Below are 115,343 nucleotides of genomic sequence, written 5' to 3'. Positions count from 1 at the left end.
CCATGAGAAGTTCAAAGACATCTTCGGCGCGACGAAGAGCTTCCTCATCTTTAAGTGTGATGCGCCTAAGTGAACGATGCGCGCGGTCCATTGTCGTTTCCGCCAACTGATCGGCGTCCATCTCACCAAGGCCCTTGTAGCGTTGGATTGGCTCTTTCCAGCTGCGGCCCGCTTTTCGCAGGGCAGCAAGCTGGCGATGGAGTTCTTCCTCGGAATAGGTATAGATGAACTCCCGTCCTTTTCGCCCCTTTCCAGCGACTTCAATCCGGTGCAGAGGGGGAACAGCCGCATAGACTCGTCCCGCTTCAACCATCGGACGCATGTAGCGGAAGAAGAGTGTCAGGAGAAGCGTGCGAATATGTGCTCCATCAACGTCCGCATCAGTCATCAAAATGACTTTGCCGTAGCGCGCCTGTTCAAGATCGAAGGTACGTCCAGAACCGGCGCCAATCACCTGAATAATATTCGCGCACTCGGCATTAGCGAGCATATCGGCAGTCGAGGCTTTCTGGACATTGAGGATTTTCCCTCGAATCGGGAAAAGCGCCTGGTACTGCGAATTACGCGCTGCCTTTGCGGTTCCGAGCGCTGAGTCGCCCTCGACGATAAAGAGTTCGGTCTGTTCGACATCTTCTGCTCGGCAATCCGCAAGTTTTGCAGGAAGAGAAGAAGTCTCCAAAGCATTTTTGCGACGGGAGATTTCTTTGTGAATACGCGCGGAGACACGCGCTTTCATTTCTCCAACGACTTTGTCCAAAAGAGCACTGGTTTGCTGCTTATCGTCGCGCTTGGACGAAGCAAACTTCGCCTCGAGCCAATCGCCGACCACGCGCGCAACGACTGAACGAATCTGGGGAGTCCCCAGAATTTCCTTTGTTTGCCCCTCAAACTGAGGTTCAGGGAAACGAACAGTAACAACCGCGGTAAGACCAGCTAACACGTCATCTTTCTCAGGACGACCGTCCTTAGCCGAAACTTTCAGTTTGCGTGCATTCTTATCGACCTGGGCGCGAAGTACCTTCAAAACGGCTTGTTCAAAGCCCGCAACGTGGGTTCCGCCCTTAGGGGTTGCGATGATATTAACGAAGGATTGGAGCTGTGCCTCGTAGCCGATTCCCCATCGCAACGCACAGTCAACTTCACATGTGCGTTCGGTTTCGACGGCCTTCAAATGACCGCTCTCAGAATCCAAAGCTTGCACCGTTTCCGTAAAGGTGCCTTCACCTTGAATGTGCCAGGTATCCGTCACGGGGCCATCAGTTGCGAGCCAATCAACGAAATCGACAACGCCTCCGTCGAAACGGAATGATTCGTGAATCGTTTCTTCACCGCGTTCATCGAAGCAATTGATCGTCAGACCAGGAACCAAGAACGCCGTTTGACGGGCACGGGCAAGAAGAGTGTCCCAAGTAAAGCCTTCATCCGAAGGGAAGATCTGATAGTCCGCCCAAAAACGAACTCTGGTGCCCGTTTTTTTCTTTGAGACTTTAGCGATTGTCTTCAGTCGAGACTCATCGGTAAAAGCTTGGAAGGGAGAATTCGGAGTGCGCTGACGAGAATCATCGAATTCGCCGGGCTCTCCTCGCCTGAAACACATCTGCCAAGTTTTACCACCGCGGTCGACCTCGACGTCCATTCGCGCCGAAAGCGCATTCACAACAGAGGCACCGACACCGTGGAGGCCGCCCGAGGCAGCATAGGAGCCGTTTCCAAACTTTCCACCAGCATGAAGCTTGGTGAAGACAACTTCCACGCCCGAAAGGCCAACTCCGGGGACATCATCTACGGGAATACCACGACCATTATCAGCAACCGAAGCTGAGTGGTCAGGATGCAAGCGCACATCAATCGTGTCGCAGAATCCTTCCAAGGCCTCGTCGACCGCATTATCAATAATCTCCCACAGGCAGTGCATAAGCCCACGGTGGTCGGTCGAACCAATGTACATGCCTGGGCGTTTACGAACGGCCTCGAGTCCTTCAAGAACCGATAGATGCCGCGCGGAGTAGTCTGAGGCTTGGGTTTCACTCACCCAGACAGTGTACGAAGAGCATGTGCCAACTCAGGCGCTCACGCACCGAAATCGACAAATTGTGATACGTTCCCAGATTTTCGGCCATTGGCAGAAAAAGACATTTTTCGCTTCTTGATCGTCTTTAACGTGGTCTTATAGATGCATGGATACCGTAACTACTGAGAATGCACGACAGACACTCCCCCCGATTTTGACCGCCCACGATCGTTGTGATCAGTGCGGAGCGCGCGCGTGGGTGCGGGTCACTCTTACTACGGGAACACTAAACTTCTGCGCGCATCATGCCAATCAGCATCTCGATGCAATTGCCCCGAAGGCCCTTGACATTATTGATGAGCGCAATTACTTCACGCAAGGATCCTGACTTTCTAGGGGCTATCCCCTATCATTGGAACGACAATCCCTTCCAAGGAGGAAATAAACATGGGTCTGTTTTCACGACCAAAGCCGGCCGAGGAGGCCCCGCTCACCCCACCGATCAGCCAGGAGCGCCTGATCGACCTCTTTAAAGAACGGGGGTGGCACTACTTCGTTGATTCCGATGGTGACCTTGGCGGCACATGGGACGACGACCAGTTCTACTTCATGCTCCGAGGCGAAAATAAGGAAATTCTTCACATTCAGTCCCTGTGGCACCTCTCGGTCCCCATGGACAAGCTCGAAGAAGCACGCGCTTTCATCCGCGAATGGCACCGCACGAAGCTGTGGCCGAAGGCGTACCACCGCATTAACGACGAAGGCGCAGTCCGCATCTTCTGCGAAAATTCAATCGATTGGGAACATGGCGCAACCGATGCACAGATCAACCAACAGGTTAGCTGTGCTCTTGGAACCGCTTCCGAGTTCTACCGTGAGCTGGGCACAGCTCTGGGACTGTGACACAAAGGAGACGTCAATATGGGTTGGTTCAGCAGCAGTGAATCTGGCGATTCCGTACGCCCCATTTCGAAAGAACGCATCGAGAAGATTTTCGATGGCCAGGGCTGGTACTACGGTCGCGATGATGACGACGACGTATGCGGCCGCTGGGACGGCGCACCGTTCTTCTTCCTCTTCATGGGACAGATGAATGAAATCCTGTCCGTGACTTCGCGCATGGCAGAAGAAGTTCCCATGGAACAAGAAGCAGAGCTCAACGGAGTTATCGAAGACTGGCACCGCGATCGTATCTGGCCGAAGGCCTTCTACGCTCCCACCGACGATGGTACCCTGCGCGTGATGACAGAGGTCAATGTCGATTACGAGCATGGAGCAACCGACGCCCAACTGCTTCAGCAGATCAACTGCTCGATTGCCACTCAGCTTTCTCTCTACGATCACATTCGTGAGACGCTGGGCATCGAAAAGGAAGAGGACGACTGATCGTCTTTTCCGCACGTAGCGATACTTAAGTGGCCGGGACCTATCAGGTCCCGGCCACTTAAGTCTATAAACGACTCTGTCAGTCCAAGTAGTCGCGCAACACCTGTGAACGGGAGGGATGACGTAGTTTGGACATGGTCTTCGACTCAATCTGACGGATACGCTCACGCGTGACACCGTAAACCTTACCGATCTCGTCGAGAGTCTTCGGCTGGCCGTCTCCCAAGCCGAAACGCATAGAAACAACCCCTGCCTCACGCTCAGAAAGCGTATCGAGGACGCGGTGAAGTTGTTCCTGCAAAAGTGTGAAAGACACTGCGTCTGCGGGGACGATCGCTTCGGAGTCCTCAATCAGATCGCCGAATTCACTATCTCCGTCTTCACCCAAGGGAGTGTGCAAAGAAATAGGTTCACGACCGTACTTCTGGACCTCGACGACCTTCTCCGGTGTCATATCCAGTTCCTTCGCCAGTTCTTCCGGCGTCGGTTCACGGCCAAGATCTTGAAGCATCTGACGCTGAACGCGCGCGAGCTTATTGATGACTTCAACCATGTGCACGGGAATGCGAATGGTTCGCGCTTGGTCCGCCATGGCACGCGTAATTGCCTGGCGAATCCACCACGTAGCGTAGGTCGAGAACTTGTAGCCCTTCGTGTAGTCGAACTTCTCGACTGCACGAATCAGACCAAGATTGCCTTCCTGAATCAGATCCAAGAATTGCATACCGCGTCCGGTGTAACGCTTCGCAAGCGAAACCACAAGGCGCAGGTTGGCCTCGAGAAGGTGATTCTTTGCGTGCTGACCATCTTGCGCCAAAATATGCAGCTCACGGCGCTCGCGAGAGCTCTTTTCATTGGAGCTCGTCTTGAGGATTTCCTCAGCGTAGAGACCGGCTTCAATACGACGGGCAAGATCAACCTCTTGCTCGGCATTGAGCAGGGACACCTTACCGATTTGCTTGAGGTAGTCCTTCACAGGGTCGGCTGTCGCGCCAGCGACGGTAACCTGCTGGACTGGCTCATCTGTCTCATCCGAGTCAGAAACGACGAACCCGCCCTTCGAACGGAGCTCAGCAGCGCTCTGCGGCTTCGAATCTTGGTCATGTGCAGAAGACTCATCATCTTCAGAATCTTTGTCTTCTACGTCGTCATCGTCAGCTTCGATCTCGGGATCTTCCAGATCGTCGACATCGGGTTCAATGTCTTCGACTACTTCCAGATCAGCGTCTTCGGCGATATCGCCTTCAAGTTCCTCATCGTCTTGCGCGGGCACAACTTCTTGAGGAGTCTCGACCTCAGCTGCCTTCTTCCGCGTCCGCTTCGCGCGCTTGGGAGCTTCTTCCACAACATCCGGTTGCGCGTCCTTCGCCGCCTTCTTACGGGTCGCGCGAGGCTTCTTTTCCGCTTCAGGCTGCGCGGTTTCTTGCTCTTGAGCCTTCTTTGCGCTGCGACGCTTCTTGGGAGCGGTTTCCTCTGCTTGTGCAAGAGATTCTTCTTGTGCGGCTGTTGCCTTCTTAGTCGCACGACGCTTCTTGGGAGCTGATTCCTCCGGCTTTACGGAAGCATCGTCCTTTGCCGCCGTTGTCTTCCTAGCTTTCTTTGCTGTCGTCTTCTTTGGCGTCGCAGTCTCTTCCGTTTCTACAGACGCCGGTGCAGCCTGAGACGAGCGACGCGTACGAGTTGCCTTCTTCGACTGAGTGGGTTCAGTTTCAGTATCGCGAGCGCCGGTAGCGCGGGATGGAGACACTCGAATCCCTTTCATGGGTGGACAAAATTAGCCGCCAATCCACTGGACGGCGACATACTGCCTACAATTATAACCGCCCGCACTTAACACGCGCAGCTCGAAAGACGACGCAAAATACGCTTTTATACCGCCTGACCGTCAAAACGCCACGAAGACGTCATCACCGGGCACGGCGCATCAAGCAAAATTTCTGTTGCAGTATTACCAATTGTTGTCCGCTGTGAACCGCCAGGTCGCAATCCGATAACAATCATGTCAGCCTCAAGAAGACGCGCGCATTCCAAGACTGTGTCAGACATTGACATGTCCCTCCGGCAACGCTTGACTTCAAAGGAAACTTCGCTTCCTCCTAAACGCTCCCACAAGTGAGCCTCTGCAGCACTCTCGTCTGAAAACGTCCCACCGCTATCATGCGAAGCAACGACAATCATGAGAGACGTTCGCATCCACGATGCCACACGAACAGCTTCGTCCAAGGCAGCATCCGACTCGCGATTCCCGTAATAGCTCACAACAATTGCCACAATCATCCCCCTCACATTTTCTCTCATGATAAACGTGATCACTAAGTAGCGTGTGAATGTTCTATAGACTGGGCACATGAGCATTTTGAGCGAGCAACTACTCTCCTTAGGCCCTCGAATTGAGGAACGAAGCCACAGTATTTTGGCCGAGCTCGCCAACTCGATTGCCCCCTCTGAGCAAGTCACTCCCCTGCTAGAGATTTGCCATAAGAGCCTTGAGGAAGGCAAGCGTTTCCGTGCTTTCCTTGCTTTTGTTGGAGGCAGCCTCTTCACCCATACCCCCATCGAGACCTTACCTTTGGGTGATTTAGGCGCCTCGCTTGAGCTTTACCAGGCAAGCGCGCTCGTCCACGATGACATCATCGACCACGCCCCCACGAGGCGCGGGAATCCCTCCGCACATGCGGCTTTTTCTTCGTACCATCGTTCGTCCCATTTCCGAGGCGATAGTGAAGATTTCGGAGTCAATTCCGCGATCCTTGCCGGAGATCTCCTCTTCTCTGCAGCTGAATCCGCGATGATTCGTCAGTGCGAGAACCTGTCTCATTTCCGCGATCCCGTCATGCAGCTCTACGCGCGCATGCACGCCGAGGTTGCAATTGGACAATTTCTCGATATTTCCGCCGAGCAGCGACCACTTGATATCAACGATTCCGAGGCAATTAATGCCTCAACCGCATTGACCATCGTTTCCCATAAAGCTGCCAACTACTCTGTTGTTATTCCAGCAACTTTGGGTGCCCTCGCTATGGGCGCTTCTCCTTTCGAAGCAGACGCTCTTGGCATGGTGTTGAACCCGTGGGGTCATGCCTTCCAACTTCGCGACGACGAATTAGGTGTCTTTGGAGATCCACAGATCACCGGCAAGGGAGCAGGCGATGATCTGCGCGAAGGAAAGAGGACATATCTGCTCGCGCTGACCTGGCAAAGCGCAAATGCTAGCGAACGCGAAAAACTCGCACGCGGCCTCGGCAATCCGGAGATGACTGCCAATCAACTCGACGAGCTGCGCGATATCGTTGCTCGCAGGGGACGCAAACTGCACGAAGAAGTGATCTCGACCTTCGAAGCCCAAGGATTCTTAGCTCTCGAATCCAGTCGTTTCACTCCCGAGCAGCGCGATATCCTCTCTCAGGTGGCAGCGATGCTCATCAAACGCTCGAAGTAGCGCAAACAGTTGATCGCTGGCGCCGCTTAGAAAGCCAAAGCGGAAGCGATCCGATTCACTCGATGATGACGCCCACCCAAGAGCGCCTGCATCGGAGTTTCTCCGAGTTCATCATGCTCGGTGTACAGCCACTGCGCCGCCTCTTCAGGAGAAAAACCACCATCGGACAAGAGGGTGAGTGTGCCCGGAAGGTTATAGAGCGGCTCGTAGCCGTCTTTGCCCTTGATCAGAATTTCCTGGGGCACGCCGGTTTCACCCGCATCGTTCGTGTACTGGAAAAGAATGTGGTCACGAATCAGTTGCTTCACACGGCGCGGTTCAATACCAAGCTTTCGAGCTACCTCATCGACGGAATACAGGGCAACAGTTTCACTCATGGCTTTATGATATCGCGCCCTTAGCTACCAGCGGTTCGCTACGGCGCGCGGGATATCGTGAGCGCATTCCCTGAAATCTCCAGTAAAATCGCACTGATGACTTCTGAGACGGAATTTGAACCCGACAACCGCAGCGATGAACACATCGACGCTGACGGTCAAGACTCGTCTATGCCCGCCGATCCCTTGATCGGGTTACTGGTAGATGATCGATACCGGATTCAGGCACGCCTTGCCCGAGGCGGGATGGCGACTGTATATGTTGCCCATGATGAGCGCCTTGATCGGCCTGTCGCACTGAAAGTCATGCATCCTCACTTAGCTGAATCCGCAGACTTTGTCGCTCGATTCCGACGCGAGGCTCGCGCGGCCGCGCGCATCGTGTCCCCCGGAGTTGTTTCCGTATTTGATCAAGGTGTCATCCACGGCCAAGGTTTCTTGGTGATGGAGCTCATCGATGGGACCAACCTTCGCGCCCTGCTACAGGCACAAGGCGCTTTCACGGTTTCACAATCGTTGCAGTACACACAAGACATCCTTGAGGCATTGCGTGCCGCCCACCGTGTTGGTGTCATTCATCGGGATATCAAACCGGAAAATGTTCTTGTTCCCAGTGAGGGTCCCGTCCGAGTGACCGATTTTGGTCTTGCACGCGCGGCATCCGAAGTCTCGATGTCCACTACCGGCTCGATGCTCGGAACGGTTGCCTACATGGCTCCCGAAATTGCGACAAGTGGTGTCTGCGACGCGCGAACCGACATTTATGCCGTGGGCATCATGCTCTACGAAATGCTCACCGGCGCGGTTCCGTGGCAAGGCGAAACAGCCATGCAAATGGCCTATCACCATGTCAACGACTCCATTCCTCTTCCCTCAGAATTTGAACCCTGGATCCCTCGTGAGCTCGACGATCTTGTCGCAGCTCTTGCTGCGAAGGACCCCGAAGATCGTCCTTTGGACGCTCAAGAAGCTCTCGATCTTTTACTACGCGCACGAGCATCCATCCCTGCTGAAATTGCCGGTAAACGCGCTGAAATTGAAGCCGCGGAAGAGGACGATGAGCATAAGACAGCTGCGCTGGGCCTTGTCGAGCTCACTGCTCCCCTGCCCGCACAAAAGCTTCCTGCGACGTCTCAGGCAATCGTCCATGTCTCCGGTGGGGTGACGCAGGTAACTCCGCGAAAGACGCGCCGTACCCGATTTGGCAAACTCGTTGCACTGATCGTTTCGCTCCTCATTGTCGGCGTCGTCGGTGGATTGTGGTGGTGGCACGAATACGGACCGGGTTCATATATCACCATGCCGGTCACCGATGGCCGCCTGGTTACCGATGTGGAGAATGATCTAAGCACGCTTCACCTCAAGTTCCAAGAGCGCGAGGACTTCTCCGATACTGTCCAAACAGGAATCGTCATCTCAACGACTCCAGGCAGCCAAGACAGAGTCCACAAGCGTGCTGAGGTCCTTGTCGTCGTGTCAAAGGGCGTCGATATGCGAACTGCGCCGAACCTGAAGGGAATGGCAACCGACGCTGCGAAGAATGCCCTGACGACCAGCGGTCTTGCCGTTGGAAATGTGACTGAGGACTGGTCAGAAGACGTCGAAAAGGGCAAGGTTATTTCACAATCAGTTGAGCCTGGTTCCTCGATTCGCCACGATACGAACGTTGACTTTGTTGTCTCGAAGGGACGCGAACCCCTGAGCGTGCCGGCTCTTGACGGTAAGAGTGCCGACGAAGTTCGACAGACCTTAGAATCGATGGGCTTGGTTCCTCAAGCGACGGAAGCTTTCTCATCGACGGTCGCCCAAGGAACGGTTATTTCACAAGAAACTGCCGCCGGGACAACACTCCACCGTGGGGACAAAGTGCAATACACGGTCTCCAAGGGGCCCGAAACCGTCGAGGTGCCGACCGTTCAAGGTCTGCAAGAGAGCCAAGCACGTTCGGCTCTCGAGGCAGCTGGCCTGCAGGTACGCGTTGAACGATTCATGGGTGGCCTATTTGGAACCGTGCGTTCCTCAAACCCCGCCGCTGGAACGGTCGTTCCTCGTGGTACTACCGTGACCTTGACGATCGTCTAAAAGAGCATTACCACTAGTTTGGGGAGAGGAACCAACGGTTCCTCTCCCCAAACTCTATGCCAAGTGCAAACCGCTCAGATCAACGATCCTCACTCTTTCTTCAAATACTCAGCGACTTGGAAAGCCATCTCTAAGGACTGCTGGTGATTCAGACGCGGATCGACCAAGGTTTCGTAGCGATCACGAAGAGCTTCTTCATCAAGCTGCTCAGATCCGCCCAATACCTCGGTGACATCATCGCCGGTGAGCTCAATGTGAATACCACCAGGAACCGTCCCGACCTGGCGATGAGCTTCGAAGAAGCCAGTCACTTCGTCCATGATGGTTTCAAAACGACGAGTCTTGTATCCGGTAGACGAGGTAATCGTATTCCCATGCATCGGGTCAGTCACCCAGGTCACTGGACGACCATCAGCTAATTGCGCCTCGAGCAGTGGCGGAAGAACATCGCGAATCTTATCCGCGCCCATTCGGGTAATGAAGGTCAGTCGCCCTTCCTCCCCTTCAGGGTTAAGACGATCAATCAGACGACACATGTCTTCTTTACTCGTCGACGGCCCAAGCTTCACACCGATCGGGTTGCGCACGTGAGAGAGTAACTCAACATGTGCGTCGTCCGCTCCGCGCGTGCGTTCACCGATCCACAGGAAATGTCCCGAGGTGTTGTAAGAGTCCCCTGTTCGCGAATCGATACGAGTCATCGCCGATTCGTATTCAAGAAGCAGAGCCTCGTGCGAGGAGAAGAGATCGACGCTGCGCATCTGGGCTGCAGAACCTGCACCAGCGGCCTCGAGGAACTTAACAGCGCGGTGAATCTCCTCAGCAAGAGACTCATAGCGCGCATACGCCGGATTGGCGGTGAAACCTCTGTTCCAGTGGTGTACCAGTCGCAAATCAGCGTAACCGCCACGCGTAAATGCACGAATCAGGTTGAGCGTCGAGGCGGCATGATGATAGAGGTCAAGCAAACGCGAAGGATCTGGAACGCGCGATGACGGCGTAAATTCGAAGGAGTTCACCGCGTCACCCCGATATGAAGGAAGGGTTACCCCATCCCGTGTTTCCATATCGGCCGAACGCGGTTTTGCGTATTGCCCTGCAATTCGACCGATCTTGATCACAGGCAGTGAGGCACCGTAGGTCAGGACAACCGCCATCTGCAAAAGTGTTTGGATCTTCAAACGCAGGTGGTCGGCAGTGGCCTCGGCAAAGGTTTCCGCGCAGTCACCGCCGGTGAGCACAAAAGCTTCACCGCGCGAGGCCGCACCCAATCCAGCTCGCAAATCATCTACTTCACCAGCGAAAACCAGAGGCGGCTGGCGACGAAGCTCAGCAAGAACTGAGCTAAGCGCATCCGTATCAGGATAGGTGGGCTGTTGAAGCGCACGTCGAAGACGCCATGCTTCCCAGGGCGCAGCATCCTGGTTAGCCGTGGGAGCAAAGAGGTCAGGTGCGCCGGGGCGCAGCGAAAAATCGCCACGCCCCGGATGAGCAGAGAAATTCATGGTCACTGCGCCGGAGCCAAGGGCTGACCGAGTTCAGCGAGCAGAGAGGTAAACCACGGCTGAGAGATGTCGAAGGGCTTGCCGCCGGCAATACGCGGGAATGCGATGGCAGCCAGCTCGTCACCGTTCTCTTCATCTTGGCCGATAACGCCGCTCTCGCCGCGCAGCGCACATTCAACTGCCAGATCGCACATCTGCTTGATCAAAGCGAGATCTTCTTCGTGAGCCGCAGCTGCGCGAGAGTAGTAACCCGACTTCTGAACCATGACCTTTTCGGCACCGATAAGGGCCGCAAACTTACGAGCGAACCACTGACCGGGGTTGATGGTATCAAGCTTCACGTGGCCGAAGGGATCGCGCTGAACCTCTTCGCCATTGGCTTCCATCTCGGCAATGATTTCGGGCAGTCCAGCACCCTCGGAGAGGAAGATGTTGACGTTACCCTGCTCGTCCATGATTGCCTTCAGGCGCGCAGCTTCTCCGGCAATATCCAATGCTGCCTCGGGAACGTAGAGGCCGTGAACATCCCAGCGCTCGCGGGTGAGTCCCAGCGAAGGTGCCCAGCGCTTCGTCTGGAGCAGCTCATGGTAGCGACGTGCGGTTTCTGCGGTCAGGTAACCACAGTTACGGCCCATGCACTCATGGACGATGAGCATACGGGGGTTGGAACGGTGCTCGCCGATCACGTTGAATGCGAAGCGTGCGCCCTCGTCTGCTGCGGTCCAGGCACCCAGGGACTGACGGATCGGAATCACGTCATTATCGATGGTCTTGGGCAGACCAACAACGGTCAGTTCGTAGTTGTGCTCGTGCAGGTAGGCAGCGAGGTCTGCGGCGGTCGTGTTCGTGTCATCGCCGCCAATGGTGTGCAGGACATCGACGCCATCCTTGCGCAGCTGCTCGGCAGCGAAAGCAAGCGGATCGACGCCTTCTTCAACGAGGCCTCGCTCCACAAGGTTCTTCGCGTTGGTCAGCTTGACGCGAGAGTTACCGATCGAAGAACCGCCGAACTCACGCAGAACCGCTGCGTCACGACGTCCTTCTTCATCAACGACAACGTAGTTGCCGGTGAGCAGGCCATGGTAGCCATACTGGTAAAGAATGATCTCAACTTCGGGAGCGACCTGAGTGTAGCGCTCAACGAGATCACCAACAGCGGCCGAAAGACAAGGGGCAAAGCCGCCAGCGGTCAAGAGGGCAACACGACGAACCGTCATGGGTAAACCTTTCAGTCTTCTTCGCGCACATCAAACGACCTGCGCCACGTACTTATCTTATCGAGTGCGGGATTACTTCGCTTTATCGGTCCACGAGGGATGACAAGCACACAACTCCGGTTTTACTTAGTTTTCTTCCTCGTGAAGTTCTTCCTCTGTTGGAGTGGGAACTTCGACGTCAGGGGCAACTCGTCCGCCGGGTGCAGTCTTTCCATTCGAAGGCACAGGTCCGTCGAAAGCGCCTTCTGCAGCAAGCTGGGCTTTAACATCCGCGGCGTACAAGTCGACGTATTCCTGTCCGGATAAAAGCATGAGGTTGTACATGATTTCATCGGTGATGGCTCGTAGGACAAAGCGATCACGGTCCAAGCCCTTGTAACGGCTGAAGTCAAGGGGTTCGCCGATCACCATACCGATATTGGTTCGCGAAGGAATCTTCTGCCCGATCGGCTGAGCCGCGTGTGTTCCAATCATCGCAACGGGGATAACGGGAGCTCCGGAAAGCAGCGCCAATCGCGCAACACCGGTCTTCCCACGGTACAGACGACCATCGGGACTACGAGTCCCTTCGGGGTAGATTCCAAAAAGTTCACCTTCGCCGAGGCGCTTGAGGCCAGCTTTCAATGCGGCTTCAGACGCGCGACCACCACTGCGATCGACAGGAATAGTGCCGACGGCGCGCATGAATTCCTTCGTTGCCCATCCCTTGATCCCGGTTCCGGTGAAGTAGTCGGCTTTGCCCATAAAGACAACCTCACGGTCAATCATCATGGGAAGAAAAACTGAGTCCCACACGGCGTTATGGTTCGATGCCAAGATCGCGGGACCTGTTTCAGGGATGTTCTCTTTCCCTCGAATCCAGGGCCGGTAAGCAGCTTTGAGAATCGGAGTGCCCGTCAGCTTTAAGGCTTTATACAGACCCATGTTTCCTCCACCGGTGTCAACCGCTAGCATCGTCGTTATGGTCAATGGTTCTACTGTACAGCCCGAGCCTACTTTTTCCGCAATGGTTCCACGATGGTTGGACTCTGCTTGGCTCGTTGTCGACCTTGAAACGACGGGGCTAGGTGCAAAGGATTCGATTATCGAAATCGGGGCCGTGATCTATGAAGAGAAGCAGGTTATTGATAGTTTTTCTGCTCTTGTCAATCCTCATCGTCCTCTCCCGTCCTTTATCACTTCTTTGACGGGGCTCAACGATGAGCTCCTCGCACAAGCTCAGGATCTCAGTGCAGTGTTCCCGCGTTTTAGTAGCTGGCTTGAAGGCGCGCATCAGCACCGGAAGCTCGCAGGCCTCATTGCCCATAATGTCGCTTTTGATTGGGGTTTTCTGGCCCGCGCCCAGCAGCAGTGCAACTGTTGTCTTCCACCACTTCCCCCCTATGACACTTTGTCTTTAGCTCGCTTTGCTTTGCCGAGACCAGCAGTTGATAACCATCGATTAACAACCTTGCGCGAGCACTTTGAATTGGGCGGCAGCCAGCATCGTGCCCTTGATGACGCTTTGGCCACAGGGCTTCTGTTCTACGAGTTGTGCGAACTCATTGATCAGCAGGGAAAACACCCGCTGGAACTCGCCTCTCCGGCCTATCCCCTAGTGTCTTCAGACGCACCCAGTTCTTGAGCGTTCAGCGGCGAGCACGCAACAATTCGGCAAGATTTTCTTGCAGTTCCTGCGAATCAAAAGGTGCGCTCACAATGCGACTAGCACCTGCCCAGGTCGCGAGCCATTGATCCTGCGGACGCGCGGTGAGCATGAGGATCGGTGGAAGGTTCTCACGGGTATTCGCCAGTTCTTTGGCGACCGACATTCCGCCTTCTTTTTGCGTCTCTCCATCAAGTACGAGGACGGCGATATCGTGGGAATCGACAAGTTCAAATACACCAAAAGCGGTAGCAGCCTCAAGCCATTCAATGGGAGCAGTATCTTTCGAGGCCTTGAATCCGACGCCCGTGATCACTGCCTGGCGAGTGGACGAATTATCACTGAATACCAAGACCTTCACGGGCGTTTCACTCACGATGCACTCCTCAACGCTAAGAAATCGTTACTCTGGGTATTCTAACCACTTTTGAATGCGGAAGTGGGGAGTTGGTTTTCCAACTCCCCACTCGCGTTGTCTTCAGGCGATAGTCGGCCATTGCCGCGGAATTTACTTCGCGGGAATCACCGCAACGATATCCACGACAACTGCCTGAGAAGCCGCGCCTTGAGCTGTGTTTCCTGCACCAACAAGAAGTACACGTGAACCAGCGGTGAAGTCGACGAGCTGATTCCCCTGTGCCACAGTCGTCACTTGAGCGCCAGCCTCGCTCCAGCTGGATTGGGTCTTGCTATCAGCACCGAAAGTGGTACCGACTGCCTGATATACGACGGTCGAGCCGATAGTGACCTTCTCGCCCTTGCCTTCCGCGATGACGATCTTGGCGTCTTCAGTGGGGGCACTTTCACCGAAAGTGATCTTCGGTTCGCTTCCCAAGTCACCGGTCACGGTAATTCCGGCGGGAAGTTCGTTTCCAGTCGGTGTTGCCTTGGTCAATGCCGAAGTGTCTGAGGGGTTAACGGTACCCAAGATATCGACGACGAAGACCAAATCAGCGTTTGCCGGAATGGACGAGCCTGCGCCTTTAGCTCCATATCCCCACTTTGATGGAATAACGAGCTCAACGCGGTCACCGACATGTGCTTCAGCCAGACCGTACTTCCAGCCTGGAATAACCTGATTCAGGCTGAAGGCAATCGGGGTGCGCCCATCAGCGAAGGAAGAGTCAAAAACCGTGCCGTCTTTGAAAAGGACGCCTGCATAGTTAACCTGGACGATGTCATCGAGGCCGACAGTTGCTCCATCACCCTGATGCAGGGTTTTCACCAGAACCGTGTCGCCGGCCGATCCTGATCCAGCCTTAATTTCCGGTTTTTCACCGAATCCTCCGGTAACCTCCGGGAAATTTCCCTGACCGGAGCGATCGACCTTCGGCTGATCTGCTGATGATGAAGCCGAGGAAGACGCGCTTGTTGAGGCACTTGCCGAGGCCGATTGGGAGTTCTTGGATTGCCCCGAGCACGCGCTCAGTGCCAAGGTGCAGCTCAGTAGAAGGGCACCGAAAACAGAAAGCTTCTTCACTTTTCTCCGATCAGGCGAAAGATTCGCCGCATGCACAGGTGTTCTGCGCATTGGGGTTGTCGATAGTGAATCCCTGACGTTCGATGGTGTCAGAGAAATCGATCGTTGCACCCGCAAGGTAGGGAACGCTCATGCGGTCAACAACAACCTCAACGCCGTCGAAATCGCGAACGGCGTCACCATCGAGCAAACGATCGTCAAAGTAGAGCTGGTAAATCAGTCCGGAACAGCCTCCGGGTTGAACCGCGACGCGCAGGCGTAGGTCATCACGACCTTCCTGCTCGAGAAGGCTCTTGACCTTCTGTGCGGCGACATCAGTCAAGATGACCTCGTGGGTTGCAGTCTCAGTGGTGTTCTCAGACATGCTGCTCCTTCATGTGTTGGGCTTGTAGCTAATGGTTCTAGCCTAAGGCTAGTCGCGGATTGATGCCATTTTCTAAGCTGAGAGCGAGGACTCATTTAACTCGCCCATGTTCGTGCAGCTCTCTGCCCAAGAGTTTCATAATCCTCGTTTTCGTCGGTTAACACTCCGTGAATCCCCCACTCGGCTCGCTCATGAGCTGAAAGTGAAGAAATCCGGCCAATCGCGAGAACCGGAAGCGCCAAGCGTGCCGCGGCCTCGGTAAGCGTTGGAAGCGTCGACTCAGCAAGGACCGGAGAGTGCAATTCCGGCTCAAGAACAATCACGAGGTCGACCTCAGCAAAGCGGGATTGAAGATTCGTATGGTAGGTAAGGAAATCCCCATCAGAGATCAGCCTTCCTCCCAGCACCGAGATTACAGCAGCTGCTCCCCCGCTTGCGCCTGACCCTGCGATACGCCCGGGTTCCACTACCGAGGCCGGCTGACCGTGGAGGGGAAGACGCGGTTGTGCGACTTGGTGCAAGAGGCTCATCCATTGGCGATTAAAGTCCGCATCCGTATCGTTTCGCGGGGTCAGGTCGGGATTAAGAGCAAGCGTTGACGAGGGACCAAAGAGAGGCCTCGCACTCGAAAAAGCAGCGTAGAAATCGCCACGCCTGCACAATACTCGTGACCGCTCGATCGCGGCGAAAAACCAATGGTCAAAGTCAGAATAATCCGCGCGCCTGAGTCCTGAAAGTCCCTCGAGAAAGGCAACTCCCCCGTCGGTATGTGCGAGATGCCCACCCTCCACAACAGGAGTCTTTCCTGCAAGAATCGCGGCGCGGTAGCGCGCACCTAAGACTTTTAGGTCCGCCTCCTCAGCAGTTGAAAGCACTGCGATCTCCGCGTGAGAACGCATGGCCTCGACAAAGGCACGCCCAGGGCCAAAGGGAGCGCGGTGCGCCTGCCAGGTCGGCGCAAAGGATTGAAAACCCCGCGCCACTAAATCAAGGGCGGGGAGAGGATTAATATCCCCTCCCCAATGCCCCGAAATCAGAACTTGACCCACTTAATTGCGTGCCAAGCGTGTGAGCACCAAGGCCTCGGCGAGCACAGCGGCTTTCAGGTCGGAGAGCGACTGAGACTCATCCTCAGAGTGCGCGTTTGTCAGAGGATCTTCAACGCCGGTGACGACAACCTGCGCGTGGGGGAAGGTCTCTTGGAACTCTGAGATGAAGGGGATCGAACCACCAACACCAATATTGACGGCCTGAACACCCCAAGCATCAGTGAGGGCCTGCTTGACGACATGAGAGACCGGAGAATCGACATCGGCAAGGTATCCGGGTCCAAGATCTCGATCAGAAACCTCCACACGGGCGCCGAAAGGTGCGTGCTCGAGCAAGTGCTTCTCAATCGCTTCCATTGCTTGACGCGGGTCCACACCGGGAACCGTACGCATTGACAGACGGAAACGAACATGAGGAATGATCGTATTAGACGAGTTCGCAACCGAAGTCGTATCGAATCCGATGAGCGACACAGAAGGCTTAGTCCACGTGCGTGCTGCCAAATCGCCGCTTCCGGCGAGACGGACCTGATCGAGCATTCCGCTGGCTGCACGAAATTCATCTTCGGGCCAATCGACCTCGGCATGGTCGTCCCCACCCAAGCCCTCAACAACAATATTTCCATCCTTGTCGTAGAGGGAGGAAACGAGCAGAGCAGCACAGGTAGCAGCATCAATCATCGGGCCGCCGAACATTCCCGAGTGGACCGCGTGATCGGCAATCGTCAGGTCAACGGTAAACGCGCAATTACCACGCAAGCTGGTCGTCACTGCGGGTTCTCCGACCTTCCAGTTGTCGGAATCGGTGACGATAATGACGTCTGCCTCGAGCTGATCACGGTAGGTCTCAAGGAAGTGGGTGAAGGAGGGAGATCCGATCTCTTCTTCGCCTTCGATGTAGACGACAACATTTGCGCGCAGCTCCTTGCCCAGGAGGGACAAAGAGCCAAGGTGAACAATGACACCTGCGCCATCATCTGAGGTACCACGGCCATAAATACGATCGCCCTTGACAACTGTCTTCCACGGATCAGAGTGCCAACGTGAAAGGTCACCCGTGGGCTGGACGTCATGGTGCGCATAGAGCAAAACCGTGGGGGCACCCTCAATGTGCGCAGAGCGCGCAAGAATTGCAGGCTTACCCTTTACTCCCTCAGGAGTGGTCACCGAATGAATCTGGGCATCCAGACCCAGTGCTTCGAAACGAGAACGAATATGTTCAGCCGAGCGCTCAACATCGGCATTGTGAGAGGGATCCGAAGAGACCGAAGGAATTGCAACAAGCTGTGACAGCTCGTCGACCAATTGCGGGAAGAGCGCGTCGAGGCGCTCACGAAGTTCGTCAATAGCCATGTATCCAAGCCTATCGCGTCTGAGGCGACCTGTATCAGTGCGCGGTTAAGGCCTGGTCAATGTGCCGATCGACTCTGCTATCTATTACCCTTAGAAGCGTGTTGAGTTCAAAGAAGTCAGAACCCGAAGAAACGCCTGAAATTCGCGCTGCGAGTGACCGAACAAAGAGCGGTCCGACTCCTACGCGCAAGGCTGCGCAAGCCCGTAATGATCACTCCTTGATCGTCGCCGATCGTAAAGCAGCTAAGAAGGCTGCGCGTGAGCGCGCACGTGCCATGCGAGCTGAACGCGACCGCCTCGAGCAAGAAGCCTTGATTACCGGCGACGAACGCCACATGCCCCTGCGTGATAAGGGCACAGTCAAGCGTTTTACCCGCGACTGGATCGACGCGCGTCGCTCGGCATCGGAGTTCGTGTTCCCTGTGATGATCGTGTTCTTTGTCGTTTTCTTCGCAGTGTCTTTCTTCTCTTCGACTTCAGAGCTTGCTCAGCGCGCGCTCTTCATCGTCATGCTGGTCATGTACGGACTGTTCTTGATTGCCATCGTTGAGTCCACGATTGTCTGGCGCAAGATCAAGCACAGGCTTGGTGAAGTTCACCCGCGTGAGAAGATCCCGCCGCGTATGTGGTTCTATGTTTTCTCGCGAGCAATCATGCTTCGCCCGTGGCGTTCGCCTCGCCCGCAGGTTGCTCGCGGGCAGTTCCCAACGAGGTAGCCGAGTTCTAGGTTTTGAAGTGGTGGGTATCAGCTGTTGCTGGTACCCACCACTTCGCTTTTATCCACAGCATGCACTCGTATCGGCGTTTTCCACAGGATTCTTCAATGCCCCGCAGCGCAGCAATGTGCGAGCGCAGACTGATGCCATCACCCCTCACGAAAGGACCTTTCCGATGGCATCCCATTCATTTGCGCCGCTACCAACGAGCGGCTTGTACGGAGCTCCCGGTTGGATTGAAGCCAATGGCATTTTGCAACTCATGCGCCCCTATGTTGACTCCCCCAGCGTCTCTGCCGACTTTGCACGTTTTTCGGGTGTGAACGGACGCGTTGCACAAGAAGTACGTCAGCTTCTCCCCGTTGATAACCTTGCTGATCGCCAAAACAACGCACCCCCACTTGAGTCCTTCTTTGAGGCAGCATTCGCTGATTCGCATGTACTCCTCGGAGGCTATTTGGTTCTTTCTCCGCGATGGGATGAACGAATGAGCATCGATTCGGTGTACATCGAGGATTCCTCAGCTCGTGACTATCAAGACTCCCCCTGGGCGCTCATCTATGAAGATGGTGTGTGGGAACGTCTTCAAGAACGACTGGGATTCGACGGCTATTGCAGGCCGGACGAATGCGAACCGATCGCGTGTATGGACGAGGCTCACGGCCCCGGTTGGTGGCTTTGGTGGGACTGATGCAGGCTAGCAGGCGTGGCACAATGAAGGAATGCTCATTGAACTAACGGCCCTATCAGCACAAGACGATCCTCGGCTTGCCGATTACACCTCTATGACGGATGTCAATCTTCGTAAAAGTCTTGAAGTTGAGCGCGGCTTATACATGGCGGAATCCACGAACGTCATCATTCGAGCTCTTGAGGCAGGACATCGCCCGCGTTCCTTGATGATGGCACCCCGTTGGCTCCCCGACCTTGAGCCCCTTCTTGAGCATTTCTTGGGCGCGCCAGACGGCGGAGATACTCCGGTCTTTATCGCTGCCGAAGAACTACTCGAATCGATTACGGGATTTCACCTCCACCGCGGTGCGCTCGCTGCGATGCAACGCCCTGAACTTCAGCCGGTCAGCGAACTGCTCGGTTCATTGGGAGAAGGCCCTAAACGTGTGCTGATCTTGGAAGACCTGGTCGATCATACGAACGTCGGCGCGGCTTTCCGAAGCGCTGCCGCCTTAGGTGCCGACGCAGTCCTCGTCACCCCACAGTGTGCAGATCCTCTGTACCGACGCTCAGTGCGAGTATCCATGGGCACTGTATTCCAAGTCCCGTGGACCAGAATCGACAAGTGGCCAGCAAAGGATGAGCTCCATGGGGCAGGCTTTACCCTTGCTGCTCTTGCATTGAGCGATGATTCCGTAAGCCTTGACGAATTCACCACGATGCCGGTGATGACCGCACCGAATGCACGCCTCGCGCTCGTCATGGGCACCGAAGGCGACGGCCTCAAAAAGGCAACAATCGCCCAGACTGATTACGTTGTTCGAATTCCCATGATGGGTGGAGTTGACTCACTCAACGTCGCAGCAGCAAGCGCGGTTGCCCTGTGGGCAACACGCAGGATCGGAAACTAAGCTCGCCCAGAAAGCTCAGAAACGATCTGCGCAATAACCTCGACGCACTCTTCCCAGCCAGCAACAGGACGCGTAGGATACCCCGCAGCCTTAACCGGATAGTCATTCCCAGCCTCGTCAAGGCGATCACCAATGAAGAGCATGTCCTGTGGGGCAATTCCCGTCATCTCAACTAGCTTTGCCATTCCGTAGGCTTTATCGATGCCACGACGGGTGATGTCGACCGACGTTGAACCGCCTGCACGCACTTCCAGATCAGGAACGTCCAAGGCAACAGCATCTCGCAGCTTGCGCTTTTTGTCTCCGCTGGGATCCCATGCGCGCTTCGCCTCGAGAGGAGCCTGCTGGCCAAGGGCAGAAAAAGTGATCTGTGATCCTCGGTCTTCAATGATCTCGCCCCATGGCTGTGCTTCCCACACACCCTGTTCATGAGCGCGCTGGCGTAGCGACTCAATTGCGCGCTCACGTTCGTCCTGGCTCAAATCATTCGCATAGACCTGATCCCAGCTGGAGTGATCCGCATTCCAACGGTAGTAACGCGTACCGCAGGTTGGCATGAGGTGAAGTTTCGAGAGTTGCTCAGAAGAAGCATCCAGATTTTCCAACAACTGTGCGCGAAATTGGCCGAACTCCCCACCTGAAATGACGCACACTGGAACGACATCTAAAAGTGCGCGCAGTTGCTCAGCCATCGCAGATGGAAGCGCGGACTTCGAAGGAGCCAATGTGTCATCAAGGTCGAAAGCTACGAGGCGCATGCTATCCCCTTATCGCGAGTTGGGCTCCGTAATAGGAGCAGTCGTTTCAGCTTCGTCCTCGCCAGGAGTCGGCAGGAGTCGAAGCATCACGAGTGAAGCAACAAGCCCTCCCCATACCAAAAGCACGGTGACGAGCATCATGATAATAGCAGCGGCGTTCATGCCATCTCCTGATCAGTGGTGGTTGTCGAGGTGCGCTGAGGATGCGACCAGGGAACAAGCGTGAGAATCGCAGAGGCGATGAGGGCGAATGCCACCGATCCCCATCCGAAGATCGTCACTAAGTAGGTCGCGTATTCGTCGTATCCCTCTCGCAAGCTCGTAATCAGTGAAGAAATGAGCATGAATGCGAGAACTGCGGGAATAACAATTCCAACCAGAAAATCCCAAGCGGGCGGGATCGACGGGGCAGAAACCGAATTGAGGTGTTTGCGCAATCCCGCCAGACGCGGGCGAACCAATGCAGTGAACAGCGTCATTGCGACCGCGCAACCAACGACTCCGACGTTGTTGATGAAGTTGTCGACGATATCGAGTGTGTTGAGTCCCGAACGGGTGCCAAACAAGGCCAGTGAAATCACCGTTGCCGGGATTCCCATGACGAGCGAGGCCTTAATCGGCTGCATCGCAAACTTATCCTGAAGCGCGCCAGAAACAACCTGAAGCAGCGAAAGCAAGGAGGTGATACCCGCCAAGACAAGCGAGGAGAAGAAAAGCACCCCGAAGAGAGGCCCACCGGGCATCATGGAAATGATCTTCGGGAAGGTTACGAAGGACAGGATCGGACCCCTCAATCCCTGAAGTTCAGAAACTGCAACTCCTTGCGTGTGAGCCATGAAGCCAAGGGCCGAGAAGACGCCGATACCTGCAAGAATCTCGAAGGAAGAATTCGCAAATCCCGCAACAAGAGCAGTGCCGGTCACGTTCGAGTTCTTCTTGAGGTACGAGGCGTAGGTCAGCATGATGCCAAAGCCGACAGACAGTGAGAAGAAGATTTGCGCAAATGCTTCAATCCATACCTTGGAGTCAGTCAACGCACTCCAATTCGGCGTGAAGAAAGCGTTGAGTCCTTCAAGCGCACCAGGAAGGAAAAGTGCGCGCACAACGAGTGCCAAGAAGAGGAACACAAGCAAGGGAAGGAAGACCTTGTTCGCCTTCTCAACACCCTTGGAGACACCGAAGGAGACAATCAGCAGGATGCACACCCACACAAGGAGGAGCGGCACAGAAACAGCTAGGACCGGCGTCCACGAGAATTCATCGGATCCTACGGTTCCAAGGAAGGACGAAAGGAAGAAGGTCTTCGAATCGTTTCCCCAGGCCTCGTTAATCGAATAAACAACGTAGCTACTCGACCACGCAACAACAGCCGCGTAGTAGGTGATGATGACGAAGCAAATGAAGACACAGAACCAGCCAAGGAATTCACCCTTGGCGCTCATCCGACGGAATGCCCACGGAGGAGTTCCACGGAACTTGTGGCCCACAGCGTATTCAAGCCACAGGATCGGGATACCGGCAAACAGCAAGGCAACGAGGTAAGGAACAAGGAATGCTCCACCACCGTTAGTGTAGGCAACACCTGGGAATCGCCAGATATTACCCAAACCAATCGCGGAACCGATTGCTGCCAATAAGAAACCAGTTTGGCTGGTCCACGTATCGCGCGTGCGTCGTTTTGCAGTTGGTGCTGCTGTGCTCATGTAGACGTTTCCTTCCCTTATACAGGGCCAAACCTAGTAACGTCTCATGCTCCGGGCAATTTCATTCCATCATGCGAAACGAACACGAATAGCTCGATATCCCGAACAAACAGCGAAAACCGCGGTTACCACGCAAACAATAGAAGCACCCGCAGGCAGGTCCAAGGACCACGACACGTAGATTCCGACGATCGAACTGAGGACACCAATAGCGATGGCTCCCCACATCATCGAATGTAAAGAGTTCATCAGCAAACGTGCACTGGCAGCCGGGGTAATCAAAAGCGCAAGGACCAGAATATTGCCGATGATCTGAACAGAAATCACGACTGCTCCAGCGACGCTAACGTAGACCAGCAGATCTAGAGCCATGACTGGCAGCCCCGCGACTCGCGCGCTTTCCCGGTCAAGACTGACCGCAACGATCTCCTTGTGAAAGAACGCAAAGACTCCCACGATCAGCGCTGATGCAATGAGAACAAAAGGCACTTCGGAAGCTGGGATACCCGTCAGCGAGCCAAAGAGGAAATCTTGAAGGGACCCCGCATATCCCGGTGCCCAGGAAATGATGACCAATCCCAAACCAAAAGCCCCAACGAAGAGCACACCAATAATTGAGTCTTCCTTCAAACGCCTATTTTGGGAAAGAAGCGCAACGAGCACAGCAGTTCCAACGCCTGCAAGCGTTCCGCCCAGCACCAGCGATCCCGAGCATACAAAGGCGATAGCAAGCCCGGGGAAAACCGAGTGAGCGACGGCATCTCCAATGAAAGACATCCCGCGCAGGACAACATGACAGCCAACAACTGCGCATACGCAAGCAGCAACGCAGGTGACAAGAATGGCACGCGGCAAGAACGCCAAGGAGGGGTTCATTAAGTCCTTCAGAAAATCGATAATGCTCAGCACTCACATCACCCCGAGGACTTTCAGCAAGGGATTCGAGGGACGAATATCAAAGGTGCGCATCCACACCTCGGGATCTTGAATCTCCTCCGGTTTTCCAGAGGCAATAACCGTCGAATTCAGTAGGAAAAGCCGGTCGCAAGCATCGATTGCCCCAAGAATGTCGTGGGTTGTCATGACAATGGCACAACCGCTGCGTGCAAGCCCTTGAAAAACATCAATCAGGCTTTCTTGGGTGGGCATATCGAGGCCGGTAAAGGGTTCATCCAGCAATAGCAGCTTTGGACGCAGAGCAAGAGCCCTCGCGACCAGAACACGCTGACGCTGACCACCCGATAGCTCACCGATGACTCGCTCTCCCAGCTGTGCCAAACCAACCTGATGCAGCGCTTCTTCAACCGCGCGATGATCATCAATACGAGCTCTACGCCCCCATCCAATCCGGCGGGCAAGCGCACTGAGGACAGCTTGGCGGATCGTTATCGGGAAATCCCATGCAAACTCATGACGCTGCGGAACGTAGCCGACTGCTCGGGGCTGCAGCGGCGCCCCCATTGAGGTAACGTGCCTCGAGCGAGAGGGGATCGCGCCAAGAATTGCGCGTAAAAGAGTCGTTTTTCCGGCACCATTGGGACCAATGAGCGCGCAAAACTCTCCGGGAGCAACAGTGAGCGAAACCGATTTCAGTACCTCGCGCCCAGGGTAGGAAACATCAAGATCGCAAATGTCAAGGGCCGTCACAAGGTTCTCATCGTCCATCAGGCGCCGTCCTCCGACCCGAAGTCACGGCGAACTTCCTCGCGCGCTTCTTCAATCTGCTTTCGAGACTTCTTTGTCCGATGTGCAACGACGATAAAGGCAATCACACCCAAGGCCAAACAGATCGCTCCATAGATCAGATACTCGCTATTTCCGCCTTGTTCACGCACTACCTGCGGCTTGGAAGTATGCGTCCCTTCTTTCGACGAGGCCGCGAGCGCGCTTGGCGTGAGCGCGCGGGCTTCTTCGACATTTACCTCATCGCCAACGACAAACCTAAGTGTGTCTGACACGCATTGCGGTGCCTCTTTGTCTCCAAAGCACCAGCGCACGCTGAGCGCGTAAGCACCCGGAGCAGAAAACGCCCAATTTGCGTGGACATGTGTATTTGCCTCGACCCAGATGTCTGATTGGGAGGAAGTAGAAGAGTCATACAGGACTGTTGGCGCGCCAAAAGCCCCGTCTTGCAGGAAAAGCCATGCTTGGCCTGGACCCTGAAGATTCCCCAGGGTCATCGTTGCTCCACTGCCCATGACCTTAATGAGTTCGGGGTCTTGAGTGTTCCATCCTAGCCAAACAACCCTAGGGTTCTGAGTTTGCGGAATGACCCAGTAGGACTCTCCCTCGTGTGCGTGCAGGAATGAATAGCTGGGATCTGAGGGAACCTGAAGCTTACCCGACTCGCTCACGCGAAATACAAGAGTGTCCAAAGGACGCCAAATCGGTGTTTCTCCTGAGTCATCACGTGCCAGAATCTCAGGTTTCGAATCAACAATCTTTGGCCCCAAGTCAACGTGACCACGTTCAATTGTGGCTTCTTCGCGCACCACTTGTTCTGAGGAATCAACGTGCTGAGTGAGAGGATCATCCGCTGCCGCTGGCAGTACGACGCTGGCGCTCACAGCAATACTGACAAAGAGCGCTGATAGCCCCAGCGCTATATTTCTGGTATTCATCCTCTTCATCATGTGTGATCCTTTCCTAAACACCGCGACAGTGAGCGAGCATTCGCTTTCATCATGTCGATATACGTCGAGGCGTCCGCATCCAAAGTGTCGCCATACAGCCCGCAGACCTGAACGCCGTTTTCTTCCGCAACTTGTGCGATCACTGGGTGACGGTTGCGCTTTTGCGGTTCCAAGAAAACCGCGGAGATTTTCATGTTCTTCAAGGTTTCAGCGATGCGTTTACGATCTGCAATTGAAGCCTCGCTCCCGTCCTGAGCACTCAGGTAACCAGCGATTTCAAAGTCATAGGCGCGCGCAAGATAGGCATAGGCATCGTGTGTAGTGACTAGCTTTCGATCGAGCGGATTAATGCCCGCGATCGTCTGCGAAACCTCACGGTCAGTCTCATCGAGTTTCGCGATATAGGCCGAGGCGTTGGCTGCGTATTGCGCACTATGCTCCGGGTCGCGCGTTGATAGTGCATTCTCAATAACTCGCACATAGGCCTGCGCGTTATGAATGTCATGCCACGCATGTGGATCAATGTCACCGTGGACATGTTTGCCAAGCACAGCCTGGGGCAGGACATAGGCCTGCCCATCACCCGAGCCGATAAACTCCCATCCCCGGCCTTTGGGAATCTCACGCAAAGTCCGTGATGGAACATCAATCAGCACTCGCTCGATATTCAAAGACGCAAGAGTTGCAGGTAAGCCGTTGCTCTCCTCCGCATTTTCACGTAGTGGTGCGCCCTCAGGTACTCCACCGTCTTTTTCTCGGTCAACCATCAGGGTTAATGCGCCTGACTTCAGGTCCACGGTAATGTCACTGTGGCCTCGTCGGAGAAGAAATAGTCCACGTTCGCGGGCAACTTCTTCTGAATCGATCCCCACGGCGAAGGTCACGTGTGAGGGAGGAAGCTCGATGGGCTCGGCGTCAGGGGTCACGCGCACGCGCGCTCGCAGATGCAGCGTGTAGATACCGGGCTGAGTAAAAACCCAACTCATGTGCTGGTGTGCGCCAACGGGCAGAATCGAAGTATCCGTTGTCCAATGATTACCGCCATCAAAACCGTCTCGAGAGGCAAAGGCAATCTCTGGACTTCCAAAACTTGTCGTGATGTAGGCACACGCCTGCCCCGGCCCCTCAATACCAGTGACAGAAAGTTCAACCTGAGACGACCGCTTTGCCCCAATCTGGCTTCCATCACCGTAAACTCGCATTCCAAGCCACGGGGTATCAAGGGAGCGATCTTCTACAAGGGGGATCAAGGTGCCGCCAAACTTTGCGCTTTCTTCTGCAAGGGACAGGGAGAGAGCATCCTTGGGAAGATTCGCATCGAGCGCGCGGATCACCGAATGATCCTCCAACATCAGGTAGTTCGTGACCGCAATATCCGCGTAAGCAATATCGCGGATTCCCCTGAGACTCAGTTCCCAGGAATGCGGATCTGCACCGTTGGGAATGAGTTGATGAACATCGACGTAATCCCCGCCCACATTTCGTGCAAAATCAGCCAAGATACCCGTTGTTGCAACGATGCTCAGACGGTGCGACGAAGCATCGCTATGCGGCGCGCAGCCTCCAACTGCGCCAGCAAGAACGCACGTAGCAATAGCTGATACGAGGCGTGCAAATTTCACTGTCTCACCCGCATATGCGTTGAGGTGACAATGCATCCGCATCCGATCAGCAGGGCCGCGAGGATCATCGGGGCAAGCTCCACGCTGCCCGCGCCCGTTGATGCCAGAGTGCAGGGCTGTCCCGAGGCCGTGCGGCCGACGATTGCGTAAACCATCGGGCGCCCGTGTTCTCCGGTTCCACCGGCAGCGATCAAAGATCCAGCTGTTCCACTCCCGCTTCCACGCAGGTCCTCACCGCGAGGCGTGACATTCATGGCGATCGTGAGCTGATAGGAGCCTGGCTCAGTAAAGACCCAATTCTGGTGGGCATGAGTATTCGCAGGCAGAGTATAGCTCGTTCCTGCGCCGTCGAAAACGTGAGTGCCGATTCCTGCACCCAAGCTTCCCGATTCAAAAACTGCGACATTTCCAGGGCCTTGAACATCGAGAAGAGAGAAACGGACTTGCCCGCTGGTTTCAGTCACGATTTCTTCGCGTTGCGAGTTCATTCCGAGCCACGGGACCCCTCGAATCTGGGTAGCGGGAATCATCCACACGTCTTGTCCCACACTCGCGGCATAGCTGAGCGCTTCAGGCGCCTTAATCTTGGCCCTCTCCCCCAGTGCAAAGGTCATTGATGCGGGGTCTTTCCACACTGCAGGTACAGCTCGGTCGTCCTTAATTCGCGCAACCAATTGCCCATTTTCAATGGCCGGTCCCAGATCGAAGTGACCGTCGGTAATTCCGCCTTCGCTACCAACCTGAACGTTCAGGGTCGTTACTGCTTGGTTTGGAGTCTCGCTAGCGCTGCGGATTCGCGAAATCTCATCCTCGTTCGCTTCGCGAGTAATCCGCGTGGGAATACAACGCTCACTACCTACGCGCTGGGGTGCATCACGCGTGAGTGATTCTTCTTCACCTGTTCTCCCCGCATCAACTGCAGGGGGAAGGACTGCGCCGCTGTCGACCTCCGAGCTCTGGGGCGCCACACCCGGTGCAGCGCCAACCTCAATGAGATAGTGAGTACTACGCGTCGTTTCAAAGGAACCATCGTTTCGATAGGCACGTGCTTGAACGTTCAGCTCATAGCTTCCCGCTTGAGAGAAGGCCCAGTTCGCGTGAGTGTGCGAAAGGTAATCTTGGACGATTGTTGACCCGTTTGGATCTAATTCGTAGCCTCCGGAACGCAGTCGCGACATACGCCCCTGGGCAAAGTCTTCGGTCCACAGCGAAATGCGTCCGCCATTGGAATTTGTGTAGGAAACGTCAAATTCAACGCGCTCGAAGCCCGCGGGAGCAAGAGAAAGAACATCCCACCCGGGCCACGGAAGAGTTGGATCTTGAGTTTGCGGAAGGAAATACCCACTTCCCCCAGCAACAATATCGTGGGGAAGAGAATGCTTGAGTGCCGAGGAAGGAACGACAAGGCGGATGTCTTCTGCTTCGTGTTGAACTCCAGATCCGGTGACGTCTTCCATGATTTTGAGAAGAGGATGCCCCGATTGATCGAGCGTCATGTAGAAGAGGTCGATGTGTCCGTGGTCAAGAGTGAGACGGCGCTCGCCAAAGTTTGCGCGAGGAAGCGCTTGGGTGTGCGCACTAATCGACGAGGCCACCGAAGCTTCGCGTGCCTCTCTTGCCTCTGGGAGCGGGGCTCCCCCACTTTGTACGGATTCTTGCTCTTGAGTGCTCTTCGGGGACGAGAATTCAGTGCTCTGTGTGGACTTTTGCGTCTGGGCCTGGGGAGCTTCAATGCTCGCGCTAAACTCGGCCTCGGCGATGAGACGAGGCTCCTGCTCCGGGATTACTTCCTGAAGGCGAAGACGCAGCGAGCGAATACCAAGCTCAGCAAAGCGTGCATGCAAGGGGCCGGCTGCGAAGTCTTCTCCCCTGGCCTCGAGAACAAATCCCCGAAAGAATTCGTCAGCGCCGTCGATCTCTTCTTCAAACGCACTTCCACGACCGAGATGCCCCAGGGATTCAAGGCTAAGTGAGTGCGGTGCAATTTTTTCCAGATCTGCAGCACCTGCTCGTGCGCTTAATTCAACGGAATACCGCGAATCCGGTGCAAACACAGAAGAGTTGAAATTAACAGAGAGTTCATAGCCCCCATCAATTTCGCGATCAGCATCACGAGTAACCGGGGTCGTTCGAAGCCGAAGTGCGCCATCATGAAGGGGTAACTCTTCGCCCTTTTCTCCAGCGGTACACAAAGACGTCAGCGTCTCATTGTTATCCCCAAGGCAGGTCGAAACTTGAAGACTATCGCTTAAAAGGTGCTCGTCTTTGGAGGAAGAAAGAGCCTCCGCGCGAGTCGGGGCTGGAAGAAGAATCCACGCACTCATCACTGCAATAGTGATCAATAGCGAAAACAGGGCACGTGTTGTCCTGCGGCACAATGATGACATGACCAACTCTCTAGAATGATAATCGTTCTCATTCCCATTAAAGAGGGTGGTCACGCCTCAAGTCAAATGGACCGCCTGAACCTAGTTAAATCCCAACACCCACTGAGAAATGTGATAACCAGCCATAATCACCGCACGTCCCGGCTTTGAGCGCATCGCAATCAGGCGCCCAAGCAGATCCTTGCGTACTGCGTCATAGGCTTCCGGCTTCTTCATTTGAAGCTGCGCCCAGAGCTCATCCTTACGGGCAAGGTTCTCCTTAGTTCCCGAGCGTAAAAGCATCACTGTACAGATGACACAGTTGATACGCAGATAGTGGACAAGATAGCGGTACAGATGAGGCGGAACCTCATCAGGAGCTGGAATGGCACCAACCATCGCCGCATTCACCCGCAGCAACTGATCCACACGCGAAATCATGACCTGCTCGTTGACCGATTGATCATCACGCCCGATGAAATAGCGGTAAAGATCAACATCGAGATACTCAAAAGCGCGGACACCAATAACCGGAACAAAAGAGTAAATGAAATCAACATAGAAGGTGTGCTCAGGAAGCACCAGACCAGAGCGACGAACCAAATCTGTCCGCAAGATTAAGGCATGCATCATCAGATACTGGTCGTACCGGCAACGGCGAATCTGATCCCATGAGATGACGCGATCCCTGGGCATCACATTTCCGTAGCGGATGACTGCTTTATGACTCTTGCCTTGCTTCTCATACACGTAATTGGCAACCAAAAGATCCAAGGGCTCGCCCTGAGCTTCGCGAAGCTCTAAGCGCTCAAGGGCACGTTTCAACGCCAAACGATCCAACCAGTCATCTGCATCGAGGATTTTGAGGTAACGCCCACGCGCCGAAGCAATGCCAGCATTAACAGCGCCACCATGGCCAGCATTCTCCTGATGGATGACACGGATATGCTCCGGGTCACGAGAAGCCCATTCGTCAGAGATCTCGGCGGTTTTATCAGCAGAGCCATCATCAACGATGAGTACCTCAACTTCATCGAAGCCACGCACTGAAGTCACTGCTCGATCAATGTAGTCCTGTGCGTTGTAGGCCGGGATCACGACTGTCAACAAAATGTCTGGTTCCACGCCTTGAATACTAGTCTATTCACCCAAAATTCTGACGTAATTCCCTGAACACAGGAGCATTTTCGCGTTATCCTTGGCCTAAGGGCTAAATCGCAATGGGGAGGCATCATGAGCCAAGCAGAAACCATCCTGAACGCACTTGGCGGTTGGGATAATATCACCGATCTTCAGCATTGCATCACCCGCATTCGCGTTGATTTCAAGGATGATTCAAAGATCGACGAGGCCGCACTTCGCGAAGCCGGTGCCTTCGGTGTCGTCGTGGTGGGATCCCACGCCCAGATCGTCATGGGACCGCAAGCAGAGGAAATCGCTGAGGAAATCGCTTCGCTCAAGTGAGTTTCGAACTCCACTCCCCCATTTCCGGGACGCTTCGACATCTCAATACGCTCGCAGACCCTGTTTTCGCTGAGGAGATCATGGGTCCCGGTTTTGCCGTCTCACCAGGAGACGAGCGCCATTTGAAGGTGAGTGCTCCTACGGATGGCATCCTCACTCACTTACTTCCTCATGCCTGTGCAATTACACGCGCGGACGGACAGCAGATTCTTGTCCACCTGGGTATTGACACCGTGAAGCTTGGGGGTGAAGGCTTTACAAGCATGCGCGGCCTTGGGGAGAAGGTCAGTGCGGGTGACCCGATGATCGCGTGGGACACTGCGCCAGCCCGTGAGGCGAACTACCCGCTTGACGTCATTGTTGTTGTCTTGCGCCCACCCACGACCTATCTCGAGAACATCCCTGCAGATAGTTCACCGATTACAACACTGATGCCCGGCGCACGAGTGCACCGGGCATCAAAAGACAGCTAAGTTCACTTAGCGCACATATCGATTCACCTTCGAGAGGAAGGCCTGCACTTTCGTCGACCCCGCAAGATCTTCGATGCGTGCTTCTTCTCCATCACTGCCGTGAAGAGGGATACACCAGTTCGGATATTGATCTGAGGTTCCGGGCAAGTTCTGCGGCGCCTTCTCTCCAACCGCATCGACAAGCGAAACTGCAAGCAACAGTGCCGGGGAAGCCGCCAAGTAAGCGTGGAAGCCCAAAACAAGGTCTTCCTCGCTGGGGTTTTCACTGTGAATGAAGCCGCCTTCTTTCAGGCGAGACTCCATGCGCTCTCGTTCAACGCGGTCAGCCTCGAGCACCTGGTCCAGGTCCTCAACAAGCAAGCCCAAACGATTTCGGAGTTGAGTGTGAACCCCCTCGAGGTATCCCAAGGTCGGCGGAAGATCGTGCGTCGTTACTGCAGCAAGGCAGGAACGACGATAGCGGTCAGGCCACAATGGCCATCCGCTTCCTTCTTTTTCAAACCAAAGAACTGACGTGCCTAAGATGCCACGATCATTCAAGTAACCGCGAACCCAAGGTTCAACCGTTCCTAGGTCTTCACCAATGACTACTGCGCCCGCGCGCTGCGCTTCGAGAAGAACAATCCCGACCATGGCCTCGTGGTCATAGGAAACGTAGGCGCCTGCACTGGCTTCCATGCCCTCGGGAATCCACCACAGACGGAACAAACCAAGAATATGGTCGATGCGAACCGCACCCGAATAGGAAAGGACGGAACGCAACATGTCACGAAGAGGCGCGTAGCCGGCCTGGGCAAGGCCTCGCGGAGACCACGGCGGCTGCGACCAATTCTGTCCCTGCTGCGAATACATATCCGGAGGCGCACCAACGCTCATTCCCGGGGCGAAAATCTCGGGCATCGACCAAATCTCTGAGCCCAAAGAGTGCACTCCCACTGCAAGGTCGGACATGATACCCATATCCATACCTAAGCGATGCGCACTTTCCTGTGCACGGATCAGCTGATCGAACACAATCCACTGACACCACTGCCAAAACTCAATTTCTCCAGCCAAGCGCTGGCGCGCCTGCTCGACTTCGGGCGCATTGATTGATGCGAAACGCTCGGGAAGCTCAATATCCCCATTTTCAAAAACCAGAGCAGACCAGAGAGCAAAATCCTCTAAGGATTCACCGCCCTCTGCGCAGAAATGTTCGAATTGCGCCTGGCGACTGATGGAGCGAGGAAGCTCAAAAATCTTACGCAAGGCCTTGAGCTTGGATTTCCATGAAAGATCACGGTCAACGATGTCTTCCTGAGATCGCGAGGCATGCGCATAGCGCGTAATAACTCCGCGTTCCTTTCCATCCATGCAGGCATACTCATCGATGGCCTCGGGACGGATGTAAAGAGGGCTTGCCCAACGGCGCGAAACCGGAAGGTAGGGCGAGGTCTCTTGGGGGAAACACGGCTGGGGTGCATGCAGGGGGTTCACCTGCAAGAAGTTTGCGCCATTGCGCGCAACAATCGCGGCCAAATCAGCCAGATCCTGGGTATCACCCATTCCCCACGAGCCACTCGAACGCGTGGAGTACAGCTGAGCCGCAACGCCCCAACGCTTATGGCCATCATCGAGACGGCAAGAAAGCCTTTGCGGAACAACGATCAAGGTCGAGGAGCACTCGCTGCCATCTTCATGACGCGCAACAATCCGGTGCCATCCTTGGGGCAACCAATTGGGAATCTTAAAGGTCGCGCGACCGACCAAGTTATCGTCGACCATTCGCGGCGGGATCGGGCGATCAAGCTGCTCAAGTTCATGGCGCTGCCCGTCTTCAGTCTCAACGTGGCACCACACACCCGTTCCGTGAGGAACGTGGACAGGAATTTCCGCCTCATTGCCCTGACGACACACGGTTGTCGGAGGAAGCGGCGCAGACCATGCCAAGTCTTCGTTGTGGCGGAACGCCTCATTAATTTCCGCCTCAGAGGGATCAAAAGAAAGAGAGAAACCCAAAGAATTCAAAACGGCGATTAGGGAGGCATCTTCAACATGCTTCCAGTTGCCGTACCAATCCCAGAAACCGGTAGAGACCCCCACGGTCTCGGCAAGTTCACGTAGTTTCTCTGTTACCGACTGGTTTGCCATGAGGTCCTCTCTGAAATACAGCTGCTTTTGTCTATTTTATGGGTTGCGGAATACGTGAGAACAGCGATTTGCCTGTGCCAGCAGACACATCTTGAGGCAAACACAACTGGAGCATCTGCAAAGCAATGCTGCGCGCATTGACACCCGTTACAAGCTGAACGATGTTGCCAGAGCGCACAAGAGCCAATACCTCAGACACACGAAGACTTTCTTCGTCGACCAATTCCGGCGACTCCACTTCGATTCGAATTCGAAGCATGCACGGTTCGATATCGCGGATGTTCGATGCTCCCCCAAGTGATTGGAGAAGAAGCGATGCCGTTTCCACGCCTATCCCCTCTCCACACAAGTGACATACACCTCATAAATATATACGGGATATCCAATGCAGTGCAATACGTCACGTATGACAACCTGAGATACATAAGTGCACTGCGCTTTCAGGCGCGGAATGAGCACAATAGATCTATGAGAACGCCGCTTCCCGTCCCCACCATCTCAACGGAACCTGTTGCCTCGGTACTGCGCATTCTTTCTCTCAAAGAAAATGGTGAAGATTCTTTTATCGCCCGCTCACTGCCTCAGGTTCGCCGAGTCTATGGGGGGCAGGTGCTGGCCCAGGGTCTCCTGGCCGCCAGTGCGACTGTGCCCGAAGGGCGACTTCCTCACTCGCTCCACGCATATTTTGTTCGAGGCGGAGACCCGGAGAGTCCTTTTACCCTCGACGTGACCCGAGTGCTCGACGGGCGGTCATTTACTAATCGTTCGGTCTCTTGTTTCCAAGACACCCGCGAGATCCTCACTATGAGCGTCTCTTTCCAGGGCCACGAGGCCGCACCCTCCTATTCGCCGTCTGCTCCGCAGGTGCCCTCGGCAGATGAGTGTCGTTCCGCTTTTGAGATTTTCAGACTCATGGACCACCCCGTCGGAAAATTCTTGGGAAAGACTGCAGCCTTTGACGTCCGACACATCGGTCAGAGCCTGTACACCAAAGCTGATCCCCTCAGAGAACCAGCGCAGCGACTGTGGATGAAGCCACGAGCTAAGGTTCCGGAAAGTGCCTCGCAGTATGTTCACCGAGCGCTTCTCACCTACGTTGTCGACCAGGTGATGTTGGAGCCCGCGCTCCGCACCCTTGGTCTGTCGTGGATGTCTCCGGGACTTGTTGCTGCTTCTTTGGACCATGCGATGTGGTTCCACCATGATGTCGATATCAATGAGTGGATCCTTTTCGATCAGCGCTGTACGCAGATTGTCGGTGGGCGCGTTTTAGTCGAATGTTCGATATTTTCTGCGCACGGGACTTTGCTTGCCCATGCCACACAAGAGGCAATGCTTCGTATTCCCAGCGAAGGGCACACATCAAGCCACTGGGGATTTGGGGTTGATCCCAAGACCGGCAAACCGATGAGCGGCATGGCGTAGCGCTAATCTTTGCGCCATCGAAGGTGCAACTTACACGTATTTTTTCCTACAGATAACTACCAAAACCATGGGAGGGAACGGTTGTACCGTTCCCTCCCATTGAGTCTGAACCCAAAGATCAGTCGCGAGTGAGTTTACGGTGCGTCACGCGGTGAGGCGCGGCGGCGTCTTGTCCCAATCGCTCGATCTTGTTCTTCTCGTAGGATTCGAAGTTTCCTTCAAACCAGTACCACGATGCGGGATTCTCATCGGTACCCTCCCACGCGAGAATGTGCGTGGCAACGCGGTCAAGGAACCAACGATCGTGGGTGATCACCACTGCACAACCCGGGAACTGCAAGAGAGCATTCTCCAGTGAAGACAGTGTTTCCACATCAAGGTCGTTCGTCGGTTCGTCAAGGAGCAGCAGGTTACCACCTTGCTTGAGCGTCAGCGCCAAGTTCAGACGGTTACGTTCACCACCGGAAAGGACACCGGCAGGCTTTTGCTGGTCGGCACCTTTGAAACCAAAGGCTGAAACGTATGCACGGGACGGCATTTCGACACTGCCGACTTGGATGTAGTCCAGTCCGTCGGAGACGACCTCCCACAGCGTCTTATCGGGATCGATTCCCGCACGGTTCTGGTCAACGTAGCTCAGCTTGACGGTCTCACCGATGGTGAGCTCACCGCCGTCAAGCGGCTCCAAACCGACGATGGTCTTGAACAGTGTCGTCTTACCAACACCGTTGGGGCCGATGACACCGACGATACCGTTTCGAGGCAGGGAGAAGGAAAGCCCGTCGATCAACACGCGATCTCCGAAGCCCTTTCGAAGGTTCGAAGCCTCGATAACGATGTTGCCCAAACGCGGTCCCGGCGGGATCTGGATTTCTTCGAAGTCGAGCTTGCGACTGCGTTCTGCTTCAGCCGCCATTTCTTCGTAGCGTTCCAGACGCGCCTTCGACTTCGCCTGACGTCCCTTCGGTGAGGTCCGGACCCACTCGAGTTCTTCCTTCAGACGCTTAGCAAGCTTTGCGTCCTTTTGGCCTTGAACCTGCAGACGCTTTTCCTTTGTCTCCAGGTAGGTCGAGTAGTTGCCTTCGTAGGGATACAGGTGACCGCGGTCAACTTCGGCGATCCACTGAGCGACGTGATCGAGGAAGTAACGGTCGTGGGTAACGGCGATCACGGCACCCGGGTAGGTAGAAAGGTGCTTTTCAAGCCAGAGAACCGATTCGGCGTCCAAGTGGTTGGTCGGTTCGTCAAGAAGCAACAAATCGGGAGCTTCAATAAGCAAACGACACAAAGCGACGCGGCGGCGCTCACCACCGGAGAGCACACTGACCTGCTGGTCCGGTGGCGGGCATCGAAGCGCATCCATGGCCTGGTCAAGCTGCGAATCGATATCCCACGCGTTCAGGGCATCAATTTCGGTTTGAAGCTTACCCATCTCATCCATCAGCGCATCAAAGTCAGCATCCGGATTTGCCATTTCTTCAGAGATCTCGTTGAAACGCGCAAGCTTCGCGAAAGTATCGGCAGCACCCATGCGAACGTTTTCGATGACCGTCTTGGAATCATCTAACTCGGGTTCCTGCATGAGGATCCCGACAGTGTATCCGGGGCTTAGACGAGCTTCGCCATTGCTGGGCTCATCCAGTCCGGCCATGATCTTGAGGATCGAGGACTTACCGGCGCCGTTGGGACCGACCATGCCGATCTTCGCGCCGGGGAAGAAAGCCATTGTGACGTCATCAAGGATGACTTTGTCACCGATAGCTTTGCGAGCCTTAATCATTTGGTAGATGAACTCCGCCATGGATTCTCCGTTCAGGATCACGTGACATAACGCCGTCGTAGTTGGGCAGACCCCTCAATGCTAAGGCACGAGTCGCATTTTTGGCATATAGGACTTCTAAGCCGCATCACTTCCATCGAGATCTGACTCTTCCGCCTCCCAAGATGAATCATGATCCTCATCAAGCTCGCACTCACCCGTGCAGTGCTCGCTCAAACACCTGGCTTCAGCGCCAATCCCATCGCCTTCGCCTGTACTACAGTGCGTATCTGGAGCGCCAAGATCATTGCGATAGCCGCCGTTAGAAGAAAGTACTTCTGTATCCGGCTGTGCGGCGTACTCCCCCGCTTCAACGGTTGCTGATTCTTGAACATTGTGTTGAGGAATCTTCGGTTTCATCACTGCCGCTGGGCCGAAAGCAAGGTCAATACCGCAAAAACTCGCGTTAATAACGAGCTCAGCACGCGCCTCGGAATCTGATCCAATCCACGCACGAGCACTTGGCCGCCCGCTGACAATAATCGGAGTTCCCTTTTCAACGCTCGAGAGAAGATTCTTTGCGAGTCGATCCCACACGCATACCGTGTACCAATGGGGGTCACGTTCCACATACTTTCCAGAATCGTTAATTCGCCATTGACTTGCAGCGAGGCGGAATCGGATTCCCTTTGTCCCTGACTGAGTCGTCATGCTTCGTAGATCTGATCCGACGCGACCGCGAAGAATGACAGTGCCCTGGTTATTCATGGTTCTTCCTTCCTAGAGTCGGGCTCCCTTAACGGGTTCGACCACTGTGCGCCCACACGCACCGGGAAAGGAAGACCGGTACCAGCGTCTGTGGAAAACGCCGATACCGGTACGCCCTGTGGAAAACTCGAAAGTTACTTGGTTTCCTCACCAATTTCCGGAATTCCCATAGCCACGACCTCTTGAGCGACCTCGCGTGCGTACTCGCGCGTGATGGGCTCGTGGGGGAAAAGAACACGGCGGTAGTACTCGAGTTCTTGAATCGACTCAAGGATATCGGCCAATGCACGGTGTCCGCCGTGCTTGACAGGAGCTTCCTCGAAAGCCTTACGGTACCAGCGCTTTGCAAGTTCCTTAATCGAAGATACGTCAATCAGGCGGTAGTGCAGGTGGTCAATGACCTGCGGCATATTCGCTTCGAGGAAGATCTTATCCGTACCTACGGAGTTACCGGCCAAGAGTGCTTTGTTCGGCGCGGGGACGAAGCGACGAATGTAGGACAGAACTTGCTCTTGCGCTTCTTCCATCGTCGTTCCCGACGCAAGATCTTCAAGTAGCCCCGAGGAGGTATGCATCTGTCGGACGAAATCATTCATCCCTTCCAGAGCCTCAGTGGGAGGGGTAATAAGGACATCAATACCCGGGTCAACGATGTGCAAATCAGCATCGGTAATAACTACTGCAACCTCAATCAAGGCATCGCGGGAGACATCGAGTCCCGTCATTTCACAATCGATCCACACCAATGGTTCTTTCAAATCACTCACGCTCTCAAGTGTAGGCTTCTCACCGAGATTTCACTGTTTGGCGTGAAAAAGTGCGCTCACTAGCCGTGAGTTACGATAAAGACCGATCGTCAATTCAAGGAGTACCTATGTCAACGGATCAGTTCCCCCTTTCTGCCGAGTTGGTCGCCCAGGCCTCGGAAATTTTGGGCGATGTCGTTGAGAAGACACCGGTCATGTACTCCCAGCGCCTGAGTGATTTCGTGGGTGTTCCCGTTCATCTCAAGCGCGAAGATATGCAAACCTGCCGTTCTTTTAAGGTACGAGGCGCTTATTTCCGCATGAGTATGCTCAGCGAAGAAGAACGCCGCCGCGGAGTCGTGTGCGCATCCGCAGGCAACCACGCTCAGGGGTTGGCATATGCCTGTTCTCAGTTGAAGGTTCGCGGAACCATCTATCTTCCCTCCAATACTCCCAAGCAAAAGCGCCAGCGTATTGAAACGATTGGTGGCGATTGGGTTGAGCAGGTGATCGTCGACGGGACTTTCGACCGCGCGAACGCACAAGCACAAGAAGCCGCGCGCCACTCCGGACGCACCTACATCCACCCCTACGACGATCCTTATACCATTGCCGGCCAGGGAACAATCGCCGTCGAGCTTGAGGAACAGATTCTTCCCGAGGCCGCGGCTGTGCTGGTCCCTGTCGGTGGCGGTGGCCTCCTTGCGGGAATTGCGACCTGGGTTCGTGCCCGTTTCCCCGGAGTCAAGATTTACGGCGTTGAACCCAAGGGCGCAGCCTCCATGCATGCCGCCCTTGAGGAGGGAGAGATCGTTTCCCTTCCTAAAGTTGATCCTTTTGTTGACGGTACTGCTGTCGGCCGAGCTGGAGACCTGCCCTACTCTGTCGTTCGTGAACTGGTCGACGATATTTTGGTCGTTCCTGAAGGCGCAGTCTGCACTGAAATGCTCGATTTGTATCACTCAGACGGCGTGATCGCTGAACCTGCAGGCGCTTTGGCCTCGGCTGCAGCACGTATGTACTTTGCTGATCCTGAGCAACGCTCTCAACTTCTGGGCGACGCCAGCGGCGCTCTTGTTGCAGTGGTTTCAGGCGGAAATAACGATATGACTCGTTACGCGGAAATTATGGAACGCTCATTGCGTCATGAAGGTTTGCGTCACTACTTCCTGGTGACCTTCCCACAGCAACCCGGAGCTCTTCGTAGTTTCCTAGAAGACGTTCTAGGCCCCGGCGACGACATTGTCCACTTTGAGTACACGAAGAAGAATAACCGTGATTCTGGGCCGGCTTTGGTCGGCATCGACCTTGCTGATCGCGAGGACATTACAGGATTGCGCGAGCGTATGGAAGCCTCTCCCCTTCACGTTGAAGAGCTGCGCCCAGATTCCGAAATCTATCGTTTGGTGATTTAAGAGGACTCTGGACGACGCACTCCGCCTAGGCAGCAAGCGTGTGAACGCGCGTGCAGCTTACGCGCACCGTCGGGGTGGAATTGAAACGGTAACCCTGGCCTCGCAGGGTGGAAATAAGATCCGTCTCAGGCAGTTTTGCTCGTAAACGACGGATGTGAGCGTCAATCGTGCGCGTCTGTGTCTCGAGGCCTTCGCCGTACCAAACCGATTCCAGTAGTTCCTCGCGTGAAACTACTTCATCTGCGCGCTGAACAAGGTAGGCAAGCAATTCATATTCCTTGTTCGACAGCTTCACTGAAGATCCGTATACCTCAAGGCGACGGCGGTCCAGATCGATGTGCGTTGATGCTGGCGAGAGCCTGAGTCCTGCAAGAACCTCGAGGAAGTCTTCGAAAGAAGTGGGAACTTCGGACGGACGGGTTTCAGGGGTGTAAACAAGGGTCATGATGTATCCAAACTATTTGGTACCGCACACACCACTTTCATCGTGGAATTTCAGGCGGTAGCGATTGACAGGGCGAAGGTCAATCACATACACATTCGCGAGCACATGGAGCCGCACATAGGGCGGCAAGTCATGGTCGCGTTAAAAGTCATGGCTTTATTCTATCGAATGCTGAACTTGTGTCAAAAGGAAGAACAAGAGGGTGGGAACACAGCCGAAGGCCACATGTTCCCACCCTCTCAGGCAGCAATAACTACTCAGTTTTCAAGCTGGGCACGCACGATTCGCGTTGCTTCAACAAGGTTCCTGAGGGATTCTTCAGTCTCTGCATAACCACGAGTCTTCAAACCACAGTCGGGGTTCGACCACAGGTTACGTAGCTCGATCGATTCGGCAGCCAGCGTCAGCAGCTCGGTGAGTTCTTCCACCGAAGGAACGCGAGGCGAGTGAATATCCCACACACCCGGGCCAACGCCGTGGTTGAATCCCTGCTCTGCAAGCTCAGGAAGCACTTCCATGCGAGAACGCGCGGCCTCAATCGAGGTAACGTCCGCATCCAAGCCCAAGATTGCATCAAGAATCTGGCCAAACTCCGAGTAGCACAGGTGCGTGTGGATCTGTGTATCAGGACGAATTCCAGCGGTGGCCAAGCGGAAGGAATCCACTGCCCACTTGAGGTACTCGCTGTGTCGAGCAGCATCCAAAGGAAGAAGCTCGCGCAATGCGGGCTCATCGACCTGGACGACCGCAATTCCGGCCTCTTGCAAGTCAGTAACCTCATCACGCAGGGCAAGACCAATCTGGTCAGCAACCTGAGCCAAAGGCAGGTCATTACGCGGGAAGGACCATGCAATGATGGTAACCGGACCGGTCAGCATGCCCTTGACGGGATGAGAAGTCAGCGACTGCGCATAGCGTGCCCATTCAACGGTCATTGCGTGAGGACGGACAACGTCACCCCACAGAATCGACGGACGGGTGCAACGTGAACCATAAGACTGCACCCAGCCGTTCTTCGTTGCTGCAAAGCCATCGAGCTGCTCAGCAAAGTACTGAACCATGTCGTTGCGCTCAGCTTCGCCGTGAACCAAGACATCCAGTCCCAGATCTTCCTGAAGGCGAATCACCGAAGCGATTTCTTCACGCATACGCTCGGCGTAGTCTGCATCAGAGAGCTCGCCCTTGGCCCATGCAGCACGCGCGCGACGAATCTCGGTGGTCTGCGGGAAGGAACCAATCGTCGTGGTAGGCAACAGCGGCAAGTCAAGGCGCTCGCGCTGAAGTTCATCGCGAAGAGCGAAGTCCTCGCGCTGGCGATCGGCTTCGGTCAGCTTTGCGACACGCTCACGCAGTTCGGGGCGAACAACGCCGGGAGCAGCTGCACGCTGCGCAAGAACCTCGCGGGTTGCCTCGACGGCCTCGGAAATCGAATCCCAGCCTTGGCGGACGCCGCGGGCAAGGGTCACAACCTCGGCAACCTTCTGGTCGGCGAAGGCCAGCCACGCGTGGAGGTTCGCGTCAAGCACGGGGTCATCCCACTTTTCGAGTGCAGTGTCGTGCGGGACGTGCTGAAGCGAAGTGGAAGTGGCGACGGCCAGGGATGCGGGGTGAAGTGCCTTCGCGTCATCGAGTCGTGCAATTGCACTATCGAGGTCGCTGCGCCAAATGTTGCGACCATCAACGACACCCGCAACGAGGGCGACCTTGGACAAATCGACGGAAGTCGCCTCGGGAAGAGAACCGCGGCACAGGTCCAGCCCCAGAGCCTCAATGCCGGTGGTGGCAAGAGAAACAGCTGCGCGTGAACCATCACCGTAACCAATGGCAGCGAAGAGCGCAGGACGCTTCTCGAGCGCGGCCAGAGCACGGAAGACACGGGTCGAGTATTCGATCAGGGTGGTGCGATCGACGCGGAGGTTATCAGAAGCAAGCGCATGCTCATCGATCTGGACCCAGGGAGCACCGGCCTCGGCAAGCTCTGCGAGAACGTCTGCGTATGCCGCAACAACATCGTCAAGGCGCTCGAAGGGATCGTAATCGGGGGTTGCTTCATCAGCCTTAGCGACGGCGAGGAAGGTCACGGGGCCAACCAGCACGGGGCGGACAACGGTGCCCTCTTCATTGGCGGCGAGGAAACGCTCGACGATCGTACGATCAGCGAAAGAAATCGGAGTATCCGGGCCAATCTCGGGAACCAAGTGGTGGTAGTTCGTATCGAACCACTTAGTCATCTCCAGGGGCGCAACCTGCGCATTGCCGCGAGCGAGGGCAAAGTGTAGATCCAAGCCTTCGAAAGAACGGTAGCGCTCGGGAACTGCACCCAGAAGGGTGATCGCGTCCAGAACCTGGTCGTAGAGCGCGAAGGTTTCGGGGATCGACGCGTCATCCCTGCCGAGGCCGAGCTCGACAAGTCGGTCATGCGTGGTCTTGCGCAGCAGAGCTTCCGTCGCGCGAAGTTCCTCGGCGGAAATACGGCCCGCCCAGTAGGCTTCGAGCGCCTTCTTCAGCTCGCGGCCACGACCGATGCGCGGGTAACCCAGGATGGTCGCCGTAGGGAATTGAGTCATTTACTTATCCTTTGTCATCGTGAAATGGACGGGTCTAAATGGCTTGCAGAAACAAGTCCAGCGGCATCGAGCACATCGAGAGCAGGTGCCGCTTTATTAAAGGTATACATGTGGATGCCCGGGGCTCCCGCTTCATGCAGATCCCGAGCCAGCCGTGCTCCCAAAGAAACACCGACTGAGTACATTTCTTCGACTGACTGAGCGCTTTCCAAGCGTCGACGCAGGTACTCGGGGAAAACAACCCCGGTTAACTCCGTCATTCGATTGACGCGCTTAATATCAGTCGGAGGCAAAATTCCGGGAACGATCGGGATTGTTACCCCGTTGCTCCGCGCTTTCTCAAGGAAGTTCACGTAGGTATCTGTCTCCCAGAACAACTGCGTGATCGCGAAAGAGGCGCCCGCGGATTGTTTGACGAGCAGGCGTTCAACTTCCTGGTTGGGAGAGGTACCCGCTGCGGGGTTTCCAGCAGGGAATGCGGCAACAGCGATAGTGAGAGGCTTGAATGCTGCACGCAAGGCGGCACCGGGGTATTGCGCACAGCGCGCGGCCTCGATGGAGCGGATCAGAGTGACAAGTTCGGTTGCTGAGCTCACTCCCCCGGGCGCAGGCTGCCAATCCGGGCGGCCGACAGGAGGATCTCCGCGAAGCGCAAGGAAGGTTCGCACTCCGGCGTCCAAGTAGTCCGAAACTACTTCCCCGACTTCTGTTGCAGTTGTTCCCACGCAGGTGAGGTGAGCAATGGGCTGAACGGGGCTGTCCTGTACGAGAGAGCGCACAACATCGCGCGCACTGTGGCGGTCTTGTCCTGCGGCGCCGTAAGTCACCGACAGGAAATCGGGGGTAACGGAGAGAAGACGCTGGACGGTATCCCAGAAAGGTTTAATGAGGTTTTCTTTACGAGGAGGCATGACCTCGAAGGACAAGGTCGTGAGGTCACTAGAAGATTGGGAGGGCTGTGTCATATAAGTCCTTGGAAGTCGGCGCGAAGCGCCACGGTCGGATGCGCGGAAAACTCAGGCGCACATTCGAGCGCGGATCGAACCCACAAGGGCACTACGTCCAGAACTTCTTTCAAGCATGTCTGTATTATCCGTTGTTTTCTTTTGATGTGCACAGCCGGCCCAGAGATTGGGAAAGTGTGACGGCTCGCGCCATGTACACTATGTAGGGCTGGCCAGAGCTTGGCTAGCACGCCTCCGTAGCTCAATGGATAGAGCAAGGGCCTTCTAATCCCGAGGTTGCAGGTTCGAGTCCTGTCGGGGGCACACTTCCACACCGCGCGGGGGTGTCAATAAATCGTCAATTGAGACCCCTAGCGCGTTTGCGACACTGGGAAGCTCTGACAGTCGCCACTCAATCTCACCACGCCAACGGCTACCAGCCGCTGTGTTATTCATTCCGATCATGCGTGCGAGCTCCGACCGCGTGAGACGGCGACGACCAGCGTATGCGCGCACATTCTCTGCGACAACCTCGGCAAGCGTCATACCTTGTAAAGCAGCGGACGAAAGTTTCGTACTCATACGAATAATTTAACTAGCTTCTAGCCAAACTGTCTATAAATCAGACACTCAAATCTTCCACCATCCACTTCTTTACCTCTTCCGTCACATTCTTAGCTGTAACATGAAGCAAAACTAAGGCTTATCACCTTGTTCGATATTTCTTCACCAAAGAGCAACTTTCAATTAGCTACTTCTCGCGCAATATCGGAGTTTCCAGCCCCCCTTCCTCGTGTCTCCCAGGCACGAATCCGGAGCTTCGCTTAGCATGCTTTTCTTCTGAAAAACAGCCTACAGTTTGCCTTTATCCCGTACTTTCACCAGAATTTTTCCAAAAAGTCTCACCGAGATAGGAATTTAGGCCTAGAATCTGGCTAGAACCACCCACTCGCACTGTCGCAGGAGTAGCCATGTTCTCTTTGGTGAGCACAAGCTTTACGCCGTCAACGACGGCTATCGGCTCAAATGTTTTTCTAACGGCACTTGCCGGAATTCTTCCGCTCCTGCTGTTCTTCGTCCTTCTAGGCGCTTTTAAAGTCAAGACACACTGGTGCGCATTGATTTCACTGGTTGCTGCACTACTTATCGCGGTCCTCGGCTACAAGATGCCACTGAGCATGAGCCTTTTGGCAGCAGGCCAAGGCATTGTCTTCGCCTTAATCCCCATCATCTACATCATCATCGCTGCAGTGTGGCTTTATAACCTCACCGAGATTTCAGGCCGCAGTAAGGATATGCGAGCTGTCTTCAACACAATCGGCAAGGGCGACATTCGAGTCCAAGCACTGATCATTGCTTTCTCTTTCTGTGGTCTACTCGAGGGCCTTGCAGGTTTCGGTGCGCCCGTGGCAATCGTTGCCGCGATGCTTGTCTCACTTGGCCTTCCCCCGGTAAAGGCTGCTGTTGTGACCATCGTTGGCAACGCGATCAATGTTGGTTTTGGCGCAATGGCAATCCCAACAACGACTGCTGGCCGTTTGGGCGGCCAAAACCCCCTTGTGGTTGCAGCCAATATGGGTCACCTGTCCTGGATTTTTGCCTGCTTCATTCCTCTCCTTCTCTTGTGGATCCTTGATGGGGGCCGAGGCGTTGCCCAGCTGTGGCCGATCGCTCTGATTTCCGGCGTTGCGACCGCTGCCGGGCATTTCTTCACCTCAGAGTTCTCCTATGAGCTGACCGCTGTCCTTGCTTCACTTCTGGGATTGGCCGCTTCTTACATCTTCCTCTTGGTGTGGACCCCGAAGACGCCCGATGACTACCGTTCTGAGAGCACTCAAGAGGATCGTCCCAATGCCTCGCGCATTACCTTGGCACTTCTCCCCTATGTTTTGGTTGTTGTCGTCATTGCTATCACCAAGTTGTGGAAGATCGGCGTCGATATTGATGCCATCTTCAAGTCGACAGACATCAAGATCCCAGTCCCTGGATTACACGGAGAATTGGTAGATTCTGCAGGCAAGGCAGTTTCTTCGACGATCTACACCTTCCAGTTCCTCTCTAACCCCGGAACCTGGATCTTCGTCACTGCCCTAATCGTTGCTTTCATTTACGGTCGCACCAGTTCGGGCGGTCGCTACCCCATGACATTCGGAAAGGGAATTGCAACTCTCTTCAAGACAATCTCCACCTTGAAGATTTCTATCCTCACGATCTGCTTGGTCATGGGCTTGGCCTACGTCATGAACCTCTCCGGACAAACAGGGGCGATCGGTACCGCTCTTGCAACAACCGGCGTGTTCTTCGCCTTCCTCTCCCCCATCCTCGGTTGGTTGGGAACAGCTGTCGCAGGATCGGCAACCAGTGCCGGTGCGCTTTTCGCCAACCTTCAGTCCACTGCCGCACAGATCGCGGGACTCGATCCATCGACTTTGCTTGCAGGCAACACGATTGGTGGAGGTATCGGCAAGATTGTGTCGCCGCAAAATCTCACCATCGCAGCGACCGCAATCAACGAACCCGGAAGCGAAGCAGAGATCCTCAAGAAGGCTGCTCCCTACTCAATCGGTTTGTTGCTCATCTTGTGTATCTTGATCTTCCTTGCCTCGCAAGGATATTTGGGGTCCTACATGCCCGTTGCCTAAGATCGTTGGGCTCGCAGTCTTCTGGCTGCGAGCCCAAGGTCTACTTGAGGAGATGTGTGCTATGGCGAAGCCATTGCGATCCTTGGCAGTTCTCAGTGTCATCATCACGCTTCTGACGGGATGCATTCCCTTCGGTTCAAACGCCACGCAATCGCGTTTACCCCAAGACCCACGCTTCGCCGAGTTCACCTACGAAACTGATGGCGAGCTCAAGATCCAAGAGCGCACCGATTCCTTCAACGAACGGATGCCCGGGCTTCGTGCAACGCAAGGACACGTCGTGGCAGCCAACTTTCCAGAGGGGTGGCTCTTACCCTCACCCGACCATCACTTATGGGTGACAGGCGTCGCAAGTGTTCCTCCTGAGACAATCCAGATGCTTGCCAATGGAAGCGGCGGGAATAACGCACTTCTTCCCGGTATCTATCCAGGCCTCTACGAGTACGTCCCCCAAAACTGCCACTTTTTCGTTGTTCCCTCCGATCATGCGAATACTGTGCTCCAAACTGATAAGAACAACACTCACTCGAACTGGGGCTCATTCGATATCACAAGCTTCGCGGCTTCCTCAGACTGTAACCTCATCATCGTCACTGGCGAAGGAATCAGGGGCTAAGACAACACGTTTCCCCAGCTGAGCACCCTCGCGAAGTAAAGAGAAGCCCAACAGACTTCCTTTCGCAGATACGGGAACTACTACCCGGCCTCGTGAACCCACGAGGCCGGGTTTTTGTTTGTCACGTACCACAGCGTCGTAAAACTGAAAAAGGAAAGGATACTCTGTCTTAAGTCGCATTTTTGGCGCGACAAATAGCTCAAGAGAAGCCGTCATTTCAGCGATCTAATTCTGCGACTTTTCCGCATGACATCAACAATTCTGGCCACTGCTAAGCAAAGGTCTCACACGTTATCCCCCATTGGGACCTCAGCCCCAGCCATACTTTGAGAAATAGCACCTACGAGAAAGGATCTCCCAGTGCGTATCGCTCTCTTCTCAACTTGCCTGGCAGACGTCATGTTCCCCCAGGCAGCCCAGGCGACAGTGTCACTGCTCGAACGCCTCGGCCATGAAGTCGTCTTCCCCGAAGGCCAGGTCTGCTGCGGTCAGATGCACGCAAACACCGGTTACTTTGAAGACGCCGCTAAGATCACGCGCAACCACGTCAAGGCATTTGAACCAGTTCTCGACGGAGAGTGGGACGCAATTGTGGTTCCCTCTGGCTCTTGCACAGGTGCTGCTCGCCACGAGCAAAAGCTCATTGCCGAACACGTTGGCGATGCTCAACTTGCGAAGCGCTCCCAGGAAATCGCCAAGCACACTTACGATCTCACCGAGCTCATCACTGATGTCCTGGGGCTGGAAAATGTTGGCGCATACTTCCCTCACACCGTCACTTACCACCCGACCTGCCACTCAATGCGCATTGCTCACGTGGGTGACCGCCCCTACCGGCTCTTGCGCGCCGTCGAAGGACTGACGCTCATTGATCTGCCCGACGCCGAAGTTTGCTGCGGTTTCGGCGGAACCTTCTCGATGAAGAACTCAGAGACCTCGACAGCAATGCTTGCCGACAAGGTCGCAAACGTGATGTCTACCCGCGCAGAGGTTCTGGTCATGGGTGACTACTCCTGCCTCATGCATGTTGGCGGCGGCTTGTCTCGTCTGAATTCGGGCATCCGCCCGATGCACCTTGCTGAAATCCTTGCATCAACCAAGGACCAGCCCTTCCTTGGCAACATTTCATTCGCACCGGAAAGCGCTCAGGTGATCTGATATGTCTGAAACCTTTATTGGTATGCCAGGAGTCGTCAGTAACGATTCCGACGCCACGGTTCACACCGGAGGATGGCGGACGACCGTCACTATCCCCGAGGACACTCTCCGTTGGGGACCAACTTTCCCCGAAGGCGCACACCGCACCCTTGCCAATACGCAGATGCGCCGCAACCTTGGCCATGCAACCCGGACGATTCGCACCAAGCGCGGCCAACGCGTTGCCGAAATGCCCGACTGGGAAGATCTGCGTGACGCTGCTGAAGCCATCAAGTTTGAGGTCGAATCCCGCCTTCCCGAGCTTCTCGAAGAGTTCGAACGCAACGTCACCGCACGCGGCGGCATTGTTCACTGGGCTCGCGACAAGCACGAGGCGAACCGCATCATCGCCGACATCATCAAGTCCAAGGGAGTCGATGAAGTCGTCAAGATCAAGTCGATGGCGACCCAGGAAACGAACCTCAACGAGTTCCTCAAGGACGAAGGCATCTCCGCGCGTGAAACCGACCTTGCGGAAATGATTGTTCAGCTCGCTGACGACATGCCCAGCCACATCGTTGTCCCTGCAATTCACCGCAACCGTTCTGAGGTCCGTGGCATCTTCCTCGACCGCATGGAAGACGCTCCTCGCGATCTTTCCGACGATCCGCAAGAACTCACGGCCGCTGCCCGCGCGCACCTACGCAAGAAGTTCCTTCACGCAAAGGTTGCCGTTTCGGGAACAAACATGGGCATCGCAGAAACCGGTACCGTCTCGATCTTCGAATCCGAAGGTAACGGCCGTATGTGCCTGACTCTTCCAGATACCCTCATCACCCTTATGGGTATTGAGAAGTTGGTTCCGCGCTACCAGGACGTGGAGGTCTTCGCTCAGTTGCTCCCCCGCTCGGCAACCGGCGAGCGCATGAACCCCTACACCTCGATGTGGACCGGCGTCACCCCAGGCGATGGCCCCCAGGAATTCCACATCATTTTGATGGATAACGGCCGTACAAAGACTTTGGCAGACCCGATTGGTCGCGAGGCTCTTGCGTGTATCCGTTGCGGTTCCTGCATGAACATCTGCCCGGTCTACCAGCACACCTCAGGTCACGCCTATGGTTCGGTTTACCCCGGCCCCATCGGCGCTATCCTCACCCCGCAGCTCACCCAGGGTTTGGACGAGAAGGACCCGGTTCACACTCTTCCCTTCGCTTCTTCCCTGTGTGGCGCATGCGGCGAGGTTTGCCCGGTCAAGATCAAGATTCCGAACATCCTCCTCCATATGCGTGCCCGTACGGTGGACATCAAGCACAGCATCGTGCCTGATATCTGGGATTTGGCGATGGGTGCTTCAACTCCTGTCATGTCCAATTCAAAGGCGTGGGAGCTGGCAACGGCCGGCGTGAAGGCAACCCGCCTTATTGGTAAGAAGAAGGGCAAGATCGGCGCTCTCCCCTTCCCTGCCTCGCTGTGGACGGGAGCTCGTGATCTTCCGGTTGCTCCGAAGGAAACCTTCCGCCAGTGGTGGCGGCGCACTCACCCCGAATCAGATGCCTCCGCCCCGCGTACAGATGCACCGGCACGTGGCATTCCTTTGGCCAGTGAGCACGGAATGACTACTCACACGAACGATGAGGAGGCCTGAGATGGTTATGGATGCAAAGACCGCAATCCTTGCGCGTGCGCGCGAGGCCATCGAGCGCTCGCAGGAAGGACGCCCCGTCCGCGAGATCCCTCGTAACTACATCCGAGAAGGGCAGTTTGCTCCCGGCTCAGATGAAGTCATCGCCGATATGATCGAAAAACTCGAAGACTACTCGGCACAGGTGGTTGAGGCTCGCGATGACGAGGCCATTGCCGACGCTATCGCAAAGTTCCTTTCCGAGGCGAAGGCTTCTTCCGTGGTTGTTCCCACCGGCCTCGATGATCAGTTCAAGAAGGCAGCCGGACGCGACAAGCGCACGGTTCGCGAGGACTCGCGCGAGGAGGCTATTCCGACGCTGGAACTTGATGAAATCGACGCGGTGGTCACTCGCTCGCGTGTTGGTATCTCGATTTCAGGAACGATTGTTCTTGACGGTGAACCCGATCAGGGCCGCCGCGCGATTTCCCTGGTTCCCGACACCCATGTGGTGATTTTGGAGCGCTCCGCGATCGTCCCGACTGTTCCTCAGGCGGTTGATATCTTGGGTCAGAATCCGACTCGCCCGACGACCTGGATCGCCGGCGGTTCGGCGACCTCGGATATCGAGTTGGTTCGAGTCAACGGCGTCCACGGTCCCCGCTTCTTGCGGGTCATCATCGCTCACTGAGCACTTCAACCTGACACGTTATTAAGTGGTGGGGCGGCGCAAAATGGCCGCCCCACCACTTTAACTTTCCTTGTTCAAAGGAGAGCGAAAAGCTGACTTAACAAAGTCGCCTAATCCATTTTTTGCTCCGCATTCTCCTGCGAGTTCTCAAGGCTGAATGTAAAAGAACGAGCCGTCATATCATTCATCACGACATAAAGTTTCTCGCGCCCCTCGAGCTCAGCAAAGAATATGTCTTCGAGCTTAATTCCCTGTTGTTCGAGTTCCTTAGTAAGCCACTCCTTGCTCTGGCCAGAGGCTTCAAGTTGATCCTGAACAACCTGTCCCTTCGAGACTAAGACGTAGCTCAAGCTTCCATCGCCCTTCTTGACAACGGTCAAAGAGCCATTGGATCCATACTGTGCAAACTCAATATCTTCAACTGAAAAGATCCCGCGCGAGCGAAGCTCTTCGGTGAAATTAATGATGTCAAAATTACTCCTTTCATCATCGAGAGAATCAATGACGAAATGGCCGTGATTGATGATGGTCACCGCTTTGCCCTTGAAGATTTGCCGCGCGGGCATAAAGCGTGAAGCAATGAAGTTAAAGAGTGAAATCATCCCAACAGTTGCAAGCAGCAGCACAACGTAAGAGAAAGTAGAAACCGTATGGTTATAGATAATGCCGCCGATGATTCCACCCAGAACAAAGTTTCCGATGAAGTCAATGGAAGTGAATTGGGTGAGACTCTGTTTCTTTGTCAGAGTCAGGTGAGCTGAAATGATCACGATACCGATGAAGAGTTGGTAGATCGAGTGTGCGTCAAGGATAAGTTCGTTCCACATGCGTCAATCGTAGAACGCTGAACCTGAAACAACAGTGTGGGGCCTGGTACCGACCGGTACCAGGCCCCACAAAACTTGCGAACGGAGGAATCAGTCCTCGACGTCCAGCAGGCCGTTCTTGTACGCCTTCGCCAGACGACGGGGAACACGCACCTCACGGCCGCCCACCTTGATGGTGTTCAGCTCAGTGAGATCGGCCTTCCATGCGGACCGGCGAGTGCGGGTGTTTGCTCGGGACATCTTGCGCTTGGGAACTGCCATGACCCTACCGCTCCTCTTCTAGTTCTGACGTTTTACCGCGCCGAAAAACACCCCTTTGGGTGCACAGTCATACGAATACGACTTTCGACAACCTGACCACTGTAGCACGATGGGCCAAAAGTACGCATATTCCAAAGGAATTATTCGTGCGAAGCTCGTCTCATTCGAGCCAGACTCCCCACCATGCGACAATGAGACCACCATGTCATCACTTCGCGTCCTTCGCTCAGGAACATCTCTGAGTCACGAGATCGAGATCAAACGATCGCGTTTCATTGCTGCGATCGCGCGAACAGATTCGCCCGAGGAAGCACGCACCTTCATCAATTCCGTCAAAGAACAACATCCCCAGGCACGTCACAATTGTTCCGCGTGGATGATTGCGGAAGAGGGACAATCGCCATCCCAGCACTCTTCTGACGATGGAGAGCCCTCAGGAACCGCTGGCACTCCAATGCTCGATGTTCTCAAGAGAAATGAGCTGTGGAATGTGACGGTCGTCGTGACGCGCTATTTCGGAGGAATTCTCTTGGGCGCAGGTGGCCTCGTTCGGGCCTACTCAAGCGCGACCAGTGAGGCCCTCGCGCTGGCTTCCTTTGCCCGCTTGGAAGCACTTACGGTTGTTGAAACGGAGCTTGATCCCATCGACGCGGGACGGATCGAGGCCGAACTGCGTCGCGTGGGAGCGCAGGTACTGTCTACCGAATGGGGCCAGAGTGTTTTGATCCGCTTAGCAATGACTCCCGAGCAGCTTGAATCCGCCATTGCACTCCTGGCCAATCTCAGTTCAGGAAAGTACGTCTTCCGTGAATTGGGACAACGTTACATAGAAATCGCGGAATAATCTGGCTCCCCATAGAGTTGCAGTTACGTGCATGGCACGAAGCGACATCTAGGAGACATCATGACCAACATCGCAACAGATGTCACCGATCTCATCGGTGGCACTCCCCTGGTTCGAATTAACCGCCTGAATGTGGGTGGCGCGGAAATCGTCGCAAAAGTCGAGGCTTTCAACCCAGCTTCTTCCGTCAAGGATCGTATTGCTCGTTCCATCGTTGATGCTGCAGAGGCATCCGGGGAACTTAAGCCCGGAGGCACCATTATCGAGGCGACTTCCGGTAATACGGGTGTTGCACTCTCGATGGTCGGTGCGGCGCGTGGTTACAAGGTTGTCATCGTCATGCCGTCCTCGATGAGCGTTGAGCGTCGCATCCTTATTCGTGCTTTCGGAGCTGAACTGGTCCTGACCGACCCCAAGGGCGGTGTGAATGCGGCCGTTGAGGAAGCCGAACGGATCCGAGACTCTCGTCCCGGTTCGATCATCGCATCGCAATTCACTAACCCCGCCAATCCCGCTGTTCACCGTCGCACGACAGCGGAAGAAATCCTTCGCGATACTGACGAGAACGTCGACATTTTTATTGCCGGTGTCGGCACAGGCGGCACTGTTTCTGGCGTGGGTTCGGTGCTCAAGGAACTTAAGCCGGGAGTGAAGGTGATTGCTGTTCAGCCCGCTGAGTCTCCTCTTCTGACAGGCGGTCAGGCTGCTCCCCATGGAATCCAGGGGCTTGGACCCAACTTCGTAGCGAAGACCTACGATCCCAGCGTGGTCGATGAGGTCATTGATATTGAGACTCCCCTAGCGCTTGAGACTTCTCGCCGAGCAGCAGCAGAAGAAGGACTCCTCGTCGGTATTTCCTCCGGCGCCGCTCTCGCCGCAGCAATTCAGGTAGCAAAGCGTCCCGAAAACGAAGGAAAGCGCATTGTCGTGATCCTTCCGGATACCGGTGAGCGTTACCTTTCTACCGTTCTCTTTGAAAATCTGCGCGACTGAAGTCACGCACGGGTGCTGGGAGCATGTTCTCCCACCACCCGATTTTCTGCGCTGATGGCATAGTTACTGACTTTGTCAGCCCAATTCTCCAGACTGCTCGCTAGGCTGGAAACCGCACAGCACGTGTAGATCGTGATTTAGGAAAGACTGACCATGGCCTCGTCTCCCCGCAAGGTAATCGAACTTCTTGCAGAAGATCTCCGCACGGCAAAACGCCGTGACCCGGCAGCACGTTCCACCCTTGAAGTCGCACTCGCCTATCCCGGGGTTCACGCACTGTGGACGCACCGCGTCACTCATGCCATGTGGGCGCACCGTCATCTGCGCACTCCTGCGCGCGTTCTTTCTTCCCTTGCGCGCATGGCAACTGGGGTCGATATCCATCCCGAGGCGAAGATCGGTCGCCGCGTGTTTATTGATCATGCGACAGGAGTTGTGATCGGCCAAACCGCTGAGGTGGGTGAAGACGTCGTTATTTTCCACGGTGTTACCCTCGGCGGCGTTGCAATGACTCAAGGTAAACGTCATCCTACCGTCGGAAATCACGTGATGATCGGCGCGGGAGCGAAGGTTCTAGGACCAATCACCATCGGTGACGGAGCGAAGGTCGGCGCAAACGCGGTTGTCACTAAAGATGTACCCGAGGATGCTGTTGCAATTGGCGTTCCGGCACAATTACGCCAAAAACCCGAGACTCGTATGGTGGAAGAAGACTGCGATCTCATCATCGATCCGAACTGCTGGGAAGAAGACCCAACCTGGTACATCTAGCACCCCAGGTTTTGTCAAGCCCTCGAACATATTCCCAACTTTTGGATTCCTTAGGCGCACAACTTCCCATTGAACCTCGCGCGTGCAACAGATCACATATTCTGTCCTTATGGATAAACATTCTCTACAAGCACAGATTGACGCACTGACGCGCCTTCACGGTGCAGCAGAGTGTGAAATCGGTGTGCTCACACGATTCGATATCCCCGAGCTTGCACAGCTCTCGCTCGCAGCCTACGGCGAACGCCCAACTCTCGAAGCACAGGCGGAAGCAACGGATGAAATGCGCCTATGCTTTGAAGGGGTTTTCGGCACACCTTTGGAAGGTTCTTTCCTAGGCGCATGGGTCGATGGAGACCTCGTCGCAGCGATCATCGTTGTTGTTGATCCCCCTGTCGAAGAACCCAGCGGTCTTCCACAGGTCATCGACTTAATGGTCCACCCGCACTTCCGCCGACGTGGTATCGCAACGGCTTTGGTCGCAGAATGTGCACGCCGATGCCAAGACTGGGGAGCCTCATCTCTGATCGTCCGCATCGATGAGGCAAACGCCCATCTACCACACGTGTACGACATCTTCCAGGAAAGCGACAACTACGCACAGGCATAGGCCAGCTTCACCGACGATTTTGGTCTAGTTCTGGCAATTCGAGCACCAGAATAGCCTGCGGTTTTGCATGAGCTTCTCACTAATCGTGGTTCCGCATTTAATACAGGGACGACCGCTGCGATGGTAGATGTACCAACGTCCGAGTTCTTCGTCCCCTTCGGGAATCGGCTCGGGTTGGTCTTCAGGGCGAATTGTATCGATCCGTCCGATTTCCAATCCGCGAGTCATCAGTTCGCAGATAACGTCCCACAGTCGGCCAACGCGAGCCTCAGAGAGTCGATTGCCTGCTCGCATCGGCGAAATCCCAGCAAGGAATAGAGCCTCTGCGCGATAGATATTCCCTACCCCTGCTGCAATGGACTGATCCATAATCAACTCACCAACAGGGCGTTTACGCGCGCGAACCAGCTCGATGAAACGTTCACGCATTGCGGGATCCTTCGATGCTCCAGGTTGCAAAGGATCACAACCGAGTTTTGATTCAGCGATCAGACGCTGCTCGTCGGAAATGAGCTCGCAGCGATTAGGTCCTGTCACATCTGCAACGGCAACTTCGGAGAGGATACGCAGGCGAACCTGCCCCACAGGTTCAGGAGCTTGCCACTGCCCTGCTGAGCCCTGGGCCTCGCCGGTAGCAAGGTTATCCTCGATATATAGGCTATCTTCCGAGTAACTTGCCCACTTGAGGGCAGCATGGCGGTGCCCCTTCGTTGCGACCCAATTTGTCCGGGGAGCACCAATTGAAGCCGGAACATCCTGCGTTCGTTCATCGGCGTCAAAACGCCACGAACCGTACAAGCCCAAGTGGATGTGAAGCCACTGAAGGGACTCTTCACAGGGGAAGGTGCTGCCTCCCCATACCGGCGAACTACCGGTAAAAGGAAGAGCGGCCACGGCCTCGGCACTGTTCAAATGAGCGGCGTATTCAGCTTCAGCTTCTCTCGCCTGCTCAATCACGGAAGTGGCGAGGCCAGGAGCAGCGAATGCGACGAACATGTGCTTGCCGACTGCTCGCACCGCAACCACAACGTGGCCGTCAATGAGCTGCGCAGACGAGGCGAACCTCCCCTGTGGGGAGGACGCCTGCACCTGCGTGCCTTCGAACAGGGATGAAAAAGTGTGAGCGATCCGGTGGATCGCATCTCCTTCAGGCATGGTTACTTCGGAAGAACGATGTTGACCAATTGCGGGGCGCGCACAATCACCCTGAGAGGCTCGCGGCCTTCAAGGAGCTTGACAATCGGACCTTGTTCAAGAGCAAGCGCACGAAGATCCTCTTCAGAAATCGAGACCGGTACCTCGATCTTTGCACGCAGTTTCCCATTGGCCTGCACAATCGCCGTGACGGTATCGTCTTCGAGCAACGATTCATCTTCCACAACCGGGAAGGGAACGCGAGCAAGAGAATCTGCATGTCCAAGCTTCGACCACAGTTCCTCACAGATGTGTGGAGCAACCGGCGAGAGCATCAAAATCAACGCCTCAACTGCAACCCGCGGCACACGGTCGAAAGAGGTCAGGTGGTTGTTGAGAACGATGAGCTTTGCGATCGCGGTGTTGATGCGCAGGTTCTCGTACTCAACGGTCACTTCAGCAATGGTGCGTGCCAAGAGGCGCGCGGTCTTCGCATCCATTGGCTCATCGCTGACGGTCACCTCACCGGTTGCTTCGTCCAAGACATTTCGCCACAAACGCTGCAGGAAACGCTGCGAACCAACAACTGCACGGGTTTCCCACGGACGTGAGACGTCCAGCGGCCCCATGCTCATCTCATACACACGGAAAACGTCGGCGCCGTAGGCGTCGTACATTTCATCAGGTGTGACGATGTTCTTCAGCGACTTACCCATCTTTCCGTATTCACGGTTAACGGGTTCACCCTTCCAGGTGAATCCCGTGGATTCGTCGCCTTCAACTTCGTCTGCGGGAACGTACTGCCCGCGAGCATCCGTATAGGCGTAGGCCTGGACGTAGCCCTGATTGAACAGGGTGTGGTAAGGCTCAGCGTCAGGCACGAATCCCAGGTCAAAGAGGACCTTCTGCCAGAAGCGTGCATAGAGCAAGTGGAGAACTGCGTGCTCAACACCACCGATGTACAGGTCGGTGCCACCACTGATCTTGCCCTCACGCGGTCCCATCCAGTAGGACAGGTTATCTTGCGAGGCAAAAGCAGCAGAGTTCGTCGGGTCGGTGTAACGCATCTCGTACCAGCACGAACCGGCCCACTGAGGCATGGTGTTGGTTTCACGGCGGTACTTCTTCGGGCCATCCCCCAGGTCGAGGGTGACGTTCACCCATTCCTGTGCGCGTCCCAGCGGCGCTTCTGGTTCCGTATCGGCGTCATCGGGATCGAAGGTGCGAGGCGAATAGTCGCTAATCTCAGGAAGCTCAACGGGGAGCATGTTTTCGGGGAGTGCGTGAGCCACTCCTTCTTCGTCCCACACGATCGGGAAAGGCTCTCCCCAGTAACGCTGACGGCTGAAGAGCCAGTCGCGCAGACGGTAGGTAACAGCCGCACGCCCCAGGCCCTTTTCTTCGAGCCATTGGGTCATCGCTGCCTTTGCCGCGTCCTTATCCAGACCATTGAGGCTAATTTCATCGTTTGCAGAGTCAACCGCAACGCCATCGCCGGTGTAGGCCCCCTGGCTCAGGTCGTGAGCGGTCGGATCCTGCGCGTCACCAATGGTGCGGATGATATCCAGATCGAAACGCTGAGCAAATTCCCAGTCACGATCATCGTGTGCGGGAACTGCCATGATCGCACCGGTGCCGTAATCCATGAGGACATAGTCAGCAATGAACACAGGAATCCGGCGGCCATTGACAGGGTTAATTGCCCACAGGCCAGTGAAGACACCCGTCTTCTCCCCCGCGTCTTCTGCGCGCTGCTCAGGAGTCTTTGCAGCGGCTTGTGCTCGGTAAGCCGCCACGGCCTCGGCAGGCGTCGCATAGCCGGCACTCCACGCCTCGCGGGTCCCCTCTGGCCAGCTCGCGGGAATATCCAGCGATGCCTGGTCCGAGGCCGATCCCGGGGTGGTACCACCGAGGAGGGGGTGCTCGGGCGACCAGACGACGAAGGTTGCGCCAAAGAGAGTGTCGGGACGAGTCGTGTAGACCGTGAACCCACGATCACTCACGCCTTCGCCGACCGCAATGAAGTCAACTTCCGCACCGTTGGAGCGGCCGATCCAGTTGCGCTGCATGGTGCGCACCTTCTCCGGCCAGTTAATGGTGTCGAGGTCTTCAGCGAGGCGATCACCGTAGGCAGTAATGCGCATCATCCACTGACGCAGGCTGCGCTTGAAAACCGGGTAGTTACCGCGCTCGGAACGGCCATCCGCCGTCACTTCTTCGTTGGCCAGAACGGTTCCCAATCCCGGGCACCAGTTCACAGGCGCCTCGGAGATATAGGCGAGGCGGTAGGAATCGATGATCTGCGCGCGTTCACGCGAATTCAATTGATCCCACGTACGTCCCTGCGCGATCTCGGAGGGAAGCTCACGCGCTCCAGAAGCAAACTGCGCAATCAATTCGCTGATCGGACGCGCGGCCCCCAGGCCTCGTCCATCGCGGCGCGGTGCCTGCGGATCAAACCATGAATTGAACACTTGAAGGAAAATCCACTGGGTCCAGTGCACGTAGTCGACGTCGGTCGTTGCGAAGGAACGACGGCGGTCGTGCGAGAGCCCCAGACGGCGCAGCTGGCGACGCATATTCGCTATGTTCTCTTCGGTTGTCACGCGCGGGTGTTGGCCGGTCTGGACGGCGTACTGTTCTGCAGGAAGGCCGAAAGCGTCGTAGCCCATGGTGTACAGAACGTTCTCGCCTTGCATGCGATGGAAACGCGCAACGGTGTCAGTTGCGATGTATCCCAGCGGGTGGCCAACATGCAGGCCCTTACCTGAGGGATAGGGGAACATATCGAGGAGGAAGAAAGGCTGACGCTTGGCAAGATCACCTGCAAGATCTCCCTCGGGGTTATCCGCGTAGAAGGTCCCACGTTCGTCCCATAGGTCCTGCCACTTGTTTTCGATCTCTCCGGCCAATTGCGCCGTGTAACGGAAATCGGGCTCCCCTGTTGAGATCTCGCTCATCCTTGCCTCCATCTACCCTGAAAACACAGTGTCTTCAGGCTTGTTCTATGCCGTATCTAGGGTAGTGCATTGGCGCAAATTTGCCTGTTTATTCCCACTAGGCAAAACCCTTGCGGCGTTCGACAATAGAGACATGAGTACCGTTTTTGAAAAAATTATTTCAGGTGAGTTCTCTGGGCGTTTCGTCTGGGCCGACGATTCCTGCGTTGCGTTCGCGACCATCGAGCCGACCAGTCCAGGGCATGTCCTTGTCGTTCCGCGCGATCCCGTTCCTTCATGGACGCAATTAGATGCGCAGGTGTGCACCCACTTGATGGAAGTTGCACAGATTATTGGTCGAGCACAAGAGCACGCCTTTGGTGTCGAGCGATCCGGTCTTGTCATCGCCGGTTTCGAAGTTCCTCATACCCACCTGCACGTCATTCCTCTGCGCACCGAGAGCGACGTCCTTTTAAGCAACGCTGCCCCAGCAAGCTCAGAAGAACTCGACGCTGCGATTGAGAAGCTTCGCGAGGCCGTGGTTGCTTTGGGTTACGGCGAGGAAGTTCCGCCCCAGATGACATCACTTCAGTAAACCGTTGTCTCTCCCCCGACATTCGTCACAAATACAAGGGCGACTTCTTGGGCGTTAAGCTCAAGGAGTCGTTCTTTTTCTTCTGCTTGAACGATCACTTTCATCGTTTGATCACTCATTCGTTCACTGACCAGCACGACGGCGTCAAGCCCCAAGCCCTTAGATTCGAGTGAGCGAAGAGCCGATGCACCGTTATCGCTAAAACGAGCAATTTGCATGGGAAAGTGGAGCGGGACATCCCGCAAGGGCACGAGCGAAAGAATACGCACCTGCCCATCCGCCGAAGGAATTGGATCGCCGTGGGGGTCGCGCTTTGGGTATCCCAGATGTTCATCAATCCGATTCAGAAGGCGGTCAGAGACGGCGTGCTCAAGGATTTCGGCTTCTTCATGAACTTCGTCCCAATCGAAACCCAACGCGTCATGAAGATACGTCTCAAGAAGACGATGACGGCGAACGACTTCTAGAGCTCGCCGGCGCCCTTCTTCGGTCAAAGTGACTTTCCCATAGGGTTCATGGAAGGCTAGCCCCTCGGCTGCAAGCCTTTTGACTTTTTCCGAGGCAGTCGAAACTGCGACTCCGACGCGCGAGGCCAGTGAACGAATTGTGATTCCTTCGTCACCGTTTTCTTCAGCTCCCCAAATTGCTTTGAGGTAGTCCTGCGTTACCGTATTTTCGCGGGAAACTCGGCTATCGACCGACGCCATGTCAACTGCTTGCACTCCCCTAGCCTACAGCCTTGTACTCATGATTCGGCCTCAGTATGATTTGCGCATGGCGTCATGAGTATGTAATCTACTTTCTTGTCCTAAGGACAAAGCGCCATTAGCTCAACTGGCAGAGCAGCTGACTCTTAATCAGCGGGTTGGGGGTTCAAGTCCCTCATGGCGCACACAGTACGTTCACTTGTGTGCTACTGTAAACACATAACTGAAGCGCCATTAGCTCAACTGGCAGAGCAGCTGACTCTTAATCAGCGGGTTGGGGGTTCAAGTCCCTCATGGCGCACCCATTGCCGAGGCGGCGCCAATGGCCGGGTACCTCCATGTGTATCTGAGCCCTACTCACCCCCCTCGGAGCCTCTCATGCGTCGTCTCACTTCTTCAGAGAAGGATCTGCTCGCATCGATTGAACAACAGTTAAGTGCTCGTCGCCGTACCGTCATTACTCCCGATATCGTCGAGCAGGCCACCCATCTGGTCCGTTCAATGACCGATCCCCGTCCAGGCCTTCACGAACTCGTCGGCCCTGTGTGCACCACGTCCGACATCGTTGCTTGGCTTGGAATTTCGCGTCAAGGAATCAACAAGGCTGTGCGAACCAATCGCATTCTTGCAGTCCAATCTCCTTCAACAATCTGGTACTACCCCACGTGGCAGCTCATGGCCAATCACTCCGTCATTGACGATATGTCGGATGTTCTCGGTCGCCTGCGTGGTCGGGTTCACCAGCTCACTGCTGCTTCGTGGTTCCAGCGTCCTCTTGAGATCCTTGATCAGACGACCCCTGCACAGTGGATGCTCGAAGGTCATGACCTGCACACCCTTATTGGCGCTGCTGAATCCTTTGCAACCGCCGAAGAACGCCGCCCTTCCTCGGTCCCGCTGTTCGATCCGGAGATCCAAGCAACATCACTGTGACCGCGACGCTCTCACCTTCGCAGCTCATCTACAAGAGCCGGCTGCGGAGTGGGGTTCAACGGCGCACCGCGCTCCGCAGTCATTCATCCCTCATCACAAATAGAAATTGGGCCAAACCGCTTCCTCGTGGTTTGGCCCAATTTTACTTAGTCATCGAGACCAAGGTCTCTGCGCAAGCGAGCAACATGGCCGGTTGCCTTGACGTTATAGAGGGCATGCGTGACAACGCCGCTAGGGTCGAGCACGATCGTTGAGCGGATAATGCCCACGAAGACCTTCCCGTAGTTCTTCTTTTCTCCCCACGCTCCCCACTCGGCAAGCATCGTCTTGTCCGGATCAGAGGCCAGAGGAAAGTTCAAAGACTGCTTCTGTGCAAAGTTTTCAAGAGCCTTCATCGAATCCGCACTGACACCGATAACTTCGTACCCCTGTGCCTTAAAGGAATTGAAGTGATCCCTGAAATCACACGCTTCCTTCGTGCACCCAGGTGTCGAGGCTTTGGGATAGAAATAGACGATGACTCCGACCCGAGCTCGATCTAAGAGTTCCTGCAAAGTCAGTGTGCCCTGTGTTGTTTCGAGCGTGAAATCGGGAGCCTTGTCCCCTACATGAAGTTGAGTCATAGCGACGAGCTTAGTCGCGAGAGACGCCCTATGCTCGCGTAGCGCTTTCGACGAGTGCCCCACACCGTCGATAAGGTAAACTCGGAGCGTTGCGCGAGTGGCGGAATTGGTAGACGCGCTGGATTTAGGTTCCAGTGTCTTTGACGTGTGGGTTCGAGTCCCATCTTGCGCACTAATGAATTCCCGAACCTCTCTTAGGAGGCTACGCTCCCCTCACCACGGTGCGCACGTTCAATTGTTGCCTCGGCAATCACACGCGTTCCCCGATACAGCACCATGGATTGCCCAGCTGCCACGCCACGAACCGGCAGAGCAAGGCAGAGCTCAAGCTTTCCTTCATCTCCTCCAAAGCGCTGAAGAGCGGTGACAACGCTGGGCATGCCGTGGGCACGGATCTGCGCGGTGAGCACACGTTCATCGACCTCACCCAAGCTCCGTTCCCCGATCGATACCCCAAAGGTACGTGTCGCGGCATCGTCGACCTCTCCCGAATCGTCGCTCGCAAGCCAGACGATATCCGAACAGGTCATACGGTCCACAGACAAGAGTTCTGAAGCGCCGACAATCACCTGATTGGTCTCGGGTCGCGTTTCCACCACATACCGAGGCCGACCATCTGCAGCGGGATTTCCCAAGTTCAAGCCACGACGCTGACCAACCGTGAAGTTCCAGTATCCTTCGTGGCGACCAACGACTTGCCCGTCGGTATCGACAATTTCTCCGGGTTTTGAGCCCAGATGAGACTTGAGGAAGCCCTGGGTATCTCCATCGGGAATGAAACAGATATCGTAGGAATCGGGCTTGTTGGAAACCCCCAGCCCCATTCTTTCAGCCTCTGAACGGACCCATGCTTTCGAAGGAGCTTCGCCCAGCGGGAAGATTACGCGCGGCAGTTCCTGCGGCCCCATAATTGCCAAAACGTAGGATTGGTCCTTCGCTTCGTCTTTGCCTCGGTGGAGCTGCGGCCCATTCGGCCCTTGAACAATCCTCGCGTAGTGTCCCGTACAGACCGCGTCAAAACCGAGCGCCCGTGCACGCTGCGCCAGTTCTCTGAACTTCACAAACTCATTGCAACGCACGCAGGGATTCGGGGTGTGACCGGCCGCGTATTGCTCAACAAAATCGGTGATTACTGTCTGCTCAAACTCTTCAGCCAGATCCCACACATAGAAGGGAATCCCCATAATCTCTGCTGCGCGCGCAGCATCTGCCGCATCTTCAACGGAGCAGCAGCCGCGTGAGCCAAGGCGGCACTCTTGAGGCTGAGAGGAAAGCGCCATGTGAACACCAACGACCTCGTGCCCTGCTTCTACAGCTTTTGCAGCTGCGACTGCAGAATCAACTCCACCTGAAAGAGCAGCTAAGACCCTCATGCGACTGTTCCCTCTCGCTCGTCCAAGGCTTGCCCGGCTCGAATGGCGGCGGGAAGTGCGGATAAGAAAGCATCGATATCTGCAGCTCGAGTTTCAATTCCCGTCGACACGCGCAGGACGCCAAGAGCCTGGTTTTCACCGTATCCCAGTTCCATGACAATTCTCGACGGGCGCGAAACACCGGCGTGGCACGCAGATCCAGCCGAGACGTCAACGCCTGCCATATCCATAGCTAATAGGACCGCTTCTGGATGGTGAGTCGGGATCATCAAGTGGATAATCGCCGCCGAGGCCGCGCGGGGATCCACCGTCAAGCGTACGTCATTGGGAAGACCAGCTAGGAGACGGCGGCGAAGTTCTTCTGCCCTCTGAACGCGTTCGAGGCGGTGTGCAGCTGCGTATTCCAATGCGGTTGCCAGTGCGCATGCGCCAGCAACATCTGGGGTACCCGAGCGGATTCCCCTTTCATGTCCTCCACCGGGGCGGTCGGTAATGACCTTCACTCCCCGGCGAACAAGCAATGCACCGGTGCCGACAGGGGCCCCAACCTTGTGTCCGCCCACTGTCAGGAGATCGAGACCGCTCTGCCCGAAATTGACATCGCAGTATCCAATTGCCTGCGCTGCATCAGAGTGAAGAAGAGGGGCCAGTGTATCCTCTGAGTTCGACCTGACGAACTCTGCTAATTCCCTAATCGGTTGAATACTTCCCACTTCAGAGCACACCCAAGTCAGCGACATGAGGGCGGCGCGTTGAAGAGCCTCCGGGTTTTCACGCAGATTCTTAAGTGTCGTCATGCCTCGTGAATCGACATCAAACTTGCGAATGCCGAAGCCCTCACGCCCCAGCACTTCAGATTGCTCGCTCACCGCGTCGTGTTCAAGGCGTGACATCCACACATCGCTGCGCGACGCATCTTTGTCTCGCATTCCCCGAGAAGCCCCAAGAAGTGCAAGAGCATTAGATTCTGTTGCCCCCGACGTAAAGACAAGCTCCGGACGCTCGGCACCAAGGGCAGCGGCTGCACGTTCGCGCGCATCCTCAAGCATCCTGCGAGCAGCGCGACCACCGGCATGTAGCGCAGCCGGATTCCCCGGGCGCTCACTCAGCGATTCTTGGGCATGGATCCATGCCTCACAAACACCAGGGGCCAGAGGCGCTGATCCCGCGTGATCAAGGTAATGCGACACGTGTGTCTTTCACTAGTTGTCGGCTCTAGATGCCTGCCATGCGCGCAAGTGTTCCAGAGCCTGGGGAACGATTTCGTACATATCGCCCACTACGCCAAAGTCCGCGAGTTCGAAGATCGGCGCATCGGGGTCATCACAGATTGCAACGATCGTTTGCGAGGACATAATCCCCACTGTGTGATGAATCGCGCCCGAGACTCCAAGCGAGATGTAGAGCTTGGGAGCAATCGTGAGACCGGTTTGACCGATTTGCGCGCTGCGACGAGCCCAGCCTTCGTCAACAGCGTCGCGGGTCGCGCCAATTCCAGCGCCCAGGACATCAGCGAGATCTTCAACAAGAGACCAGTCATTACCAGCACCACGACCACCAACGACAACGACCTGCGCATCAGTGACATTGGGACGCCCATCTGAGCTGGATTCAACCCGCTCAATAACGAGCGTATGCGTAGGATCGGGATCTACGACTTCAGTAGCGAGCTCGACGCATTCGTTTTCCTCGGCCGTTACTTCCAATCCACGAGAACGCACGCACACGCACGCTGGAGCGCTGTGCGTGGCAATCTCTGCACGCCATGTCCCCCCCAAGGCATCTGTGGTCGCACACAAGCGTCCGTTTTCCACGCGAAGGGCCACGGCCTCGGCAATCGCGCAGCCTCCCAAGGTGATCGCAAGCGAAGCTGCGCTCTCGCGGTCAAGGAAACGCGAAGCGAAAAGAAGCGGGGCCTCCAGGTTACCGAAACGCGTGTAAGCCGAGGCGATTGCCGGAGAAAGTGCCGAGGCAGTCAGCGCCGACTCATTCACCTGGAGAAAAACACAGGAAGAAACGCCGAGGCGCCCAAGTTCTTCGCGCAAAGACTCGCGCCCGTCCTGGCAGACCACGATCGCATGGACAGCATCGGCGCACTCATGCGCCTGGGCAATCATGTCGCGATAACGCGAACCCACACAAGCGGTATCCGAACAATCAATGACGACAATCGCGTCCTTGAGACAAGTGCTCATTTCATCTTCTCCTCAATGAACTCAGCCAGACGCGTCCCGCCGTCCCCGGTATCGGTAAAGACTTCACCAGAGCCGCCGCGGTTATGTTCTGTCATCGAGACAACACTCAAAGGCATCTCGGAGCGAGCTCCGGAGAGTAATTCACAGAGGCATCCACTGGGATCGTAGCCAGCGACGTCATCGAGTTCAGCCTGAACGAGAGGCTTCGCGCGCGCTGCCTTCAAATCCTTAAAGCCTGGGAATCGAGGCTCATTGAGCTGATCCGTCACCGAAACCACTGCCGGAAGAGGTGCGCGCAGGGTTTCATCAACGCCATCCACGCTGCGCAGTGCTTGGACATGCCCCTTTGCGGGGTCAACAGTTAATTCACGCACCTGCGACACCAAAGGAACATTCATAACAGCAGCAAGTGCTGCCGGAAGCATCGAGGTCATTGCATCAGATGCCGCCATGCCGCACAGAACAAGGTCGATCGCTTCTTCTTCGGCCAAGAGCGAGATCAAAGCCGCGAGTGCGCGCGCTGTCACTGTCACATCGGCGTTTTCAAGCAAGGGATCCGAAAGGAGGTAAGCGCTATCGGCGCCGAGAGCGAGACAGCGAATCAATGCGTCACTGGTATCTTCCGGCCCCATGCTCACAGCGAGCACTTCACCGCCATAAGCAGCAACAAGCTGAGCCGCTGCTTCTACTGCATTCTCATCAAATTCGTTCAGTACATCGTCTTCACCGCGGACAAGACGCGAGCCTTCAAAACGGCGCCCCGAGCTGGTATCGGGAACTTGCTTAGCCAGCACTGCAATCCTCATGTATCCAGAGTGCCATATCAGGCCTCATACGCGCAGCTCCGAGTGTGCTGAGGAACAGGAACGACTATGCTTGTATGTGTTATGACAGATTTAGAGGCGGTAATGTCACAACAGCAAACACACACGTTCCGTGCCGTTAACCGGCCGAATCCTCACTATCGTCAGCTGGGCGTTTCAGTGGCAGGATCGGGCCTTAACGTCGCTGTTGTCTCCACGCGCGCAACTCAAGTAGATTTCTGCGTCATCGACCCGCAAAGCGGTAGCGAAGAACGCTACCATCTTCTCGGACCTGATCATGGAATCTGGCACGGCTACATTGAAGGCCTTGGAGTCGGTACTCACTACGGCTTCCGCGCTCAAGGGCCTTGGGATCCCGACGCAGGCTTGTTCTTCAACTACAACAAGCTACTCATTGACCCCTACGGTCGCGGGCTCGCGGGAAACGTCGATATTTGCCCCGAGGTCTACGCCCACAGCGTTGATGAAGATCTGTACCCGGTTTCCTATCCGCTCGAGCCTTCACAGTCCGATTCTGCTCCCTACAACGCGCATAGCGTGGTCATCGACACTTCCTTCCGTCTTGCCCCACAACCCAAGATCCCTTTGGACGAGACGGTCATATATGAGCTTCACGTCAAAGGCTTTACCCAGAAGATGCCGGAGGTTCCCCCGAACCTTCGCGGCACCTACGCAGGACTCGCTCACCCCGCTTCAGTGCGCTATCTCAAGGAGCTTGGCGTCACTTCCGTCGAGCTACTTCCAGTCCACGCAAAGTCTGATGAGCCTTTCCTCGTTGAACGCGGACTCACAAACTACTGGGGATACTCGACTCTGTCATTCTTTAGCCCCGAGCCTTCCTATGCCAGCGCGTCTGCCCGTGCACGCGGACCTCAGGCAGTAATAGATGAATTTCGTGGAATGGTTTCGATCCTGCATGAAGCAGGTATCGAAGTCATCTTGGATGTCGTCTACAACCACACCTGCGAAAATGGTGATGCTGGTCCATCCCTGTCTTTCCGTGGCCTCGATTCGCCCCTGTACTACCGGCGTACCGAGGGATACCCCTCGCACATCATCGATACGACTGGGACTGGAAACACTGTCAATACGGACAATCCCCAGGTTATTTCACTGATCCTTGATTCTCTGCGCTATTGGGTATCGAATATGGGGATCGATGGGTTCCGCTTTGACCTTGCGGCAACCCTGGGGCGCTTTGCAAATGGTTTCACCCCGATGCACCCTGTTCTCATCGGCATGGGCGCAGACCCGATTCTTCGCGAGGTCAAACTTATTGCCGAACCTTGGGACGTTGGCCTTGGCGGCTGGCAAACAGGTAATTTCCCTGATCCATTCTGTGAATGGAACGACCGTTTCCGTGACACGGTGCGCACTTTCTGGCTCTCCGATATGCGTGCATTGGCCGGCGGGCGTGGCGCAGGCGGTTCGAACGAGTTTGCGACTCGCTTGTCGGGGTCTCAAGACCTCTTCGGTCATGGCGTGGGATATCTGCGTGGCCCCAGTGCTTCGGTCAATTTCGTAACCGCCCATGATGGTTTCACCTTGGCGGATCTGACGGCCTTCGATCACAAGCACAATCTGGCAAACCTCGAAGAAAACCGTGATGGTTCTGATAACAACAACTCGTGGAATCACGGGTTGGAGGGGGCAATTGCCTCCCCCATCATCGGCGTTGATCCCGATGTCCGCGACGTAACGGGCATTGTTGAAGATATTATTCCTGCACGTCAGCGCAGCCAGAGAAATCTACTTGCGACTTTGTTGGTCTCTTCCGGAACTCCAATGTTGGTTGCAGGAGACGAATTCTCACGTACGCAATTTGGTAATAACAATGCCTACTGCCAGGATTCTCCGATTTCTTGGATCGATTGGGATCTTTCTGAACTCCAGAAAGACCAGCTCCTAACAGTACGTTGGCTTTTGGCCTTGCGCCGTGCTCACCCGGCGCTTCGCCCCATGGCTTTCTTTTCAGGAACAGATCCTCATGGTGATGTTATCGCTGATCTTTCTTGGTATAGCGCCGATGGTTCACCGATGAGGGACGACATTTGGGGGTCTCAAGAATCTCGAGTTTTCCAGATGCTTCGCTCCGGTAGCCCCTACAGTGGCCGCGACGCCTTGGTTGTCTTCAACGGCACAACAGATGACCGTGATGTCGCTCTTCCCCAAGGCCGCGGCTGCCCGTGGGTTCAGGTTTTCGACACCGCATGGGGTAACCCCGAAGACGGTGGAATTAGCTCTTTGCTCGACGCCACGCGGTTGCCGACTTCTCTCGATCGAAAGAATCCAGGAGAAACTATTTCTTTGGAACCCTTCAGCATGCACATCTACCTGTCTGCTGTAGAGTCTTCGCCTCAGGGTTGATCACGCTAAACTGGCCTAGTGACTAGCAGCGAAGAAACACTTGAGCAATCTACCTCTGATGCATCCCTCGCACGTTCAATTGCGCGTTCGAAGGAAATCGAAGAGGCCATCGACCAGGACCCCTCGCGATTCCGTGTATTAACTGGAGATCGCCCCACCGGCCGTCTCCACTTGGGGCATTACTTTGGAACCCTGCGCAATCGCGTTCTTCTTCAAGAACGTGGCATTGACACCTGGGTTCTGGTCGCCGACTACCAGGTGATTACCGACCGGGACGCAGTTGGCCCCATTGAGGAACGCGTTTTAGGCCTCGTCACCGATTACTTGGCGGTTGGACTCGATCCAGAAAAGACGACGATCTTTAATCACTCGTCAATTCCTGCACTCAACCAGCTCATGCTTCCGTTCCTGTCGCTGGTCACTGAGTCTGAATTGCATCGCAATCCCACGGTGAAGGCTGAACTTGAGGCAACCGATGGACGCGCAATGACCGGTTTGATGCTGACCTACCCGGTCCACCAGGCATGCGATATTTTGTTCTGCAAGGCAAATCTTGTTCCTGTTGGACAAGACCAGCTTCCCCACATCGAACAGACGCGTTTGATCGCTCAGCGCTTCGATAAGCGTTACGGGCGCGTCGACCCCAAGCGCGCAGTTTTCCCGCGTCCCGATGCGCTATTGTCTGAGACTCCCCTTCTCTTGGGAACTGACGGCACGAAGATGTCGAAGTCGCGTGGAAACACGATCGAACTCGCGATGAGCGCAGATGAGACCGCTCGCATTCTCAAGCGAGCGAAGACGGATTCGGATCGTCATATCACCTACGATCCCGACAATCGTCCCGAGGTATCCAACCTGCTGATGTTGGCTTCGTTGGCTACGGGTGAAGATCCAGTTGCCATCGCCGAGAGGATCGGAGACGGCGGTGGTGGAATGCTCAAAGCAACCGTTACCGAGGCGCTCAATGAGATGCTTGCGCCGATCCGCGCTCGCCGCGAAGAACTAGCCGCAGATCCGGGTTACCTGCTCTCTATTCTTCGCCAAGGAAACGAGAAGGCTAACGAACAGGCAGAACAGACCCTGAACGAGGTTCGTCAGGCCATGCACATGGTCTACTGAAGTTCATAAAAATGGTGGTGGTTCACGTTAAGGACCACCACCATTTTGTCTTCTCAGCAACCTTTCAGCGGCTAGACTATGTCGACGCTCACAATTTCCATTACGCTTAGATGTGTGAACGAGACACTCCTGGCCCGCATCCCCGCAACTGAAGTTTTCCCCGTCGTCGAGGACGGAAATCTTCCCGCCAAAGCCACTGCTTTTGAGGCTTTTCCTATCAGGGCGACGGTCTTCAGAGAAGGGCATGATTGCTATGCAGCTGAGGCAGTTCTCCTGCGCCCCGGAGGATCGATTCACTCACGCGCCCTCATGCGCGACATCGCTCCTGGCCTCGACCGCTATGAAGCATGGGTTATGCCCGATGCCGTCGGTCAGTGGAGTTTCAGGATCGATACCTGGTCGGATCCCTATGCAACATGGCGCCATGACGCGTCAGTCAAAATCGGTGCGGGCGTCGACGTTGAGCTGATGCTTGAAGAAGGCGCACTCTTGATGGAACGCGCCGCCAGGGGCGAGGCACTCAACAACCCCTCACAAACCCAACCGACACGCTCAGCAATCGATACTCTCTTGGATGCTGCGAAGGGACTGCGCAATACCGCGCAAACTCCCCAGCGTCGTCTCTCAACTGGTCTTTCGGCGCCAGTGCGCGCGGTATTTAGGCAGTTCCCACTCAGAGACCTCTACGGTTCGACGCGTACCTATCCCCTTTTCGTTGCCCGCAACCGCGCTCTTGCCGGCGCCTGGTACGAAATTTTCCCGCGTTCCCATGGCGCTTTCCAAGACTCAAAGGGGCGTTGGGTTTCAGGCACCTTGCGCACCGCTGTCGAGGACTTGCCAAGGATTGCCTCAATGGGGTTTAACGTCATCTATTTGACGCCCATTCACCCCATTGGATTGACCAACCGCAAGGGTAAGAACAATGCTTTGATCGCCCACAAGGGCGAACCTGGAAGCCCTTACGGAATTGGCTCAGCCGAAGGCGGACATGATGCGATCCATCCCGAGCTTGGCGACTTTGACGATTTCGATTACTTCGTTGAGCAATCGCGCGAACTTGGCCTTGAGGTTGCGCTGGACATCGCCTTGCAGTGTTCGCCCGATCACCCGTGGGTCAGTGAGCATCCCGACTGGTTCTCGCAGCGTGCTGATGGTTCCATCGCCTACGCCGAAAATCCCCCAAAGAAGTATCAGGACATTTATCCCCTGAACTTCGACCGCGATCCCGAGGGGATTTACACGGCCATTCGCGACATGCTCGAACTGTGGATTTCTCATGGTGTCAAGATCTTCCGCGTTGATAACCCGCACACGAAACCAGTCCCCTTCTGGCTGCGACTTTTGGAAGAGCTTCACACGCGTTACCCGGACGTGATCTTCCTTGCCGAGGCCTTCACCCGTCCTGCAATGATGCGTACCTTGGGCGCTGTCGGTTTTGACCAGTCCTACACATACTTCGCGTGGCGAACCTACAAGGATGAAATCGAAGAGTATCTCACCGAACTCTCCCAAAAAACAGCTCACCTCATTCGACCGACCTTCTGGCCGACGACCCACGATATTCTCACGCCTCAAATGACGACAGGCGGAACGGCAATTTTTGCAATTCGCGCGATGCTTGCGGCCCTCGGAGCTCCCTCGTGGGGAATCTACTCGGGCTACGAATGGGTTGAAAACGTCCAGCGTCCCGGAGCTGAAGAACCCAATGACAACGAAAAGTACGAGTTCAGGCCCCGTGATCCCAAGCTTGCCCAAGGGACAGGAATTCCTGCTCTATTGACGCTGCTCAACAGTGCGCGCGAGCGCCACCCCGCACTGCGTCAGCTCCACGACTTGCGTATTCATCCCACGACCTCGGATCGACTTTTGTGCTTCTCAAAGCACGTTCCCGCTCGTTTCTCTCCTACTGGAGTGCCCGACACCGTCATCGTCGTTCTTTCACTCGATCCGGAAAATACGGTTGAGGGTGAAGTTCACGTTGATTTGAGCGGGCTTTCATTGGGTACCTCATCAGCTAACTTCACGGTTGTTGATGAACTCGACGGACAGCGTTACTCCTGGTCAACGACCAACTGGGTCCGTCTGTCTCCCTGGGATCGACTCGGCCATGTCATGGCCATCGAAACCGAATAATTACACGATCACCTTCGAACATGAGATGATGAACACATGGAACCTCAAGCGACATCAGTGGCCACAGACGTCCTCGATGCAGTAGCCGAAGGACGCTACGCTCTTCCTCACGATGTGTTGGGAGCACACCTTAGTGACGGCGTCGTCACCATTCGTTGTGTTCACCACTTGGCAGATTCTGTCGAGGTGATTACTCCTGATAAGACACTTCCCGCGGCCCACGAGCATTCCGGGGTCTGGGTGTGTGCTTTCGAAGCAGACGTTATCCCCGACTACCGCCTGCGCGTCACCTACGGAGATCATTCGCAAGTCGTTGATGATCCCTATCGTTTCCTCCCGACTCTCGGAGAGATGGACACCTATCTCATCGGCGAGGGACGCCATGAGCGTCTCTGGGATGTCCTAGGGGCGCATATCACCCATTTTGATGGCGTCATGGGACCGGTCGACGGCGTTGCCTTCGCAGTGTGGGCACCCAATGCTCGCGCAGTTCGCGTCGTCGGCGACTTTAACTTCTGGGATGGCACCGCTCACTCAATGCGTTCCATGGGAGCCTCGGGAGTGTGGGAGCTCTTCGTTCCAGGCGTTGGAGTAGGCGCTCGCTACAAGTTTGAAATCCAGGGCCCCTCGGGTGATTGGTTCCAAAAGGCCGACCCGATGGCCCGAGCAACTGAGATTCCTCCCGCAACCGCTTCAGTGGTGACCGATGTGTTCCACACGTGGGAAGATGATGAGTGGCTGCGCGCACGGGAGCACACGAATCCGCATTCGGGTCCGATGTCTATTTACGAAGTTCATGCAGGCTCATGGAAGCAAGATCTCGGATACCGCGGCCTTGCCGATGAACTCATCCCCTACGTCAAGAAGATGGGCTTTACGCACGTTGAGTTCATGCCTCTTGCCGAGCATCCCTTCGGCGGTTCCTGGGGATACCAAGTGACCTCGTACTACGCGCCAACCTCGCGCTACGGAACCCCCGACGACTTCCGTTACCTGGTCGATCGCCTTCACCAAGAAGGCATCGGTGTGATCTTGGACTGGGTGCCTGCCCACTTCCCCAAGGATGACTGGGCACTCGCCCGTTTCGATGGCACTCCCCTCTATGAAGATCCGGATCCCCTCCGCGGAGAACACCCGGACTGGGGAACCTACGTCTTTAACTTTGGGCGCACCGAAGTTCGTAACTTCCTTGTTGCCAATGCCCTCTACTGGCTTGACCAGTTCCATATCGATGGTCTGCGCGTTGACGCAGTGGCATCGATGCTCTACCTCGATTACTCCCGTAAGGACGGTCAGTGGCACCCCAACCAGTATGGTGGGCGTGAAAACCTCGAGGCGATCTCCTTCCTCCAAGAAGCAACTGCAACGGCATATCGCTTGCACCCGGGCATCGTCATGATTGCCGAAGAATCCACCGCATGGCCAGGAGTGACTGCTCAGACTTCCGGCGGAGGCCTCGGTTTCGGTATGAAGTGGAATATGGGGTGGATGAATGACACCCTGCGTTATCTCTCGGAAGATCCGGTCAATCGCCGCTGGCACCACGGAGAACTCACCTTCTCCTTGGTCTATGCCTTCTCCGAGAACTATGTCTTGCCGCTGTCTCACGACGAGGTTGTTCATGGTAAGGGTGCGCTTGTCTCAAAGATGCCGGGCGACCATTGGCAACAGATGGCCGGCCTGCGTGCTCTCTACGCCTATCAGTGGTCTCACCCCGGCAAGCAGCTCCTCTTCATGGGACAAGAATTCGCCCAGGAGCAGGAGTGGAACGAAAGCTATTCTCTTGATTGGTGGCTCTACGATCGCCCCGATCACGCTGGGATGGCCGCTTTGGTCTCGCGTTTGAACGAACTCTACAGTGCCCACGCCGCACTGTGGAACGACACCTACACCGGATTTGAGTGGATTGACGCCTCCGATGGCGACCACAACCTCATTTCCTACATTCGCAAATCCGAGGCCGCTGGCGGACACAGCGCTCACGATGAGCTTGTCTGCGTCGTGAACTTCGCGGGTAACCCACACGAGGGCTACCGCGTTGGTTTACCACACGGTGGCACCTGGCGCGAAGTCGTGAACACAGATGATCCGACCTTCGGTGGTTCCGGAGTGGTCAACATTGGAGACCTTGTCGCCGAAGAGATCCCGTGGAATGGACGGCCCTTCTCCGTCGAACTTCGGGTTCCGCCTCTCGGCGGACTCTGGCTCGCTCCGGAAAAGTAACGGCTTTTAGCAAGAGGGAGGGGGTGCGGATCCTGGGATCCGCACCCCCTCCCTCTAATGTGCTCTACAGTGAGGCGCCGTCTGATCAGATCATCAACAGGGATGAGAGACGACGACGAGCAGCCTTAACTTCAGGAGTGCTTCCGGCAATGCGGAAAAGATCCAAGAGACGAACGCGGTAGTCTTCCTTTTCTTCTTCCGAGGCGTCTTCCATGAGCTGCAAGAGAACCTCGAAAGCCTCGGCGTGCTGGCCTGCGGCAAAGAGTGCGTCGGCGCGGGCAGAGGGATCATCGCTTGCTGAGCTTTCACGCAATCGAAGATTCACGCGTGCGCGATGATCTTTCGCGTCTTCGTCACGAGGATTCAACTCAATAATCTTGTCCCAAGCCGCGCGTGCGCCTTCTAAGTCACCGCGTTCTTCAGCTTCTAGAGCCGGAAGATGTTCTTCGGGGATCGGCTTAGCGACGTCCTCTCCGCTGACAGCAACTCGTCCGTTCACGCCCATTTGCTGGGCGGCTCGAAGAAGATCATCGATAACCGGTGCGATCTGTTCCTTAGGCGCAACTCCTTGGAAGAGAGGAACCGGGCGGGCACCGACCAAAGCGACAACAGTGGGAATAACTTGTACTTGGAAGGCCTGCGCAACGCGTGGTGCACGAGCGACATCGATCTCCACAAGCTGGAAAGCGCCCATCTTGTCACGAGCAAGTTCTTCTAAAGTTGCCAGAAGCTGCTTGGACTCCAATGACTGCGCTGCCCACAGCACAATGACCACGGGGACCTGCTGAGAGCGCGCGGCGACGGCCTCGAAAGTCGAATCATCGCAGGTATCGACCAGAGGAATATCAAGGCCCGTCCCCCGCTGGGACGTCGGAGCCTGCATCGCAGGATTTCCCTGGGCTGCCGGCTGTACTCCACCCGAAGAGTTACCTCGCGCTGCCGCGGCGCTCAAATCCACGGCGCCGTGAGAATCTGCAGGCTGAGGGTTGTGAGCCTCGTTATTCATGTCTATTAATCTCCCTTAACGTTGATCAGGGTTGCCCGCGTTATCGTCTTTTACGACCGAGCCAAGTGCTCGTTCGGCACCCACCACACTGATCACCTGTGAATCAGAACCCGACTTTGGGACGTGCAAGAGGACCGTTGCAACGTAGGTCGCTGTTGCTTTCCCCTTAACGGTGTCATCGTCACCTTCAGCAAGTGCTGCAGTCGTTCCTCCCAGACGCATTGTCGAGCGAGCAACAGTGCGCTGATAGGTCTGAGTATAGGTGAAGGAAGCGACGACCAGTGATGAACCATCAACCAGCTGGACACCAACGATGGGGAACTCGTCCGAGATTTCAGCATGGGCTTGAACGTTTCCTGCGGCTTGCACAGCATCATTCAGGCTCTTTGCGTCTTGAAGATAGCGGCGAGCAAAATCATCACCGGAATACTGGTCGTTTCCAGCATTGCCGGAGTTGAGCATATCAACGTAGCCCTGCAGAGCTTCCTTCGGAGTCTTGACGTAGCCCTGAGCATCCGCAGTCAAAGGTGCGGAACCCTTTTCCATATTATCGAGCTGGAACTGCGCGCCTCCGAGCGCACGCGCCCACCCCAGAAGTTTGTACTGCGAGCGCGCATCCTCTTGGACTGCGAAAGCGATCACCGGCAAAGAGGTTTGATCCAGGTTCGAAACATTCACAATGACGCGAGGCCAATCATTTGAATTCGAGACCGCAACTGATCCTTCATTCACAATGAGTTTGGAGACCTCAGTATTTGTTGCTTTTGCGGCAGCATATTGGTCCGTGCGCATACGCAGTGCGCCACCTTCAAGACGTGCTTGAAGAAGTGCGGGATCGCGGCTAGCATCCGCCGTGTTGAGCGTGTCTTGAATCGAATCAAGAATGCGTTCGACACGGGCAGAATCTAAGTTCGGAGCACTTGCCGAGGCCTGGGCAGTAGTTTCGGGAGCAACCAAATCCCCACTGCCGCAGGCAGCCAAAAGGAAAGCCGGAACAACAAAAACAGGAAGAAAACGTCGTGCGTTCATGTCACTGCTCCTTCTTTCCGCGTTCCTTAGAGGACATCCATCCACCGATAATCTGCCCCCAAGGACGCTTCTCGGCAGTTTCTTCGACTGATCCTTCTTCATCCTTGGAAACCTGTGGAATCAGTCCAGTGTCGAATTCCTGTCCACCAATGACCACGCGATTCTCGCCATTTTCACGTGCCTGACGGAGTGCACGACGAGATGGCAGGACAGCACCGGGTCGAATGCTCGACAAGTCGATAATGCCGGTGTCCGTGGATTCACGCTGGGGAGGATCAACGTGTTCATCCTCGCTCACAATCCCGTGGCGGCCAAACCGCGGCTCTTCTTCAGGCTGTGCACTGCCCTCAGTTTCATCGAGATTCTCTGGATCCTCGGGGGAATAGTCATCGTCTGGGCTTTCTTCTTCCTCGGAACCCTCCTGATTTTCAGCGGAATGAAGTTCCTCTTCTTCCACGACTTCATCATCTTCTGTCGATTGGAGTTCCGGCTCGCCAGTAGCTTCTTCCTCAAAGAAAGACAGCGCCTTCGAAGGAGCCTGAGGATCATCTTCGTCAGCACCCGTATCCGAGCTTTGACGTTCGTGCCAAAGAGAAAAGCCCACCAGTGCACCAGCGACAAGCAGGAAGATCAGAGCAATGATTCCCGAAGCAATAGCCAAGATGTTCTTATGCGGGGTCTTCCACGTCATGGTGACGGTCAGGTCGGATGCAGTCTTCCCATCCGAAGTAATGACGAGAGAGCGACCTGCGGGGACATCGCGAAGTGTCATTGTCGCGCTCGAGGCGGCGGTGGCCTCGTCAAGCCACATATCTCCGCCAGCTGCCGACAAACTCGGCGTTGCGCTCGTGGAAGGCGAAGGCTGGGGGGAAGCCTCCGGGTTCTGAGGTTGATCGCTCGAAGGAGAAGGAGAAGGCGTTGGCGTGGGAGGTGCACTTACTTGCGCGTCATGTCCCTGGGTCAAAAGATTGCTGCGATTAGCAGAAATACCAGTAATTTCAGCGTAGGACAGATCCGAAACCCATCCTCGGACATCAGAAGACGTGCCCAATGCCATCGTGACTTGTTGACCAGATGCCGAAGAAGCGGTCACCGTCACTTCGCCGCTCTCAAGCTGGAAAAGCCCCTCGCGGGTAATAACAACCGGCTGCTCGGGTGAAGCAGAGGCGCTAATTTGCTGCGCAGGCTTCCAAATAGTTAAAGCCAACACGGCAACGATCGCTGCAATCACCGCAACTGCACATGCGGCAACTGCTCCTGGAAATCTCTTGAGCTGATCCACTCGGACTCTCCTAGTAATGGGATACTGTCAACCTCTAGTTGTAACTCTACGGGCAAACAACACGAGTGCATACTGGAGGTGTCTCACGCCACGTGCACGTAGCCAATCACGCCCATTATGCCGGTCGAAGACCACGTTTCCAACAGTTAAGGTGCCAGTGTCGCCGAGCGCGAACACCCTGTTCTAAACCGTAGGCACGTTCTTCAGGCCATGCGACAACATGCGCACTCCCCACCGTGACAGGCTGCAAACACGCGGGACATGTGTAGGTTTTAGAAGAGGTCCGAAGATATTGAACCTGATAGTAATCACCATCGGGTCCAATTTCACTGTGCGCCATTGAGGCGAGAGAAGAGACCTGAAGTGGCCTGCTCTCGCCCCATGGACGCTTACGCGATCGCTTTCCTCTCACTCCACTACTGTGCCACGGCGTAAAACCCGACGCACATTAAGAGCAGAATCGACCTCGACCACATCGGCGAACTTACCGGCCTCCAAGGAACCGATGCGCTCATCCCCCAGGATGGTTGCGCCCTGTACCGAGGCCATGTAGACCGCATCGATCAGCGGAATCCCACCAAGAGTGGACGCAACACGCACACAATCCAGCAGGTGTGCAGTTCCACCTGCAATGGATTCTCCTTGAGCGAGACGGGCAATACCATCACGAACCACAACGTCTTGAGGACCGAGGGTGTAGGCGCCGTCGGGCATACCGGCAGCTGCCATTGCGTCCGTAATAAAGACAACGTGGTCGCGGCCCACCAACTCGTAAACGTCACGAACCAACAGCGGATCGACATGGACGTTGTCGCAGATGAGTTCGGCAACTGCCCCGCCGCGCGCGGCATCAGAGAGGAACTCTGCGATCGGGCCGGTATCGCGGTGGTGAAGCGGACGCATCCCATTGAAGAGGTGGGTAATGGTCGCGCGCGGGCCACGGCTGGTGTTGGACTGGGCAAAACGGAGCCGCGAGTATTCCAATGCCTCACGAGCATATACAGAGGTCGAATCCGTATGTCCCCAGGAGGGAAGCGCTCCCCCGTCAATCAGGGCTTCCGCAACCGAGCCTTCACCATATGCACGAGGCTTTTCGGGGGCAAGGGTCATGGAGAGGGCATACCCCTCACACAGCTCGATCAATTCTCGAGTGAGATCGGGATCGGGATCGACGATATAGGTGGGGTCTTGCGCTCCACAACGTGCGTGCGAAACGAAGGGACCCTCGAAATGGATTCCCGCAAGCTCCCCCTGCTTGGCCAGAGAAGCAAGGGTACGGGCTCGGGCTTTCAAAGTGTCAGCATCGGCTGTCACGCATGAAGCAACTAGGCTGGTCGTTCCATGGCGACGGTGTTCCATAACCGCAACCATTGCGGCTTCGCCAGTCGTTGCATTGGGGAAAGATTCACCGCCGCCACCGTGGCAATGGACATCAACCAGCCCGGGAAGGAAGGTTGAATCACTGGGGGCAGGAAGATCTCCTTCATAGTCTGCAGCGGCACATACACGGGTAATGAATTGGCCTTCGATCTCAATAACACCATCGTCAATGATGGAGTCCTTCAGGATTACGCGGCCTCGCATAATTTGTTGATCCATAGCCCTATTTTGTCACACTGACCAGCGCTTTCGCAGTCAATTTCCACTCATCACTTGAGCAATCGCCTCCGCTTGTTCAAGACGTCCTAAAGAGGGTGTTCCCTCATAAGATTCGACAAATTGATATCCCGCGCGCGGGTCTTTCACCGCAATGACACGGCCATTTTCAATGATGAAAGGCCGAAACATTCCGTTCTTCGTCGGACAAATCGCGTGTTCTGCTTGAGCGTCGGCCAGACACGAACGGTCTGCATAACCAACATGAATCTCATCAAAAGAAGGAAAGCAAATGAGCGAACGGGCTTCCTCGCCATGAGCGCACAGGAGTGCGTCAAGATCTGCACGGTGATACCCCATCGGAGTGTGGATAATCGGAAAGCTGTGCCCACGTTTTTCCTGTGCGGCCCCCTCTAAAGCTCGAGCCGCCTCGCGCTTGGGTATACCCGCCCAACGCGCAAGGTCTTCAGCGCTCACTGGCCCGTGTCCCCAGGCGTAACGGCGCGCAAGGTTTACCAGCGCGGCCTCGTAATCTTTTTCTCCCTGCGCGACACCCTCCGCGGGCGCCAGCTTGCCCGCGTCAATGAAAAGGAAAGAATTTCCCCGCCTCGGGCCAGCAGCAAGATAACCAGAAATATGTAGGTCCAAGAAGAGGTGCCGGCGATCAACGAAGATCCCCTTCTCCCCTGCTCGACGTGCGGCCTCGCGCTGTGGGCCAGTCCCTGTTCGGATCCCTGCCGCCTCCCATGTGCTGCAGAGTTCTTCTCGACTTTGCGGGCCGAAGTCATGAATCTGCTTGCACGCGATCTGTGCCGCTTCTTTGACGAGGCCCCGACTCAATCCCTCTTCTTCGAAAGATTGGAGCCATCCGTTATATCGATGCCGCAGCAGCAAACGGAGCCAATGATGGTCCTCGCCGCAGGTGACGTGAATAGTCCCTCGCATGGGCCACGAACGCACAAGCAGACAGTTTTCAAAAGCCTGATCAATCTGCGCAATCGAAGGGGCACGAAGGCGAAGATTGATTGCCCAAGGAACCGAGGAAGGCTGCTGTGCCTGGAGAGCAAGAAGCGTGCGCACAGCATCACAAGGGTCCTCAGCTGCAGTGGCTTTGACGAGGCCATGGCTGATGATACGTGCGAGGCTTCGCTGGGTGGATGCGTCCATCGCAGATCTAGAACAAACGCGAATCGGGATCGTCGAAACCACGCATCGCGTCGTAGTCCAAGATCAGGCAGTCAATCCCACGGTCCTCGGCAAGCGTACGGGCCTGTTTGGTAATCTCTTGAGCCGCGAAGATGCCACGAATCCCATCAAGAAGTGGATCGCGTCCGAGAAGAGAGAGATAACGCGTGAGTTGATCGACGCCATCCATTCCACCGCGCCTCTTCACCTCGATCGCGACTGGGAGTCCTTGCGGGTCTCGCACTAAGAGGTCAACGGGACCCACCGGCGTGGGGTACTCGCGGCGAACAAGTTCCCACCCCTCCCCTAGGATCTGAGGAACCTGTTCGGCGAGGAGCTCCTGAAGGTGCGTTTCAACCCCGTCTTTGACCAGGCCTGGGTCAACGCCGAATTCTTCGCTCACATCGGCGATAATTTCGTGGATTCGGATGACGAGACGGTCATCCGTTTTATCGGCTTGTACTTGCCAAATCTGGGTGACACCGTCGAGTTCTTCGCCTTCTTCAGGGATCTCAGTAGTGACAGTACACGGCGCGTTCATCCAGTTGAGGGGCTTATATGATCCGCCGTCAGAATGGATGAGGACCGAACCATCCGCCTTGTGCATAATCAAGCGGACTGCACGATCGAGATGCGCACTGAGACGACCAGAGTAATCAACTGTGCAAGAGGCAATAAGGACGCGCACAAACCCGCCTTTCAAGACTTCGAGGAGAACTTAACTTTGGATTGCGGGCGGTTCGGATTCGCACCACGATACAAGACCGTTATAGGTCAAAGGTTCGACTGCGATATCCAAAAAAACATCCCCTGAACTCAGCCGAACCTCGACCATGGAACCATCGGTCGAGCGCTGCAGGGGAAGGGAAACTTCAAAGCCGTGCCTAGGGAGAACAACGTGAGGCTTCATCGAAAGCGCAATGAGACGGTACCAACACAAACGATCGCCCTGATAGTGGCCAATGCCTGACATCCAGCCCGAATGTGAATCGAGACGTGCCCATGCACGGAAAGCGCCGACTTGCTGGTCGAGACGACGAGCGCGCACATTAACGTAGCCCCAGAGGACAAAAAGGGTAAGAAGGAGGATCACGATTGCGTAGATAGCGAAAACCATGAAAACCTCCTGACAAAAATGAGGGTGTGCGGACAGTTTAACGCCCGCACACCACTCATCTACATCTGGGAGGCGTGTTCCACGACAATCGTAATAAAGTCGGAATCTACCGATGCCAGACCTTGATCGATGTCGAAGTTGACAACGCCGTCTTCAGTCGTCACGCTTACGCGACCCGAAACGAGGCCAGCAAGCAGCGGCTGCCTGCCGGGAAGCACACCAATTGAGCCATCTGTTGCAGGAAAACTCACGTGGGAAGCGCTCCCGTGCCACAACCTGCCTTCGTGTGAGACAACCTCTACCTGCAGCTGTTCAGTGGCAGGCACGTCAGTTGTCCTTCTCGATTTCGTGCCAACGACGTTCAAGATCGTCGATGCCACCAATGTTGTAGAAGGCCTGCTCGGGCACCTGATCGTAGTAGCCTTCGGCGATGCGCTTGAAAGCTTCGATCGTTTCAGACAGCGGAACTGTCGAGCCTTCAACACCGGTGAACTTCTCAGCCATGTAGGTGTTTTGCGAGAGGAACTGCTCGATGCGACGTGCACGTGCAACTGTCACCTTGTCTTCTTCAGACAATTCGTCGACACCCAAGATCGCAATGATGTCTTGGAGTTCCTTGTTCTTCTGCAAAATTGCCTTCACGTGAGTTGCCGTGTCGTAGTGCTCGCGACCAACCAGTGCAGGGTCAAGGATTCGAGAAGTCGAAGCCAAAGGATCCACTGCCGGGTAAATACCGCGGGAAGCAATTTCACGCGAAAGCTCGGTCGTTGCATCCAAGTGCGCGAATGTTGTTGCCGGAGCCGGGTCCGTGTAGTCATCGGCGGGGACGTAAATTGCCTGAAGCGAGGTGATGGAGTGGCCACCTGCCGAGGTAATACGTTCCTGGAGCTGCCCCATTTCATCAGCCAAGTTCGGCTGGTAACCGACAGCGGAGGGCATACGGCCCAGCAGCGTCGATACCTCAGAACCCGCCTGGGTGAAACGGAAAATGTTGTCGATGAACAACAGCACGTCCTGATGTTGGACGTCACGGAAGTACTCAGCCATGGTCAAGCCGGTCAGTGCGATACGCAAACGCGTGCCCGGGGGCTCATCCATCTGTCCGAAGACCAGTGCTGTCTTATCGAAGACTCCCGCTTCTTCCATCTCATGAATGAGGTCGTTACCTTCACGCGTACGTTCACCAACGCCCGCGAAGACTGACACACCACCGTGGTTCTGGGCAACGCGCTGAATCATTTCCTGAATCAGAACGGTCTTGCCCACGCCTGCGCCGCCGAAGAGGCCGATCTTGCCGCCCTGAACGTAGGGGGTCAACAGGTCGATGACCTTGATACCAGTCTCGAACATCTTGGTACGAGCTTCGAGTTGGTCGAAGGCCGGGGGCTGACGGTGAATGGGCCAACGCTCGGTGATCTCAAGCTGTTCCCCGGGCTTAAGGTTCAAAACATCGCCCGTCACGTTGAAAACGTGCCCCTTGGTGATATCACCAACCGGTACCGAAATCGGCGCGCCGGTATCGGTGACGACTGCACCGCGAACCATGCCGTCGGTCGGCTTCAGGGAGATCGCGCGCACAAGGTTGTCACCGAGGTGTTGTGCAACCTCAAGGGTGATGGTCTGGTTGGTTTCTCCCTCGCCTTGTCCCGTTAAGTTCACATCAACGTGCAAAGCGTTGTACAGCGGAGGAATCGCATCCGGCGGGAATTCGACATCGACAACGGGGCCGACAACGCGTGCGACCCGTCCCTGTCCAGTTGAAGTTGTAGTCATTTGTGTATTCTCCATGTGCACGGGCCTCAGCCCTGGACCAATGCGTCGGCACCGCCCACGATTTCCGTGATCTCTTGAGTGATCTCCGCCTGGCGGGCCGAATTCGCCAGACGCGTGTATTTCGTAATGAGTTCTTCCGCGTTATCAGTTGCCGTGTGCATCGCGCGTTGACGCGAAGCCAGTTCTGAAGCTGCAGCCTGCAAGAGGACGTTACGAATTCTGCTGGATACGTAAAGCGGCAGTAGGGTGTCAAGAACCGCTTCAGGTGAAGGAATGAATTCGTACTCGGGGAAAATCGCAGTGTCTTCCTCGTGAGTGCCGCGTTCTTGCTCTCGTTCGCTATCTCCTTCAGGAGCATCGACAACGGAAAGCGGAATCATGCGTCGAACTTCGGGCACCTGGCTCATCATCGACTTGAATTGCGTGTAGACCAAGTGAACTTCACACACACCGCTGAGGTGATGCGGATCCGTGAACCGCTCAAGAAGTTCGCGAGCGATCTGGTTGCTTACTTCCTGAGAAGGGGAATCCGATTCGCCTTCCCACGAGTCTTCGATCTGCACTCCGCGGAAACGGAAGTACGCTTGCGCACGACGACCGTAGGTATAGAGAACGGGGATCTTCCCCTCTTCTTCCAGACGTTCAATGAGCCTTTCGGCCTCGCGAAGGATCGTCGCCGAATAGGCTCCCGCCATCCCTCGGTCCGAGGCCACCACCAAGACCGCAACGCGCCGCGTATCGTGGCGTTCCCGGGTCAAGGGGTGCTCAAGATCCGTGTGGATGGCAACGGCGGCAACCGCCTGTGTAAGGGCCTTTTCGTAAGGTCCCAATTCGGTGGCTGCACGACGGGCAGCACCGATACGCGAGGCTGCAATCATTTCCATCGCACGAAAGACCTTAGCCAGCGTTTGCGTTGATGCAATCCGCTGTTTATAGATCCTTTGTTGTCCACCCATTATCAGGCCTCGAAGGCTGCAGGACGAGAACGGACAATCTGCTCTTGGGAACGCTCAGCCTGAACTTCACCATCGTCAAGGTTGCCTGCTCCCTTACGAGCACTCACCCACTGACTGTGGAAGGCTTCCACGCACGAACGAAGCTTTTCTTCGTTCTCCTTCGTGAGTTCACCTGTTGCGGCAATCTCGTCGAGAACCGAGGAATTCGAGTGCAGGTAGTCAAGCAATCCGCTTTCAAAAGAAAGCACCTCATTGACCTCAAGGTCGTCGAGGAATCCATTGGTTCCTGCCCAGATTGACGCAACCTGATCTTGAACGACGTAGGGAGAGTTCTGGGGCTGCTTGAGGAGCTCCATCAGACGCTCACCACGCGTGAGCTGACGGCGAGTTGCCGCATCGAGGTCCGAAGCAAACATTGCGAATGCCGCCATCGAACGGTATTGCGCAAGGGTGAGCTTCAAGGTACCTGCAACCTTCTTCATGGCCTTAATCTGCGCGGCACCGCCGACACGAGACACCGAAATACCGACGTCCACAGCAGGACGCTGGTTCGAGTTGAAGAGGTCGGACTGCAAGAAGATCTGACCATCGGTAATCGAAATAACGTTGGTCGGAATGTACGCCGAAACGTCGTTCGCCTTGGTTTCGATGATCGGCAAGCCAGTCATCGATCCTCCGCCGAGGTCGTCGGAAAGCTTTGCGCAACGCTCAAGAAGGCGTGAGTGCAAGTAGAAGACGTCACCGGGGTAGGCTTCACGCCCCGGCGGGCGACGCAGGAGCAAGGACACCGCACGATAGGCCTCGGCCTGCTTAGAAAGATCGTCGAAGACGATGAGAACGTGCTTACCCTGGTACATCCAGTGCTGACCAATAGCTGAACCCGTGTAGGGAGCCATGTACTTGTAGCCCGCAGGATCCGAGGCGGGAGAGGCAACGATCGTCGTGTATTCCATCGCGCCGGCGTCTTCCAGAGTCGAGCGCACCGAGGCGATCGTCGAACCCTTCTGACCGATTGCAACGTAGATGCAGCGCACCTGCTTATTAACGTCACCGGTGAGCCAGTTATCGCGTTGGTTGATGATCGTGTCCAAGGCGATAGCGGTCTTACCTGTTTGGCGGTCACCAATGATGAGCTGACGCTGACCACGACCGATCGGAATCATCGAGTCGATAGCCTTCAGACCGGTCTGCAAGGGCTCATGGACCGACTTACGCATCATGACGCCGGGAGCCTGGAGTTCCAGTGCACGGCGCCCATCCAAGTCGGTGATTTCACCGAGGCCATCGATCGGACGTCCCAGCGGATCCACCGTACGACCCAAGTAGCCATCGCCAACGGGGACCGAGAGAACCTCGCCGGTACGGTAAACAGGTTGGCCTTCTTCGATCGAGGAGAAGTCACCGAGAATAACGGTACCGATCTCGCGCTGTTCAAGGTTCATCGCCAAGCCCAGCGTTCCGTCTTCGAAACGCAGAAGCTCGTTCGCCATGGTGCCGGGAAGGCCCTCAACGCGAGCAATGCCGTCGGCAGTTTCTGTAACGTGTCCGACCTCGTCGGTCACGACCTGCGCGGGTTGGTACGATTCCACGAAAGAGTCGAGCGCCGCCCGTACTTCCTCGGGGCTAATGGACAGATCAGCCATTGAGTTTTCCTTCTATCTATTCCTCGAACACATCGGGCTAACCGACGATCGAACGTTTCAAAGCACCGACCCGCGTGGCCAGTGATGCGTCGACGCGCTCCGTGCCCATTCGGACGACGAGGCCGCCGAGCAGATCCGGACGCAAAGTGTAGGTTGCAGAGACTGGGCTTCCCAGTTTCTTCTCGAGAATCTTTTCAAGACGATTCTTCTGATCTTCGCGTAGTTCTTGAGCCGATTCGACAAAGACGAAGCGCCGACCTGATAGCTCCGCAGCGCGGGCAGCGAGTCCTCGAAGCTTCTCCAAAAGGTGGCCGTGAGAGGCTCGCCCGACGCTGCGGCGCAGGAGGCGCAAAGTTGGACGGTTCACGACGCTACCGAAAACCTGCTGTGACAAGTCAGCACGTCCCTTTGGGGACAAAGCTGACAAATTCGACAGCTCGTTTCGTAGATCGCGATGAGACTGGAGGAAAACAGCAATTGCAACCAATTGTGCTTCTGTCTCTTCAAGAACCCCGTCAAGCTGAGCATTGAGCAGGACTGCATCGCAACCCGCATCTTCAATTTTCAGCACGATGTCACGCGGACGAGACCAGTGCCCCTGCCCCAGGTCATGCAAACACTGAAGCGAAACTTCACCCACAACAGGGCCGAAAAGACGGTCAATAAGAGAGTCTTTATCGCTCTGGCTCCGCGCGGGATCAGTAAGGGCACGCTGAACGGAAGAGTGTGTGCGAAGAAAATCCGCAACACCGAACAAATCTTCCGCAAGCGCCATGCGGTCACCATTCACCTGCGTCAGGCGTTCGCGTAACTGCTCAGGAGTCATCAGTTCACACCGCCAACGGGAATCTCTTCAGCCTCGAGCTCATCAAGGAAACGATCGACCACACGCGCCGTGAGATCGGTGTTCTCCAGATGCTCGCCCACCAGCTTTTCAGCAAGCTCACTTGCAAGAAGACCCACGTCGCTACGAAGCGAAATTTGAGCAGCCTGGCGTTCGGCAAGAATCTGGCGCTGAGCTGCGTCTTGAACTCGCTGTGCTTCTGCAAGGGCCTCGTTGCGAGCCTGAGCGATAATCTGCTGGGCTTGCGCACGGGCATCCTCACGGATCTGGTGCGCCTCAGCCTGAGCGTCGCGCAACAGCTCGTCCTTCTCGCGAGAGGCTGCAGCAGAATCTGCACGCGCCTTCTCAGCGGCCTCGAGGCCTTCCTGAATCGCTTCGCGTCGCTCGTCGATCATTGAGTAGATCCGCGGCAGCGCGTAACGACCGACGACCAGAAGAATGATCAACAGGATCAGCGCTGACCAGAAAATCTCATAGAGAGGGGGAAGGACAACGCTGATTCCTCCGACCGATTCTTCGGACATAGGAACAAGCATCGTGAACATCAGACGATGAAGGGCAGAACGAAGCCGATCAGGCCAAGAGCTTCAGCAAGTGCCGCACCAATAATCATGTTGGTGAAGAGCTTGCCGGCAACCTCAGGCTGGCGTGCAGTTGCTTCCTGGGTCTTTCCCACCAGGAGGCCAATGCCGATAGCGGGGCCAATGGTCGCAAGGCCGTAGCCGATGTAGGCAAGGGATCCGGTCATTTTTCTTTCCTTTTCCTTGGGTGAATCAGTCGAAGGCGCAAGAAGCCTTTAGTGTTCTTCGACTGAAAGTCTGATGTAGACCGCCGTCAGCATGGCGAAGATATACGCCTGCAAGACAGCAACGAAAATTTCGAAGAGAGTCGCTGCAACTGCTGCAACTCCAGTTAGCGCAGCGCCTGCTTTCATCGCACCGGCAGCCATGAGGAGGTTCGAGGTACCGAAGTAGGTCAATCCAAGCAACAAGTGACCCGAAATCATATTGCACAGAAGACGAATGGCAAGCGTTACGGGACGGACGATGAATGTCGAGAAGAATTCAATCGGCGTAATCAGGAAGTAGATCGGCCACGGCAGCCCCTTGGGGAATAGCTGCGACTTGAAGAAGTGGAAGAATCCATTCTGCTTGATTCCGGCGCCGACGAATGAAACATAGGCGATAACGGCAAAGACGATTGGAACCGCCATCACTGAGGAAGCCGCAATGTTCATTCCCGGGACTACGCCCTGAATATTCATGAAGAGAACACCGAAGAAGACAACGCCCAAGAACGCTGCCCAACGCCTTCCACGGCCCTCCCCCAGCATCGCGATAGAGATTCCGTTACGGACAAACTCTGCGGCCATTTCCAAAAGGACCTGGCCACGGCCCGGCACAAGCTTGAGACGTCGCGTTCCGGCCACAAAAAGTAGGCACAGCATCGTTCCGGCAAAAACCCGAACCAAAGTCAGGCGATTGAACTGGAAGAGCGTTCCTTCACCAAAAATCGTGTCCGGGAAGAAATCACCAATACCCGGCGCATGTGGCGCATGCGTTACCGCAGGCACGAAGGTCAGAACAACGATGAGAGCAACAACACCGATTAAAACCATGTACCACAGGGGCATGACGAAACGGCGCTGCGCGGTTTTCTCTTCGCCGAGAACTGTCGCTTCCACGTGTTTCACTTCCTCACTAGGGTCAACCCGGTCTAGTGTAGCCCAGCTAGTTGCATTGATGAAGTTATACGTCCAGAGATTGTCCTCTGAAAGATCCCTCAGTCTCTTTCTTCGTTATGCGAAGTGCTCTCAGTTCGAGAGTCCCCACGCATAATGCGCGAAAAAGTAACGCCAAGGAAGATGAACACGAGGAAATGCTCGCAAATGAGAACAAGTCCAACGACGATCGCCGAGACACCCCAGGCTTTGCTCAGGAATAGCCCAATAATGAGGACAAGAAAAGTCCCTCCCATATGAGCCCAAACCCATGCGGAACGATTGAGAGAGTCGGCACAGATCATGTTGCGAACGCAGGTTGTTGTGACCGCACCAAGAACGATCATGCAGCCAGAAAGAAGAAGGCTCATGCGTCCCCACCCCGCGTACAGGGCCCAACCCAGAGCAACACCAGCACCGATGAGGATGAGGAACCCCAAGCGTCGAACAGCTTGAAGAAGCTCTTCGCTTCGAGCCTGCAATAAGTCAGTCATTGTGTCTTCCTTCTTTCTCGTCTGCGCCGAGGCCCGCGGCCAAATAACAGGGAATAGGTCGGGAACTCCGATGCGGTGAAACGCATTCCGATGAAAAGCGCAGGGAGGGTACACAATGCGACGACCCTCCAGTCATACGTCAAGAGAGCAACGGGAGGGAAAGCAACCAAAGCCGTCCACATCCACAAAATTGCCACAACGCCGCGGTGCGAGTGGCCTCGTTCAAGCAATCGGTCATGAAAGTGGGAACGGTCTGCGTGAAAGGGGCTCTTTCCTCGGAGCATTCGTCGAACACTGGTCACGACGAGGTCGCCGATGGGCACGAGGATGACGGAGATCGGCAATAGCAATGGAAGCAAGGAGACGATGAGTTGCTGACTGCCCAGAAGCGAGGGATCAACCTGGCCCGTCACGATGATGCCAGCAGAAGCAAGCACAAGACCCATTGTTTCTGAGCCGCCGCCCATCATGATCGACGAGGGATGGTAATTAAACCAGAGGAACCCCAGGCAGACTCCCACCAAAGTGATGACCGCCAACGAAGCGGTGGTCGCATAGGAGGCAGCTCCCATAATGCGAGTGAGCACGTAGGAATAGACGAAAAATGCAGCAGCCCCAATGCCAACAATTCCCGCGGCAAGACCGTCCAAGCCGTCAATAAAGTTCACCGCATTCATGATGCCGACGATCAGAAGAACAGTGAGCATCAGTGACAGACGCGAGGATCCAATCGTCAGACCAAAAATGGGGAAACTGACCATTTGGACACCGTTGAAAGCCATCGATCCCGCAATGAGAATCTGCCCCGACAGCTTCGTCATCCAGTCAAGTTCTACGACATCGTCGACGACGCCAAGGGCGCACATCGCACACGCCCCGCCGACAACTGCCCAGGCCGCGTTCGTTTCAAAAAGCGGTGCCATGTAGGGAATGCGCGCGCTAATAAGCATTGTGATGACCAATGCAATGGTGATCGCAATGCCTCCAAGCCGAGGAATCGGCGCAGCCTGAATATCGCGGCTTCGCAGTTTGGGGACGATCCCCCATTTCAGGCATGCCCAGCGCACGAGTGGAGTCAACAGGACCGTCAATGCGGCCGCGACAACCATCAGCAGGACATAGACCTTCACGGCGTCGATGTCTCCTCCCTCAGCGCGTTGCGGGCTGGTATCCCAGCACAGTAGCAATATCTTTGAGGGCCCATGCGCCTTCGCGCAGCAGTGTCGCATCCCCATGCGCACAATCGATGATTGTTGAGGGAACACCACTCTTGGTCGGCCCTGAATCCACGTAACAGTCTACAGTGCCACTGAAATATCCACGTGCTTCTTCCACATTGGTCGCGGGAGGCTGCCCCGTGAGGTTCGCGGAAGTAACTGCCATAGGGCCGACACTACTCAAAAGCTCGCACACGGCCTCGTGAGCGGGCATGCGCAAAGCAACGGTTCCACCGGTCTGTCCCAGATCCCAGTCAACACTCGGATTGGCTTGAACGATCACGGTCAGCGCCCCCGGCCAAAATGTTTCCATGAGCCGAATAGCGTCTGCGCTCAAATCAGTCGAGACCTCGCATGCCTGCTCGACAGAGGCGAGCAGCACCGGCGGGGGCATGGTTTCATTCCGACCTTTCGCGGCAAGCAGCGCGCGAACTGAGTCATGGTTATCCGCACGCACTCCGATCCCGTAAACGGTATCGGTTGGGAGAACAACAAGGTCTCCGTTGGCAATTCGCGAACTCACATAGGCGAGATCAGCCGGATCCCATCCCATGCGACAATCAAGAATATGCTCCACCGTTTTCTACTCTCCTTCGGTATATCGAGCGAACAAAAAGCGTGGGATGCCAGCTAAATCACTGAAGGTTCGGACCTGAGTGAAGCCGCACTCACGCGCATATTCCCTCAAGGTCTGGGCTTGCGACGCCGAGTGCTCCATGGCTAAAAGGCCGTCTTTCACCAGCAAATCACGGCAACGGTCAATCAGTAGCTTGGGGATCTGTGTACCATCGTCCCCTCCCCCATAGAGCGCCACGGCCGGGTCACGCTGTGCTTCAGGCTGAGTCGGTGCCTCGTAGGATGGAACGTAGGGGGGATTGGTGACGAGAAGCGCAACTCTCCCACCTAGTTCCTTGAGCGTCGAGGCCTGGGTCGCGTCCCCATTGACGAGGCCGACGCTGGCGTGGGCGTGGGCGGCAACATTGCGCTGTGCAAAAGAAAACGCAGAGGGATCCACTTCAACTGCAGTCACGTGATGTTGTCCCTCGAGGCTCAAAGAAAGCGCAATTGCCGCCGATCCGCTGCACAGATCAACCCATTCCCCCTCTGGAATCCCTTCCTTCGAAATCAGCTCCAGAACGTGTTCAACGAGCATTTCTGTTTCGGGGCGAACGGTGAAGACCCCCTCGCCCGCGTCAAGCTTGAGTCCTCGAAAATACATCTGGCCAGTGACATGGGAACGAGGGATACGGCGTGCTCGCTTCATCACGGCAGTGCGGTAGCTGGCCTCGGCGATGGGAGAGACCTCAAGGGGTGCGCGAAGGAGAGAATCCACGCCCAGTGCCCACGCGAGAAGGTAGCGGGCCTCGGCTGCAGGTGAAGCTCCCCCACTGTCAGTTGAGAGTTCCTTAAGCTGAGCGCTCCCCCAAGTGAGGAGCTCAGATTGAGTGCTCATACATGCGCATCTGCAGATGCGAGGCGCTCGGCCTCGTCTGCGCTTTGGAGAGAAGCAATCACGGGATCAAGCGCGCCATCGAGAACCTGATCAAGGTTGTAGGCCTTAAAACCACTACGGTGGTCGGCGATGCGGTTCTCCGGGAAATTGTAGGTACGGACGCGCTCGGATCGGTCGACGGTGCGCACCTGGGAAAGACGCTGCGCAGAGGCTTCAGCTTCACGCTTAGCTTTGGCTTCAGCAGCCAATCGCGAGGCAAGAACACGCAGTGCTGCTTCTTTGTTTTGCAGCTGCGATTTCTCGTTCTGCATGGAGACGACGATTCCCGAAGGAAGGTGGGTGATACGCACCGCGGAATCGGTTGTGTTCACCGACTGACCGCCGGGACCTGATGAACGGTAGACATCGATTCGCAGGTCATTGGGGTCGATAACAATTTCGTCATCGACTTCGAGTTCGGGCATGACGAAGACACCGGCAGCGCTGGTATGGACGCGTCCCTGTGATTCGGTTACGGGAACGCGCTGGACTCGGTGTACTCCCCCTTCGTACTTCAGGTGTGCCCACACTCCTTCATCGGGAGTGGGGTTACCCGTTGCTCGCAGGGCAAGTGTAATTTCCTTATAACCGCCCAATTCGGTGTAGGTGGCGGATAGCTCGCTTGTCTTCCAGCCCTTCGAATCCGCGTAGCGCAGATACATTCTGGCAAGGTCAGCGGCAAAAAGCGCAGATTCTTCGCCACCTTCGCCGGCCTTGATTTCCAAGATCACGTCGCAGGCATCATCGGGATCTCGTGGAGCAAGAATCGAGAGGAGATGCTCGTGCGCAGACTTTTCTTCCTCTTCGAGCGCGGGGATTTCCTCTGCGAAAGAAGGATCATCTTCAGCAAGTTCTTGTGCTGCTTGAAGATCATCTCGCGCATGGCTGAGCTGATCGGCTGCTGCTTTAATGCGAGAAAGTTCAGCGTAGCGGCGGGAAACCTGCTTGAGAAGTGATGGGGAGGAAAGGACTTCAGGATCAGACATTCGCGTTTCAAGCTCTGTATATTCCTCGAGCAACGCATCTAATGCGGAGAATTCTTCTCCGAGAGCACTCATGACTGATCCTTCCCTAGACCTAATTCAAGGGTAGCTGTTGACACACGTCGGCGCCGACGACATCGTGTCGCCGGCGCCGACTGCGAGCTCACTTGGAGGGGCGCACGCGCTTTCCGTAACGCGCCTCGAAACGGGCGACACGGCCGCCGGTGTCAAGAATCTTCTGCTTGCCGGTGTAGAACGGGTGGCAAGCCGAGCACACGTCCACGCGCATCTCACCTGAGGTGAGGGTGGAACGGGTGTGGAACGTGTTACCGCACGTGCAGGTCACGACGGTGTCCACGTATTCGGGGTGAATGCCCTTCTTCATGGATATATCTCCTGGATCGTTTGGTGCCCCGGGTCCGAATCGCAGTGCCCATCGCATCTGGCGATGAGTCACCTTCCACTGAAAATCAGCGGGACGAAGCGGTGAAGCGGAAGCCGACATGACATTATGCCATGTCCTCCCCCATCATTGCCACGCCCACACCATTCGCTGAGCGTGAAATGGGCAATGATTGGGTGGCGAGTTCAGAAGGACGAGGACGATCCCGAACCGGAGAAGCCTCCGCCTGAACTTCCATAGCTTCCATCACTGGAATCACTGCTGTGCGTCCAGGTGTGAGCCGTGTTGTAGGTGTGCTGTTGGTACCACATCGACTGGTAAATATACGTATCCGATTCCCATCCGGGCATGCGGTAGCTTCCAAAAGCTATGGATTTCAGAGTGTCCGCACTCACCCCCGCGCTCTGGGTATTCAGGCGAATGGTTGAGGCAGGATCATAGGTATGAAGGGTGCCATTCAGGCGATACGAGCCCTTGTAACCGACCGTTGCGGCGCCATCGGATTTGTCCTGCATGGTTTCCCATTTTTCGTAGCGTTCTTGCCCGAGTTTGGTGGTATCAGCTTTGAGCGATGCCACGACAACGCCTTTGACCCAATTTCGAGTTTCATTCGCAATACGATCAAGTGTTTCCAAAGCGTTCACCGGGGTAACCGCGCCTTGACCGATTTGGTCCTTGAGCTGGACGATGAGTGCCTGCTGATCAACGATCCAACGGAGGATCTCTTCTTGGCCTCGCATTGCGTCGGGGGTTCCCATTTCTTTGCTCACCGAGGTGACGAGTTCCCCAAGCGCAGTCAGGTCCTCAATGACCGGGCCGATTTCCTTCATCCAGGCGTCGACCCATCCACTGCCGAGGTTAAAGAACTCAGAGGCAGAGAAAACTGTGTCATCAGTTGAATCCATTGAGCTGGTCAAACTGAGAAGAGTATCGGTTTTGTCCTTAAGAACAGCGCTGAAGTACTCCCAGAAACGGGGGGTTCCAATTTCCGCCCATTTCTCTTGAGCGATGCGGAAATTCGCTTCATATTCGGTGTAGCGCAGCTCAAGTTCATCGTGATACTTGCCGCTATCACCGATTAAAGCAAAAGCTCGCTCGGCTCGATTGTGGTCCGCCTGCACGTTTTCCCAATGCTCGCGCGCCTGACGCAAATTACGACGCGATTCGCGACGGAGCTTGAAGCCCTTCCATACGGTGACCAGACCTAAGAAAGAGACAAACCATGCGGGCCCGGGAGGAAGCTCTCCATCATATGTACTATTTCCATTCGCGTCTGGAACGTAGCGCGCTGCTTCTTTTGCAGCTTCGACCATTCCCGCACTCCAGCGCCCGGCCCGGAAATCATCTTTGGCGGCTTCTTGGATCTTGTCTTGTTTGCTGCTGGATACCTTGGTGTCTTCACCAAAGTACGTACCCACTTTTCGATAGCTCGGTGATACCGCGAGGATCACCAGGCCGTCAGCCCACTTGTTTCCGCTTGCCGAGAGCCATTCTTTATGAGAACTGCGCGCGTAGTTCAAGACCGCTTCATTGAAGTTACCAGTGGGCACAGTGTCGGTGGATAGAACCACAAGCTTCACCGGCTGCTTGAAGGGCACCTGCCCGAGCTCGCTTTGAAGACTCTGCCCGTTGATAGCGCCAAAGCTTGAGGTCTGATCATAGATTTCAACATTGGGATAGTACTGGTTAGCAGCACGCGCGGTTGAAATACTCGACATGACAATCGGGAAGAGCCACACAGCCGGAACAGAGAGCATGACGAGCAGCCCGCAAAGCATTCGCATCATGCCGCGCCTTGCAGTTGCCTTCTTCTTACCTGAAGGGTCGTCTCGAACAATCACTTGAGGCGTATCAGCCATAACCATCCCATTTCGTTGTCGACTAGTAGCAGAATAATGACCTCTCCTAGGTAGAACAAATGGGGCGAAAGACCACCCAGTCTTTCGCCCCACTCGTCGGTTATGCTCAATCTGCGGAAGGAACTTGCTTTTGAACCAGCATGAGGAATTCCGCATTCGATTGCGTTTCCTTCAAACGGTCCAAAACCGCTTCCAATGCACTTTGCTGATCCAAGGTGCCCAGGACTCGACGCAGTTTCCACATGATGCGCAGTTCTTCGGGCTTGAGCAGCATCTCTTCGCGACGGGTTCCCGAAGCGTTGATATCAATAGCCGGGAAGATTCGACGGTCAGCGAGCTGACGCGAGAGACGCAGTTCCATGTTGCCCGTGCCCTTGAACTCCTCGAAGATCACTTCATCCATCTTCGAACCGGTCTCAACCAGTGCCGAGGCAATAATGGTCAGCGATCCACCTTCACGCAGATTGCGTGCTCCGCCAAAGAACTTCTTCGGGGGGTACAGCGCAGAAGCATCAACACCACCGGAAAGGATACGACCCGAGGCCGGCGCAGCCAGGTTGTAGGCGCGAGAAAGCCTGGTGATGGAGTCGAGAAGAACGACGACATCTTGACCGAGCTCGACCAAGCGTTTGGCTCGTTCGATCGCCAGTTCTGCGACGATCGCGTGATCCGAGGCGGGACGATCAAAGGTCGAGGCGATGACCTCACCCTTGACGATAGAACGCATATCAGTCACTTCTTCAGGGCGCTCATCCACCAGAACAACCATGAGGTGTACCTCGGGGTTATTCAGCTCAATTGCCTTGGCGATCTGCTGAATGACCATGGTCTTACCGGCCTTCGGCGGCGAGACAATCAGGCCACGCTGCCCCTTACCAATAGGGGCAACCAAATCGATGACGCGAGGAGTAAAGGCCTTAGCGGAAGTCTCCATGCGTAGCTGCTGATCTGGGTAGATCGGGGTGAGCTTGGAAAACTCGCGACGCGCCTGCGCATCCTCGATGCTCATACCGTTGACGGAGTCAACGCGAACCAGTGCGTTGTACTTCTGGCGTTGCCGTTCTCCCTCACGAGGCTGACGGACGGCACCTGCGACAGCATCACCGGGGCGCAGTCCCCAACGACGCACATTACCCAAGGTCACGTAGACATCATTGGGCCCAGGCAGGTAACCCGAGGTGCGCACGAAAGCATGGTTTTCTTGAACATCCAAGATTCCCGCAATCGGTGCGAGGTTTTCTTCCGAGGCCTGCGCTGCGGTTTCACGGCGTTCACCGCGTTCACCACGATCGCCTCGTTCGCGACGGGATTCGCGACCTTCGCGGCCACGCCCACGGCGACGTCCTTCACGATCGCGACGCGAGCGCTCACGTGATTCAGGATCATCGCTATCGGGAAGCGAAATTTCAATGTGCTGGCCGGGGACCAAATCTTCCTCTTCACGCTGAGTGGGAGCAGGAAGATCCAGTGTCACGGTCGGGGGCTCAGCTGCTTCACTGGAGACGACGCGGCGACGGCGGCTCTTACGCGGAAGGCTTGCTTCACGCGAGGAACGCTCTTCGGATGCAGTTTCCTGCACCGAAGCCTCGGGAAGCTCAATGCTTACCTGCGGGGCTTCGCTGGCCTCTTCACGCACCGCGCGGCGACGCCGTGGAGCGGAAGCTTCTGGACTGCTGCTTTGGGCAGCGCTAATTGCCTCGATGAGCTGGGGCTTGCGCATGGCAGAAACGCCCTTGAGGCCCAATTCAGTGGCCATAGCTTTGAGTTCCACCAACTTCAGTCGCGAAAGTTCGCGCTCTTGGGTGGTCACATCGTTGCTCAACTGGTAATCCTCACATGCATGGCCCATTGAAAGGCCAGGTGAACTTCTCAATCAACATGAGATCAATAAAAGACACATTCCAACAGGAATATGGAAGAGCGAAGGATTTCCTTCAGTGCGATAGTAGCAAGTCGCTCACGTTTTCTCACTACTTTTCACGACAGAGTCCATCAGTGTGCGCGCTAAATCACACAAACACTCGCCCATCGTCAATCTTTGAAAGATTACCCCGAGTAATCTGCACACCAGACTTTGCCAACTTGAGAGGCAAAACCTTCCAACCGGCAGCCTGAGCATCAGCCTGGACCTTCGGATCGATACTTTCCAAACTGAGAACTGTCGGTCCAGCCCCCGAGATCACAGCCGCTTTACCCGCACCGCGAAGCCACGTCACTAGAGCATGCGAAGGTTGCATGGATTGCCGACGATAGTCCTGATGGAGACGGTCTTCTGTCGCAGCCATGAGCAAGTCATGCACATCATGTCCCGCACCAATCACGCGCGTCTGCCCACCCAAGACTGCGGCCAAAATTCCAGCCCTTGAAAGATTGAACTTCGCATCGGTGAAAGGAACCTGTTCAGGTAAAACAGCCCGTGCCTTCGACGTTGCCAGCTCAAAGTCAGGAATAAAAGCGACCGGGTCAATCGGAGACTCTCCCGACACATGCACCATTCCGGGCGCCCCATCATCATCCATCCACGACACCGTGACGCCGCCCGAAATAGCGGGGGCAACATTATCGGGATGACCTTCAATGTCCGTTGCGATCGCAAGAATATCTTCAGCAGTCAGAGCGTCTGGATCGCCGATGAGGGCGCGCGCCAGCCCAAGCCCAGCAACAATTGCCGACGCAGACGAACCCAGGCCTCGGGAATGAGGAATACGGTTCGTGCAGTGCATCTGGATCCCGACCTGGGCAACTCCAGCGGCCTCGAGCCCCATTCGAAGCGAGCGAACAACCAAATGGTCTTCGCCCTCATCAAGGACCCCAGCGCCTTCACCCTCGATCGCGACATGCGTCGGACCTGCGGTGGCATGGACACTGACTTGATCCCACAGGTCTAAGGCAAGACCAAAAGAATCAAAACCCGGTCCGAGATTCGCCGAAGTTGCTGGAACACGAACAGCAACGAAGTCTTGGGTGATGCGCATGGAGGGTCACTTTCCAGATTTTAGATATCCAGCATAGGGAAGATTACGGGCGGAGTGAGCACGTCACACGCACTTTGAAGGGCATCGACGAGGCCGTGGGCACGGTCTCGAGAAATAGACTGAGTACGTAGCGTGACGACTTGCTCCCCCTCAGTATCGCCCTTCACAACATCAAGACTGCACAGCGACACTTCACGAGAGGCACAAACGCCCGCAATCGTTTCGCACACACTAGCGCCCTGGCGCACACCGAGACGAATAATAAAGGGCGAAGCAACGCTCCACTCAGAGGCAAGGACGACGTTGCTTTCCTCTTCGAGACGCAGCGCCCCCTGACCATCAATGCGGTCGCGGGCGGCGGAAACAATGTCCCCAAGAACCGCCGAGGCCGTGGGGTAACCACCCGCCCCCAAGCCAAGGAAGGCAAGCGTACCGGCAGCTTCAGCATCAACATAGACACCGTTTGCGGGACCATGAAGCGAGGCAAAGGCATGATCGGAAGGAACGAAAGTCGGTTCCACCCCAAGAGCCAATACCCGCTCCCCTACTTCATCCCTCAGTTGCGCACGCGCCACAAGCTTGACCACACACCCCTGCTCGGCGGCAAAAGCGATGTCATCGGTCGACAAAGCCGTAATACCCTGCCTTGGAACAGAATCGACACTGACCCAGCGACCGAAAGACAAGGAGGACATGATCGCGCATTTCGCGGAGGCATCGTAGCTTTCAACGTCTGCACTTGGGTCTGCTTCAGCAAAGCCAAATTCTTGGGCCTGAGTCAGGGCCTCGTTGTAGTCAGCACCACGCGTCGTCATCGCGTCGAGAATGAAGTTCGTCGTACCATTCACAACTCCCGCAATCTGACGCACTCGATCTCCGCATAAAGAGCTGGAGAGCGCACGGATCACCGGAATTGCTCCCGCAACCGCGGCCTCGAAATACAGGCGAGTATTGGCCTGACGAGCAGCTTCAAAAAGCTCTGGACCGCGCGAGGCAATCAACGCCTTGTTTCCTGTAACAACAGCAGTTCCTTTGCGCAGGGCTGCCATCACGTAGTCAAAGGCCGGTTCGACACCGCCGATCAATTCGACAACAATATCTTTTCCATCGATCACTGCATACGGATCCGTTGACAAGCGTTCCGAGGCGATGGGAAAAGCGCGCTTGGCCTCGAGACGACGAACGAGCACAGATTCGACATCAAGACGCACTCCTAGGCGTCGCTCGTATTCATCCGCCCATTGGTCGAGCAAATGAATCACGTGGCCACCCACTGTGCCTGCTCCGAGGACACCAATACGAATCGGCGTAGCTGCGCTCATTTTTCCCCCTGCATCAGGTGTCTCGCACGCATCCATGCGGACTTTTCTTTCCTTGACCTGCGATGAGTCTACTGTGCCAAGCTCTCCCCCACGGGTGTCAACAAGTACTTTGAGATACGCAACTTTCAATCACCTCACCTGAGGGACTTTTGTCCTACACTCGTAGTGACCGGAGCGACAAAAGTCCCAGATTGTTAGACACCGCATATGGGCGAAACGTGCATAAAGATGCTGTCCGTGCATCAAGTGAGGGAGACTATTACCAGATGCCCAACACGGCACCAAAGATGAGGCCGAGCCTCATTAACCGGAGGTTTTCAGCCTGAAAGCCACGGCAACCGAGAAGAGGGAAAATGACTGATCAGCAGACCGCCGACGTCACTACCGACGCATGGGACGGTTTTGTTAGGGGCCACTGGTCCGAAGAAATCGACGTGCGTGACTTCATTCAGCGCAACTACACCCCTTACGAAGGAGATGCCTCCTTCCTCGCCGGGCCGACGGAAAAGACCCTGCGCGTGTGGGAAACCCTTGAAAAGAACTACCTGTCGGAGGAACGTAAGGTTCGCATCCTCGATGTTGACACCCACACCCCCGCAGATATTGATGCTTTCAAGCCCGGCTACATCAGCGAGGACGACGATGTGATCGTCGGTCTGCAGACCGACGCTCCGCTCAAGCGTGCGATGATGCCCAATGGCGGCTGGCGCATGGTTGAGACAGCCATCAAGGAAGCTGGTAAGGAAGTTGACCCCGAGGTCAAGAAGATCTTTACCCAGTACCGCAAGACCCACAATGATGCCGTCTTCGATATCTACACTCCTCGCATTCGTGCAGCGCGTTCCTCGCACATCATCACCGGCCTTCCGGACGCATACGGCCGTGGCCGCATCATTGGTGACTACCGCCGCGTCGCGCTCTACGGTGTCGATTACCTGATCGAGCAGAAGCAGAAGGACAAGGATCGCTACGCAGATCAGCCTTTCTCCGAGCACTGGGCACGCTACCGCGAAGAGCACTCAGAGCAGATTAAGGCTCTGAAGAAGCTCAAGAAGATGGCAGCCGATTACGGCTATGACATCTCCGGTCCCGCTCGTAACGCTCACGAAGCAGTGCAGTGGACCTACTTCGGCTACTTGGCATCCGTGAAGTCTCAGGATGGCGCCGCGATGTCCATCGGCCGTCTCTCCGCATTCTTCGACTGCTACTTCGAACGCGATCTGAAGAACGGTACCCTGACCGAGCTCGATGCCCAGGAAATCATTGACTCCCTGGTTATTAAGCTGCGTATTACCCGCTTCCTGCGCACCATCGATTACGATCAGATCTTCTCCGGTGACCCCTACTGGGCAACTTGGTCGGATGCCGGCTTCGGCGAAGACGGTCGTACTCTGGTCACCAAGACCGCCTTCCGTCTGCTCCAGACCCTGCGCAACCTCGGCCCCGCACCTGAGCCGAACATCACCATCTTCTGGGATGAGAAGCTCCCCAAGGGCTACAAGGAATTCTGCGCACTGATCTCCATCGAGACCTCCTCGATCCAGTACGAATCCGATGAGCAGATTCGTGAGCACTGGGGCGACGACGCCGCCATCGCATGCTGCGTCTCCCCCATGCGTGTCGGCAAGCAGATGCAGTTCTTCGGTGCCCGCGTGAACTCTGCAAAGGCTCTCCTCTACGCCATCAACGGTGGCCGCGATGAGATGAGCGGAAAGCAGGTCATGGAAGGCTACGAGCCCATTAAGGGTGACGGCCCGCTCGACTTCGACGAGGTCTGGGCAAAGTACGAAGAGATGCTGGACTGGGTTGTCGGAACCTACGTCGAGGCTCTGAACATCATCCACTACTGCCACGATCGTTACGCATACGAGGCAGTTGAGATGGCTTTGCACGACTCGGAGATCATCCGCACCATGGGCTGCGGCATTGCCGGCCTGTCCATCGTTGCCGACTCCCTGTCTGCAATCAAGTACGCAAAGGTCTACCCGATCCGCGATGAAACCGGACTAGTCGTTGACTACCGCACCGAGGGTGACTTCCCGACCTACGGTAACGACGATGACCGCGCAGATGACATTGCAGCAACCGTCGTTCACACCATCATGGATAAGATCCGCGCGATCCCCATGTACCGTGACGCGATCCCGACCCAGTCGGTGCTGACCATTACCTCGAACGTTGTTTACGGTAAGGCAACCGGTTCCTTCCCCTCGGGCCACCAGAAGGGCACCCCCTTCGCCCCCGGCGCAAACCCGGAAAACGGCATCGATACGCACGGCATGGTTGCCTCCATGCTTTCCGTTGCCAAGCTCGACTACAACGACGCGCTGGACGGTATCTCGTTGACCAACACCATTACCCCCCAGGGTCTTGGTCGTACCCGCGACGAGCAGATCACCAACCTGGTGGGCATCCTCGATGCAGGCTTCGTTCCTGACGATTCCTGCTGCGTCGATGCAACCAAGGGCTACTGATAGAAACAAGTCTTAGGCAAACGGAACACCGCTTGTCTATCCGGCCCCACCCGGAAGAATAGGAGAAATGAAATGGCAACTAAGACCTACGAAGAGCGTCTTGCTTCCATGAAGGCCGCCCGCGAAGAGCGTGAGGAAGGCGCTGGTCTGTACCACGCCAACATCAACGTTCTCGACCAGGCAACCCTCGAGGACGCAATGGAGCACCCCGAGAACTACCCGAACCTGACCGTTCGCGTCTCGGGCTACGCAGTGAACTTCGTTAAGCTCACCCGCGAGCAGCAGCTGGACGTGCTTTCCCGCACCTTCCACCACTCTGCCTGAGAGTAGCTTGACTGAATGGGGCGCTGGCCGCAGGGCCCGCGCCCCATTCGCTTTCTCAGCCCACTGACGAAATTTTTTCCGTACCTTGATCGTTCTTCCCCATAAGAACGTCAACGGCACACCCCACGGAGTACACGATGACCATGACATTGAGTGACACTGATCTTCTTCGCGATCAAGACTTTCAGGCACCCCTAGCTCGCACAGCTGGCCAGGGCGTCGAAGGCCTCGAAGAATTGACCGATCTAGAGCGCTCAGACCGCCTCGCTCGCATGCGCGAAGGCACCCTGGGGTCAATTCACTCGTGGGAATTGGTCACTGCCGTCGATGGACCCGGAACCCGGATGACGGTCTTTTTGAACGGCTGTCCCCTGCGCTGCCTCTACTGCCACAATCCTGATACCTTCCTTATGAAGGACGGCGCTCCCATTTCAGATGTCGAGCTGCTCAACAAGATTCGTCGCTACCGCCGCGTATTTAAGGCAACAAATGGTGGTATCACACTATCTGGTGGCGAAGTATTGATGCAGCCTGCTTTTGCCAAGCGCATTATCTTAGGCACGAAGGAAATGGGAATCCACACCTGCATCGATACCTCAGGTTATCTTGGCGCCAACTGCGACGAAGAGATGCTGGACAACCTTGATCTTGTCCTACTCGACGTCAAGTCCGGCTTCCCGGAGACCTACAAGGAGGTCACAGGACGAGACCTGCAGCCAACTATCGACTTCGGCGACCGAATTGCCGAGCGCGGTGGACCAACGCGCATGTGGATCCGATTCGTTCTGGTTCCCGGCCTGACAGACGACCCCGAGAACATCCACAAGGTCGGAGAGATCGTTCAGCGCTGGACGAACGTTATCGACCGCGTTGAGGTGCTTCCTTTCCACCAGCTCGGTTCCGACAAATGGAAGAGCTTGGGACTCGAATACAAATTGGAAGATACGAAGCCCCCGTCGCCCGAGGCCACCGAAAAGGTCCGCGAATACTTCCGCTCTCTAGGCTTCGAAGTCCACTGAGTAGCACCGTAAATATTTGGGCCACTGCACCAGCGTTTGACGCTTGGCAGTGGCCCAAAGTTTATGAGGTCTAGCCTTAAATCGAGGTTTCGAGGGCTGACTGGCGGTCTTCGTCTTCTCGCAGTTCACGGATAACACGCGCTGGATTGCCCACGGCAAGGCTGCGGGGCGGAATCGAACGCGTCACAACTGCACCAGCTCCAATAACACTGTCATGGCCGATTGTGACGCCTTGACATACCGTCACACCGCTGGCCAACCACACATTGTCTTCGATGACGATGGGTTCGGCACTCTCCCATCCCTCGCGACGCGGACCATCTTCCAATGGGTGAATTGGTGTGAGCAGCTGACAATTCGGACCAATGAGAACATCATTACCAATGCGTATCTCCGCGACATCAAGTGCAGTTAACCCGTAATTCGCCCAGACTCCTTCACCGATATGAATGTTGATTCCATAATCGACGCGGAAGGGCGGACGAATCGTCACTCGATGTCCTACACTGCCCAAGACTTGCTCAAGCAGATAGTGCGCGATATCGGGATCTTCTGGCAAGGCGGCTTCATAGAGTTTAAGAAGACGTTGAGCGCGTCTGTTGACCTCAGACATCTTCGGATCATCACCGATATACCAATCCCCTGCGATCATGCGTTCCCAATTGCTTCGCCCATCAGCTTGGAAAGCACCGTGATCGCGGTTCATGAATGAAGTCCTTCCCTCAGCATTCCTAAGAGCAGTTCAAAAGAATAGCGGTCTGAACGCGGGTCTTCGGGATGCCACTGGACACCCACAATGGGAGCATTCAGGTCTTCCACGGCCTCGATCGTGCCATCGGGGCTGCTCGCAATCGAGCGCAGTCCAGTGGCCAGGCAGTCGATCGCCTGGTGGTGAGCAGAACTCACCGTAAGCTCATGACCAAAACCCGCTCGGGCTAAAGAAGACTCGTCTTCGACAATGACCTGATGACGAGTAAAACGGTGATCATCCAAGAGCGTCGGGCTTTCATGTCCCTCCATATCTTGAATGAGCGTTCCACCGTAAGCGACATTGATGACTTGGTGTCCCCTGCAGATACCGAGAAGAGGAAGCTGACGCTCTCGGCACTGCAGAACCAATTCGATTTGTCTGCGGTCGCCATCTGGCCAGTGCTGACCTTCACGGGGGTAGCCGGTTTCCATGCCGTAGAACTCAGGATGGACATCGGGGCCGCCGAGGAGAATCACCGCATCAATCCCCTCCACGATCTCGGACACAGGCCGAGGATCGCTATCGGCGATATGAAGGTGAACATCCCACGAGCTAATCGCTTGGGAAAGTACGCTTCCCTGAAGGGCTTCGAGCAGCGATTGCTCGCGAGACGTTGGACGGTGATCGGTCAAGGCACTGACCAGAAGGCGAGGGCGAGTCATCACGTCTCCTTTGAGATGAACCTTAGGCGAGGGTTCCCATCGGATCCCATGCGGGCAATACGATCGGATCCTTGTCCAGACTTGCTGCCAGCTCTGCAGGCAAGGCGCTCTTACGAACGACGACCTCAAACACATTGTCCGTGAACCACTGGTCATCCATCGTGAAGAAGCCTGAGTCACCCGGCTCCTCACCCCAGGAATTCTCAACCCTCCACGCACGAGGCGCGCCGGCCTCGTCAAGGTCAACGCCGGTAAAGAGCATTGCATGATCCATCGCGGATTCTCCCGAACGAACACGCTCGAGCTTGGTCGAGGAGAAGTCAACTCCGAACAGTCGATCATAGTCATGGATTCCCGTCACGAAGAAGCCAAGACCACGGTCATAAGGCTGAGAGACATCGGCACCGAACCAGACGGGCTCACCTGCAACGATCTGCTCGGCAGCGATGCGCTTGATTGCATCGATGGGAGCGTTGAGGTAACGAATCGGACGGCCGCCCACGACATTGCCCAAGTGCTCAACGGTTTCCATCGAGCCCTTCGGATTTTCGGGACGCGGGTCATCGACCAAGCAGATGTAGTCGCTCAGGTCAACGCCCACGTGTGCCTCATAGAATTCATGAGGTGTCACCTCGCCATCGCGATGGAAATTCCCTTCATCATCGCGCCACTGCCAGTTAAAGCGTGCGGGCGGCTCACCCAAGGAAACAACCAAGATCTTCCAAACATCGGCAAGGATTTCGCGGCGCTTTGCATCGATCTCTTCTGTATCTGCTCCGCCAGCAATGGCCTCGCGCAAACGAAGCGCACCCACACGAAGAACCGCACACAAACGTGCGTTCATGGGATGAGAGTTGGTCGAAGCCTCGCTCTCGGGCATAACTTCCTTGGGAACCAGACCGTACTTCATGTAGATCGACGCAGCCATATCCCACTGACCACCATCACCCAAGACGTCGGCAAGCAGGAACTGCACGAGGCGACCGTCGACGGGCTCGTCAGCAGTTGCGATGATGTCGGTGAGGAACCAGTTGGCGCGCTCAAACTTGTCCCAGAAGAAGACGTAGCTCTGGGAGAACTCGAAGTTCTTTACGCCCAGGCTCACGCGCGCTCGCGAGCGCAGCAAATTCAGCGAGGAGAAAAGCCAGCAACGGCCTGACTTCTTCTGCGAAGTGGCCTTCCACTCATCGAGGCGGTGCGAGATCGCTGTCGTCGTGTGCTGGATAGCTTCACGGTTCAGCGATGCTGTTTCGATTCCCATTTGAGTCGCGGCGTTCCTCGCCAAGGCGAGTTCATCCGCGTGTGCGTGGCGGAGGTCGTCAACGAGTCCCTTCGTAATTTCAGGCATGTCAATCCTCTCGTGTGTCCTGATTATCAGCGCCATTGCTTTCTTCATAGTACGCGTATCGGCAGATCGTGAAGGTATTTGTCCATGATCGAGGCGTTTTTGTATTGCGCATTCGAACACGGGCCTGAAGTCTTATCGCATCCTCGCTGAGCGCCCCTAAACTAGTGGAGTCAGCGTGGAAGGGCCACGCAGGTGTCACAGCGAGGTGCACAATGTCTCTCCATGCTTCCGGCCGCGAATTTTCCTGCGAAGTCGGGGACTATGCGCTCAGTGTCGTCAGCGTCGGCGCTGGGATTTCTTCATTCAAGTGGCGCGGACGCGATTTGCTCTTCCCTCATAACGTCGCCGAAGTTGCTCCCGGTTGGTCCGGAAAGGTACTTCTCCCGTGGCCCAACCGTATTGCCGATGGACGCTACACCTGGGATGGAAAGGAATATCTTCTTCCGATCAACGATCGCGGGACCGGCACCGCCTTGCATGGACTGGCTGGATGGGTTCCTTGGGAGTTTGTTGATGCGACGGCCTCGCACGTGGTCCTAGAGGCTTTTATTGCCGCCCAGGAAGGCTATCCGTGGCCGCTGAGCGCACGCCTCGATCTTCATCTTGATGCCGAAAAGGGACTCAGCATCGATATTTCCGCCAAAAACCTAGGGGACTCCCCCGCGCCCTATGGTTCTTCTCTTCACCCTTATCTTCTTGCGGCAAGCAGCGTGAATGAATGCACCCTGCGCTCACCGGCTTCGACAATCGTCGTGACGGATCAAAATCTCCTCCCCACCGCTATCGAAGCAGTTCACGATGCCTATGATTTCCGTGCTGCCCACAAGATTGGCGACCTGTTCATCGATCATTGCTTCGGGGGCCTTGAAGGACAGTGGGAAGTTCGACTAACAGACGATGAGGGCAAAGGCGTTTCTTTGTCCTCGAATACGCCCTGGGTCCAACTCCACACTGCGGATGCTCTTGGGCGCCCCGGTTTAGCGGTCGAGCCTATGACATGCCCGCCCGACGCTTTTAACTCGGGTATCGATGTCGTTTCTCTGGCCCCGGGTCAAAGGCATCGTTTATCAATGTCCATCCGCGGCCTGTGAAGCTTCGTGCGATACTGATGCGGTGTTGACCTTTCAGGAAGCGATTGCGAGCGGAGCGGACCTTCCCGTCCACACCTTGCTCCCTGAGTTTTCCGAAGCTTTCACTCCGGGCAGTGTTTCCATTGTTTCTGCGAGTGCGGGAAGTGGTAAAACAACGCTCATCCCTCTTGCCTGCGCGGATCTCATCACGAGTGGAGAACGCGTGATTGTGTGCTCTCCACGGCGAATGAGTGCACGCTCGTGCGCACGGCGCCTCGCGAGCCTACTCAAAGACCGCCTCGGCAATCTCGTGGGCTTCAGCGTGCGTGGGCAAAGTCAACGCAGCAGGGAAACACGCATTGAATTCGTGACCCCGGGAGTGCTCGCGCGAATGATTCATTCTGACCCAGGGCTTGACGGGATCGGATGTGTCGTCCTCGACGAATTCCACGAACGAGCTGTCGATAGCGACCTGTCTTTGGCGTTTCTCATCGATATCCGCTCTCTATTGCGCGAAGACTTGCGTTTAGTTGTCATGTCCGCAACCATCGATGACGCTGCCCTGGGAAAGCTTCTTGGCGATCTTCCTTCGCGTTTCTTTGAACTCAAACGTGAGTTATTCCCCGTTTCGATCCGCTGGGAGGCACCGCCGCGCGGGATTGAGGTCTTCCAGGGAGAGCGAATCAGCCGCGGTTTCTTGCGTCATGTCGCTTCTCTGGCTCGAGATTGCCTCGACACTTATCCCGGCGATATCTTGGTTTTTCTTCCGGGAGTGTGGGAGATCGAAAGGGTGTGTGAGTTCCTCGACGACGCCGATGCACAGGTCATTCCTCTGCATGCTCAGCTTTCTCCCGCCCGGCAAGATGAGGTCTTTTCGCCGTCCAATGAACGACGAATCATCGTCTCTTCGGCTATTGCAGAGAGTGCGTTGACCGTGCCCGGAGTGCAAATTGTCATCGATTCAACCCTGAGCCGTCAGACTCGTTTCTCCCCTTCCCGCGAGGCAAGCACATTGGTGACGATCCCCTCGCCTCGTTCCTCAATGATCCAGCGTGCGGGACGCGCGGGACGAGTGGGTCCGGGCGTGTGCATCCGCGCGATGGAGGAATCTACCTGGTCTATGCGTCCAGCCCATCCTTCCCCCGAAATCACCGACTGCGATCCGCTTCCTCCACTTCTTTCGGTTGCGTGTTGGTCGCGTGCGGACTTCTCCTGTTTGCATCTTCTTGATACCCCGAGCGCGGGCTACGAAGCCTATGCGCGCACCTCCCTTCAAGCCCTAGGCGCGATTGACGAGGCCGGGCTTGCCCTTCCCCACGGCCGCGAGTTGGTCCTTGCCCCCGTTGATCCTCGAATCGCACACGCCTTGAGTGCGCTTCAGGGGAGTATTCCAAGCGGTATCGCAGCCATGTGCGCGGCGCTTGTATCTGAAGATCTTCGACCGCAAGGCGCTGATTTGTTCAGCGCTGTCTATTCTCTTTCCCCTTCGAGCCCTCAGGGAAAACGAGTTGAAGAATCAGCTGCACGTTTAGCTTCCGGTATTCGCCCTCACCTCGATGCGGATACAAAGCAGGCACTTTCGCAGGCGCTACCGCTTTTTGTTGCCTTCGCGTATCCCTTGCGGATTGCACGTAAACGAGCACAGAGCAGGCGGTATCTGCTGGCCTCCGGACAGGGAGCCAGCCTTCCTCCCTCTTCTTCTTTAGAAGGTAGCGAGTGGATTGCGATCGCCGAGCTTCAATCTGCGGGTAATGCGGATGCCATTATCCGTTCAGCCCTGCCCATTGACAGTGACGATGTAGATCTGGCGGCTTCACACCTGCGTGAGAAAACCTCACAGTTACGTATCGACAATGGCGTAATTATTGGCTTTGAGGAAGAAAAACTGGGGGCCATCGTGCTCTCTAGTACGCGTTTGTCTTCCCCTGACCGATCTGAGATACGCGAGGTGGCACGGCGAAGTCTTGAGGAAATGAGCGTCAGCGATCTTCCGTGGGATGACAATGCAAAACAGCTTCGTATGAGGATTATGGCGTGTCACAAACTCATCGGTGATCCCTGGCCGCCGCTCGATGACGCCCATATCATTCCTGCATGCATTGATCACTTGAGCGAGCAGTGGAGTGCGGGAGTGGCCTTTTCTCAGCTTGACCTGAGCGAGGCCTTGAATGCGCTGCTCCCCTGGCCGCTCAATATGGATCTTGAGCGAGAGGCGCCACAGCAGATCACGATTCCTACGGGTGCTCATCGAAGCGTGAAGTGGGATGAAGACGGAGCCTATGTACGCTTGCGTGTCCAAGAGGCCTTCGGCTGGACCGATACTCCACATTTTGTTCGAGGGCGTCTTCCGCTTCGCGTTGAGCTAACTGATCCGGCAGGCCGCCCCGTTGCGATTACAAGCGATCTTGCCTCTTTTTGGAAGGGGCCCTACCAGCAGGTCCGTTCTCAGCTTCGAGGGAGATACCCCAAGCATCATTGGCCTGAAGATCCCTTCTCTGTAGCCCCGACGTCGCGGACAAAACGCCACAGCACTCATTCTTAGTGATTCCCCTCACCTTCCTACGAAACAGGGAATGCCCTGCCATTCATGTCGTTGAAGTGGATGAAGTGGGCCTTGATAGATGGAAGGACAGGCCATGGAGAACTTTGATCTCATCGTTGTTGGCGGCGGTAAGGCCGGCAAATCTCTGGCAATGAACCGCGCGAAACAGGGATGGAAGGTCGCGCTCATTGAACGGCAGTTCATCGGCGGTACCTGCATTAACGTGGCGTGTATCCCCACAAAGTCCCTCGTTGCTTCGGCTCGTCGCCTCGACGAGGCTCGCAATGATTCTGTCTTCGGTGTCGAAGGGACTGGGAACGTCCACATCGACCTTGAGAAGCTGCGCGCGCACAAGAATGGCATTGTCTCAGCGATGATCGCCGCGCATGAAAAGTTCTTCTCTGCCCCCGGGATCGATTTCATGCGTGGAAGCGCCAGGCTTCTCGATGCGCACAGCGTCGAAGTTGTCATGGAAGACGGTACGACACGCCAGCTCCACTCCGACAAAGTCCTTCTCAACCTCGGAACACGCCCCGCGCACCCTCCGATTCCAGGCCTGTGGGAAGCAGGCGCATGGGATAGCGAAGACATCCTCCGCCTCGAAGAAATCCCTTCCTCGTTGGCAATCATTGGCGGTGGATACATCGGCGTCGAGTTCGCCTCGATGATGGCAACCTTCGGTTCGCAGGTCACTGTGATCGCTTCGGGCGAGCATATTCTCGATCGCGAGGACCCCGATATCGCTGCGATCTACCAGGATGTGCTCAGCAAGCAGGGCGTGACTGTCCTCACCGGTGCCCGCGCACAGTCGGCTGAAAAGGACGGCGACACCATCCGAATTGACCTCTCTGATGGGCGCGAAGTCATCGCCGAGCGCGTATTGGTTGCGGCAGGGCGCGTTCCCAACACCGATGGCATTGGCCTTGCCGAGGCCGGGATTCGCCTGAGTGAGCGAGGCTTCATCGAGGTTGACGATCACTTGCGCACCCCCGTTGAGGGCGTATGGGCAGCAGGTGACTGCGCGGGAACCCCGATGTTCACCCACGCCTCGTGGAACGACTACCGCATTATCCGCGAGCAGATGGACGGAGTTTCCCTGGATGACCCGCGAACCTCGAAGGCTGGTCGAGTGATCCCCTGGGCACTCTTTGCTCATCCCGAGCTGGGCCGTATTGGTATCAACGAAACCGAAGCCACGCAGCGCGGTCTTGATGTTCTTGTCGCTTCGATTGACACGGCTGCGATTCCTCGAGCAAAGACTATGCGCGATACAACTGGAAAGTGGAAGGCGATCGTTGATGCGCATACCCACAAGATTTTGGGAGCTACCCTTGTAGGCCCCCAATCGGGTGAAGTTATTACTGCGGTTCAAGTTGCAATGGAAGCAGGACTAACCTACGAGCAGCTTCGCATGCTTCCCATCGCACACCCGACCATGAGCGAGGGACTCAACATCCTCTTTGATTCTCTTGCCTAATTTAAGCCCGATGCCCAGGGAATCTGCTCCTGTCGAAGGCTGAAACAAGTTGGCCCCGCAGTTTCGAATGAAACTGCGGGGCCAACGGCGTCTTTCCAACTACCTTCACATACGCTCGGGAGCCGCAACACCGAGAAGGTCCAGGCCACTACGCAGTACCTGGGCAACAGCATCATTGAGCCACAAGCGTGCAACGTGGCCTTCATCCACCGGGTCTTCCCCGCGAGGAGTGACACGGCACTGGCCATACCACGTGTGGTAGGCGGCTGCGAGCTGCTCGAGGTAACGCGCAACGCGGTGCGGTTCACGCAAGTCAGCAGCCTGAGCAACCTGCGCAGGGAACTGCGCAAGCACTCCGAGAAGGTCACTATCAGCTGCGGTATCGAGTGCTGCAGGATTGAAACCAGCCTCGCGGCTCACACCGTGTTCGGCAGCATTACGCGCAACATTTTGGGTGCGAGCATGCGCATACTGCACGTAGTACACAGGGTTCTCATTCGTATTCGATCCCAAGAGATCCAGATCGATATCGAGGTTTGAATCCATTGAGACACGAACAAGCGCATAGCGAGCAGCATCCACACCCACAGCGTCGACAAGATCGTCAAGGGTGACAATGGTTCCAGCGCGCTTGGACATGCGGACAGGGACGCCGTCCTTCACCAAGTTCACCATCTGTCCGATAAGGATCTGCATGTTGACGCCCGGTTTATCACCGAAAGCCTCACACATTGCCATCATTCGACCAATGTAGCCGTGGTGGTCAGCGCCCAAGAGATAGATCGCAACGTCGGCGCCACGGTGACGCTTATCAAGGTAGTAGGCAACGTCGCCGGCGAAGTAAGCGGCCTGGCCATCAGACTTGATGAGCACACGGTCCTTGTCGTCTCCGTAGGAGGTTGTCCGCAGCCACACGGCTCCGTCTTGATCAAAAACCTCACCACGCTTGCGCAAGGTCTCGATTGCTGCATCAACTGCACCGGAATTATGCAGTGAGTCCTCATGGAAGAAGACATCGAACTCAGAACGGAAATCGCGCAGACGCTGCTTGATCTCATCGAACATCAGCTCAACACCACGCGCACGGAATGCCTCAACGGCTTCTTCTTCGGGAAGCGTGACCGGATCAGGCTCTCCTGCCGCGACCGCATCTTCGCGTACCTGGGCAGCGATATCAGCGATGTACTGGCCGCCATAACCATCTTCAGGAGCTTCATGTCCCATCGCGCGCGCGTAGAGCGAACGCGCGAAGCGATCAATCTGCGAGCCATGATCGTTGAAGTAGTACTCGCGGGTTACCTTCGCACCCGTTGCCTTCATCAAGCGCGCGAGAGAGTCACCGACGGCTGCCCAACGCGCACCGCCCAAGTGAACCGGACCGGTCGGGTTAGCGGAGACATACTCCAGGTTAATGTGCAGTCCCTTCATGGACTCACCGCGGCCGAAAGCACCACCGGCGTCGACGATAGTGCGGGCAAGTTCGCCCGCAGAAGCTGCAGCAAGACGAATATTAATAAAACCGGGACCGGCGATTTCGGCACTGTCAATGCCCTCGAGTTCGTTGAGACCGCTGACAAGGATCTGTGCAAAGTCACGCGGATTCATCCCAGCTTTTTTGGCGAGCTGCATAGCGATATTGCTTGCCCAGTCGCCGTGATCTCTATTTCGAGGACGCTCAACCTTCACTGTGTCGGGGACGTCGGCAGGATCGAGAGACAGATGTCCCTGAGCGATCTCGGCGAGCAATAAATCATGAATATGGGATGCAAGTTCTTCTGGAGTCACTATTTAAGGGTAATAGTTTGCCTTGCACCTGTGCCACACGCATTGATCTGTGACAGCTCACAAAATAGTGGAGTAAAGTTCGGTTATACGAAGATTGACAAGCGTCGGGGGAACAATGGCAAGCGGGCACCGTCTCAAACAACATCGGCTTTTTGCACTCATGGGGCCTGCATTCATCGCCGCAATCGCCTACGTCGATCCCGGAAACGTCGCCGCGAATATTACAGCTGGCGCGCGCTACGGCTACCTTTTGGTCTGGGTTCTTGTCCTATCCAATATCGCAGCGATGCTTGTTCAATATCTCTCTGCAAAGCTCGGAATCGTCACCGGACAGTCTCTTCCTGCTCTCTTGGGAAGTCGCCTTCGCCCCCGCAACCGCATCCTTTTCTGGCTCCAAGCTGAGCTCGTTGCAGCGGCAACGGACCTTGCGGAAGTCATCGGCGGAGCTATCGCTCTCAACCTTCTCTTCGGCATTCCGCTCCTATGGTCGGGCGTCATCATCGGCGCTGCATCCATCGTGATCTTGCTCTTCCAAGGACGCCGTCAAAACATCTTCGAAGCAGTCATCATCGGGATGCTCGTTGTCATCACAGCCGGATTCCTTGCAGGACTCTTCTTCGCTCCCCCACAGTGGTCGGAAGTAGCCTCGGGGCTGATCCCACGCTTCAAGGGTTCCGATTCGATCTTGGTTGCCGCATCCATGCTTGGCGCGACGGTCATGCCTCACGCGATTTACTTGCACTCATCCTTAGTCAATGACCACCACACCGATCCTGAGGTTGAGCACCCCCACAAGAGAGCGCTCCTTCGAGCAACACGCCACGATATTTTGTGGGCACTGAGCATTGCGGGAATCGTGAACATCGGCCTGCTCCTTCTTGCGGCATCTGCACTATCCGGAGTTGAAGGAACAGACACAATCGAGGGTGCCTACCACGCGATCGCACACGCATTGGGTCCAACGGTTTCAACAATTTTTGCACTCGGTCTTCTGGCTTCGGGCTTGGCCTCGACTTCAGTTGGCGCCTACGCGGGTTCTGAAATCATGAACGGACTCCTCCACGTGAACGTCCCCCTTCTAGCGCGCAGACTCGTCACCATTATTCCGGCGCTCATCATCTTGGGAATGGGGGCAGAACCGACCTGGGCCTTAGTCCTTTCTCAGGTCGCCTTGTCCTTTGGAATTCCCTTTGCGATCGTTCCCCTCATGCGACTGACCCGATCCAAAGAAGTCATGGGCGAGTACGCGAATAAGCCGCTGACAATCACAGTGGCTTCCGTGATTGCAGCGGCAATTATTCTGCTCAATATTCTTCTTGCTTACCTAACCATCACCGGTCAGGGCTAGAGGATCTATCAGTAGGCATCCATGACGGCGATGCGACGCTTGTGACGCTCATCTTCGCTGAAGGGCGTCGACAGGAAGGTCAGAACAAAACGCGTGGCATCTTCGAGGGAATGCTGGCGAGCGCCAACGGAAATGACATTGGCATTGTTGTGCTCGCGAGCAAGAACCGCGATCTCTTCATTCCACACCAGAGCCGCACGAACTCCCTTGACGAGGTTTGCAGCCATCTGCTCACCGTTTCCAGAGCCTCCAATGACAACGCCCAGAGAGCCCGGTTCAGCGGCGACGCCTTCGGCCGCTGCAATGCACATCTGAGGGTAGTCATCATTGGGGTCATAGCTAGTTGCACCATGGTCCACGACTTCGTAGCCGGCATCGCGCAGAACGCCTACCAGATGTTCCTTGAGTTCAAAACCTGCATGATCAGTCGCAATATGAACGCGCATATGAAGTTCCATTCGATTGTGAGGACTGCGAACCCCTACATGATAGGGGGTAGCCAGCCTTAAAGACTAGCGTTTGAGCTGGGGCTAAAGACTGATAAACTGACGTAGTTGCCCCGATAGCTCAGTGGATAGAGCGTTCGCCTCCGGAGCGAAAGGTCGCAGGTTCGAATCCTGTTCGGGGCACTTTTCGCGCCGCAATAATTGAGCGCACTAAAAGCACTGCGAACCATGCTGCAAAAAGCAGAGCGTCCACCCGCGGAGACAACACCGAGGCACACCAAGCACCCACTGGAACTGCGCATACCGCAGCGACGCCCACCGTCAGTGCTGGCCCCAAGTACAGGAGGCCTCGGCGATAGTTCGTGAAGGTCCCGCTTAGCGCACCCGGGAGCATGACGACCATAGAGACCCCGCGCGCGCCCAGGTCAGACATTCCCAGCAAAGTCAGCCCCGGAACTGCAACTGCTCCCCCACCGATTCCAAGTAGCCCCGCGAGGAAACCACAGATTAGCCCGATGGCGACCAGAGCGCAGGCAATCGCAACGCTCATGGTGAGCACGCCCTCACGTGCGGGAACGTAGAAGACCTGAAGCGCGATCAGCGTCAGGATGAAGGCAACGAAGCACCAGCGCAAAGCCACTTCACGCATACGCGCGAGCAGCCACGTTCCTCCCTGCACGCCGATGAGCATTCCAATCGTCATCAACAATGCCGGAACCCAGGCAATGCGCCCCGACCAGGAGTAGGAGATGACTCCCGACAAACACGTGGGGACAATTGCAAGAAGACTTGAAGCCGAGGCCTGACGCTGGGAAAACCCCACCGCCATGAGCGCAGGGACAATGACCGTCCCACCGCCAATCCCAAACATTCCCGAAAGAAAACCAGCGAAGAGCCCCGCAATAATCAGGATCAGGGCATTTCGCGTTGCCTGTGACATCCGTCCTCCTTGTACCCTCCATTTTAAGCGTGATAGATGCCCCATAACCGCATGCAAAGACACTCAGTGCCACCCATGCACCCATGTCCTAGGATGAATATGGCAGGTTGCCGCATAGCTTTTACGTCAAGGAGTTGCCTTGGAATACCCCTTGTGGTCACTTATTCCATTCGTCACGATGCTCGCTTGCATCGCTGTTTTGCCGTTAATCCCTGCAACCTCGCACTGGTGGGAACGCAATTCCAGCCAGCTGACGGTTGCACTAGTCTTGGCGATCCCGACGACCGCCTGGATGTTCTGGAAAGCCGGAAGCGCTCCGCTCATTGACACGGGAATTGAGTATTTCCAATTCATCTGCCTTTTGTTTTCGCTCTACGTGGTCTCGGGCGGTATTCACCTCGCCGGCGACATTCGGGCAACTCCCCGGAACAACACGATTTTCTTGGTAATTGGCGGCGTTCTAGCATCTTTCATTGGAACAACCGGCGCGGCAATGCTGTTGATCCGTCCCCTGCTTGCCACCAACCGCGAGCGTGTGAACAAGGTCCACACCGTCCTCTTTACGATCTTCATCGTGGCCAACTGCGGCGGTTTGCTGACCCCTCTGGGCGACCCGCCGCTCTTCCTCGGTTTCTTGAACGGTGTCCCCTTCACG

The 115,343-nt window shown here is 55.7% G+C and carries 107 protein-coding genes, 5 tRNA genes and 1 pseudogene (1 of these 113 only partly in view); 41 read left to right on the top strand and 72 right to left on the bottom strand.

The genetic code is table 11. The features are described 5' to 3' along the window. Positions 1-2,032, bottom strand: the 5' portion of a protein-coding gene (locus tag BQ8011_RS05960) for a DNA gyrase/topoisomerase IV subunit B (RefSeq protein WP_072455641.1). It extends 77 nt beyond the left edge of the window; 2,032 of the gene's 2,109 nt are visible here — the first part of the coding sequence; its start codon is at positions 2,030-2,032; its stop codon lies off the left edge, out of view. Between the two features lie 145 nt (positions 2,033-2,177). Between BQ8011_RS05960 and BQ8011_RS09325 the strand changes: the two genes are divergently transcribed. The 3 genes from BQ8011_RS09325 to BQ8011_RS05945 are packed head-to-tail and all read left to right on the top strand — an operon-like array spanning position 2,178 to position 3,397. Further along, a complete protein-coding gene (locus BQ8011_RS09325) occupies positions 2,178-2,399 on the top strand; it encodes a DUF7455 domain-containing protein (protein ID WP_072455639.1) in 222 nt (73 codons plus the stop codon). 59 nt (positions 2,400-2,458) lie between these two features. Beyond that, positions 2,459-2,914, top strand: coding sequence for a type III secretion system chaperone family protein (locus BQ8011_RS05950; RefSeq protein ID WP_072455637.1), 456 nt, complete (start codon positions 2,459-2,461; stop codon positions 2,912-2,914). An 18-nt stretch (positions 2,915-2,932) separates the two neighbouring features. Further along, on the top strand, positions 2,933-3,397 hold the full coding sequence (locus tag BQ8011_RS05945; protein WP_034503073.1) for a type III secretion system chaperone family protein: 465 nt from the start codon (positions 2,933-2,935) through the stop codon (positions 3,395-3,397). A 79-nt stretch (positions 3,398-3,476) separates the two neighbouring features. Here the strand turns inward: BQ8011_RS05945 and BQ8011_RS05940 are convergent, their stop codons facing one another. Both BQ8011_RS05940 and BQ8011_RS05935 read right to left on the bottom strand, forming a co-directional pair. Continuing rightward, positions 3,477-5,159, bottom strand: coding sequence for an RNA polymerase sigma factor (locus tag BQ8011_RS05940; RefSeq protein ID WP_072455635.1), 1,683 nt, complete (start codon positions 5,157-5,159; stop codon positions 3,477-3,479). 107 nt (positions 5,160-5,266) lie between these two features. Next, positions 5,267-5,668 carry a universal stress protein gene (locus BQ8011_RS05935; protein ID WP_072457698.1) on the bottom strand — a complete coding sequence of 134 codons (402 nt, stop codon included), beginning with the start codon at positions 5,666-5,668 and terminating at the stop codon, positions 5,267-5,269. 76 nt (positions 5,669-5,744) lie between these two features. On the opposite strand from BQ8011_RS05935, the gene BQ8011_RS05930 reads away from it, so the two are divergent. Next, a complete protein-coding gene (locus BQ8011_RS05930; protein ID WP_072455633.1) occupies positions 5,745-6,836 on the top strand; it encodes a polyprenyl synthetase family protein in 1,092 nt (363 codons plus the stop codon). A 26-nt stretch (positions 6,837-6,862) separates the two neighbouring features. Here the strand turns inward: BQ8011_RS05930 and BQ8011_RS05925 are convergent, their stop codons facing one another. Then, on the bottom strand, positions 6,863-7,213 hold the full coding sequence (locus BQ8011_RS05925; RefSeq protein ID WP_072455631.1) for an Rv2175c family DNA-binding protein: 351 nt from the start codon (positions 7,211-7,213) through the stop codon (positions 6,863-6,865). A 96-nt stretch (positions 7,214-7,309) separates the two neighbouring features. Between BQ8011_RS05925 and pknB the strand changes: the two genes are divergently transcribed. After that, a complete protein-coding gene (gene pknB, locus BQ8011_RS05920) occupies positions 7,310-9,295 on the top strand; it encodes a Stk1 family PASTA domain-containing Ser/Thr kinase (protein ID WP_072455629.1) in 1,986 nt (661 codons plus the stop codon). Positions 9,296-9,384: 89 nt separating this feature from the next. On the opposite strand, the gene BQ8011_RS05915 is transcribed toward pknB, so the two are convergent. From BQ8011_RS05915 to BQ8011_RS05905, 3 genes are all read right to left on the bottom strand, one after another. Next, positions 9,385-10,800 (bottom strand): class II 3-deoxy-7-phosphoheptulonate synthase, encoded by a 1,416-nt coding sequence (locus tag BQ8011_RS05915; protein ID WP_072455627.1) that lies wholly within the window; start codon positions 10,798-10,800, stop codon positions 9,385-9,387. Between the two features lie 2 nt (positions 10,801-10,802). Further along, positions 10,803-12,017 carry a pyrophosphate--fructose-6-phosphate 1-phosphotransferase gene (locus BQ8011_RS05910; protein ID WP_072455625.1) on the bottom strand — a complete coding sequence of 405 codons (1,215 nt, stop codon included), beginning with the start codon at positions 12,015-12,017 and terminating at the stop codon, positions 10,803-10,805. 126 nt (positions 12,018-12,143) lie between these two features. Continuing rightward, positions 12,144-12,941, bottom strand: coding sequence for a lysophospholipid acyltransferase family protein (locus BQ8011_RS05905; protein ID WP_072455623.1), 798 nt, complete (start codon positions 12,939-12,941; stop codon positions 12,144-12,146). An 82-nt stretch (positions 12,942-13,023) separates the two neighbouring features. Between BQ8011_RS05905 and BQ8011_RS05900 the strand changes: the two genes are divergently transcribed. Continuing rightward, complete coding sequence (locus BQ8011_RS05900) at positions 13,024-13,641, top strand: 3'-5' exonuclease (RefSeq protein ID WP_231945280.1); 618 nt, start codon at positions 13,024-13,026, stop codon at positions 13,639-13,641. Positions 13,642-13,645: 4 nt separating this feature from the next. Here the strand turns inward: BQ8011_RS05900 and BQ8011_RS05895 are convergent, their stop codons facing one another. From BQ8011_RS05895 to BQ8011_RS05875, 5 genes are all read right to left on the bottom strand, one after another. Next, positions 13,646-14,038 (bottom strand): response regulator transcription factor, encoded by a 393-nt coding sequence (locus tag BQ8011_RS05895; RefSeq protein ID WP_072455619.1) that lies wholly within the window; start codon positions 14,036-14,038, stop codon positions 13,646-13,648. Between the two features lie 132 nt (positions 14,039-14,170). Continuing rightward, complete coding sequence (locus tag BQ8011_RS05890) at positions 14,171-15,142, bottom strand: FKBP-type peptidyl-prolyl cis-trans isomerase (protein ID WP_072455617.1); 972 nt, start codon at positions 15,140-15,142, stop codon at positions 14,171-14,173. A 10-nt stretch (positions 15,143-15,152) separates the two neighbouring features. Then, positions 15,153-15,506 carry an iron-sulfur cluster insertion protein ErpA gene (gene erpA / locus BQ8011_RS05885; RefSeq protein ID WP_034503039.1) on the bottom strand — a complete coding sequence of 118 codons (354 nt, stop codon included), beginning with the start codon at positions 15,504-15,506 and terminating at the stop codon, positions 15,153-15,155. A 95-nt stretch (positions 15,507-15,601) separates the two neighbouring features. Further along, a complete protein-coding gene (locus BQ8011_RS05880; RefSeq protein WP_072455615.1) occupies positions 15,602-16,555 on the bottom strand; it encodes a glycerate kinase in 954 nt (317 codons plus the stop codon). Then, complete coding sequence (locus BQ8011_RS05875; RefSeq protein WP_072455613.1) at positions 16,556-17,908, bottom strand: M20/M25/M40 family metallo-hydrolase; 1,353 nt, start codon at positions 17,906-17,908, stop codon at positions 16,556-16,558. 98 nt (positions 17,909-18,006) lie between these two features. Here BQ8011_RS05875 and BQ8011_RS05870 point away from each other — a divergent pair, with 98 nt between their 5' ends. The 3 genes from BQ8011_RS05870 (at position 18,007) to BQ8011_RS05860 (ending at position 20,207) form a co-directional block, all read left to right on the top strand. Beyond that, entirely contained in the window at positions 18,007-18,624 is a 618-nt protein-coding gene (locus BQ8011_RS05870; RefSeq protein ID WP_072455611.1) for a DUF3043 domain-containing protein, read from the top strand. 175 nt (positions 18,625-18,799) lie between these two features. After that, complete coding sequence (locus BQ8011_RS05865) at positions 18,800-19,315, top strand: hypothetical protein (protein ID WP_072455609.1); 516 nt, start codon at positions 18,800-18,802, stop codon at positions 19,313-19,315. Positions 19,316-19,346: 31 nt separating this feature from the next. Beyond that, entirely contained in the window at positions 19,347-20,207 is an 861-nt protein-coding gene (locus BQ8011_RS05860; RefSeq protein ID WP_072455607.1) for a TrmH family RNA methyltransferase, read from the top strand. On the opposite strand, the gene BQ8011_RS05855 is transcribed toward BQ8011_RS05860, so the two are convergent. The 9 genes from BQ8011_RS05855 to BQ8011_RS05815 all read right to left on the bottom strand — a co-directional run bounded on the left by BQ8011_RS05855 (position 20,204) and on the right by BQ8011_RS05815 (position 30,399). Further along, a complete protein-coding gene (locus BQ8011_RS05855) occupies positions 20,204-20,965 on the bottom strand; it encodes an HAD-IIB family hydrolase (RefSeq protein ID WP_072455605.1) in 762 nt (253 codons plus the stop codon). The two genes, BQ8011_RS05860 and BQ8011_RS05855, sit on opposite strands and share 4 nt — an antisense overlap. 9 nt (positions 20,966-20,974) lie before the next feature. Further along, positions 20,975-21,127 carry a methionine/alanine import family NSS transporter small subunit gene (locus tag BQ8011_RS05850; RefSeq protein WP_072455603.1) on the bottom strand — a complete coding sequence of 51 codons (153 nt, stop codon included), beginning with the start codon at positions 21,125-21,127 and terminating at the stop codon, positions 20,975-20,977. Then, positions 21,124-22,668, bottom strand: coding sequence for a sodium-dependent transporter (locus BQ8011_RS05845; protein WP_072455601.1), 1,545 nt, complete (start codon positions 22,666-22,668; stop codon positions 21,124-21,126). Before BQ8011_RS05845 ends, BQ8011_RS05850 begins: the two co-directional genes overlap by 4 nt. A 69-nt stretch (positions 22,669-22,737) precedes the next feature. Beyond that, a complete protein-coding gene (locus BQ8011_RS05840; protein WP_072455599.1) occupies positions 22,738-23,577 on the bottom strand; it encodes an anchored repeat-type ABC transporter permease subunit in 840 nt (279 codons plus the stop codon). Then, positions 23,578-24,333, bottom strand: coding sequence for an anchored repeat-type ABC transporter ATP-binding subunit (locus BQ8011_RS05835; RefSeq protein WP_072455597.1), 756 nt, complete (start codon positions 24,331-24,333; stop codon positions 23,578-23,580). After that, a complete protein-coding gene (locus BQ8011_RS05830; RefSeq protein WP_106406427.1) occupies positions 24,333-25,289 on the bottom strand; it encodes a choice-of-anchor M domain-containing protein in 957 nt (318 codons plus the stop codon). The genes BQ8011_RS05835 and BQ8011_RS05830 overlap by 1 nt, the downstream gene beginning before the upstream one ends. Before the next feature lie 8 nt (positions 25,290-25,297). After that, the gene (locus tag BQ8011_RS05825) at positions 25,298-26,923 is read right to left on the bottom strand and encodes an anchored repeat ABC transporter, substrate-binding protein (protein ID WP_231945279.1); all 1,626 of its coding nucleotides are present in this window, start codon (positions 26,921-26,923) and stop codon (positions 25,298-25,300) included. After that, a complete protein-coding gene (locus BQ8011_RS05820; protein ID WP_231945278.1) occupies positions 26,920-29,310 on the bottom strand; it encodes a TIGR03773 family transporter-associated surface protein in 2,391 nt (796 codons plus the stop codon). Before BQ8011_RS05820 ends, BQ8011_RS05825 begins: the two co-directional genes overlap by 4 nt. Before the next feature lie 81 nt (positions 29,311-29,391). After that, positions 29,392-30,399, bottom strand: coding sequence for a glycosyltransferase family 2 protein (locus BQ8011_RS05815; protein ID WP_072455594.1), 1,008 nt, complete (start codon positions 30,397-30,399; stop codon positions 29,392-29,394). Positions 30,400-30,522: 123 nt separating this feature from the next. Here BQ8011_RS05815 and BQ8011_RS05810 point away from each other — a divergent pair, with 123 nt between their 5' ends. After that, positions 30,523-30,753 (top strand): PTS sugar transporter subunit IIB, encoded by a 231-nt coding sequence (locus BQ8011_RS05810; protein WP_072455592.1) that lies wholly within the window; start codon positions 30,523-30,525, stop codon positions 30,751-30,753. After that, positions 30,750-31,226, top strand: coding sequence for a PTS sugar transporter subunit IIA (locus BQ8011_RS05805; protein WP_072455590.1), 477 nt, complete (start codon positions 30,750-30,752; stop codon positions 31,224-31,226). Before BQ8011_RS05810 ends, BQ8011_RS05805 begins: the two co-directional genes overlap by 4 nt. A gap of 6 nt (positions 31,227-31,232) precedes the next feature. Here BQ8011_RS05805 and malQ read toward each other — a convergent pair whose 3' ends face one another. Together malQ and BQ8011_RS05795 are read right to left on the bottom strand one after the other, a co-directional pair. After that, positions 31,233-33,356 (bottom strand): 4-alpha-glucanotransferase, encoded by a 2,124-nt coding sequence (gene malQ, locus BQ8011_RS05800; RefSeq protein WP_072455588.1) that lies wholly within the window; start codon positions 33,354-33,356, stop codon positions 31,233-31,235. Positions 33,357-33,387: 31 nt separating this feature from the next. Next, entirely contained in the window at positions 33,388-33,684 is a 297-nt protein-coding gene (locus BQ8011_RS05795; RefSeq protein ID WP_072455586.1) for a PTS sugar transporter subunit IIB, read from the bottom strand. A 140-nt stretch (positions 33,685-33,824) separates the two neighbouring features. Here BQ8011_RS05795 and BQ8011_RS05790 point away from each other — a divergent pair, with 140 nt between their 5' ends. Next, the gene (locus BQ8011_RS05790) at positions 33,825-34,781 is read left to right on the top strand and encodes an acyl-CoA thioesterase (RefSeq protein ID WP_072455584.1); all 957 of its coding nucleotides are present in this window, start codon (positions 33,825-33,827) and stop codon (positions 34,779-34,781) included. Positions 34,782-34,899: 118 nt separating this feature from the next. Here BQ8011_RS05790 and ettA read toward each other — a convergent pair whose 3' ends face one another. The 3 genes from ettA to orn form a co-directional block, all read right to left on the bottom strand. Next, a complete protein-coding gene (ettA, locus tag BQ8011_RS05785) occupies positions 34,900-36,582 on the bottom strand; it encodes an energy-dependent translational throttle protein EttA (protein WP_034502995.1) in 1,683 nt (560 codons plus the stop codon). 96 nt (positions 36,583-36,678) lie between these two features. Next, positions 36,679-37,308 (bottom strand): single-stranded DNA-binding protein, encoded by a 630-nt coding sequence (locus BQ8011_RS05780; RefSeq protein ID WP_072455582.1) that lies wholly within the window; start codon positions 37,306-37,308, stop codon positions 36,679-36,681. Positions 37,309-37,442: 134 nt separating this feature from the next. Next, entirely contained in the window at positions 37,443-38,075 is a 633-nt protein-coding gene (gene orn, locus BQ8011_RS05775) for an oligoribonuclease (RefSeq protein WP_106406404.1), read from the bottom strand. A 107-nt stretch (positions 38,076-38,182) separates the two neighbouring features. Here orn and ilvA point away from each other — a divergent pair, with 107 nt between their 5' ends. Further along, complete coding sequence (gene ilvA / locus BQ8011_RS05770; RefSeq protein WP_072455580.1) at positions 38,183-39,469, top strand: threonine ammonia-lyase IlvA; 1,287 nt, start codon at positions 38,183-38,185, stop codon at positions 39,467-39,469. 25 nt (positions 39,470-39,494) lie between these two features. On the opposite strand, the gene BQ8011_RS05765 is transcribed toward ilvA, so the two are convergent. From BQ8011_RS05765 to BQ8011_RS05755, 3 genes are all read right to left on the bottom strand, one after another. Further along, entirely contained in the window at positions 39,495-39,914 is a 420-nt protein-coding gene (locus BQ8011_RS05765) for a winged helix-turn-helix domain-containing protein (protein WP_072455578.1), read from the bottom strand. Between the two features lie 257 nt (positions 39,915-40,171). Further along, on the bottom strand, positions 40,172-42,481 hold the full coding sequence (gene metE, locus BQ8011_RS05760; RefSeq protein ID WP_072455576.1) for a 5-methyltetrahydropteroyltriglutamate--homocysteine S-methyltransferase: 2,310 nt from the start codon (positions 42,479-42,481) through the stop codon (positions 40,172-40,174). Between the two features lie 14 nt (positions 42,482-42,495). Continuing rightward, positions 42,496-43,446 carry a methylenetetrahydrofolate reductase gene (locus tag BQ8011_RS05755; protein ID WP_072455574.1) on the bottom strand — a complete coding sequence of 317 codons (951 nt, stop codon included), beginning with the start codon at positions 43,444-43,446 and terminating at the stop codon, positions 42,496-42,498. A gap of 230 nt (positions 43,447-43,676) precedes the next feature. Here BQ8011_RS05755 and BQ8011_RS05750 point away from each other — a divergent pair. After that, positions 43,677-43,749: transfer RNA gene (locus tag BQ8011_RS05750), tRNA-Arg, on the top strand. Here BQ8011_RS05750 and BQ8011_RS09310 read toward each other — a convergent pair. Beyond that, the gene (locus BQ8011_RS09310) at positions 43,711-43,971 is read right to left on the bottom strand and encodes a helix-turn-helix domain-containing protein (protein WP_407639770.1); all 261 of its coding nucleotides are present in this window, start codon (positions 43,969-43,971) and stop codon (positions 43,711-43,713) included. The genes BQ8011_RS05750 and BQ8011_RS09310 overlap by 39 nt on opposite strands. Before the next feature lie 425 nt (positions 43,972-44,396). Here BQ8011_RS09310 and BQ8011_RS05740 point away from each other — a divergent pair, with 425 nt between their 5' ends. The 5 genes from BQ8011_RS05740 to BQ8011_RS05720 all read left to right on the top strand — a co-directional run bounded on the left by BQ8011_RS05740 (position 44,397) and on the right by BQ8011_RS05720 (position 50,135). Further along, complete coding sequence (locus BQ8011_RS05740) at positions 44,397-46,067, top strand: L-lactate permease (protein WP_072455572.1); 1,671 nt, start codon at positions 44,397-44,399, stop codon at positions 46,065-46,067. 52 nt (positions 46,068-46,119) lie between these two features. After that, a complete protein-coding gene (locus tag BQ8011_RS05735) occupies positions 46,120-46,683 on the top strand; it encodes a hypothetical protein (protein ID WP_407639769.1) in 564 nt (187 codons plus the stop codon). A gap of 360 nt (positions 46,684-47,043) precedes the next feature. Further along, positions 47,044-47,841: a (Fe-S)-binding protein gene (locus tag BQ8011_RS05730; RefSeq protein ID WP_072455568.1), complete on the top strand. Its 798-nt coding sequence runs from the start codon at positions 47,044-47,046 to the stop codon at positions 47,839-47,841. A gap of 1 nt (position 47,842) precedes the next feature. Continuing rightward, on the top strand, positions 47,843-49,468 hold the full coding sequence (locus tag BQ8011_RS05725) for a LutB/LldF family L-lactate oxidation iron-sulfur protein (RefSeq protein ID WP_072455566.1): 1,626 nt from the start codon (positions 47,843-47,845) through the stop codon (positions 49,466-49,468). Positions 49,469-49,475: 7 nt separating this feature from the next. Further along, positions 49,476-50,135, top strand: a complete 660-nt coding sequence (locus BQ8011_RS05720; protein ID WP_173656070.1) for a LutC/YkgG family protein — start codon at positions 49,476-49,478, stop codon at positions 50,133-50,135. Between the two features lie 110 nt (positions 50,136-50,245). Here BQ8011_RS05720 and BQ8011_RS05715 read toward each other — a convergent pair whose 3' ends face one another. Both BQ8011_RS05715 and rpmF read right to left on the bottom strand, forming a co-directional pair. Then, a complete protein-coding gene (locus BQ8011_RS05715) occupies positions 50,246-50,962 on the bottom strand; it encodes a DUF421 domain-containing protein (protein WP_072455562.1) in 717 nt (238 codons plus the stop codon). A gap of 90 nt (positions 50,963-51,052) precedes the next feature. Beyond that, complete coding sequence (gene rpmF, locus BQ8011_RS05710; protein WP_009409287.1) at positions 51,053-51,223, bottom strand: 50S ribosomal protein L32; 171 nt, start codon at positions 51,221-51,223, stop codon at positions 51,053-51,055. Between the two features lie 202 nt (positions 51,224-51,425). Between rpmF and BQ8011_RS05705 the strand changes: the two genes are divergently transcribed. From BQ8011_RS05705 to BQ8011_RS05690, 4 genes are all read left to right on the top strand, one after another. Continuing rightward, positions 51,426-52,067, top strand: a complete 642-nt coding sequence (locus tag BQ8011_RS05705) for a YigZ family protein (RefSeq protein ID WP_072455560.1) — start codon at positions 51,426-51,428, stop codon at positions 52,065-52,067. A gap of 60 nt (positions 52,068-52,127) precedes the next feature. After that, positions 52,128-53,060, top strand: coding sequence for a cysteine synthase A (cysK, locus tag BQ8011_RS05700; protein WP_072455558.1), 933 nt, complete (start codon positions 52,128-52,130; stop codon positions 53,058-53,060). A gap of 153 nt (positions 53,061-53,213) precedes the next feature. Further along, positions 53,214-53,831, top strand: a complete 618-nt coding sequence (cysE, locus tag BQ8011_RS05695; RefSeq protein WP_034503696.1) for a serine O-acetyltransferase — start codon at positions 53,214-53,216, stop codon at positions 53,829-53,831. A 109-nt stretch (positions 53,832-53,940) separates the two neighbouring features. After that, complete coding sequence (locus tag BQ8011_RS05690) at positions 53,941-54,441, top strand: GNAT family N-acetyltransferase (protein ID WP_072457688.1); 501 nt, start codon at positions 53,941-53,943, stop codon at positions 54,439-54,441. A gap of 24 nt (positions 54,442-54,465) precedes the next feature. Here BQ8011_RS05690 and BQ8011_RS05685 read toward each other — a convergent pair whose 3' ends face one another. Next, positions 54,466-55,596, bottom strand: coding sequence for an Fpg/Nei family DNA glycosylase (locus BQ8011_RS05685; protein WP_072455556.1), 1,131 nt, complete (start codon positions 55,594-55,596; stop codon positions 54,466-54,468). Between the two features lie 2 nt (positions 55,597-55,598). Then, entirely contained in the window at positions 55,599-58,535 is a 2,937-nt protein-coding gene (locus tag BQ8011_RS05680; RefSeq protein ID WP_072455554.1) for a leucine--tRNA ligase, read from the bottom strand. Between the two features lie 133 nt (positions 58,536-58,668). On the opposite strand from BQ8011_RS05680, the gene BQ8011_RS05675 reads away from it, so the two are divergent. Continuing rightward, positions 58,669-59,109: an HIT family protein gene (locus tag BQ8011_RS05675; protein ID WP_072455552.1), complete on the top strand. Its 441-nt coding sequence runs from the start codon at positions 58,669-58,671 to the stop codon at positions 59,107-59,109. On the opposite strand, the gene BQ8011_RS05670 is transcribed toward BQ8011_RS05675, so the two are convergent. Continuing rightward, a complete protein-coding gene (locus tag BQ8011_RS05670) occupies positions 59,103-59,816 on the bottom strand; it encodes a metal-dependent transcriptional regulator (protein WP_072457686.1) in 714 nt (237 codons plus the stop codon). The genes BQ8011_RS05675 and BQ8011_RS05670 overlap by 7 nt on opposite strands. Before the next feature lie 112 nt (positions 59,817-59,928). Here BQ8011_RS05670 and BQ8011_RS05665 point away from each other — a divergent pair. The 3 genes from BQ8011_RS05665 (at position 59,929) to BQ8011_RS05655 (ending at position 60,749) form a co-directional block, all read left to right on the top strand. Beyond that, a tRNA-Lys gene (locus tag BQ8011_RS05665) sits at positions 59,929-60,001 on the top strand. A 43-nt stretch (positions 60,002-60,044) separates the two neighbouring features. After that, positions 60,045-60,117, top strand: a tRNA-Lys gene (locus BQ8011_RS05660). A gap of 77 nt (positions 60,118-60,194) precedes the next feature. Continuing rightward, positions 60,195-60,749 carry a hypothetical protein gene (locus tag BQ8011_RS05655; protein ID WP_072455550.1) on the top strand — a complete coding sequence of 185 codons (555 nt, stop codon included), beginning with the start codon at positions 60,195-60,197 and terminating at the stop codon, positions 60,747-60,749. 146 nt (positions 60,750-60,895) lie between these two features. Here the strand turns inward: BQ8011_RS05655 and BQ8011_RS05650 are convergent, their stop codons facing one another. After that, complete coding sequence (locus BQ8011_RS05650; protein WP_072455548.1) at positions 60,896-61,372, bottom strand: peroxiredoxin; 477 nt, start codon at positions 61,370-61,372, stop codon at positions 60,896-60,898. Positions 61,373-61,463: 91 nt separating this feature from the next. On the opposite strand from BQ8011_RS05650, the gene BQ8011_RS05645 reads away from it, so the two are divergent. Continuing rightward, a tRNA-Leu gene (locus BQ8011_RS05645) sits at positions 61,464-61,544 on the top strand. 22 nt (positions 61,545-61,566) lie between these two features. On the opposite strand, the gene mnmA is transcribed toward BQ8011_RS05645, so the two are convergent. Genes mnmA through BQ8011_RS05625 form a run of 4 tightly spaced genes read right to left on the bottom strand, consistent with a single transcriptional unit; the run spans position 61,567 to position 65,746 of the window. Beyond that, positions 61,567-62,745 (bottom strand): tRNA 2-thiouridine(34) synthase MnmA, encoded by a 1,179-nt coding sequence (gene mnmA, locus BQ8011_RS05640; protein WP_072455546.1) that lies wholly within the window; start codon positions 62,743-62,745, stop codon positions 61,567-61,569. After that, positions 62,742-63,935, bottom strand: coding sequence for a cysteine desulfurase family protein (locus BQ8011_RS05635; RefSeq protein ID WP_072455544.1), 1,194 nt, complete (start codon positions 63,933-63,935; stop codon positions 62,742-62,744). Before BQ8011_RS05635 ends, mnmA begins: the two co-directional genes overlap by 4 nt. 12 nt (positions 63,936-63,947) lie before the next feature. Then, positions 63,948-64,940, bottom strand: a complete 993-nt coding sequence (locus BQ8011_RS05630) for an electron transfer flavoprotein subunit alpha/FixB family protein (RefSeq protein ID WP_072455542.1) — start codon at positions 64,938-64,940, stop codon at positions 63,948-63,950. After that, positions 64,937-65,746, bottom strand: coding sequence for an electron transfer flavoprotein subunit beta/FixA family protein (locus BQ8011_RS05625; RefSeq protein WP_072455540.1), 810 nt, complete (start codon positions 65,744-65,746; stop codon positions 64,937-64,939). Before BQ8011_RS05625 ends, BQ8011_RS05630 begins: the two co-directional genes overlap by 4 nt. Positions 65,747-65,848: 102 nt before the next feature. Between BQ8011_RS05625 and glgX the strand changes: the two genes are divergently transcribed. The 4 genes from glgX to glgB all read left to right on the top strand — a co-directional run bounded on the left by glgX (position 65,849) and on the right by glgB (position 73,606). Continuing rightward, the gene (gene glgX, locus BQ8011_RS05620; protein WP_072455538.1) at positions 65,849-68,131 is read left to right on the top strand and encodes a glycogen debranching protein GlgX; all 2,283 of its coding nucleotides are present in this window, start codon (positions 65,849-65,851) and stop codon (positions 68,129-68,131) included. An 18-nt stretch (positions 68,132-68,149) separates the two neighbouring features. Further along, positions 68,150-69,250, top strand: a complete 1,101-nt coding sequence (trpS, locus tag BQ8011_RS05615) for a tryptophan--tRNA ligase (protein WP_072455536.1) — start codon at positions 68,150-68,152, stop codon at positions 69,248-69,250. A 78-nt stretch (positions 69,251-69,328) separates the two neighbouring features. Continuing rightward, on the top strand, positions 69,329-71,383 hold the full coding sequence (locus BQ8011_RS05610; RefSeq protein ID WP_407639762.1) for a maltotransferase domain-containing protein: 2,055 nt from the start codon (positions 69,329-69,331) through the stop codon (positions 71,381-71,383). A 36-nt stretch (positions 71,384-71,419) separates the two neighbouring features. Beyond that, positions 71,420-73,606 (top strand): 1,4-alpha-glucan branching protein GlgB, encoded by a 2,187-nt coding sequence (gene glgB / locus BQ8011_RS05605; protein ID WP_072455532.1) that lies wholly within the window; start codon positions 71,420-71,422, stop codon positions 73,604-73,606. 85 nt (positions 73,607-73,691) lie between these two features. On the opposite strand, the gene BQ8011_RS05600 is transcribed toward glgB, so the two are convergent. The 26 genes from BQ8011_RS05600 to BQ8011_RS05475 all read right to left on the bottom strand — a co-directional run bounded on the left by BQ8011_RS05600 (position 73,692) and on the right by BQ8011_RS05475 (position 98,502). Beyond that, the gene (locus BQ8011_RS05600; protein ID WP_072455530.1) at positions 73,692-74,612 is read right to left on the bottom strand and encodes a tetratricopeptide repeat protein; all 921 of its coding nucleotides are present in this window, start codon (positions 74,610-74,612) and stop codon (positions 73,692-73,694) included. Positions 74,613-74,627: 15 nt separating this feature from the next. Beyond that, complete coding sequence (locus tag BQ8011_RS05595; RefSeq protein WP_072455528.1) at positions 74,628-75,641, bottom strand: hypothetical protein; 1,014 nt, start codon at positions 75,639-75,641, stop codon at positions 74,628-74,630. A 1-nt stretch (position 75,642) separates the two neighbouring features. Further along, entirely contained in the window at positions 75,643-76,923 is a 1,281-nt protein-coding gene (locus BQ8011_RS05590) for a hypothetical protein (protein ID WP_072455526.1), read from the bottom strand. Positions 76,924-77,038: 115 nt separating this feature from the next. After that, positions 77,039-77,263: a hypothetical protein gene (locus BQ8011_RS09175; protein WP_072455524.1), complete on the bottom strand. Its 225-nt coding sequence runs from the start codon at positions 77,261-77,263 to the stop codon at positions 77,039-77,041. 68 nt (positions 77,264-77,331) lie between these two features. After that, positions 77,332-78,522, bottom strand: a complete 1,191-nt coding sequence (locus BQ8011_RS05580) for an N-acetylglucosamine-6-phosphate deacetylase (protein ID WP_072455522.1) — start codon at positions 78,520-78,522, stop codon at positions 77,332-77,334. Positions 78,523-78,558: 36 nt separating this feature from the next. Further along, on the bottom strand, positions 78,559-79,686 hold the full coding sequence (locus BQ8011_RS05575) for a DNA glycosylase AlkZ-like family protein (RefSeq protein ID WP_072455520.1): 1,128 nt from the start codon (positions 79,684-79,686) through the stop codon (positions 78,559-78,561). 7 nt (positions 79,687-79,693) lie between these two features. After that, on the bottom strand, positions 79,694-80,392 hold the full coding sequence (gene nucS, locus BQ8011_RS05570) for an endonuclease NucS (protein WP_072455518.1): 699 nt from the start codon (positions 80,390-80,392) through the stop codon (positions 79,694-79,696). Between the two features lie 30 nt (positions 80,393-80,422). Beyond that, positions 80,423-80,821: a DUF2550 family protein gene (locus tag BQ8011_RS05565; RefSeq protein WP_072455516.1), complete on the bottom strand. Its 399-nt coding sequence runs from the start codon at positions 80,819-80,821 to the stop codon at positions 80,423-80,425. A 59-nt stretch (positions 80,822-80,880) separates the two neighbouring features. Next, positions 80,881-81,147: a F0F1 ATP synthase subunit delta/epsilon gene (locus BQ8011_RS05560; protein ID WP_072455514.1), complete on the bottom strand. Its 267-nt coding sequence runs from the start codon at positions 81,145-81,147 to the stop codon at positions 80,881-80,883. Between the two features lies 1 nt (position 81,148). Further along, a complete protein-coding gene (gene atpD, locus BQ8011_RS05555; RefSeq protein WP_072455512.1) occupies positions 81,149-82,594 on the bottom strand; it encodes a F0F1 ATP synthase subunit beta in 1,446 nt (481 codons plus the stop codon). 26 nt (positions 82,595-82,620) lie between these two features. Continuing rightward, positions 82,621-83,550, bottom strand: coding sequence for a F0F1 ATP synthase subunit gamma (locus BQ8011_RS05550; RefSeq protein ID WP_072455510.1), 930 nt, complete (start codon positions 83,548-83,550; stop codon positions 82,621-82,623). A gap of 2 nt (positions 83,551-83,552) precedes the next feature. Then, positions 83,553-85,193, bottom strand: a complete 1,641-nt coding sequence (gene atpA, locus BQ8011_RS05545) for a F0F1 ATP synthase subunit alpha (protein WP_072455508.1) — start codon at positions 85,191-85,193, stop codon at positions 83,553-83,555. Between the two features lie 37 nt (positions 85,194-85,230). Then, on the bottom strand, positions 85,231-86,019 hold the full coding sequence (locus BQ8011_RS05540) for a F0F1 ATP synthase subunit delta (protein ID WP_072455506.1): 789 nt from the start codon (positions 86,017-86,019) through the stop codon (positions 85,231-85,233). Continuing rightward, positions 86,019-86,582 carry a F0F1 ATP synthase subunit B gene (locus BQ8011_RS05535; RefSeq protein WP_072455504.1) on the bottom strand — a complete coding sequence of 188 codons (564 nt, stop codon included), beginning with the start codon at positions 86,580-86,582 and terminating at the stop codon, positions 86,019-86,021. The genes BQ8011_RS05540 and BQ8011_RS05535 overlap by 1 nt, the downstream gene beginning before the upstream one ends. After that, positions 86,582-86,785: an ATP synthase F0 subunit C gene (atpE, locus tag BQ8011_RS05530; RefSeq protein ID WP_072455503.1), complete on the bottom strand. Its 204-nt coding sequence runs from the start codon at positions 86,783-86,785 to the stop codon at positions 86,582-86,584. The genes BQ8011_RS05535 and atpE overlap by 1 nt, the downstream gene beginning before the upstream one ends. A gap of 48 nt (positions 86,786-86,833) precedes the next feature. Further along, entirely contained in the window at positions 86,834-87,721 is an 888-nt protein-coding gene (gene atpB / locus BQ8011_RS05525; protein ID WP_231945277.1) for a F0F1 ATP synthase subunit A, read from the bottom strand. A gap of 98 nt (positions 87,722-87,819) precedes the next feature. Continuing rightward, complete coding sequence (locus tag BQ8011_RS05520; protein ID WP_072455502.1) at positions 87,820-88,251, bottom strand: hypothetical protein; 432 nt, start codon at positions 88,249-88,251, stop codon at positions 87,820-87,822. Next, positions 88,248-89,381, bottom strand: a complete 1,134-nt coding sequence (locus tag BQ8011_RS05515) for a glycosyltransferase family 4 protein (protein WP_052040910.1) — start codon at positions 89,379-89,381, stop codon at positions 88,248-88,250. Before BQ8011_RS05515 ends, BQ8011_RS05520 begins: the two co-directional genes overlap by 4 nt. Positions 89,382-89,400: 19 nt before the next feature. Then, positions 89,401-90,045, bottom strand: a complete 645-nt coding sequence (locus tag BQ8011_RS05510) for an L-threonylcarbamoyladenylate synthase (protein ID WP_072455500.1) — start codon at positions 90,043-90,045, stop codon at positions 89,401-89,403. 6 nt (positions 90,046-90,051) lie between these two features. Then, a complete protein-coding gene (locus BQ8011_RS05505; protein WP_072455498.1) occupies positions 90,052-90,921 on the bottom strand; it encodes a N5-glutamine methyltransferase family protein in 870 nt (289 codons plus the stop codon). Next, positions 90,918-92,018 (bottom strand): peptide chain release factor 1, encoded by a 1,101-nt coding sequence (gene prfA, locus BQ8011_RS05500; protein ID WP_072455496.1) that lies wholly within the window; start codon positions 92,016-92,018, stop codon positions 90,918-90,920. The genes BQ8011_RS05505 and prfA overlap by 4 nt, the downstream gene beginning before the upstream one ends. Positions 92,019-92,106: 88 nt before the next feature. After that, a complete protein-coding gene (gene rpmE / locus BQ8011_RS05495; RefSeq protein WP_034502888.1) occupies positions 92,107-92,328 on the bottom strand; it encodes a 50S ribosomal protein L31 in 222 nt (73 codons plus the stop codon). A gap of 203 nt (positions 92,329-92,531) precedes the next feature. Continuing rightward, positions 92,532-94,205 carry a DUF5129 domain-containing protein gene (locus tag BQ8011_RS05490; RefSeq protein ID WP_083429995.1) on the bottom strand — a complete coding sequence of 558 codons (1,674 nt, stop codon included), beginning with the start codon at positions 94,203-94,205 and terminating at the stop codon, positions 92,532-92,534. Between the two features lie 106 nt (positions 94,206-94,311). Next, positions 94,312-95,961 carry a transcription termination factor Rho gene (gene rho, locus BQ8011_RS05485; protein ID WP_231945378.1) on the bottom strand — a complete coding sequence of 550 codons (1,650 nt, stop codon included), beginning with the start codon at positions 95,959-95,961 and terminating at the stop codon, positions 94,312-94,314. Positions 95,962-96,214: 253 nt separating this feature from the next. After that, entirely contained in the window at positions 96,215-97,180 is a 966-nt protein-coding gene (gene thrB / locus BQ8011_RS05480) for a homoserine kinase (RefSeq protein WP_072455494.1), read from the bottom strand. Between the two features lie 20 nt (positions 97,181-97,200). Beyond that, positions 97,201-98,502 carry a homoserine dehydrogenase gene (locus BQ8011_RS05475; protein ID WP_072457678.1) on the bottom strand — a complete coding sequence of 434 codons (1,302 nt, stop codon included), beginning with the start codon at positions 98,500-98,502 and terminating at the stop codon, positions 97,201-97,203. 353 nt (positions 98,503-98,855) lie between these two features. On the opposite strand from BQ8011_RS05475, the gene pflB reads away from it, so the two are divergent. The 3 genes from pflB to pflA all read left to right on the top strand — a co-directional run bounded on the left by pflB (position 98,856) and on the right by pflA (position 102,319). Continuing rightward, the gene (pflB, locus tag BQ8011_RS05470) at positions 98,856-100,976 is read left to right on the top strand and encodes a formate C-acetyltransferase (protein WP_072455492.1); all 2,121 of its coding nucleotides are present in this window, start codon (positions 98,856-98,858) and stop codon (positions 100,974-100,976) included. Positions 100,977-101,048: 72 nt separating this feature from the next. Further along, positions 101,049-101,300: an autonomous glycyl radical cofactor GrcA2 gene (gene grcA2, locus BQ8011_RS05465; protein WP_009409237.1), complete on the top strand. Its 252-nt coding sequence runs from the start codon at positions 101,049-101,051 to the stop codon at positions 101,298-101,300. 137 nt (positions 101,301-101,437) lie between these two features. Further along, the gene (gene pflA / locus BQ8011_RS05460) at positions 101,438-102,319 is read left to right on the top strand and encodes a pyruvate formate-lyase-activating protein (protein WP_072455490.1); all 882 of its coding nucleotides are present in this window, start codon (positions 101,438-101,440) and stop codon (positions 102,317-102,319) included. A 76-nt stretch (positions 102,320-102,395) separates the two neighbouring features. Here pflA and BQ8011_RS05455 read toward each other — a convergent pair whose 3' ends face one another. From BQ8011_RS05455 to BQ8011_RS05445, 3 genes are read right to left on the bottom strand one after another with little or no spacing between them, the layout of a single operon-like run. Then, the gene (locus BQ8011_RS05455; RefSeq protein ID WP_072455488.1) at positions 102,396-103,025 is read right to left on the bottom strand and encodes a sugar O-acetyltransferase; all 630 of its coding nucleotides are present in this window, start codon (positions 103,023-103,025) and stop codon (positions 102,396-102,398) included. Then, complete coding sequence (locus BQ8011_RS05450; protein WP_072455486.1) at positions 103,022-103,732, bottom strand: gamma-glutamyl-gamma-aminobutyrate hydrolase family protein; 711 nt, start codon at positions 103,730-103,732, stop codon at positions 103,022-103,024. Before BQ8011_RS05450 ends, BQ8011_RS05455 begins: the two co-directional genes overlap by 4 nt. Positions 103,733-103,754: 22 nt before the next feature. After that, a complete protein-coding gene (locus BQ8011_RS05445; RefSeq protein WP_072455484.1) occupies positions 103,755-105,080 on the bottom strand; it encodes a C1 family peptidase in 1,326 nt (441 codons plus the stop codon). A 212-nt stretch (positions 105,081-105,292) separates the two neighbouring features. On the opposite strand from BQ8011_RS05445, the gene BQ8011_RS05440 reads away from it, so the two are divergent. The 3 genes from BQ8011_RS05440 (at position 105,293) to BQ8011_RS05430 (ending at position 110,169) form a co-directional block, all read left to right on the top strand. Further along, positions 105,293-106,171 (top strand): aldose-1-epimerase, encoded by an 879-nt coding sequence (locus BQ8011_RS05440; protein WP_072455482.1) that lies wholly within the window; start codon positions 105,293-105,295, stop codon positions 106,169-106,171. Positions 106,172-106,193: 22 nt separating this feature from the next. Next, positions 106,194-108,692, top strand: a complete 2,499-nt coding sequence (hrpB, locus tag BQ8011_RS05435; protein ID WP_072455480.1) for an ATP-dependent helicase HrpB — start codon at positions 106,194-106,196, stop codon at positions 108,690-108,692. Positions 108,693-108,771: 79 nt separating this feature from the next. Next, positions 108,772-110,169 (top strand): dihydrolipoyl dehydrogenase family protein, encoded by a 1,398-nt coding sequence (locus BQ8011_RS05430; RefSeq protein WP_072455478.1) that lies wholly within the window; start codon positions 108,772-108,774, stop codon positions 110,167-110,169. A gap of 105 nt (positions 110,170-110,274) precedes the next feature. On the opposite strand, the gene argS is transcribed toward BQ8011_RS05430, so the two are convergent. Beyond that, positions 110,275-111,954 carry an arginine--tRNA ligase gene (gene argS, locus BQ8011_RS05425; RefSeq protein WP_072455476.1) on the bottom strand — a complete coding sequence of 560 codons (1,680 nt, stop codon included), beginning with the start codon at positions 111,952-111,954 and terminating at the stop codon, positions 110,275-110,277. Between the two features lie 115 nt (positions 111,955-112,069). Between argS and BQ8011_RS05420 the strand changes: the two genes are divergently transcribed. Then, positions 112,070-113,302: an Nramp family divalent metal transporter gene (locus tag BQ8011_RS05420; protein WP_072455474.1), complete on the top strand. Its 1,233-nt coding sequence runs from the start codon at positions 112,070-112,072 to the stop codon at positions 113,300-113,302. Between the two features lie 8 nt (positions 113,303-113,310). Here BQ8011_RS05420 and BQ8011_RS05415 read toward each other — a convergent pair whose 3' ends face one another. Continuing rightward, entirely contained in the window at positions 113,311-113,748 is a 438-nt protein-coding gene (locus BQ8011_RS05415; RefSeq protein WP_072455472.1) for a ribose-5-phosphate isomerase, read from the bottom strand. Positions 113,749-113,858: 110 nt separating this feature from the next. On the opposite strand from BQ8011_RS05415, the gene BQ8011_RS05410 reads away from it, so the two are divergent. Continuing rightward, positions 113,859-113,931 (top strand) — tRNA-Arg (locus BQ8011_RS05410). A 40-nt stretch (positions 113,932-113,971) separates the two neighbouring features. Here the strand turns inward: BQ8011_RS05410 and BQ8011_RS09305 are convergent. Beyond that, positions 113,972-114,688 (bottom strand): annotated as a pseudogene (locus tag BQ8011_RS09305) (sulfite exporter TauE/SafE family protein); the annotation flags it as partial. Positions 114,689-114,827: 139 nt separating this feature from the next. Between BQ8011_RS09305 and BQ8011_RS05400 the strand changes: the two are divergent. After that, on the top strand, positions 114,828-115,343 hold a 516-nt coding region (locus tag BQ8011_RS05400), incomplete at its 3' end, for a sodium:proton antiporter (protein ID WP_200801139.1).

The sequence above is a fragment of the Actinomyces marseillensis genome (assembly GCF_900155605.1).
GTDB lineage: Bacteria > Actinomycetota > Actinomycetes > Actinomycetales > Actinomycetaceae > Pauljensenia > Pauljensenia marseillensis.
Note: the sequence above shows the minus strand (reverse complement) of the source record. Positions and strands in the feature narration are given on the sequence as shown.

Excerpts from the sequence above, each read along its gene's own strand:
- BQ8011_RS09325 (WP_072455639.1), top strand. The coding sequence starts at position 2,178 with ATGGATACCGTAACTACTGAGAATGCACGACAGACACTCCCCCCGATT.
- BQ8011_RS05950 (WP_072455637.1), top strand. The coding sequence starts at position 2,459 with ATGGGTCTGTTTTCACGACCAAAGCCGGCCGAGGAGGCCCCGCTCACC.
- BQ8011_RS05945 (WP_034503073.1), top strand. The coding sequence starts at position 2,933 with ATGGGTTGGTTCAGCAGCAGTGAATCTGGCGATTCCGTACGCCCCATT.
- BQ8011_RS05940 (WP_072455635.1), bottom strand. The coding sequence starts at position 5,159 with ATGAAAGGGATTCGAGTGTCTCCATCCCGCGCTACCGGCGCTCGCGAT.
- BQ8011_RS05930 (WP_072455633.1), top strand. The coding sequence starts at position 5,745 with ATGAGCATTTTGAGCGAGCAACTACTCTCCTTAGGCCCTCGAATTGAG.
- BQ8011_RS05925 (WP_072455631.1), bottom strand. The coding sequence starts at position 7,213 with ATGAGTGAAACTGTTGCCCTGTATTCCGTCGATGAGGTAGCTCGAAAG.
- pknB (WP_072455629.1), top strand. The coding sequence starts at position 7,310 with ATGACTTCTGAGACGGAATTTGAACCCGACAACCGCAGCGATGAACAC.
- BQ8011_RS05915 (WP_072455627.1), bottom strand. The coding sequence starts at position 10,800 with ATGAATTTCTCTGCTCATCCGGGGCGTGGCGATTTTTCGCTGCGCCCC.
- BQ8011_RS05910 (WP_072455625.1), bottom strand. The coding sequence starts at position 12,017 with ATGACGGTTCGTCGTGTTGCCCTCTTGACCGCTGGCGGCTTTGCCCCT.
- BQ8011_RS05905 (WP_072455623.1), bottom strand. The coding sequence starts at position 12,941 with ATGGGTCTGTATAAAGCCTTAAAGCTGACGGGCACTCCGATTCTCAAA.
- BQ8011_RS05900 (WP_231945280.1), top strand. The coding sequence starts at position 13,024 with ATGGTTCCACGATGGTTGGACTCTGCTTGGCTCGTTGTCGACCTTGAA.
- erpA (WP_034503039.1), bottom strand. The coding sequence starts at position 15,506 with ATGTCTGAGAACACCACTGAGACTGCAACCCACGAGGTCATCTTGACT.
- BQ8011_RS05875 (WP_072455613.1), bottom strand. The coding sequence starts at position 17,908 with ATGGCTATTGACGAACTTCGTGAGCGCCTCGACGCGCTCTTCCCGCAA.
- BQ8011_RS05865 (WP_072455609.1), top strand. The coding sequence starts at position 18,800 with ATGGCATCCCATTCATTTGCGCCGCTACCAACGAGCGGCTTGTACGGA.
- BQ8011_RS05860 (WP_072455607.1), top strand. The coding sequence starts at position 19,347 with ATGCTCATTGAACTAACGGCCCTATCAGCACAAGACGATCCTCGGCTT.
- BQ8011_RS05855 (WP_072455605.1), bottom strand. The coding sequence starts at position 20,965 with ATGCGCCTCGTAGCTTTCGACCTTGATGACACATTGGCTCCTTCGAAG.
- BQ8011_RS05850 (WP_072455603.1), bottom strand. The coding sequence starts at position 21,127 with ATGAACGCCGCTGCTATTATCATGATGCTCGTCACCGTGCTTTTGGTA.
- BQ8011_RS05845 (WP_072455601.1), bottom strand. The coding sequence starts at position 22,668 with ATGAGCACAGCAGCACCAACTGCAAAACGACGCACGCGCGATACGTGG.
- BQ8011_RS05835 (WP_072455597.1), bottom strand. The coding sequence starts at position 24,333 with ATGGACGATGAGAACCTTGTGACGGCCCTTGACATTTGCGATCTTGAT.
- BQ8011_RS05830 (WP_106406427.1), bottom strand. The coding sequence starts at position 25,289 with ATGAATACCAGAAATATAGCGCTGGGGCTATCAGCGCTCTTTGTCAGT.
- BQ8011_RS05820 (WP_231945278.1), bottom strand. The coding sequence starts at position 29,310 with ATGTCATCATTGTGCCGCAGGACAACACGTGCCCTGTTTTCGCTATTG.
- BQ8011_RS05810 (WP_072455592.1), top strand. The coding sequence starts at position 30,523 with ATGAGCCAAGCAGAAACCATCCTGAACGCACTTGGCGGTTGGGATAAT.
- malQ (WP_072455588.1), bottom strand. The coding sequence starts at position 33,356 with ATGGCAAACCAGTCGGTAACAGAGAAACTACGTGAACTTGCCGAGACC.
- BQ8011_RS05790 (WP_072455584.1), top strand. The coding sequence starts at position 33,825 with ATGAGAACGCCGCTTCCCGTCCCCACCATCTCAACGGAACCTGTTGCC.
- ettA (WP_034502995.1), bottom strand. The coding sequence starts at position 36,582 with ATGGCGGAGTTCATCTACCAAATGATTAAGGCTCGCAAAGCTATCGGT.
- BQ8011_RS05780 (WP_072455582.1), bottom strand. The coding sequence starts at position 37,308 with ATGAATAACCAGGGCACTGTCATTCTTCGCGGTCGCGTCGGATCAGAT.
- ilvA (WP_072455580.1), top strand. The coding sequence starts at position 38,183 with ATGTCAACGGATCAGTTCCCCCTTTCTGCCGAGTTGGTCGCCCAGGCC.
- BQ8011_RS05765 (WP_072455578.1), bottom strand. The coding sequence starts at position 39,914 with ATGACCCTTGTTTACACCCCTGAAACCCGTCCGTCCGAAGTTCCCACT.
- metE (WP_072455576.1), bottom strand. The coding sequence starts at position 42,481 with ATGACTCAATTCCCTACGGCGACCATCCTGGGTTACCCGCGCATCGGT.
- BQ8011_RS05755 (WP_072455574.1), bottom strand. The coding sequence starts at position 43,446 with ATGACACAGCCCTCCCAATCTTCTAGTGACCTCACGACCTTGTCCTTC.
- BQ8011_RS09310 (WP_407639770.1), bottom strand. The coding sequence starts at position 43,971 with ATGACGCTTGCCGAGGTTGTCGCAGAGAATGTGCGCGCATACGCTGGT.
- BQ8011_RS05740 (WP_072455572.1), top strand. The coding sequence starts at position 44,397 with ATGTTCTCTTTGGTGAGCACAAGCTTTACGCCGTCAACGACGGCTATC.
- BQ8011_RS05735 (WP_407639769.1), top strand. The coding sequence starts at position 46,120 with ATGTGTGCTATGGCGAAGCCATTGCGATCCTTGGCAGTTCTCAGTGTC.
- BQ8011_RS05725 (WP_072455566.1), top strand. The coding sequence starts at position 47,843 with ATGTCTGAAACCTTTATTGGTATGCCAGGAGTCGTCAGTAACGATTCC.
- BQ8011_RS05720 (WP_173656070.1), top strand. The coding sequence starts at position 49,476 with ATGGATGCAAAGACCGCAATCCTTGCGCGTGCGCGCGAGGCCATCGAG.
- BQ8011_RS05715 (WP_072455562.1), bottom strand. The coding sequence starts at position 50,962 with ATGTGGAACGAACTTATCCTTGACGCACACTCGATCTACCAACTCTTC.
- rpmF (WP_009409287.1), bottom strand. The coding sequence starts at position 51,223 with ATGGCAGTTCCCAAGCGCAAGATGTCCCGAGCAAACACCCGCACTCGC.
- BQ8011_RS05705 (WP_072455560.1), top strand. The coding sequence starts at position 51,426 with ATGTCATCACTTCGCGTCCTTCGCTCAGGAACATCTCTGAGTCACGAG.
- cysK (WP_072455558.1), top strand. The coding sequence starts at position 52,128 with ATGACCAACATCGCAACAGATGTCACCGATCTCATCGGTGGCACTCCC.
- cysE (WP_034503696.1), top strand. The coding sequence starts at position 53,214 with ATGGCCTCGTCTCCCCGCAAGGTAATCGAACTTCTTGCAGAAGATCTC.
- BQ8011_RS05690 (WP_072457688.1), top strand. The coding sequence starts at position 53,941 with ATGGATAAACATTCTCTACAAGCACAGATTGACGCACTGACGCGCCTT.
- BQ8011_RS05685 (WP_072455556.1), bottom strand. The coding sequence starts at position 55,596 with ATGCCTGAAGGAGATGCGATCCACCGGATCGCTCACACTTTTTCATCC.
- BQ8011_RS05680 (WP_072455554.1), bottom strand. The coding sequence starts at position 58,535 with ATGAGCGAGATCTCAACAGGGGAGCCCGATTTCCGTTACACGGCGCAA.
- BQ8011_RS05675 (WP_072455552.1), top strand. The coding sequence starts at position 58,669 with ATGAGTACCGTTTTTGAAAAAATTATTTCAGGTGAGTTCTCTGGGCGT.
- BQ8011_RS05670 (WP_072457686.1), bottom strand. The coding sequence starts at position 59,816 with ATGGCGTCGGTCGATAGCCGAGTTTCCCGCGAAAATACGGTAACGCAG.
- BQ8011_RS05655 (WP_072455550.1), top strand. The coding sequence starts at position 60,195 with ATGCGTCGTCTCACTTCTTCAGAGAAGGATCTGCTCGCATCGATTGAA.
- BQ8011_RS05650 (WP_072455548.1), bottom strand. The coding sequence starts at position 61,372 with ATGACTCAACTTCATGTAGGGGACAAGGCTCCCGATTTCACGCTCGAA.
- mnmA (WP_072455546.1), bottom strand. The coding sequence starts at position 62,745 with ATGAGGGTCTTAGCTGCTCTTTCAGGTGGAGTTGATTCTGCAGTCGCA.
- BQ8011_RS05630 (WP_072455542.1), bottom strand. The coding sequence starts at position 64,940 with ATGAGCACTTGTCTCAAGGACGCGATTGTCGTCATTGATTGTTCGGAT.
- BQ8011_RS05625 (WP_072455540.1), bottom strand. The coding sequence starts at position 65,746 with ATGAGGATTGCAGTGCTGGCTAAGCAAGTTCCCGATACCAGCTCGGGG.
- glgX (WP_072455538.1), top strand. The coding sequence starts at position 65,849 with ATGTCACAACAGCAAACACACACGTTCCGTGCCGTTAACCGGCCGAAT.
- BQ8011_RS05610 (WP_407639762.1), top strand. The coding sequence starts at position 69,329 with ATGTCGACGCTCACAATTTCCATTACGCTTAGATGTGTGAACGAGACA.
- glgB (WP_072455532.1), top strand. The coding sequence starts at position 71,420 with ATGGAACCTCAAGCGACATCAGTGGCCACAGACGTCCTCGATGCAGTA.
- BQ8011_RS05600 (WP_072455530.1), bottom strand. The coding sequence starts at position 74,612 with ATGAATAACGAGGCTCACAACCCTCAGCCTGCAGATTCTCACGGCGCC.
- BQ8011_RS05595 (WP_072455528.1), bottom strand. The coding sequence starts at position 75,641 with ATGAACGCACGACGTTTTCTTCCTGTTTTTGTTGTTCCGGCTTTCCTT.
- BQ8011_RS09175 (WP_072455524.1), bottom strand. The coding sequence starts at position 77,263 with ATGGCGCACAGTGAAATTGGACCCGATGGTGATTACTATCAGGTTCAA.
- BQ8011_RS05580 (WP_072455522.1), bottom strand. The coding sequence starts at position 78,522 with ATGGATCAACAAATTATGCGAGGCCGCGTAATCCTGAAGGACTCCATC.
- BQ8011_RS05575 (WP_072455520.1), bottom strand. The coding sequence starts at position 79,686 with ATGGACGCATCCACCCAGCGAAGCCTCGCACGTATCATCAGCCATGGC.
- BQ8011_RS05565 (WP_072455516.1), bottom strand. The coding sequence starts at position 80,821 with ATGGTTTTCGCTATCTACGCAATCGTGATCCTCCTTCTTACCCTTTTT.
- atpD (WP_072455512.1), bottom strand. The coding sequence starts at position 82,594 with ATGACTACAACTTCAACTGGACAGGGACGGGTCGCACGCGTTGTCGGC.
- BQ8011_RS05550 (WP_072455510.1), bottom strand. The coding sequence starts at position 83,550 with ATGGGTGGACAACAAAGGATCTATAAACAGCGGATTGCATCAACGCAA.
- atpA (WP_072455508.1), bottom strand. The coding sequence starts at position 85,193 with ATGGCTGATCTGTCCATTAGCCCCGAGGAAGTACGGGCGGCGCTCGAC.
- BQ8011_RS05540 (WP_072455506.1), bottom strand. The coding sequence starts at position 86,019 with ATGACTCCTGAGCAGTTACGCGAACGCCTGACGCAGGTGAATGGTGAC.
- BQ8011_RS05535 (WP_072455504.1), bottom strand. The coding sequence starts at position 86,582 with ATGTTCACGATGCTTGTTCCTATGTCCGAAGAATCGGTCGGAGGAATC.
- atpE (WP_072455503.1), bottom strand. The coding sequence starts at position 86,785 with ATGACCGGATCCCTTGCCTACATCGGCTACGGCCTTGCGACCATTGGC.
- BQ8011_RS05520 (WP_072455502.1), bottom strand. The coding sequence starts at position 88,251 with ATGACTGACTTATTGCAGGCTCGAAGCGAAGAGCTTCTTCAAGCTGTT.
- BQ8011_RS05505 (WP_072455498.1), bottom strand. The coding sequence starts at position 90,921 with ATGAGCACTCAATCTGAGCTCCTCACTTGGGGGAGCGCTCAGCTTAAG.
- prfA (WP_072455496.1), bottom strand. The coding sequence starts at position 92,018 with ATGAGTGCTCTCGGAGAAGAATTCTCCGCATTAGATGCGTTGCTCGAG.
- rpmE (WP_034502888.1), bottom strand. The coding sequence starts at position 92,328 with ATGAAGAAGGGCATTCACCCCGAATACGTGGACACCGTCGTGACCTGC.
- BQ8011_RS05490 (WP_083429995.1), bottom strand. The coding sequence starts at position 94,205 with ATGGCTGATACGCCTCAAGTGATTGTTCGAGACGACCCTTCAGGTAAG.
- rho (WP_231945378.1), bottom strand. The coding sequence starts at position 95,961 with ATGGCCACTGAATTGGGCCTCAAGGGCGTTTCTGCCATGCGCAAGCCC.
- thrB (WP_072455494.1), bottom strand. The coding sequence starts at position 97,180 with ATGCGCATCACCCAAGACTTCGTTGCTGTTCGTGTTCCAGCAACTTCG.
- BQ8011_RS05475 (WP_072457678.1), bottom strand. The coding sequence starts at position 98,502 with ATGAGCGCAGCTACGCCGATTCGTATTGGTGTCCTCGGAGCAGGCACA.
- pflB (WP_072455492.1), top strand. The coding sequence starts at position 98,856 with ATGACTGATCAGCAGACCGCCGACGTCACTACCGACGCATGGGACGGT.
- grcA2 (WP_009409237.1), top strand. The coding sequence starts at position 101,049 with ATGGCAACTAAGACCTACGAAGAGCGTCTTGCTTCCATGAAGGCCGCC.
- pflA (WP_072455490.1), top strand. The coding sequence starts at position 101,438 with ATGACCATGACATTGAGTGACACTGATCTTCTTCGCGATCAAGACTTT.
- BQ8011_RS05455 (WP_072455488.1), bottom strand. The coding sequence starts at position 103,025 with ATGAACCGCGATCACGGTGCTTTCCAAGCTGATGGGCGAAGCAATTGG.
- BQ8011_RS05450 (WP_072455486.1), bottom strand. The coding sequence starts at position 103,732 with ATGACTCGCCCTCGCCTTCTGGTCAGTGCCTTGACCGATCACCGTCCA.
- BQ8011_RS05445 (WP_072455484.1), bottom strand. The coding sequence starts at position 105,080 with ATGCCTGAAATTACGAAGGGACTCGTTGACGACCTCCGCCACGCACAC.
- BQ8011_RS05440 (WP_072455482.1), top strand. The coding sequence starts at position 105,293 with ATGTCTCTCCATGCTTCCGGCCGCGAATTTTCCTGCGAAGTCGGGGAC.
- BQ8011_RS05430 (WP_072455478.1), top strand. The coding sequence starts at position 108,772 with ATGGAAGGACAGGCCATGGAGAACTTTGATCTCATCGTTGTTGGCGGC.
- BQ8011_RS05420 (WP_072455474.1), top strand. The coding sequence starts at position 112,070 with ATGGCAAGCGGGCACCGTCTCAAACAACATCGGCTTTTTGCACTCATG.
- BQ8011_RS05415 (WP_072455472.1), bottom strand. The coding sequence starts at position 113,748 with ATGCGCGTTCATATTGCGACTGATCATGCAGGTTTTGAACTCAAGGAA.